The sequence below is a fragment of the Mucilaginibacter sp. cycad4 genome (assembly GCF_034263275.1).
In the GTDB taxonomy this organism is placed as follows: Bacteria; Bacteroidota; Bacteroidia; order Sphingobacteriales; family Sphingobacteriaceae; genus Mucilaginibacter.
In genome coordinates this window covers 1,152,263-1,267,605 of record NZ_CP139559.1, presented here as the reverse complement: position 1 = coordinate 1,267,605, position 115,343 = coordinate 1,152,263, and the positions used below count along the sequence as shown (strand labels likewise).

The following is a 115,343-nucleotide window of genomic DNA, read 5'->3' as shown; positions in this document are numbered from 1 at the left end:
TCGGAAGGGACTATACTTAATGAAATGAACCTTGAAACAGGATCGGGACTGGTAACCTTAACACCATTAACTAAAGTATTGTTATAACGTGGTTCCAACCCTCTGATAATGGCAAATGCTTCATCCGAACCGCTATTGCGCTGGATAGTTACCGCTGAAACACGCTGCAGGGCGTTTGCGGCATTAATATCCGGCGATCGCTGCATAGCTTGTGCCGATAAAACATTAATAATATTGTCGGCCTTATTTTCCTTCCGGCGGGATGATGATTCAGACTCGGCGTTGATTATTCCGTAAACTTTAACGGTTTTAAGTTCTTCAGGCTTTTCTGAAAGCCGGATATTAATTACCGCTACCTGATTGACTGTAACAGTAACATCCTGCTTGTACTCGGTATAGCCAATATATTTTACTTTAAGCTTATACGATCCGGGGCTAACACCCGTGAGCGAATAATTACCAAATACATCGGTAACCGAACCTCCATTTTTGTTATCAAAATGGACAAAGGCGCCGCTTAACGGTTCTTTTGTTTGCGCATCAATTATTTGGCCTTTTATCCCCCCGGTTTGTGCCAGGGCAATGGTTGTGGATAAGGAAAACAGGAATAAGAGGTAAAGTTTATTGATCATATAGCATATGTTTTTTAACAAAACACATTGCTAAATCTGGAGTAAAACTGAATAAAGGGGCTTTATTAAAATAGTTAATCAATTGATAACCATGCATTAACATTAGCCACATTAGTAACAGGTTTTGTGTAGATTTTAAACACATACTGAGAATATACCGTTAACAAAATGCTATGCATGATTTTTTATTTAACCGGTAGCCGGACATAATAAATTACAAATCCGGCTGCTTAATTAAAGCGATACCGGGTTTGTAATTGCAAGCTGCCAGCATCATGCTCCGTAGTTATAGCAGGTGGAATTAACTCATAAACTATCGGTGTTACGATCCGCGCCAATAAAGTAGAGCTGATCAATCCACCGATAAGCACAATAGCCAGTGGAGATATCAGAGGGTTAGTTGAGATGGCGATTAGAATTAAACCGCCAATAGCTGTTAACAAAACGCAAACGTTTGCGTAAATAATTAGCGGAATTGAAGATGCAAAAGGCAAATCACAACTTATAATTGGCAATTGATACACATATTCCTTTAACCATTTTACTTAAATCCTCTTTTAACCAACCGGATTAAAACAACATTAAACCTTGAAAAATATGACGGCATTTAAAACCCTTGGACAATTTATTATTGAACGGCAAAAAGATTTTCCTTATGCAAAAGGTGAACTCTCCCGGCTACTTCGTGATATTGGGATCGCTGCTAAAATAGTAAACAGAGAAATTAATAAAGCTGGCCTTGTAGATATTTTAGGGGATGCCGGTTCATCCAATATCCAGGGGGAATCACAAAAAAAGCTGGATATTTATGCTAACGAACAGTTCATTGCAGCCTTAAGAAGCGGCGGTGAGTGCTGTATAGTTGTTTCGGAAGAAAATGATGAATACCTGGTTATTGACTCGGATATTTCAAAAGAGGCAAGCTATGTTGTTGCACTCGATCCTTTAGACGGATCATCCAACATAGATGTTAATGTAGGCGTAGGGACCATATTCTCCATTTACAGAAGAAAATCTGAGAACGGTAAATCATCTACCAATGAAGATGTACTACAACTTGGTACCGAACAGGTGGCTGCGGGATATGTTATTTATGGCTCTTCAACCATGCTGGTATATAGTACAGGCAAGGGGGTGAATGGCTTTACTCTTGATCCCTCTATCGGGGAGTTTTGTCTTTCACATCCTCACATGACTGTACCGGCTACGGGCACAATTTACTCCATAAATGAGGGTAATTACATTCATTTTCCGGATGGGGTAAAAAAATACATAAAATATTGCCAGGTAGAGGATCCGGATACTCAACGGCCATATACTTCCAGGTACACGGGATCGATGGTTGCAGATATACACCGGACTTTAATAAAAGGCGGGATCTTTATCTATCCACCTACTACTGGCGCAAAAAAAGGAAAACTCCGGCTCATTTATGAATGTAACCCTATGGCTTATATTATTGAACAAGCAGGCGGCAAAGCATCAGACGGATACAAAAGGATTATGGAAATTGAAGTAAAGGAGCTGCACCAGCGCTCTTCCATATTTATCGGTTCAATGGATATGGTACTCAAAGCAGAAGAATTTATGTCATCATTTTCACCAAAATTATTTGTGAAGTCGTTTGAAGGAGAAGTTAAAATTCAATAAGCACGTTAAAAAATGTATTAGTGATCAGACTAAGCACCTGCTTTTTGTAAAGCTGCCTTCACAATTTAAAGCTTTAATTGCAAGTTAAAAATCCTGGATAAAAGTCAAATTCAAAGCATCAAGAGACAATAAATGACGAAAATTGTTTTTTCTTTTGAGCTAAAATTGTCATCTAAATGTCATGAAGTGTGAAATCCTTTACAACTATACGTGTTATAAATACACACAATTTTATACGTTTAAACAACAGAATCGACACTTTTGAACTATCTAAGACTTTAGTCTATATCTTTAGGGAAAAATTAACGGTAATTTTTAATATAAGGTCGCGTTTCGTTGCCTTAATTAAAAATTATAACATGCAAAAAACAAAATCCTTAAAAAAAATGACTTTTGGCAGTTTGGCACTGAGCGCAATTATCCTCATCGGAAGTTGCTCCAAAAATGCAGACCAACCAGTAACCGTTCCAATTAATGATTTAAACGCCAGCGCAAGCTTGGCAACAACCGCCACAACGTCCACCGTTTACACGATGGACGTTTCTTCGATCCGCCATGATGAAGGCTACGCTTACAAAGTTAGCCCTATTTCCGTAAGCGGAGATTCAAATGAGGCGCCAACCTCATCAACACTTAAAGTTTATGAAAACGGTGTTGCATTAGGTCCGGCCCACTCTGTCCACACTGACATCAGGGACCTTGGTAAAGGTCGCTTCAGTCACTGGGGAACAGGATTGTACTTCTCAACTTCCGACAACAGCAACCCTCTGACAAACGGAAGAAAGTACACTTATACCCTTACCGGTACTGCAACCAGCGGCGCAACAGCTCCTGCTACGAGTGCCCCCGTAACATCACCAGCAACCGGCTCTGTATTAAGTACAGTATTAACCGGCTATGCTGCTGTTAACGGCACTACAACCGGCGGTAAGGGCGGTACCACAGTAACCGTTAGCACACTGGCCGCGTTCAAATCTGCAGTGGCAGGCAATTCGCCTAAGATTGTGTATGTTTCCGGAACAATTAGCGGATCAGGCTTAACTCCAGTGTATGTTGGTTCAAATACCACCATCATCGGTAAAACCGGCGCCGTTATCCAAAGCTTGAACCTTTACCTTTTCACAGTTAGCAACATCATCATCCAAAACGTTACGTTTAGAAACTATGTAACTGAATGTGGTATCTATGTTAAATTCCAATCACACCACGTTTGGATTGATCATTGCGATTTTGCTACAGACCGCAGCCATGGCTGGGATTACTGGGGTAAAGACATCGGCATCGCCGAAGGTTCTGACTACGTAACCATTTCATGGAACAAATTCCATGACACCTACCTGTCATTGCTTATTGGTTCGGTAACAAGCGATGCTGTTGCAGCCAACACAGGCAAACTACACGTTACAGTACACCACAACTACTGGTACAATGTATCTGAAAGGGAACCAACGTTGGTATTCGGTAGCATCCACATGTACAACAACTACCACTTAAACAATGATGGTTATTCTATCGGCGCAAGGTACGGTGGCATGGTAAGAACAGATAATGAGTATTTCTCAGGCTGTAAAAAACCCCTTACTACTAACTTAGACGGCGACCCTGTAGGTTACTTCAGCGGTACAACAACTAACGTTTATTCTAATTGCGGTAAAAACGACATTACCTCATCTTTATCAACGTGGGTACCCTCATACTCTTACGCTTCTCTGCTTACCCCTGCTGCAAACGTTCCTGCAGTAGTAACAGCAGGTGCTGGTGTTAAAACAGTTAATTAATTAAATTATTCATCCCCCATTCTAAGTAAAAGGCCGCTTTATGAATTATCATAAAAGCGGCCTTTTACTTTTTATTGCTGCGCACTGCAGTTGGAATATTAATTTTGAGATACCGGTTCTTCGCTGCTGAGGTATTGAACGTTAGCCTCCGGGCTTAGCCTTTTCTTCATGAAGGCCACAATAGTATCAGTATACAGATCAGCTCCCCTGCCATTCAAATGCGCCCTGTCCGAATAGTATTCCGGGTTTTTAAAATATACATCGTTGGTAAAATCATGAAAAATAACCTTGTTACTATTACAAATACGCTTCAATTTTAAATAAGAGTTCTGTTGGGTATCATCGTTATACCTTGGCGATACAAAAACAAACAGCTGGATTTTTTGCCGCTTACATTCATTTATAAACAAATTCAGTGCATCTACATTATCGGCAGATATACTGTCTGAATAGGGTTTAAGCGATGTATGAATTGAAACCCTGCTGGCATCCATCTTATTATCCAAAGGGTTAAAACCCATAACAGTATTACCTGATGATAAAAAGTAATGCTGAAATATGGAAACCACCTGGCCATTATAGCGGTAAGTTTGAAGATGGCTTTTTAATAATTCTAACCGGCCTTTCTTTTCAATCATATTCCCAATAACGTCCGATTGTTTTAAATAGGGCAGTAAAATAGAAAGCCTGTTTTTTTCATCCTCCTTTTCACTTAACACATCGCTGGTCACATCTAAAACAACAACCTTAGGAACATGCCGCTGCAATGCCAGTTCAAATATTGCTGTACTGTATAAAAGCCCTTCGCCATCCCTGCCGCCATTGAAACAACTTAGGTTCAAACCATCTTTTATAAGTGAGGAGTTATAGTGGTGCGAGGCCCTTGAACTACCCAAAACCAACACATATTCATTTAAATTATATACCACATGATTAGCTACGGCGTATTCGCCCGAAGCCTGGTGTGTAAAAAAATAATAAAGACAAGCACCTGCTACCTGATCAACAGCTACAAAAGCCACGATCATCAATAACAACCTGGTAAAGAATTTATTGCTATTTTCTTTCAACTGCTTCATAATTTAAAACTGAAAATAAATGAATTGTCCGCCATCAAAAACTCCAAACAGCAGGATTATGAAAACCAACCCTAAATAGGAGGCCATACGGATCCCCCAGTTTTCGCTATGCAGAAACCGCAATGAATGAAGGCCGTACTCTTGTTTTAATTCGTAAAAAAACAATGCAGCTATAGCCATCAAATCATACAGAAAATAAGAAGGTTCTCCGATAAAGAAACCCGGTTTATAAATAAAAACTCCTTTTAGCAAACCCCAGGCCTGCTGTAACGACACAGCTCTGAAAAAGATCCAGCTGATAGTGACAAGTAAAATTGTGAAAGATATATTTAAAAAATTGGCAAGCACTCCGCTACCTAAACTCAATTTATTTGCTGCTGCAGCCCTCCATTTCTGCGTTGCCATTCCGCAGATCAGGTAAAAACCGTGTAAAGCCCCCCAAACAATAAATGTCCAGTTAGCACCATGCCATAAGCCGCTGATCATAAACACGGCAAATAAATTTAAATATAACCGGCCTTTGCTAACGCGATTGCCTCCTAAAGGGATATAAACATAATCTTTAAACCAGGTAGAAAGTGAGATATGCCATCTGCTCCAAAACTCGCTTATACTTTTTGCAAAATAAGGCCGCTTAAAATTCTCCATTAGTTTAAAGCCCATCACCCTTGCGCTGCCAATAGCGATATCCGAGTAACCAGAAAAATCACAATAGATCTGGACTGCAAAAAACAAGGAAGCCAGCACGATTGTAGCCGATCCGTGTTCGGGATAATTACTAAAAACAGTTTTTACATATATAGATAGCCTATCGGCAACAACAACCTTTTTAAAAAAACCGATCAGCATCCTTTTTAATCCCTCAGAAACATCCAGGGCATTAAAACGATGCTCGGTTTTAAACTGTGGTAACAGGTTTTGAGGCCGTTCAATAGGGCCGGCAACCAATTGAGGATAAAACATTACATATAAAGCATAAATACCAAAATGACGTTCGGCCTGTTGATGGCCACGATAAACCTCAATGGTATAGCTCATCGCCTGGAATGTGTGAAATGATAACCCTATCGGGAGCAAAATCTGTAAAAACGGAATCGGATTAGTATAACCCATCCAGTACAATATCCCGGATAAATTGGCATTAAAAAAGTTGAAGTATTTGAATACCGCCAACACCCCGATATTAGCCGTAAGGCTCAGGATCAACAAAAGTTTCTTCTTTTTAGGGTCGTTAACTTTTTCAAGATAAATCCCGGCTGTGTAATCAATAATTATGGTAAAAAACAGGATAAGGATGTATATGGCCTTAAAGAACATATAAAAATAGCAGCTTGCTGAAAGCAGCAGCAGCCACCTGAATTTATGAGGCACCAGGAAATATAAAACTGTTACCACAGGAAAAAACAGCAGAAAAGTAAATGAGTTGAATATCATTGTCAGGTTCTTTTTGGTTAATTAAACCTAACTCAAAATAAAATGATAAAAAATAGCGGCACTACGATCGTATATCATTCTGTAAAATCACGCAACAAACTTCACAGCCAAAATCTGATCAGGGCATTGCAAGTTCAGGAGGCCAGTCACAGTAACCCCGACGCAAATTGATTCTCTAATCATTGAGTAAGAAATACCTCCAGGTAGCTTATCATATAACACAACAAACTAAAATGTAAAGCAATTTATATCCTTTTACAGTTTAAACGTGTAAAACGGCATCAGATTTACAATTTACGGGCAATTGAACAGGGCTCATACTTTATTGATAGTCAATTAAATAATTTTACTCACCAAGTAACAAATAAACTTAATTTATCATTTAAAGACCTAAAACTATGTGCGGAATTGTTGGTTACATCGGATCAAGAGATGCGTGGCCCGTTGTGTTAAACGGCCTCAAACGATTAGAATATCGTGGTTATGATAGCGCCGGTATTGCTATTATAAATAATGTAGGCTTCAGTGTATATAAAAAAACCGGAAAAGTGGCGTGTCTTGAGGAGCACACAGCCGATAAAGACAAAAGCGGGCATGTTGCCATAGGCCATACCAGGTGGGCCACACACGGCGCCCCGTCTGATGCAAATTCGCATCCGCATAGCTCAAACGATAACCGCCTGCACATTATCCATAACGGGATCATCGAAAATTACCTGATCCTTAAAGAAGAATTGCTTGCCCGGGGGCACACCTTTAAAAGTGAAACGGATACTGAAATCCTGATCCACTTAATTGAGGAAATTCAAAATATCGAACAAACAGATTTATTGGAAGCTGTCCGCTTAGCTTTAAATACCGTGATAGGTGCTTACGCCATTGTTGTCCTGGACAGGGAAAATCCTGATCAACTGATTGCCGCCCGAAAAGGCAGTCCACTGGTTATTGGTGTTGGCAATGGCGAATATTTTATTGCATCAGACGCCACCCCTATTATCGAATACACAAAAAACGTAGTGTATTTAAAGGATAACGAAATAGTACAGGTAAAACCAAGCGGGCTTTTAATAAAGAAGCTTGACAATGTTGTGCAAACCCCATTGATCCAGGAACTGGAATTAAAGCTTGAATCGTTAGAAAAAGGCGGCTTTGAGCACTTCATGATGAAGGAAATCTTTGAGCAGCCGCGATCAATAAGAGATTGTATGCGCGGCCGCATCTTCCCGCTTGAAGGTAAGGTTGAGTTAGGAGGCATTAAACAATATACCGATAAGCTTAAAAATGCCGAGCGGATAATTATTATTGCCTGCGGCACCTCGTGGCATGCCGGCTTAACAGGCGAATACCTTATTGAAGAATACGGGCGCATTAAGGTAGAGGTTGAATATGCTTCCGAATTCAGGTACCGCAACCCCATAATTACCGACAAGGATATTGTAATGGCGGTATCTCAATCGGGCGAAACTGCCGACACATTAGCCGCCATTGAGATAGCTAAAGAACGGGGTGCAACCATCCTGGGTGTCTGTAATGTTGTTGGCGCGTCGATTCCGCGCGTAACCGATGCAGGGGTTTACACCCATGCCGGGCCGGAGATAGGTGTGGCTTCAACAAAGGCCTTTACAGCACAGGTTACTGTTTTAACTTTAATTGCTTTATATATCGCACAGCACAAAGGTACTTTAACGCCAGGCAAGCTCACCAATTTGTTAACGGAGCTTGATACGATACCCGATAAAATACAAACGCTGCTGCAGGATAATGAATTAATTGAAGACATTGCTTCCAAAATAAAGAATGCACCTAACTGCTTGTTCCTGGGCCGGGGCTTTGGCTTTCCGGTGGCTTTGGAGGGAGCTTTAAAATTGAAGGAGATCTCCTATATCCACGCCGAAGGTTACCCCGCTGCCGAAATGAAGCATGGGCCCATTGCGTTAATTGATGAGCAGATGCCGGTGATTTTCATCGCCACAAAAAACTCGTCGTACGAAAAGGTGATTAGCAACATACAGGAGGTTAAGGCCCGGAAAGGAATAGTAATAGCAATTGTTACCAGGGGCGATGTTAAAGTAAAAAACATGGCCGATTATTGCATTGAAATCCCCGATGCAGATGAAGCCTTTTTACCGCTGCTCGCCACTATCCCACTACAACTTCTCGCCTATCATATAGCTGTAAAACGGGGCTGTAATGTTGATCAGCCCCGTAACCTGGCCAAATCAGTTACGGTTGAATAAATTTGTAATAATTAACCAACAAACTCCATAAAAAAGCAGGCTTAAGCCTGCTTTTTTATGTGTTACTCTTTCTGGGTGTAACCACTATTATGTGAAAATGTAGCCCAAAATTCCCAAATAAGACACTTTTTTCTCATCCCTTTACACATGCCTGCATTGCCGCTTTACATGTTCTGTAAAAACTAAGATACAGGTTTACAAAAAAGTGGCAATCGACTAAAACCGTATACTATCGATGCCCAAATAGATAAATTTGACTAACCAAATAAACCAGTTCAAAATAGTTTCCTAAACTCTCTTAAACTATTGATGATGAAAAAAATTAATATATACTGTTTCATTACAGCATTGCTATTGATAACCGGATGTGCCGGGAGTCGTGATCTTGTTTATTTCAGCAACATGACAAATACAAGTGCTGGAAATAACAATACAAGCGGAACAGTAGTCATTCATCAGAAAGATATTTTAAATGTAACTGTTAACAGCTTAAACCCCGAATCGAACCTGCTGTTTAATGGCAACAAAAATGCAGGCTTAAGCAATCAATCAACCCGTGGCGGATACAAGGTAAATGAAAATGGATTTGTGAATTTACCGCTCATAGGCGACTATAAAATTGAAGGACAAACCATAGAGGAAGCACAGATCGAAATAGCTAAAAAACTATCAGTTGTTGTTAAAAACCCGGTGGTTGACATCCAGCTTCTAAACTTTAAAATAAGTGTGATAGGCGAAGTTAATAAACCATCAACATTTATAATAACCGACGAAAATGTAAACTTACTTGAAGCATTAGGTATGGCCGGGGATATGACAGTTTATGGACGAAGGGAAAATGTGCTGGTGATCCGCACAGAAAACGGACGCAGAACAATGAACCGCCTTAACCTGAATAAAGTTGAATCGATGGATTCGCCTTACTTCAATCTTAAACAAAATGATATTGTTTATGTAGAGCCCGACAAATCAAAGGCAGTTGAGTATAGCCAAAGTACACGCTTAGCACCAATAGTAGTAGCCTCAATTTCGGCATTAGCTGTATTGGCGGCAGTACTTTTAAGAAGATAAAATACAGTTTTAGAGATACCTAAGAATAGCTGACATGGATAACAATTTTATTTTAAAAGAACCTTTGCCAGGCAACAAGTTCAGGAACAACATAAAGCCTTATTTAAATGGCTGGTATTTATTCCTGATAAGCATGGTTATCTGTTTAGCAGCAGCCTGGACATACCTTAACTATGTTACCCCGCTATATAAAATAACAAGTACACTGCAGATCCCCGACGATAAAAAAGGTGATGGCATTTTAAAGGCTACCGCATTCAGCGATCTGAACATGTTTCAGGAAACTAAAACTGTAGATAACGAAATGGAGGTACTGCGATCAAAAGATTTGATTTATAGCGTATTCAAAAAGCTTAACCTGGAAACCTCCTATTTTGACGAAAGCGGCTTTAAAGTAAAAGAACTTTATGGTAATGAACGGCCTTTCACCGTTACTATAAAGAGAATGGGGAAATTTGCATATCAGAAAAAACTATATATTCAGCCGTATTCACAAAGTAAGTTTTTATTAAAAGAAGAAACTAAAACGTGGACCTACAGCTATAACCAAATGATTAATCACAATGATTATTCGTTTAAAGTAGAAAAAGGCCCCGCTCATGCAGATAACGAAACCCCTATACTGATCCAGTTTAAAAACCTTACCAGGCTGGCGGCAGCTTACAGCGCCGGATTATTACAGGTAAACCCTGTAGTTAAAGAATCAAACACCTTAACCTTAAGCCTGGTTGATGCTGTGCCCGAAAGAGGGGTTGATATTCTTAACAACATCATATCTACCTACAACGCCGAAAACGTTGTTAAGAAAAACGTTACAGCTGTAAATACCATCTTATTCATTGATAAACGATTACACGATTTAGAACAAGACCTGTCATACACCGAAGGCGATATTGAAAACTTTAAGCAAAGGAATGGAGCTGCAGAGATCAATGCAAGCACACAGGTAAATCTGACAAAATCTGCAGAATATAATCAGCTGCTTGAAGAGTCAAATACTCAATTGGGTATTGTGAATTCCATTGAAGCATATTTAAAAAACTCGGCTAACCAATATGATGCTGTACCCAGTACCATGGGGTTGAAGGACCCGGCATTAAATACCCTGGTTAGCCGTTTCAACGACCTGCAGTTGGAAAGGAACCGCATGCTGGGCAGTGCAAACCTTGCCAATCCCCTTGTTCAAAACCTGAGCAGCCAGATAGCCAGCCTTCGCGTAAATATCATGGAAAATCTTAGTAATATTAAAAAAGGATTCTCTATCAGCCACAAATTGCTCAGTCAAAATTCTGCCCAGTATGACTCCCGCATCCGCTCTGTTCCCTCGCTTGAACGTGGGCTTTTGCAACGGAGCAGGGAACAGGGGGTAAAAACCAATTTATACCAGTACCTGCTGCAAAAAAGAGAAGAAACAGCGTTGTCTTTATCAGCTACAATCCCGTCGTCGCAATTGATTGATAAACCTGCTGCCAATCCTGTAGCCGAATTTCCCAAACAACAGCTCACCTATTTATTCGCCATTATAGCAGGGTTGTTTATACCGGGGATTTTCATCTTCCTCAAAGATAAATTTAGCCTGAAAATCAAGAATCAGTCAAGCCTGTTGAATATAAAAGGAATAAAGATCCTGGGCGAGTTATGCCATAACAATGAAGATCAAAATCCGGTAGTTATATCTAACGGAAGCAATACCAACATTTCAGAACTGTTCAGGTATATCAGGAGTAATATTGGCTTCCTAAACCAGGGAACGCAGCATAAGACCATGCTTGTTACATCATCTATGAAAGGCGAAGGCAAAACCTTTTTCAGCATCAACCTGGGATTAACCCTTGCCATGCTCAATAAACGGGTATTAATTATGGAGTTTGACCTGCGCAAACCCGATTTACTTAAAAACATCAACATGGAGCAAACCAAAGGCATTACTGATTTTTTAATCGGTGATACCAATTCACCTGCCGAATGTATCCAGGCCTATAATGAATCAGATAACCTGTTTGTGATGGGAAGCGGCAGTAAGGCAATTAACCCTGCCGAGCTATTGTCAGATAAACGGCTTGACCTGCTTTTTAACTGGTGCAAAACCGAGTTTGATTATATCGTGCTTGACACATCGCCTGTTGGCGCTGTTGCCGACGCTTTTAGCCTGGCTAAATACGCCGAGTTGAGCATTTATATTGTACGGTATAATTATACCAACACCGAGCAATTGAGTATCCTGAGAGATATTTACGATAATGATAAATTAAATAACCTTATGGTAGTGTTTAACGATGCGAAAAAAGAAAACCGGGAGGCCTATGCTTATGGTGGCTATGGATACGCATCGGCTTATGGCAGTTGATAGCTACCATTTTTACTACAGCATAAAGTTAATGCTAATATGTATATAAACTTTTAGCTACACTGTCTTACTGAACGCCGCTGTACCATGTAACTGGATTGGCGGAGCCGTAAGCAACGTACGTTGCAGTTGTTATGAACCAAAAACCGGGTAAAGCCGGAGAACCATATAAGCCGTTAGCTGGCTATTTTTTACCGCCTGACCAGTGTGACTGGATTGGCGGAGCCACAGGAAGGCCGACACACCGGTTATATTTTATTATAAACGGGTAAAACCGGTAAATATTGTTGTAAACTTTTAGTTCGATTATTTTTTTAGGTGCCGCCTAACCATGTGACTGGGATGGCGGAGCCACAGCCAACGCAAGTTGTTGTTATTATAAACCAAATTACCGGGTAAAACCGGCGAATATTATAAACCATTAGTTCGATTATTTTTTATTAACCGCTTAACCATGTGACTGGATTGGCGGAGCCACAGCCAACACAGGCTGCAGCTATAATAAATCAGATAACCAGGTTAATAATTTTCAAGTACTATTTTTTTATAAAACCATCATCACTTGCGCCATGTGAGTGAGTTGGCGAAGCTATAGTAGGCCCTATTAATTCCCCCGATCCAACTTTATTCATTTTATGGAAACCCAATTAAGAGCACCGCAATTTCGCATGACAAATTATCATGAAAAAAAATGGCTTGTTATTTACACCAAGCCCAGATGGGAAAAAAAGGTGGACAAGCTTTTGAAGCAAAATGGCATTGAATGCTATTGCCCGGTCAGAGATGTAGTAAACCAATGGTCTGACAGGAAAAAGGAGGTCAGTGTCCCCCTGTTTAGCTCCTATGTATTTGTTCATGTTGATGCCTATGAGCAGTCAAGGGCACTTTACGTAATGGGAGCGTTAGGTTTTGTTTACTATATGGGTAAACCCGCTGTAGTGAGGGACAACGTGATAGACGAGATCAGGACAAATCTTATACACTACAAAGACATGGAAATTGTGAGCCTTAAAAACCTCACTGTTGGTGATACAGTTAAAATAAAAGATGGCGCTCTGGTAAATCAGATGGGTAAGGTGCTGCAGATACAGGGCAAAAATGTATTAATGGTTTTTGAAACCATCAATTGCGCTTTGGTAACACGTGTTTCAATCCAAAACTTATCAGTTCATAACATCAGCAGAAATCATGAAAATTGAGAATTATCAACCTAAATTAGGCATCATCGGTCTTGGCTATGTAGGCCTGCCCCTGGCAGTTGAATTTGCAAAAAAATACAAGGTTATAGGCTATGATATTAATGTAGATCGCATTAATGAGCTCAAATCGGGTATTGACCACACTTTAGAGATCGACTCCGACCAATTAAATGCAGTAATTACCCCTGTTTGCACAACCGCAACCGGCTTATATGTTACTGATGAAGTTGAAAAACTAAGGCAATGTTCCATATTTATTGTAACAGTCCCAACCCCTGTTGATAAAAACAACCGGCCGGATCTTTCTCCGCTAATAAATGCCAGCCGGGTTGTAGGCAAGGTTTTAAAAAAGAATGATATCGTGGTTTACGAATCTACCGTGTACCCGGGGGTAACAGAAGATGAATGTATGCCTGTTTTAGAAAAAGTATCGGGACTTACTTATAACGTTGATTTTTTTGCAGGGTACTCGCCTGAAAGGATCAATCCCGGAGACAAACTACATACTGTTTCAAAGATCCGCAAAATTACATCAGGCTCCACTCCCGAAACAGCCGAAACGGTAGATAAGCTTTACCAATCGGTTATTACAGCCGGTACATTTAAAGCACATTCAATAAAAGTAGCCGAAGCTGCCAAGGTAATTGAAAATGCGCAACGCGATATAAATATTGCATTTGTGAACGAGCTGGCCATGATATTTAATAAACTGGGCATTGATACCCATAAAGTATTGGAAGCAGCGGGCACCAAATGGAACTTCTTAAATTTCAGGCCAGGTCTTGTTGGTGGGCATTGTATCGGGGTTGACCCATATTATCTTGCTCAAAAGGCCCAGGAGGCAGGTTATCACCCCGAAATTATTTTGGCCGGCCGGCGTATTAACGACTCCATGGGTGCTTATGTTGCCGATCAGTTTATTAAACAGATGATTTGCCGCGGCACTTCAATAACCGATAGCGAGGTATTGATACTTGGCTTCACTTTTAAAGAAAACTGCCCCGACGTAAGGAATACCCGTGTAATTGACATAGTTAAGCGGCTTGAAGAGTATAAAGTAAAAGTACATATTCATGATCCCTGGGCCAATGCCACGCATGCAAAAAAGGCCTACGGTATAATATGTGAAAATGGCGAGTCAAAAACCCGCACCTACGATGGGGTTTTACTTGCTGTTGCCCACGAGGAGTTTAAAGAAATGAATGTAAAAGCGCTTTGCAAACCCAATGCGGTACTGTATGATTTGAAGGCATTTTTACCAGAAAACGTTGTTAACGCCCGGCTTTAAAAAATTTATGACCTACAAACAAAGAGCCGTATCCGGCATAGTATGGGCGCTGTGGCAGCAATTAAGTTCAAAGGTGGTGAGCTTTGGCATATCTATATTCCTGGCGCGGATCCTGGAGCCGTCACAATTTGGTTTGATAGCTATGCTGTCGCTTTTCATTTCGGTTGGCAACAGCCTCCTGGATAGCGGCCTCACGGCTTCGCTGATCCGTACAACCAATGCCGATCAGCGCGATTATTCAACCGTATTCTTTTTTAATATCATTGGCAGTACCATCCTGTATTTGTTGCTTTTTTTATCGGCACCACTGATCTCTGCCTTTTATAATCAGCCGTTGTTAACCCAGGTAGTACGCGTTTACACTTTGATTTTGATCATCAATGCTTTTTTCGGGGTACAGAGCACATTACTGATAAAAGAGCTGAAATTTAAGAAACAAACAAATATTCAAATCCCATCTGCTATTGGCGGCGGTATATTAGGTATTATACTCGCAAAATTAGGATATGGCGTTTGGAGCCTTGTTTGGATGGGTTTATGCACATCCTTTTTATCAACAGCCATACACTGGATCACCTCAAGCTGGAGACCGGCATTGATTTTTGATAAAGCGTGCTTTAAAAAACATATCCACTTCGGTTACAAAATGACGCTATCGGGTTTAATTGATACTGTTTATCAAAACATCTACCTGATCATTATAGGTAAGTACTTTTCGGCAACCCAGCTTGGTTATTACAGCCGTGCCGATTCAATCAGCCAGCTGCCTATCAGTAACATTTCGGCAGCTATAAATAAAGTTACTTATCCTATGTTTGCAGAGATCTCAAATGACCCGGTACAGCTAAAAAATGTGTATAAACGGCTCATGCAGCAGGTGGTATTCTGGAACGCACCGGCACTTATATTGCTTAGCGTTATTGCAAGGCCCTTGTTTCACATCTTATTAACAGACAAATGGCTGCCAGCCGTTCCGTTTTTCCAGTTATTATGCATAGGCGGCATCATGTACCCGCTGCATTCATACAACTTAAATGTTTTAAAAGTAATGGGACAAAGCGCTTTGTTTTTAAAGTTAGAGGTTATTAAAAAGGTTTTGAGCGTAGTCGGTATCCTGCTTTTTATTCCCTTCGGGATTTACGGGCTATTATACTTTCAGTTACTTTTTAACATAATAGCCTACTATATCAATTCCATTTACAGCGGACGCTTAATTGACTACCCGGTTACCGAGCAGGTAAAAGACATTTTGCCAACGGTAACATTAGCCGGAAGCATTGGCCTCTGCTGTTATTTTCTCGATAAGCTGCTGATCAATGATTCTTTCATCCCGGCTATGCAAATTGGCATATTATTCATAGTATTTATTGCAATTTATTATGGCGCCAGTTTATTAATTAAACTTTCTGCCATTAAAGATTTTAACCAATTAATCCTAAAAAGATGATTCCAGTAACCAAACCATTTCTCCCTGCCGAAAAGGAGTTCAGAGCCTATGTTAAAAGTATCTGGGAAAGACAATGGCTCACCAACAATGGGCCCCTTGTAAACACGCTCGAATTAAAGCTAAAACAATACCTGGGTGTTAGCCATATGCTGTTTGTTACAAACGGCACAATAGCTTTGCAACTGGCCATTAAAGCGCTTAATTTAAGCGGGGAAATTATCACAACACCATTTTCATTTGTTGCTACTACAAGCACTATTGTATGGCAGGGTTGCCAACCTGTATTTGTTGACATCGATCCTGAAACGCTGAATATTGATCCGGCTAAAATTGAGGCTGCCATCACACCCAACACATCGGCTATACTGGCAACACACGTATTCGGTAACCCATGCGATATAACGGCCATACAAGCTATTGCCGACAAGCATAACCTTAAAGTGATCTATGACGCGGCACACTGCTTTGGCACATTTTATAAAAACCGTTCCGTATTTGAATATGGCGACATCAGTGTAACCAGCTTTCACTCAACCAAATTATACCATACTATTGAAGGCGGCGCCGTATTTACCCAGGATCCGGAATTATTAAAAACCATGGCCCTGATGCGTAATTTTGGATATTCGGGGGTTGACACTTTCTCGGAGGAAGGCATCAATGCAAAAAACAGCGAGTTCCATGCAGCAATGGGTTTATGCAACTTACGCCATGTTGATGAAATACTTAAAAAAAGAAAGTATTTGTACGAGCAATATCTGCAGCGCCTGGAAAACCTGGATGTTCAGTTCCAGAAACTTGAAAATGAGCAGGATTACAATTATGCGTACTTCCCCATCGTTTTTCAAACAGAGGCCCTAATGCATCAAAGTAAAGCAAAACTAGAGTTGGCACAGATCTATTGCAGGAGGTATTTTTACCCTTCGCTATCATCATTGCCATATGTAAAAAGCCAACCAATGCCTGTATGCGATTCGATTGCGTCAAGGGTGGTTTGTCTTCCTTTATACCATACGCTGTCACTTTCAGATCTCGACCTTATTTGCAGGTTATTGCTTCGTGCACAAAACTTTGACAACAACTTTAAGCCGAAACATTTTGGCACACTCGTTACCGATAAAATTGAATCTGAAATAAATGTAACAGCCGCGAATGTAAATGGATCAGTATGATTGATGAAGAAATAATGGTAAGTGTCCTCTGCATTACCTACAACCATGAAAAATTCATTTCCGAAGCTATCCGAAGCTTTTTGATGCAGAAAACCAACTTTAAGTTTGAGATCATCATTGGCGACGATTGCTCGGCAGATAAAACCCAATCAATAATTAAATTTTATTCAGAAACCTATCCCGGCAGGATCAAGCTTATAGCCTCCCCTACCAACTTAGGCACACATAAAAACTTAATTAATTGTATTACACAGTGCAGGGGCAGGTACATTGCACTTTGTGAGGGCGACGACTACTGGATCAATGAATATAAACTGCAAAAACAGGTTGATTTTTTGGAAAACAATGCCGACTTCGTTATTTGCTGCCATTACCACAAAGTAATAAACGTTAATAACAAAACACTTTATGTGCACCCTAACCCAACGCCGCTGATACATACGTATGCCGATTTACTGGCGGGGAAACAAGAAGAAACAAAAACTGCAACTGTGGTTTATCGCAACATTCCCGAAACCCATCAGTTGTTTTCTGCTCCCTGGTTTTTTGAATGTTTTGCCGGCGATAAAATGTTTAAGCTATGGGCCACTCAGCATACCGGCGGTAAAATTTATGTAATACCCGAGGTAATGAGTTGTTACCGCAATCATGAAGGCGGCGTATGGAGCATGATCAACGCCAAAGTACGTATGGAAATGGTTATCAGCGATTTCAATTTGATCATCAAAAATTTTACATACTCTGCAATGGCAAAAAAAAAGCTGTTGCTGCTTTACATTAAACGCTATCTGCTATTTGAATTACAAAACAAACGGTTTCGCAAAGCTTACGATACACTAAAATACCTGCTTTAACTGGCAGGGCATTAACACCAACAATGAACATACCAGCCGCTTCCTTTTCAAAACCCGTACTGTTTTTCATTATTCCTTCCCTTAAAGGAGGAGGAGCAGAAAGAGTTATCATATCGCTCGCTAATTACTTTAATAAAAACAACTTTCAGTCGGTACTCATTTCTCTAAACAATGATGTTCCGGCATACGAAATCGAAAATGGTGTTAAGGTAGTTTATCTAACAAACCGTCAAAAAAGCCAGTTCACTCACAGGATTTATCATATTGCCGAAACTTTTTATAAACTCATAAAGTTATTACGAACAGAAAAACCGGTGTGTACTTTGTCATTCATTACTTCGGCCAATATATGGGCCGGCATCACCTGTTCATTGACCCGGGTACCCTACATTGTTTCGGAACGCACATCGCCAGACAGAAGTGTTATCAGCTTTAATTATTTGCACAAGCACCTGGCTTTAAACCTGTATAAGAAATCGGCAGCAGTTGTTGTAAGTGCTAAAGGAGTTGAAGACTGCCTGCTTAAAGACAAAGACTTTAAAGCGCTCAATAATATTGAACGGATAACAAATGCCGTTACCATTTTCCAATCACCATCAGATCAGAAGGTTCACCATCGGAGATTTATTTTGGGGGTTGGCCGCCTGGCTTATGTAAAAGGCTTTGACATCCTTATTGAAGCCTATGCAAAATCGGGCCTCAATGACATTGATCTTATCATTATAGGCGATGGTGAAGAACGTGCTAACCTGGTTTGCCAGATCTTTAATCTTGGATTAAAAGAACGTGTACTATTGCCTGGAAGCCGGAATAATCTTCAGGATTATTACAGCCAGGCCGAAATGTTTGTCTTACCATCGCGTAACGAGGGATATCCCAACGCTTTAGTTGAAGCCATGAGCTTTGGCTGCCCCTCTGTAGCTGTAGATTGCAATTTTGGCCCTGCAGAGATCATCTCCAATGGCGAAAACGGGATACTGGTAAATAAAGCATCAATAAATGGTTTAGCCGACGCTATGCGGCGTTTGGCAGGCAATGAGACCCTAAAAACCAATCTTGGAAATCAGGCCCGCATCATATCCCAAACCAACCATCCGGATAAGATACTGGGCGAATGGGAAACTTTAATCAAAAAATATGCTGCTGTATCAGAAACCGCAGCACAACTAACAAGCAGTCAACCGGCTTTGTAAACCTATCAAACTGTTTACTATGTTACAATATCTAATTCGTTTGGATGATTTGTGCCCTACAAATAATCTGCAAAAATGGGAACGTTTCTTTACCCTGTTTGACAGGTATGGCATAAAACCCATAATAGCCGTTATCCCTGCCAATAAAGACCCCAAGCTAAAAGCCTGCGGTAATTTCAATCCTTACTACTGGCAATTGGTGAGGGAGCTTCAAAATAAAAATTATGTGATAGGCATGCACGGTTTTGATCATTATTACATAAATCACAACTCAGGTTTGCTGAAGATGAATAACAGATCAGAATTTGCCGGTGTACCATTGCAAACTCAGAGGGAAAAAATAAAAAAAGCATCTGAAATTTTCAGGAACGAAAGTATCCACCCCACTGTTTTTATTGCCCCGGCACATACCTTTGACCGCAATACGCTGTTAGCCTTACACGAGTATACAAACATTAAAATAATTAGCGACGGATTGCTCAGATCTCCTTACGTGCGGTTTGGCTTTAACTGGATCCCCGTTCAATTATCAGAAGTTGAACAAAAAACAAAATATACCTGGACATTTAATTATCATCCCGAAACCTGTTCAGTTAAAGCATTTCAAGACCTTGAAGTTTTTATAGAAAAAAACCATCATCTTTTTGTGTCGCTGGACAACCTTGATTTTTCAAATTATACCTGGGCAGATGCCATTATCGAAAAATATTGCATTTATAAAAGAATAGCGCGCGATTACGTTCAAAAGGCAATCGCTTTTATGGAACGGATTCCTGCCGGAAACTAACAATTATTAAACCAGATATGAAAATTTCTTTTGCGCCACCTTACATTGACCAGGCTGTTATAAACGAGGTTATAGACACGCTTAACTCGGGCTGGATAACCACCGGGCCCAAAGTAGCCGCACTTGAACAGCAAATGAAGCAACTAACAGCTTCGGATGCGGCTGTTTGCGTAAACTCCTGGACATCAGGAGCTATCCTGATGCTGAAATGGTTCGGGATAAAGGAAGGCGATGAGGTTATCATACCTGCATATACTTATTGTGCTACCGCTTTAAGTGTATTACATTGCGGGGCTACCCCGGTAATAGTTGATGTTGATGATGATTGCTGCATTTCGATACCAGCTGTGATCAAAGCTATAACCCCAAAAACTAAAGCAATTATCGCCGTAGATATAGCCGGCTGGCCTTGCGACTATGAAGGATTAAAAACTATTATAAACAGGCAGGACGTTAAAAAGCTGTTTGTACCTGAAAGCCCAAAGCAAAAAGTTTTAGGCCGGATCCTTTTAATTGCCGATGCAGCGCACTCAATCGGTGCAACCATAAATGAATTACCTGCGGCAAAGTATAGCGATGTTTCTATATTTTCTTTTCATGCAGTAAAAAACATTACCACTGCCGAAGGCGGTTGTATCTGCATCAATCTGCCTGACAACTTCAATGCAGCTGATGAGTACCGGTATTTAAAACTATATACCCTTAACGGTCAAACCAAGGATGCTTTTACCAAATCAAACGGGGGCGGCTGGAAATACGACATCCTGTTTATGGGCCTCAAGATCAATATGCCCGACATTTGTGCAGCAATAGGTCTCGGCCAGCTCAGAAATTACGATGCCCGGCTGCTCCCAATGCGCAAACGTGTTGCATCAATGTATTGCGACAGCTTTAAAGCCATGGATTGGTTTATTAAGCCCCCATTAAAAAATGAGCAAAGGGAATCGTCTTATCATTTGTTTGCCCTGCGGATTAAAGGTATATCGGAAGTACAGCGCGATCAAATCATCGACTGCATTATGAGTGAAGGCATCGCGGCCAATGTACACTTTATGCCGCTGCCTATGTTAACCCTCTTTAAAGATCTGGGCTACGACATCTCTCAATACCCGTCGGCTTACGCACTTTATGCCAATGAAATCTCGCTACCTATCTATCCGCAACTTTCAGATGAGCAGATAGATTTCATAATTACAACCGTTATAAACTCGGTAAATACCGTACTGGAAGAGTGTAAAGAACCTGCAAAAGTTGAATTATAATACAGTTATGATTAAACGGCTTTTTGATATTTGCTTGTCGCTTATCGCCCTCATCGTATTACTGCCGCTTTTTCTTTTGATCGCTGTTGCTATTAAAATTGATTCAAGAGGGAGCGCATTTTACAAACAGGCACGGGTTGGAAAAGACGGGAATGAGTTTGATCTTTTCAAGTTCAGGACCATGTATGTAAACTCAGACAGAGCCGGTTTGCTAACCATAGGCAGTAAAGATTACCGGATTACCGGCGTTGGCTATTGGCTCCGGAAATATAAACTTGATGAACTGCCGCAATTGCTAAACGTGTTAAACGGCGACATGAGTTTTGTTGGTCCGCGCCCTGAGGTAAGAAAATACGTAAACATGTACACCCAGGCCCAGTTAAGGGTGCTAACCGTAAAACCCGGGGTAACAGACTGGGCATCTATCAAATACTTTGATGAAAATGATATCCTGGCCGGCAGCGATGATCCGGAAGACATGTATATTAACGTGATTGTGCCGTCAAAAATCAGCAAAAACCTCGAATACATTGATAACCAGTGCATTTTACTCGATCTCAAAATAATACTATCCACGTTAAAACGGATTTTTCAATAGTACCATTATCGCTTTATTATGCTGCTTAAAAAGAGTCTCTTTTATTGTTTAATGTTTTTCTATCTGTACACACTTGCCTTTGGCATTTTTATGACAGATACTTTGAGGATCCCTGCACCTGTAATTTTTTGCATGCTGCTGTTCTTTGTACAAAAACCCATATTAGATTTTGGCTATTATAACGAACTGATAATCTTTCTGGTAGGCGTTTTTTTGTACCAGGTTGTGGGTATGAGCAATTATATTACCTTCTTTGCCATACTCCTTACTATAATACCCTGTTCGTTATACTTTAATTATTTTGTAGGCTCAAATAAATCGCGCTATTATTCTTCGATATTGATGTTTTTTTTCCTGCTGACGATTTCCATGGTCATCATGGTATTGGATCACAGCATGGCAGGCACCATTGATCCGCTCAGGAGTAAATTACTGGGTGAGCCTGTTAAACAAAGCCCGGCTGGGTTGGCAGTAACGCAATTCAACTTTGGGTACCAGGTTGTAGCAATTACCACCTTTGCGTTTATTGCATCGTGTACTACCGGGCAATATCTTATAGTGAGGGCATTGGTTTTAGCGGCCTGCATTGTTTGCATTTACCTTGGCATGAACAGATCCGCATTTATAAGCTTTGGCGCTGCTGTAACCTTGTTCCTGTTCATTTATTATCGCTACAAGGCAGTTTTCCTGGTTGCAGCTACCGTGGTTATATGTTTCGGATTATATACTTATGTATTAAAGGATAATATGGATGAAAAAAACAACATCTTATCCAAAAACCAGGCTAAAGAAGCCAACGATTTTAACCGGGCCGATATGGCTGCCGAAAACCTTAAAATATATGCTGATTATCCTTTCGGGCTTATTTTTTATGGCAAAACCTGGGATGAGGTAACTTACCGCAACCCGATGTTCACATTCGGCTTATCATCACACAATGCCTACCTGATGTTTATAACCTTGCTTGGCCCGTTTTTGGGGCTTGGCATACTATGGGCTATATACTACAAAACTATCCGGTTATTTTGGCAAACTATCAAAAACATAAAACATAAAGGGAGCGCAATTTATGTAGCTATATTTTTCACTTTTATAGCACTCTCGTTAAACGCTCTATCACACAACGGATGGTTAATGAGTGTTGATGGACCTACCATATTCATTTATTTCGCCGTATTACACTATAACAAATTAAAAGATCCAATTATACAAGCCGAACCAGTGCAGGAAGAATTAGCTGTTGCTTAAAACTTAATCCTAATTTTTAGTTTACAATGAGAAAGAAGATTTTTCTTGTCCTTAGTTCGCTTGGTGCAGGTGGTTCTGAGCGCGTTTACTGGCTGCTGTCTCAATATTTCAACAAACCTGATTACGAGGTAGTTGTAGTACTTTTAAACGGAAACGAATGCAGTTTCTCAACAGACATAGCAGGCATCAGGTTTATAGATTTGAAAACCATAAAAGCTTCGCGCTCATTTTTCAAACTTCGTAAGCTGCTGAAAAATGAAAAACCTTACGCTGTTTTTTCTACTACCGATCATATTAATATCCTGGTAGCCCTTGTGTCCATATTTGTTAAAATACCCAACCTAATAGCCCGGGCATCCAACAACCCGCAACAAATGAAGCAGTTTTATGGATTTAAAGCCCGTTTCTACAATTACTTTTCCAGGTTTTTGTTTGTGCGGTTTAACTCGATAGTTTGCCAGTCGGAAGAAATGCGGCAATCAATAACCCGGCTTTATCACATTAGCCTAAGCAAGCTGATAGTTATACATAATCCGGTTATTACAACAAACGTTTTAAAGCCTCAAAATCAAATTTCCGGTTTAAAAAGGCTCATTGCCGTTAACCGGCTGATCAAAGAAAAAGGTTTGTTCCGCCTGCTGGAAGTAATGCAGGCATTACCTCAAAACTATGTTTTAACTATTGCCGGCGATGGCCCGCTGATGAATACGCTAAAAGCAGAAGCAGAAAGTACCGGCCTTAAAAACCGTGTAATGTTTGCCGGGGAGATCAACAATGTTACTGAAGTGATATCCAAACATGATGTACTGGTTTTAAGCTCCTTTACCGAAGGCTTCCCAAATGTGATCCTTGAATCGTTATCCGTTGGTGTTCCTGTTGTTACTTTCCGTGTTGGAGGGGTTAATGAACTGATAAAAGAAGGCTTCAACGGCTTTATAGCCGAGCAGAACGACTTATGTAAGCTACGTCAGCAAATTGTCCGTGCGTGCAATCAAACCTGGCAGCATCCTAATATTAAAGCAGATATCATTGAGCGCTTTGGGCTTAAGAAGATAGGGCAGGCATATGAAACCCTGCTTTCGAAATAACAAACCACTAACCTGTAACCTTTTTTGTATGTGCGGTATATACGGATCAACAGTGAGATATGAAGATGAAATCATATTTCAAAAATTAGCACGGGCAGATTTCAGAGGCCCCGATTATTCTGGTTTTGAGCGTAGCGGGCCTGTTATTTTAGGCCATAACCGCCTGGCTATTGTTGATTTGGATCACCGGTCTGACCAGCCTTTTACCTACCATCATCTTAAAATTGTATTTAATGGCGAGATCTATAACTACAAAACATTACGAATAAAACTAACAGCAATAGGCTACCGGTTTACTACCGATTCCGATACCGAAGTAATAGCCGCCACCTTTCTTGAATACGGCGAAAATTGCGTTAATCATTTCAATGGCATGTTTGCCTTTGTAATTTATGATACCCGTACCCGCCAGCTTTTTGGGGCGCGCGACAGGCTTGGCAAAAAACCATTTTATTACGCACATTGCGGCTTCGACTTTGAATTTGCCAGCCAGCCTTCACAAATATGTATTGGCCGGGATGTAACTATTGATGAACAGGCTATTAATGAGTATTTTATTTGGGGATATGTTCCCGAACCTAAATCGGCATGGAATGAAATTAAAAAGCTTGAGGCAGGGCATTCATTCGGTTTCGATTGTAATGCAGGTACTTTCAGGTCCAAAAAATATTGGGATCTGGATCTAACCCACACCGAACTATATCAAGGCTCATATGCCGAAGCTCAAACAGATTTAACCCGCCTGATCTCCAATGCAGTAGACATACGCATGCATGCCGACGTACCGCTTGGAGTTTATCTTTCAGGAGGAATTGACTCGTCGCTTGTTGCTTCACTGGCTGCTAAAAACTATAAAAATGTAAAAACATTTTGCATAAAATTCAGGGAAAAAGGTTTTGATGAAAGCGTGTTTGCACAAAAAATTGCAGCACACCTGCAAACTGACCATCATACTATTGAATGCAATAAAGAAGAAGGCATTGAACTAATTGAAAATTTTGGCCGGTATTACGATGAGCCATTTGCTGATTCAAGCGCTATCCCTACTTTACTGTTAAGCAAATACACCAAAAAACATGTTACGGTGGTTTTAAGCGGAGATGGCGGAGATGAAAGCTTTTTGGGATACAGCCGTTACAAATGGTTTAACATGGTTGATCAGCTATTTAAATGCCCACTGGCTGTACGTAAAAGGGTTGCAGATATTATCCGGATCTCGCCAAACTATCGCCATAAACTTATTGCATTGGGTATTTGCAATTCAGAAATTAAATCACTTTACGGACTTATGCTCGGCGGCCTCGAATACTCCTGGCTTGATAATCCTAACCTTGGCCTCCAGGTTCCGTTTATGGATATCTGGTCGTCAAAATCAACCAGCTTGTTTCAAAAGTTATCGGCATTTGATACTAAAACCTACTTAAACGGCGATATAAACACCAAGGTTGATCGCGGCACAATGGCATTTTCGTTAGAAGCAAGAGCGCCGCTGATGGACCACCGGATAATTGCCTTTGCTCAAAACCTTCCTGATAGCTATAAATTTAAATATGGCATTCAAAAAAGGATTTTGAAAGATATTTTATACCAATATGCCCCGGCACAATTGTTTGACAGACCAAAATCAGGATTTACCATGCCGCTGAATCATTGGTTTAAAAACGAGTTGAAAGACCATGTAATGGACCATCTCTCCATCAGCGAGTTAAAGAACATACCCGGCATTAATGTACAAAAATCATTTGCCATGATAAATGAGCACATGAGCGGTAAATGGAACCGGGCGCCACAAATCTGGAAACTGCTGGTGTTTACCCAATGGCTAAAAGATCAGCATTCAAAACCAGTTTCAACATACCAGGTAGCTTAAAACATAATAAACCTATGATCCAGATTAACAACCGGGCTATGCGCATAGTCCCGTACACCGTTGTGTGGTTTGCCGCGAAACCTAACTTATGGGGTTGCCTTTTAAAATACTATAAACAAAGTAAAAGCAGCGATGCAGTTCCCGGATACCGTAAAGAAGATTTTTTTACCAAAATAATTGACATCAGCTCTCCTATACCTGCTATTGAAGCCAATTTTGATAAAAACACCGCTTACGAAATACGCAGGGCAGCAAAGGATGGTGTAACAACTGTGATGGGCACCGGTATTAAACGGTTTATTGATTTTTATAACTCTTTTGCACTTACCAAAGGCCTGAAGAAACTTAATAAAGAGTTTTATAAATATAAGCCTCACTTGTTTATTACCAAAGCCGTACATGAGGGACAAGATATGGTTATGCACGCTTACATCCGCGACAATGCATCACAACGAGTGAGGCTGTTACATTCAGCATCCCTGTTCAGAAATGAGAACGACAGCCAGCTAAGGGCTGTGGCCGGCCGGGCAAACCGCCTGTTACATTTTGAAGACATGTGCTTTTTTAAACAGATGGGCTTTAAAATTTATGACCTGGGCGGCTACGCTTATAATACATCAGATGCCGAGCTTTTAAAAATAAACAAATTCAAAGATAGTTTTGGTGGCAGCTTGCTGCAGGAAACCGACTATGTACCTATATCACTAACATTTTTGTCATTTCTAAAAAAAGTATTCCGCCTATGAAAGATCTTATCTCTTTACTTAATTCAATTATTCACAAACTATTCAGTTATGATAAATGGAATATAGGTTACGTATCACAATCTCCGGAAAACCTTATCCTTACCAAGCAGCTTAACGGGAAAATCAACTGGCTGTCAGAAGACAAGGCAGACTATGCTGCCGACCCGTTTACCGCAAATATCAACGGCCGTGTACATCTCTATTATGAAGAGCTTAATTTTTGGAAAGGCAGAGGAGAGATCATGATGACAGATGATATGCATTTTAAAAACAAGAAAAAAGTAAATGGCATCATGAAAAATGAGATCCACCTCTCCTATCCTTATATGTTCACTGACAGCGACCAGCTGTATTGTATCCCCGAAACAGCGACAGCCAAACAAGTCGCACTTTATCAAATAGATATGAACAACCCATATAAATTTGAAAAGATCAGGGTACTGTTAGAAGGTCAGTCATTTGTTGACAGTTCAATTATACGTTACAATAACAAATACTGGCTTTTTACAAGTGTATCAGGTGAGCATGGAGTACTGTACTTATTTTATGCTGATAAACTTGACTCGCCATTCAAAGCACATAAACAAAACCCGATAAGGGTAGCTTCAAATGTAAGCCGATCTGCAGGTCGGTTATTCATAGTTGGGCAAAAGCTTTATATGCCCAGCCAAAACCCCAAAAGGTGTTATGGCGGCTCGGTAATGATCAACGAAATAACCACCATAACCGAAACAGATTTTCAATACCAGACAGCTTTTGAGTTACTGCCCCAGGAACCTTACAATGAGGGCTTGCACACCATAAACTTCGAAGACGGGATATTAGTTGTTGACGGGAAACGCAAAGTATTTAGTGCAATGGGGCCTTTAAAGAAAGTGATCAGGAAGCTGAAGAACCTTAATAAGCCTAACTAAATGCAGGACATAAAACCGAAATTACTTTTTGTTTCGATCACCGATAAAGCAAACGGCGCCGAAAACATACTGCTGCAAGCGGCCCGTGCCAGTAACGCTACCCTGCTGTTTTTAAAGAAAGTTAAGAGCGGAGGCCTGAACATACCTGCAGATCAGCAGGTTGAATATGTGAGCACCCAAAGCATATTAGGCGGTTTTATCCGGTTAATAAAAAGCTTAAGCCGTTATCGTACCAACTATATAATTTTTAGTACCCACCCTTATTTAAATGCTTACCTGGGTTTTTTAAAACGGCTTGGGTATTTAAAATCAAAACTTATTGTAAGAGAATGCTCATCTGTTTTAACCAGGTATAAAGGTTTAAAAAAATGGAGTTACAAAGTGGCATATTGGCTTGGCTATCCTGGTGTAAATTTGGTTGTATGCCAAACCTGCAGTATGCGTGATACCTTTATACAACATCTCCCATACATTGACAAGCGAAGGGTTATCATTCAGAAAAACCCGATTGATATTGAACAAAACCTAATAAAAGCCGAAACAGCACTGCCTGCTGCCGACGCCGCTGCTGAATTTATTTGCGCAGCCGGGCGGCTGATACCTGAAAAAGGCTTTGACTTATTGATTATGGCTTTTGATGAAATTAAAGCCTCACGCCCAAATTTACAGTTGCTGATATTTGGCGAAGGCCCGGAGCAAGCTTCGCTTGAGAAATTGATCAGCGAATTAAAATTGGAAGGCCGGGTTATATTAAAAGGGTGGATCGCGAACCCGATGCCCTATTTTAAACATGCAAAAGCCTGTGTTATATCATCAATAAAAGAAGGCTTCCCGAACGTATTATTGCAAATGATGATCCTCAACCCGGTTGTGATCAGCACCAATTGCGCAGGAGGCATCGATGAAATTCCAGGCATTTACCTGGCCGAAGCCGATAACGTAAACTCATTAACAACAGCTATTAACACCGCCCTCAGCACTAACAGCAATCATAAAGACCTTATAATGCAATATGTAGAAGACCGTACCCCCGAAATTTTCATCAAGTCGATACTGAATGCACTGGTATAAACTGCCCCCAACTTATACATAGTAGCGCAACAACTTTAACTAACTAAAATAAAATTTTATGAAAACAATTATTAAATCCACCCGAAATGTTGTGTTGCCTATAATAACAATTGTAGCCATGCTATCTGCTATTAACGGCTGTAAAAAAGCTGACCAGCCAACACCAACACCAACCCCGCCTACAACTACTCCTCCTGTTACGACACCACAGGACGAATCTATCAAATCCATAAATTTGATAGGGTTGAGGAGCGATAGCGGCTACAGTTACAAAATTGGGTATGACCTGCCTGAAATTGGGGACTCAAATACTGCTCCATCCTCGTCAAAGCTCAGGCTGTTTGAAAATGGCGTTGAACTGGGGCCGGCCCACTCCGTTCACCACGATATTCGCGCATTTGGGCTTGGTCAGTTTAGCCATTGGGGTAACACATTGTATTTTTCAACGTCAGACAATAGTGATCCACTTACAAACGGGCGAAAATACACTTATACCATGAAATAAGATTTATCAAATTACACTCAAACGCGCGCAATTTGATAAACTCATTACCCCAAAGCTTTCTGCAACAACTACATCTACTACCTTTTTTAGTTACCATTCCTGATTCTTTTCATACAGGTGTTTACCATGACCCTATTTAAGCGTTCGCGCTTATAATCAACCATTAATCAACCGCCTTCTGATAAGGCCTTCATTTAAACCTAATTTCACTTATTTATGAAAATTTTAATTACCGGCACTGCGGGATTTATCGGCTATCATTTAACCAAAAAATTACTTAAACGCGGGGACACCGTTGTGGGCATTGATAATATTAATGATTACTACGATGTAAAGCTAAAGCACGACCGATTGCTGGATGCCGGCATAAAAGTATCAGGAATGGTTTATAACAAACCTGTTTGCAGTACAAAACATCCAAATTATACATTTATAAAACTGGATATCACGGATAAAGAAAATCTGCAGCAGCAATTCCAAAATTATCAGTTTGATGCCGTTTGTAACCTGGCCGCACAGGCAGGCGTACGCTACAGCCTTACTAATCCCGACGTTTATATTGATACAAACATAAAAGGCTTTTTAAACATCCTGGAGTGCTGCAGGCATTTCAAGATTAATCACCTTGTTTACGCCAGTTCATCAAGTGTTTACGGCTTAAACAAAAAAATGCCTTTCAGTGAGCATAATATTGCCGACCACCCGGTTTCATTATATGCGGCATCAAAAAAAGCAAATGAAATGATGGCCCATACTTACAGCCATTTATTTAACCTGCGTACTACAGGTTTACGCTTTTTTACAGTTTACGGACCATGGGGCCGGCCGGATATGGCTTTATTTATTTTTACCAAGGCAATTTTGGAAGGTAAACCCATTGAGGTTTTTAACAACGGTAACATGCTTCGCGATTTTACCTATATAGATGACATTGTTGAAGGCATTACACATGTTATTGATCAACCGGCCGAACCTAATTATCTGTGGAATGCCACAGATCCCGATCCGGCTACATCGTCTGCACCTTTCAGGGTTTTTAACATTGGCAGAGGGGCACCGGTTAACCTGCTTGATTTTGTTAGCGAGATTGAAGCACAGGTGAACAAAAAAGCGATAAAAACATTAATGCCAATGCAGGATGGCGACGTTGCCGAAACCTGTGCCGATGTTTCAAATTTAGATAAAATGCTGGACTACAAACCCAAGGTTTCCGTTCATACCGGGGTTGAGCAATTTATAGCATGGTATAAAAAATACTATCATATTAAAAGCACCAAACCCGGGCCGGTTCTTGTTCATTAAAATACGGCTTCAATAATAGTGCATTATCTTTTGAACGGTATTACATCTCCCATTAAATCCTCACTTATAACCTATTGCTTATTATACCATTATGACAAGCAAAAAAGTGCTGATCGCCTGCGATTCGGCCAAATCGCTGATTGATTTTAGAGGGAAGTTAGTTGAGCTGATGCGGAAAGAGCATACCGTTTATGCTTTTATCCCTACAATACCGCCCGAGCAACGTGCAAAACTTGCATTGTTAAACATAGTTTTATTTGAAAACAACCTAAACGGCAGTAATGTATCCATTTTATCTGACCTAAAATACGCGTTAAAACTTTACCGGCTCATTAAACAGCTAAAGCCGGATGTATTTTTTCCGTATACGCTTAAACCGGTTATATATGGGACACTTGCAGCCAAACTGGGCGGCGTAAGGAAAATAACCCCGATGCTTTCGGGCCTTGGGTATAACTTTATTAGCGGTAACACATCTTTAACAAGCAAAATTACCCGTATCTTACTTAGGTTCAGCCTTAAAAACAGAAAGGGATTGTCTGTCATATTTCAAAATAAAGATGATATACAAACCCTTCTTGACTCCAAAATAATATCTGCAAAGCATCAAACTGCCGTCGTTAACGGCTCGGGAGTTGATTTGAGCCACTATACCCCTACCCGGCCGGACACGGATAACATAAGCTTTATCATGGTATCCAGGCTCATCAACGCCAAAGGGATCCGCGAATATTTAGAAGCCGCGCAAATTGTGTTCCTAAAGCATCCGCAGGTAACTTTCAAACTCATCGGATCTTATGATGATAATGTTGATGCCATTCATCCCGATTTATTTTCGGAGATAAAGCACAGGAGCGTGATTAATTACCTGGGCGCCGTTGATGATGTAAGACCATATATAAGCAGTTCATCTGTTGTTGTATTGCCTTCATACTACCGGGAAGGGATTCCACGGTGTTTGCTTGAAGCCATGGCCATGGGACGCGCCATTATAACCTGCGATTCTGTTGGCTGCCGGGAAACTGTTGAAACATCCCCCAATAGCAATGGATTTTTAATACCTGTAAGAAACACAGCCGAACTTGTGCACAAAATGGAGTATTTCATAACCAATAAGCAAGCTATCAGCAGTTTCGGCCTTAACGGGCTTGCCCTGGCAAAGGAAAAATTTGATGTGCATAAAGTAAATGCCAGGATGATGCAGATAATGGACCTAAATTAATTAGCCGAAAATCAACAATACAATTCATGAGAAATAGACTTAACTACGGAGACAGGCATTTTGAAGATTTCCGCGTTGCCATGCGTGATTACGGATGGGTTATTTTTGAGAATGCTTTAGACAGCGATTTTGTTGCAGTTATTAATGAGGACTTAAAGGAAGCGTATGTAAAACGACGAGCTATTCAGGAAAAAAATGGGATAAGCTCTAACATGATCGGTACGCTTCACCACCTTGTTGAAAAGGACAATTTCAGTCTGCCGTTTATCGAAAAAATGTATTGTGCCGATGAGATAGCTTATTTTTTGAGTGGGAATTTTATACTGAATGGCTTTAATGCTGTAATCCATACACAACAGCAACATCCTTATGTAAGTAACATGCACCGTGATGTGCGCACATTTATGGGCGATACTAAATTATTAGTGCAAATGATAGTTACCCTTGATGATTTTACCATAGAAAACGGCGCTACCTATTTCCTTTCAGGCTCACATAAAACCGATATCAAGCCTAACGAAACTTATTTCTACCAAACCGCCGACAGGGCTGTAACCCCAAAAGGAAGTATCATTCTTTTCGACTCTAACATATGGCATGCTGCCGGCGAAAATAAAACAATTAAGCAACGCAGGGCATTAACGCTGGGATTTACCCGCCCCTTTATTAAACCGCAAATGGACTATCCGAGGGTATTAGGCTACGACTTTATTGATAAGCTTAGTGCAGATCAGCGGCAGGTATTGGGTTACAATTCACGTATTCCTGAAAACCTGGATGAATATTATCAGCCCATTCATTTAAGAATGTATAAAAGCGACCAGGGATAACAACTTTATTTTTCACACTCAATTTACAGTCATGCAAAAAAATAAAGCCGCTTTAAAACCCATAGGCGGGTATTTGGAGCTGGAACTACCCAAAGGGAATGAATACTACCCCGATTTGGTTCGGTTAAACACAGGGCGCAACGCGTTAGAATACATACTGATACAAAAAAAATACCACAAAATTTATATTCCTTATTTTACCTGTGATGTACTGCTTGAGCCAATTGCACGAACAGGTATTCAATATCAGTTTTATCATGTTGACCGGCAGTTAGATCCCATCATCGATTTTGAGATTGAGCCAGATGCCTGCTTTTTATATACCAATTATTTCGGTATAAAACAAGCAAAAGCATTGGAGCTTAGCGACAAAATCAAAAACCTTATAATTGATAATTCGCAAGCCTTTTTTTCAGAACCCCTTGCCGGTATTGATACATTTTACTCGTGCCGCAAGTTTTTTGGCGTTCCGGACGGAGCATATTTAAGCATTAAGAGAAAGCTCGCTAAAAAATTGCCCGTAGATAGCTCAGTAAACCGGTTTTCGCACCTGATAAAAAGTATCGACGCAGGTATAGAAGCCGGGTATTCTGACTATGTAAACAACAGCAAAGACCTGGAAAACAACGAGATCAGGTCCATGTCGTTATTAACCCGCAAAATGCTTTCAAGTATCAATTACAATGAATGTGTATTTGCGAGGCAACGAAACTTTAATTTTCTGCATAAGCACCTTGCAGAATTTAACCTGCTCAAGTTTAACGCTGCTGATGAGCACACAGTACCATTGGTTTATCCATTTTTAACAAACGACCGGCACCTAAAGGTTCATTTGATACAGAAAAAAATATACGTTGCCACCTATTGGCCTAATGTATTTAAATGGACTAAAAAAAACACCAACGAAAATTACCTCGCCCGGTGCTTAGTGCCATTACCAATTGATCAGCGGTATGACCTTCAGGATATGTTTTATATGTTAAATACGCTAAGACTTTTTTTATGACCATTTCAGTTTACATACGCCCCCTTGTAATAGAAGATGCGTCCGTATCTTACGCATGGCGTAATGACCCATTGATATGGGTATATACGGGCTATAAACCCACTCATTATATTAGTTCGGAAATAGAGACGGCCTGGTTGCGTGAAAAGCTGGCCAAACCCGATCAACTTAGATTTGCAATTTGTGTTAAAGAACTTAATACATACATAGGTAATATCCAGCTACTGGATATTACTGATCATGATGCAGAACTGCACCTGTTTATTGGTAACAAACTTTATTGGGGTAAAGGAATTGGTTACCAGGCAACAGTACAAATGATACGATATGGCTTTTTAATAAAGGAACTGGATGAGATTTATTTAAAGGTACACCCGGCAAATATCGCGGCAATAACCGTTTACGAAAAGGCCGGGTTTGAAATTACAGGTAAGGTAAATGACCTCATTACAATGAGTATCACTAAAAGTAAATTTGTTTGCCTTCAAAATCAACAGTCATAATTTCCTATATCTCCTAAACTTTAATTCAATGATTAAGATCTTTAGCCTGCTCAATAAAGAGGAATGGATTTCTTACGTAGGCAATTCGGCGGAATATGATTTTTATCATACATGGCATTATCATTCCCTTGAAACAGCCGGCGATCCTATTCTATTTGTATATGAAGAGTTGGATACCTACATCGGTTTCCCGCTGCTGCAGCGAAAAATTCCGGGATCCGATTACAGTGATCTGACCTGTGTTTATGGTTTTTCGGGCCCGTTTTCAAACAAAAAAATTGATGAGATAGATGAGGAGGTGATGGGAAACTTTAAGGGTGCTTTCAACAATTTTCTTGTAAATGAAAAGTACGTATCTGTTTTTGTAAGGCTGCATCCTTTTTATAAGCAGCAAAAATTACTGGAAAAATTCGGGGGTATTCACGAAAACGGAAAAACTGTAGTATTTGACCTTTCACTGCCCATTGATGAGCAGCGCAAAAAATACAGGCAATCAACCATGGATGCTATTAAACATGCCTGGAAAAAAGGTTTCAGAGTAGAAGACGAAACTAATACTGCCGGCATAAAAACCTTTGTTGAAATCTATACCGAAAACATGAAACGCGTAGGTGCCAGCAACTACTATTTATTTAATGAAAAATACTTTTCCGAAATATTAAACACCTCCGAATATGAAGCACGTTTACTAACTGTTTATTACAATGATATTGCAATTGCAAGTACTATAATAACATTCACCAATGGCATTATCCAGGCCCATTTAGTGGGTACACGCGCCGAATATTTGCATCACAGCCCTACCAAATTCCTGGCCGACACAATAACCCAGATAGGCAGGGAAAAAGGAATGAAATATTACAACCTGGGAGGTGGCCTTGGATTTAAAAACGACAAGCTCTTTGATTGGAAATGTGCCTTCTCCGACTTTCATCTTGATTTTAAAACATGGAGATATGTTGCCAACCCTGAAATATACCAAAAGCTATTGCAGGATAAGGGCATTGAAGAAAATGCCGAAGTAGACTTCTTCCCCCTATACAGATACGCTTAAGATAATACCTAAATAAACCAGTTATGATATACCTCAAAAATTTGTTGTTCCAGGATAAATTCCATTCAAGATGGCTAATCCTGGTAATTGACCTGATGGTAGTTTTGTTATCATTATGGACATCACTATATTTTAAAAACCGGCTTCAGTTTGATCCTATCAGTCTTTATTACATGCTATTTTACTGTAGCAACGCGGTGCTGGTTTTTATGATAATGAAAATACATACTTGTATTATCAGGTATTCCAACACACGGGATATGATGCGGATCTTAATAACCGTACTTGCAAGTAACGTTACGTTTTTGCTGTTTTATTACGTGTTCTTCGCTTTCTATCTGAAAATAGATGTCAGCGGATTGATGGACGTACTACTCATCAATTTCTTTATCACTTCGTCTATGCTTATGTGCATGCGTATTATTATTAAGGATGTTTTTAAATACATTGAGACAACAAGCTATAAAGTTGAAAAAGAAAATGTACTGATCTACGGCTCCAACGAACCTTCCATCCTTATTAAAAACGCCCTTGAAGCGCAAAAAGGATTTATGCTCAATGTTCAGGGGTTTATTGACACCGGTGTTGACAGAATATCAAAATGCATTGAGCAAAAGCAGGTTTATCCTATCAAATCAATTGATATATTAAAAAAACGCTACGATATAAAGTCAATGCTGATAACATCTGAGGATATAAAAATTGACGGAAAAAGAAAAGCCGTTGAAAAATGTATCGAACTTGGCATAAAAGTAATTGTTGTGCCATCATCAGACCAGTGGATCAATGGTAAACCCAATTTAAACCAGTTTAAAGACTTAAAAATAGAAGACCTGCTGGAACGAAAACCCATAAAGATCTGTAACGAACATATCCTGGAGGACATAAAAGGTAAAAGAATTTTGATTACCGGTGCCGCAGGTTCAATAGGTTCAGAGCTGGTAAGGCAAGTGTTAATGTATAATCCCGAGTTTGTTGTGTTATGTGACAGGGCCGAAACCCCGCTGCATGATATACAAATGGAAATTGAAGACGGCTTGTACGGTAACCGCACCCGGATCTTCATTGCCGATATCCAAAATTCCGGTCGTATAAAAACACTATTTAATTTATACAGGCCTCAAATAGTATTTCATGCGGCGGCTTACAAGCACGTACCGATGATGGAGAATAATCCAACCGAAGCTATTTTAACTAACGTGTGGGGCACAAAAATCCTGGCGGATATTTCAATAGAATTTAATGTTGAAAAATTTGTAATGATATCAACCGACAAAGCAGTGCGCCCAACAAACATTATGGGGGCCTCAAAAAGGATTGCCGAAATGTATATTCAATCGTTAAATAACATATTGTTTGAAGAGCATTTTTTCAACTCAGATCCGTCAAAGGGTAGCCAAACCAGGTTTATAACAACCCGCTTTGGCAATGTTCTTGGTTCAAACGGCTCGGTGATCCCCCGCTTTAAAGCACAAATTGAAAAAGGCGGGCCTGTTACCGTTACCCATCCGGATATCACAAGATACTTTATGACCATACCCGAAGCTGTACAACTGGTACTTGAGGCAGCCGTAATGGGTAATGGGGGTGAAATATTCTTATTTGACATGGGCGAACCTGTAAAAATTGCTGACCTGGCGGCGAATATGATTAAAATGGCCGGCCTTGTTCCGGGAAAAGATATACAGATTGTATATACCGGCTTGCGCCCTGGTGAAAAATTATACGAAGAGTTGCTAAATGCCGAAGAAGAGGTGATACCAACTTATAACAAAGACATCAAGATCTCTAAAAATATCCCGGTTAGTTACGCTAAGATCAATAATTTAATAAAGGACCTTTTGGAACTTAACCTGCATAATGAAGTTGATTTGATGGTATCGAAAATGAAAACCATATTGCCTGATTACATCAGCAATAATTCACAATATGAAAAGCTCGACATAAAATTGATTGACAAACAAATGGTAAACTGAGCTTTTTTTTAATTTATATGATTTATCTTATAGGTTTCCAATAATAATTTGCAGATTTAGGCAAATTATAACCTAAAATCCCATTCGCATCACGATGGGTAAAACTGATGATTATTATTTTTTAAGAGGAAATCCAATGTCCTTTGATCCGAATTCTGATTTTTTTGAGATAGCGTTCAACGTGACGGAGCACACAGAAGCTATGCTGGCTTATTGGGATAAAAACCTGATTTGCAGGTATGCCAATAAAGCTACGGCGGATTGGTTTGGGATAACACCCGAACATATGATTAATAAATCACATCTTTCGGAAATTTTAGGAACATTATTTGAAGTGCAGCTTCCCTATATTAATGGTGTATTAGGGGGTAAAATACAGGTTTTTGACCAGGTAATCCATTTGTATACGGGCAAAGCTAAAAATGTGCGGGTTACTTATCACCCTAACTATATTGAAGGTGAAATAAAGGGGTTTTATGCACATATGGCAGACATCAGCCCGCTAAATAACAAACCTGCTGATAATGGAACAGGCGTAGAAAAACTGCCGGAGTTTGTAACTCAAAACGACCAGCTCCTTGAAAATGTTGCTAAAACATTAAATGATAACCTGTTTATCGGGTTTCCGAGTATCTCTGCCCTTTCAAAAAAACATTTTGTATCGGAGTCAAAATTAAAAAGGGATTTTAAGCAAAGTTTCGGGAGAACAATTTTTTCCTATTACCGGTATTTGCAAATGGAAATTGCAGACAGGTATATCAGAGAGAAGCGTTGCAATAAAAACCAAATGGCAGTAATGCTTAATTTTTCCAATCCATCAAATTTTTCGGCATGCTATCATAAATATTTAGAAGAAAAATCCGCTGATGGTGAAATCATCGAAACGCAAAAAGAAAATAACACACATAATAAAATGCTTGTTGAACAGGCTCCCATTGCTATTGCCATGTTCAATAACCAAATGCAATTTATTGCTGCTTCAAAAAAGTGGATTGCCGAATACAAGCTCGAAAACACTAATTTTATCGGAAAAAGTATATATGAAGTTTTGCCCGCTACAAAAAAGAAGTGTGAAAAGCTCCATAATCATTGCTTAAAAGGTAATATATATCAATGTGATGGCCTGCTTTTAAAAAAGAATGACGGTACACGCTGCTGGCTCAAGTGGAATATTCATCCCTGGTTTACAACTACGGGAGAAACAGGCGGGCTATTTATCCATACCGAAGACATTTCTAAAATTAAAGCCATAGAGAAAGAAAACAAACAGGCAGAGAAGCTCCTGAAGAGAGCTGCTACCCTGTCAAAAATTGGCATGTGGACAAGGGATCTGCTTACCCATACAATGCAATGGGATAACGTTATAAAAAGCATCCTTGAAGTACCTGAGTATTTCGTACCGGATATAAAAGCCGTATGGAAACTTTTTAAGCAAGGCAAAAGCCAAAGGCTCAGTAAAAAAGCTTTAAAAGATGCATTAAAATACGGAAGCTCGTTTGATATTGAAGTTGATATGATAACGGCAAAAGGTAATTCAAGAAAGATAAGAATTATTGGTTATCCTGAATTTCAAAATAATAAGTGTAAAAAGCTATCAGGAATACTTTTAGATATTACCCCTCTTTCGCCGTTTAAAACAGCCCATTTTTTATCAGATTGAATTATTTAGGAAATTATTTTCATCGCGATGATCGTTTACAGGAAGATAAAAGATGATAATTCGAGAATATTTTGTGAATTTCTGCGCTCACCTTAATGCCATGCGTTAAATTTATCTTATTTTGAAAGTAATTACACCTATAGTAAAATTAACTAATATAACACTTTCCTGAATGGGTAACAGTTTAATAACTTAACTATCGCTCACAAAACCTGGCAATTACTGGTCTCAAAAACATGGAGAGCCATTTTCACTATTCCTAATTAGTGTGCATTAGCGCCCTCTACAGGTATAATTTGGCCTTTTATAGGTTGAATAAAGAAAGGAAGTATACATACATTTAATTCACAAACGATGACATGAATTTGTTAATAAGTCATCGCCCGTTTATAAATAAAGGAATGTGAAGCATAGAATACTAAACAAATGAATAACCTAAATCTTAAATCATGATTCAGAAAAAGCCGAAACCAGATATTTATGATCATAAATATCTATAAGTAATTTGCAGTTTATTATAACCTAAATTTAATTATGCTAACCAACTAAAAATTGACACCTAATCGAATCTAATCTTATGCACAGCAAAGTTTATTACCCTGTTAGCTCATATATCAATAATGATCAAAGATCTATTGGTATTAATGACACTCAAGATTTACATTTTGGTAAAATTGTAGAGCGAATTGTTAGACGTGACCATATGGGGATAAGTGAAATCGCCCGGAAACTCAATGTAAGCCGCAGAACCTTATACAATTGGTTCAACACGAAAAGGCTTAGCTTTGATATCATTTGTCAGATCGGAATTGTTATTGAACATGATTTTTCAAAGGAGTTTCCAAATGAATTTGCGTTGAGATTTAATTCTCCGAATGCCGAAAAGGATATCGAAACCCATGAGGCAAAAGATGCTCCGCTTGATGCCATATATTATTGGATGGACAAGTATATAAAGTTGCTTGAAAAATTCAACGAAGCATTGCGTAACGAAAACACACTAAAACCCGATTGATGGCCATTTGGCATGTAGCAAAATTATTTATATTGATAAAAAGCCTTTACTATTTTTTTTAACGTATTATAAGTTGGTTGCTGTAAAACAGCGATCAATTTTATTATTGCTTCTTATTATACATCTACCTACCCCCAGCCTCCACACTTACTGATTATCCTTAAGTCAACCACTTTGGTTATTTCTTTAAATTAATCATAACATGCTTTTTAATTCCTTAGGGTTCGGAATATTTCTGGTTGTAGTTTTTGTGCTTTATTGGTTTGTACTTAACCGAAAACTGCAACAGCAAAATTTATTGCTGCTCGCTGCAAGCTATTTCTTTTACGCCTGCTGGGACTGGCGATTTCTTTTACTGTTAATCTTTTCCACCCTTTTAGATTATTTTACCGGGCTAAAAATGTACCAGGCAAAAACACAAGGCCTAAAAACCTTTTGGCTTTGGCTAAGTATATCTGTAAACCTGGGCTTTTTAGGCATTTTTAAATACTACAACTTCTTCGCCGCGTCGCTTGCTGGCCTATGTGCCAGCATGGGAATCCATTTAAGCCCGTTTACACTAAATGTAATATTGCCTGTTGGCATCTCTTTTTATACGTTTCACGGCCTATCATATGTAATTGATGTTTATAAAAACCGGATCAAAGCCGAACGGAATTTTATTGACTATTCACTGTTTGTAAGTTTTTTTCCGCTGCTGGTGGCCGGTCCAATTGAACGGGCCACACACCTTTTGCCCCAGGTAAAAACAAAAAGGGAATTTAACTACCAGGGGGCAATTAACGGCCTTAGGCAAATCCTATGGGGCCTGTTTAAAAAAGCTGTAATTGCCGATCAATGTGCCGACTATGCCAACATGATATTTGCAAACAGTGCGCATTATCCGGGCAGCACCCTGGTTTTAGGCGCCATATTTTTTGCGTTCCAAATCTATTGCGATTTTTCGGGATATTCAGACATGGCATTAGGCATAGCCAAACTTTTTGGATTTGAGCTGCTGAGAAACTTTGCATTCCCCTACTTTTCAAGGGATATGGCCGAGTTTTGGCGCAGATGGCATATCTCATTATCATCGTGGTTCAGAGATTACTTATACATACCCCTTGGGGGCAGCAAAACAGGCACCTGGCTCAAAGTACGAAACACGTTAATCATTTTTTTAGTTAGCGGCTTTTGGCATGGCGCAAACTGGACCTTCATCATCTGGGGTTTTTTAAATGCATTATTCATTCTCCCTTCTATCCTTTTAAAAACCAACAGAAACCACCTTGAAATTGCAGCCAAAGGCAAAACCATACCAACACTCATCGAATTCATACAAATGATGACTACATTTCTGCAGGTAATTTTTGCATGGATCTTTTTCAGGGCTGATAGTGTTACACAGGCGTTTAAATACATTGGCAGGATCTTTTCACGATCGCTTTTTTCCATACCTCAATTAGAGGTTAACAAGGTACAACTGCTTGAGGTGATCATGCTTATCGTATGTTTTATAATAGTTGAGTGGCAGGGGCGGGAAAACCAGTATGCCATTGAAAAGTTAACCTGGTTAAGGAAAAGAGGGTACAGATTGACCTTTTATTATACACTGGTTGTGGTGATTTTTTTATTTACAGGGAAAGAGCAGCAGTTTATTTACTTTCAATTTTAAGCAATGCACCGCTTTTTAATTAAAACCGTATCATTTGTTTTAATGAGCAGCCTGCTCATATTGGCTATTGCTCTGATTCCGGGTTATATGGTAAATAAATTTTCAAAGTTTAGTGTAAAGAAAGACAACACTATTGCCCTTTTTGGCCATTCGCACTCAGAGTGCGCGTATAATGATACCCTGATACCCAATCTAACCAACCTGTCGCACTCTGCCGAATCTTATTTTTACACCTTTCAAAAAGTTAAAAAATACCTGTCGCAAAACCCACAGATAACCACTGTACTTATAGAATTTTCAAATAACCAGATTGACACCAAAATGGACGATTGGACATGGGGATATACCTATATGTCAAACATGTTTCCGCAATATGCCTCTTTTATGAGCCTGGCCGATTTTGAATTGCTGGCTAAGCACAATTCAAAATACTTTATGAATTGTATAGGCATAGCCGCCCGTACCAATTTTATTAAAGCAGTTTCATTTAACTATGATTACACAGGAAAAACAGGAGGATATTTCAAAATAGAAGGTTCCAGGCCTTTACCTTCAAATAACCCGGCGGTCAAAAATATTAAAGCAGCATCAAATAAAAGTGCAATCTCAACAACCAATATTCAATATCTAAGAAAAATAATAGATTATTGCAGCAGTATGCATAAAAGCGTTTTCCTGATCAGGAGCCCGCAACACCCCTTGTATGAGTACAGAAATAACGAAGCCGAATTTTCACTGATCCGTGAACGTTACTTTGGCGGTATAAAATTCCTGGACTTTAATAACTTTCCGCTAAAAAATGATGACTTTGCTGATTTTGGGCATTTGAATTTCAAAGGAGCTTTAAAATTTTCAGCATACATCAATCAGCGCATTATAAACGGGATGCTTAATACCGGCAGTACTGCTTCTTTAAATCAGCTTGATAATAAAATAGTAAGTGGCAATTAATAAATAATATATCAACTAACTAACAGGGCCCGGTACAAAACGTATCGGGCTTTTTTGTGTCTTATAATTCAAAATAAAACAAAGCGCCGTCCCCCGGCCGGCGCTTTATTAACTAAAACTGCGTTTCAAATAAACAGCATAATAAATCAATAACTTAAATAGCTGGGGTATTAGAAAACTTCGTTTCATGCGTAATTCGTCAACCCGGCATCACACATTTTATTTAGCCGGAGCATACGCACCGGTTTTTAGCCAGGTAAGCCAGGCCTTCTTAAATGCTGCGTGGCTCATTGGCGGAAGTTTACGGCCTTCTCCCGGTTTCCAGGCCGAAAGCACCAGCCCATCATCTGCATGTGCAATAAGTTTCTGCATGTCCTTATGCCCATTTTGCTTAGGGTCTATTAATTGTTTTGCCAGTTGGCGGGGTGTCCTCCCCTGAAAAACCATTTTCATGTCGGCCGGTGGCAGATGCCAGTTCGGATTACCCGGAGGCGTGTGCAAACCCGGGGTATTTGTTGGCTGATGGCAATTGGCACATTTCATGGCATAAACGCCTTTACCATCAACGCCTCTTTTGGGGAACATGGTGTGCAAATGGTTGTCGTCGCCCTGCAGCGGTATATCTCCCGAGGGATGGCAATTCATACAGCGGGCGCTCATTAATACAGTATAAACCTGTTTAAAGGCTGCAACAGAAGCCACACTGTCTTTAGGCAGCGCCGTATAATTAACTGTTGTTTTTTCCTCTTTGAACGATAATATGACCGCGCTTGACATAAACAAAACGATCATGGTGATTATTAGTTTTTTCATGCCTGTTTCTGGAGTCGGTTGTTAACGATAGGTAAATTGTAAATCCGTTTTCCGGTCGCCGCAAAAATTGCATTAGCTACGGCTGGTGCTGTAGGCGGAACCGCACATTCTCCGGCACCTCCCATTTTTTCCTTGCTATCCACAATATAAACATTGATCCGGGGTGCTTCGTACATCCGGGTGATCCGGTAATCATAAAAATTATGCTGCTGCAATTCTCCATTAACGAAGGTCAGCTCGCCGTACATTGCCATTGAGATACTGAAAATGATCCCGCTTTCCATTTGGGCCTTTACACCGTCGGGGTTCACGGCCAGGCCGCACTCAATTGCACAATCTACCTGGTGTACTTGCGTCATTCCTTTTTCTACGCTTACTTCGGCTATAATCGCTACAACGCTGCCAAAAGCCTCATGCACCGCGATGCCTTTAAACCGCCCGGGAGATAACGTTCGGTTCCAATTACCTTTTTCAGCCACTAGGTTAAGCGCAGCCAGGTGCCTTGAATGATTTTTGAATAGCCCGCGGCGGTACTCTACCGGGTCGATACCTGCATTGTGTGCAAGCTCGTCCATAAGCGTTTCCATTACAAATGCGGTATGGGTGCCACCTACAGACCGGTACCACAAAACAGGTACTACTTCTTTGGTGGTATGAAGGCCAACAAAATGATCTGCTATCTCATCCAGGTATGGTGATCCTTTAACACCTTCCACCGTGGTATCGTCTATTGCCGGAGGCGGGCCAAAAAGCACTGCCGCATCCGCCATGATTGACTGACCTGCAATATTATGGTTCCATGCAACCGGAAGGCCATCCTTGTCGACCCCGATCTTTACATTATGAACATAAAAAGGCCGGTAAAAACCGCTCTTCATATCATCTTCCCGCGTCCATACCATTTTTACCGGCTTACCGCTTGCTTTCGCAATATGAACCGCTTCCGAAACAAAATCACAGGCAGGTGTTGCACGCCTGCCGAAGCCTCCTCCAAGGAATGGTATGTTCACTTTTACCTGCTCTGGCTTAAATCCAAGAATTTTTGCGGCGGCGGCCTGCTCTCCGCCTGGCAACTGTGTGCCTGTCCATATCTCGCAGCTGTCATTTTCAATCTTAACGGTGCAATTCAGCGGTTCCATAGGTGCATGGGCCAGGTAGGGAAAAACATATTCTGCCGAAATGGTTTTTACCGCTTTTGTAAATGCCGTTTTTACATCGCCTTTTTTCTGAACCGTGAGCCCATCCGATGCAGCCAGTTTCCGGTAAGCCGCAGTTTGTGTACTGGTATTTAACTGCACGCCGGCGCCATGGTCCCAGCTTACCTGTAAGGCCTTCCTTCCCTGTTTGGCCGCCCAAAAGTGGTCAGCAATGACAGCCACACCCGTCGGAATTTGAACAACCTCCCTTACGCCTGGAACTGCTTTCGCCTTACTGGCCTCAAACGATTTGACTTTGCCGCCAAAAACCGGTGCATGAGCAACGACAGCAGTAAGTAACCCGGGAAACTGGATATCCATGCCAAATTGCGCAGTACCATTAGTCTTCACGCGGGCATCCATCCGTTTGCTCCCCTTACCTATGTATTTCCAGTCGGTGGGTGAACGCAGCGGGACCTTCTCAGGTACAGGTAACTTTGCGGCGTCGTTAGCCAACTCACCATAAGTGTATCTTTTGTTCCCTGCAATAACAAAACCATCTTCTGTTTTGCAGCTTTCGACAGCAGTACCCGAACGGGTAGCGGCTGTTTGAAGCAGGAGCGTCCGCGCTGTTGCGCCGGCATTACGATACCTGTCAAACTCAGACCAGGTTGTACTTGAGCCCCCGGTAATTTGCGCGCCGTAAATAAGGTGATTAAACGCTTTATTGGCGCCACCATGTTTAATGCTGATTTTTTTCAGATCCACGTCAAGCTCATCTGCAATAAGCATGGGCAACGTAGTCCAGATCCCCTGCCCCATTTCCACATGGCTCAGGTATACCGAAATACTGTTGTCTGTACCTATATTTAAAAATGCATTCGGGGCAAACACATTTAAATCAGCCGTTTCTGCAAGGGCAGCCAGCTTATTAGCCTTTGGAATAGTAAATGAGATGAGCAAGCCGCCGCTCAGTAATGCACCTGATTGTATAAAGCTACGCCTGTTCATGATTTTGCTCCTTCCCGCTGCAATTCTGCCGCTTTGTGTATAGCCGACCGGATGCGGGGATAAGTACCGCAACGGCAAATATTACCCGACATCGCATCGTCAATATCCTGATCTGTTGGATTGGGATTTTCCCGCAGCAAAACAGCCGCAGACATAAGTTGGCCCGACTGGCAGTAACCGCATTGCGGAACATCGAACTCGGCCCAGGCAATTTGCAAAGGGTGGTCATTTAATTCAGAGAGCCCTTCAATTGTAGTGACCTGCTGCCCTGCCGCGCGGCTCACCTTTGTTACGCATGACCGTACAGCTTCGCCATTCAGGTGTACAGTACATGCCCCGCACTGCGCCACGCCACAACCGAATTTGGTGCCGGTAAGGCCTAAAAGATCACGAATAACCCACAGTAAAGGCATGTCCGGGTCAGCGGCAACCTCCCGCTGTTTCCCATTGATTGTTATCGCTATCATATTGAAGAGTTTAAGTTAGGTTTGAAACCGGGAACTAATAATTAAATTTAAGTATTTCTACCAGGAATACCAGTCTAAATCAAATAGTTATTTTTCTTTAAATCCATTGCAGACTAAATCTGGCGCTGGCTTTTTACCTGTTGAAATCGTTGGCTAAGCAGATCACATGGTCATAACTATCCTAACGCTTTTTATATATCGGAGTGGATAGATTTATTTGTTCGACACATTTTACCATTTGCCGGCATATTATTTATCTTCACAACAAATACATCTTACCATGACAAAACCAATCAGACCATTGTTAGTTACCGGCGCAATTGCCTCACTTTGCTTTCTTCTTAATATTTCCCAATCTGTTGCCCAATCGCTGCCGCCCGTTGAAACACAATCACCGACGGCCGACTACAAGCCTGCTTTCCCGGGTCAGACAAGGGCACCCGGCGCACAAACTAAAACCAAACTCAGTGTAACTGTGATCAATCATGACCTGAAGCAGCCCTTTGCTTTACGCTGCCTGCCCGACGGACGTTTTTTAATTACAGAAAAAGGCGGTACCATGCGGATATTAAAGGCTGACGGCGGTTTGGATAGGAATATTCAAGGTTTACCAGCAGTTGCCGTGGGTGGTCAGGGAGGTTTGTTAGATGTCAATTTTGACGCTTCTTTTGTAAAAGACCGGACGTTGTTTTGGTCATACTCCGAAAAGGTTCCTGAAGGATTCCAGTTGGCTGTTGCCACAGGTGTGCTTTCGTCTGATTATAGCAGGCTCGAAAATGTAAAGGTGATCTATCATGCTAAACCCGCCTATAATGGCCATCTGCAATTCGGCTCACGAATTGTTTTTGATAAACAGGGCAACCTTTTTGTAAGCACAGGTGAACATGGAGATGATGAAATGCGTGTCAAGGCCCAGGATCTGAACACTGCAATAGGAAAAGTATTACATATAACCCGTGACGGAAAACCTGTGCCCGGCGGACCATTTGCGCAAAAAGCCGGGGCCTTACCCGAAATTTATGCCTATGGTTTAAGAAACCCTGAAGGCATGACGATGAACCCCAATACAGGCGAATTATGGGAGTCGGAATTCGGTCCGCGCGGAGGTGATGAAATTAACATCATCCGGCCGGGAAAAAACTACGGCTGGCCGGTTATTACTTATGGCATTGAGTACCGGGGTGTAAAGGTTGGCGAAGGGATTCAGCAAAAAGAAGGCATGGCCCAACCCGTCTATTACTGGAACCCAAGTATTTCACCATGCGGTATAACCTTTTATACAGGCAACCTGATCCCCGAATGGAAAGGAGATTTATTTGTAGGCGCCTTAGGCGGATCGCATATCATCAGGCTAATTATCAAAGACAATAAGATTGTAGCAGAAGAACGCCTGCTGAAAGACAAGGGCGAACGCTGGCGTTCCCTTGTCACCGGCAAAGATGGCGCATTATATGGTGTTACGGATAACGGCAATCTTTACAAAATAGGTAAGCTTTAATGGTGGAAGTTTGTATGGTAGCGCAATTTGCTTATGCCAAACCAGACTGCTTATGTACTCAGCAATCGTTTAAAGTATGCCGGAACCACCTGTTTACTATCCGGAAATGAGAGAGTAAATGGCCTTTTATCACTTGAGTTGAAAGTTTGAGTTTCATAATTTTACCTCATGGACAATAAAATAGTGCGATCGGTTTCCACTTTGTTTCTGCAGGCATGGTGTGAATGCATAACATTACGGCAGATATCGAGCTCATTACGGTTAACGACATTATTGAAGCCTTTGAAAGGCTGGAAAAAGGCGACATAAAGTACCGCTTCGTGATCGATATCGCCGGATCAAAAAATCAGCAGGTATGACCAACGTTTTAATTCCTTGTATCCCGTCTCCGTTTAACAGGCGAGCAGTAGTTTTTCTTTTAAGCTTTCCGGGCGGAACGGTTTGAGCATGTAATCATCCAGGTAACGATATCCGCCGAGTTGCTCTGCAGCTGCATCGACAGAAGCCGTTACTGCGATGATCCGCACCGGTACTTTGCCCGGAGGTGTTGATTCCTTGATGAGTTTAGCTGCCTCAAACCCGTCCATTACCGGCATATTGATATCCATCAGTACCACGTCATACACCTTTTGCCGGCATGCATCAACTGCTTCCTGGCCATTAACTGCTACATCCGGCTGAATATTCCAGTTCTTTAATATCTTTTTCATTACCAATACATTAACCTCATTATCTTCGGCAATGAGCACACGTAGGGTATCTATTCCCCTGTCATCCCCGGAAACCCCGGAAACCGGAACGGGTTCGGGATAAACGATCGGAAAGCTGAGCCCGAAGCTGAAGGTACTCCCCTTTCCCTCTTCACTGGCAAAAATGAGCACTCCACCATGCAGTGCCACCAACCGGCTTACAATGGTCAGCCCCAATCCGGCACCATGGTATTGCCGGCTCGTTTTGGCGGATACCTGCACAAACGGGTCAAAGATATGCTCTTGTTTATCCTGCGGAATACCGATGCCACTATCTTCTACCCGGAATAGTACCCGGATCCCCTCTTCCGTTTTTAAGCTCACCCGGGTTTGCAAACGTATATAACCGGAGGGAGTGTAACGGAGCGCATTTTCGACCAGATTGAATAGTACCTGGGTCAGACGGCTCTGATCGCCGCTTACAGTTACTCCATGCAGTTGCGGGTCGGGAAGATAGGAAAAGTCAAGGCTTTTAGCTATGGCTTTTGAGCGGAATGCGCCATATACATTTTTCAGGAGATCGTCAAGTCGGAAATCGTTTTGCTCCAATTGTACCTGGCCTGCATCTATTTTATTAAAATCCAGGATATCATTGATAATAGCCATCAGGTTCTCCGCCGAAAAACGCAGAATGTCCAGGTTTTCCTTCTGTTCAGGCTGCTTATTTTCCATCGCCAGGATATTAGACATCCCAATTACCGCGTTCAGCGGTGTACGAAGCTCGTGAGACATTGTGGACAGGAAATTGGTTTTCGCCGCGGCCAGCTCCTGGGCAGCTGTCAACGCTAACTGCAAGTCGGCTTTGAGTCGCCGCTCTGTCCGGTTGGTTCTTTTAAATGCCCTAAAAAAATTGTAGTGGATAAAAACCAGCAGGATAAAATTGAACACCAGGACAAAAACGAAAGCATAAGGCTTTGTAGTTAACTGCTGGCTGGGGAAGCGATAGTTAAACAGATGCTCCGTGATTACCAGGGCGATAACGGGGATCAGGTTAGCCAGGGAATAGATCAGGCCCCAACGGGCGCCGAGGATATAATAACCGCCGGTAATAATCAGCAGGGTATACTGAATGGTTACGAGGGTTACCCCCTGCCGGGATAACAGGGCCCCTGACCAGATCAGGATGGTGAAACAGGCCAGGAAAACGTGCCCGGCCCGCGTCCAGGGCTGTTTAAATAAGAAAAGTGCAAGTGTGGCGATAAAAATCGACAGGAATATGCCCAATCTTGTGTTGATTAAAATCCCCCAGCCTGCTACTAAACTGTAAATAAACAGGAAACCGAATAAAAAAATGAACGCTATTATAGCCTGCGCAAGGATGCGTATCCGGGCTTTGGTAAGCATTTCAGGTTCCCGGGCAAGGATCTGGTTATACCTGTCGCGGAAATATCGGCTGATTTTCATTGAAACTTCAAAAATAAGAGATAGCGTCGGTCATTGGCCGACATGCCCGGTAAATATACATAACCAGACGCCTGTTATTATTATACGGTGGAAAACTGGCTAAAGTTATACCAGGCGGGCATTTAAGCTTACGAAATAAGACCGATCAACATTATTTAAAGCGCGATGAATTTGTCATAAAGGTCCCAAACGGAGGCACCGGAAACAACCTCTTTCATTTGCGCCATAATCACATCATCACCGTTACACCTAAGATTGATCATACCATATTTGATCTTATCGGTTGTTACATTTGTAGACCTTGCAAGTTCAGTAGAGAAAACCAGCGGCCGTTTTGATTTTGAATATTTTCCGGCGCAACCTATGGCATCAGCCCTAGGATGCGAATATGATTCGTTATCTCCCGAAGAAATAACAGTAGCGTAAGGGTTGACCTTTGCCATATACTCGGTTGTAAACTCCGACGCACCATGATGACATGACTTGGCAATATCCACTTCAAATGGATTATTTTCGCCATAATGCTTCAACAGATGATCTTCTGCCTGCGAATTAAGATCTCCGCCAAACAGCACGGAACGGCTTCCAAAGGTCAATTTCAAGACAACGCTATGCCCGTTAATGGTATGGGCTTCATCATCTAAATATAGATATTCTATAGGATCATGTTTAACAACCGGTGCAAGGAACTCCAGCTTGAGCGTTTTACCGGCAATAGGTACCTGGATCAAACCGGTTTGATAATCAGCCCTCATAAAATTCTGTAACCGGCCCTGCTGCCTGGCATTGCTAACTGCAAAAGTAAATTTTTGCATTAAGTCAAGCATTCCGCCGTTAGTTTTCAAGGCATTTAAATCTGCTATAGAATCAAAATAAGTGGTTAAGTAATTCACTCCATTTTTTTTCTTTTTGATGCCAAGTTCAGTGTTGTATGAGGCCGGGAAATCGGCTTTATCACTATTAAATTTGGCTATCCCGTTATGAAATATAGTGCCGAAGGTATAATGATCGTCATTTATGATGTCTATCAGTCCCTGATAATGATCTTTATCAAAGTGGCTGATCACCACATAATCAAAATGAACTTTCTCGTTCCTATCGAAATAATATTTATACTGCCATTTCCGGAGGTAATTGCCAAGGTTAGTGTCCGGACCTCCGTCAATCAGCATTTTAAATTTGTTCCCGACTTCAATAAGTGCACCGTCTCCCTGGCCAACATCCACAAAAAATACTTTCATCCCCGGCTCATCTCCAATATCATTATTCCGGATCCAGCCGGTTATGCTAAACGCAGTTACTTCCTGCCAATCGCCCCTGGCGTTGCCGGTAAGTAACACGTATGACCCCATCAAAATTGTATTGTTTTTACTTTTTCCATTACCGTTATGATCAACGGATTTAAAAGTATTAGCGAAAAGGCTAGTGACGATTTTATAGTTGGACATGGTTGCAGGTTTTGTTCTATAAAGATAGAAAATATACCTAAGCATTTGCAAATCAATACCATAAAACAACTCACATATATATAAAGAGTTCCAATATCCTGGTTTGGCCGAACATACGGTTATAATATCTGGTAAGATTCCCGCAGGTAAGTAAACAAATCCGGACGCAGGTCGTCCAGCAGGGCAATACGGATATGGTTTTCGAATTTATTACCCGAGGCAACGCTTTTAAGCACCGGTTTTTCGGGGTGCGGTACTTTTGAATAGAATTTAATGTCCAGTTCCTTTTTCATAGGCCGGATCACCAGAAAGGTGAGCCGACGGGTAAAAACGATACAGTTGGGGGTGATGCCAACGAGTACGCTTTCCCAGTCGGCCACTTCCGCCAAAATTTTATCAAACACCAGTACCAGTTCTGCGGGGCGGCCTTTGAATAAGCTGTCGAGACTAACGCGTGCACAATAATGGCGTTGCTCCGCTTTTGGCAGCTCCCGTTCGCATTTCGGGCAGGTCCAGCTCATCGGTGATCTATCTTTTACGTTTTTCGAGCATCTCTGCGATACTAATGGCCGAGCAATCGGTGATCAGCCTCACCAGTACCGCCACCGGCATAGCGGCTTCATCTTTAAAATTGATACAGCCTTTCTGAAATTTAGCGTCCGGCAACAGCTTTTCAAATTGCTGGTGCAGCGCCGGGTTCATATACATAGGCAGGCAATGCAATGACATATAATTCTTCGTACTGGCGAGTCCATACTTCATATAAGAGCGCTCCTCGTATAAGATCATTTCCTTACCCATCATCGGCTTCACAAGCGGGACAACAGTCGGATCGTTCGCCATAATCGCCTCGTGCAGCGTGGTTAAAATGGCCTGTCTTTCCGCGGATGCTCCGCTGATGAATTCCGTAATGCTCATAGACCAAGATAAGCAAAATCAATTGATTATCTTTAGGTTTAAAATTCAGGTGTTATGAAAAAGTTTACCCTTGCTGCATTGTTGCTTGTTTCTTTTATGCTGGGCTACGGCTTCAGCCGGTTTACCCAACCAGTGAATACCGGCCCTCGGGTAACAGGTATAGGCGGCATTTTCTTTAAAGCCAAAGATCCGGCGGCGCTGAAGACCTGGTACAGCAAAAACCTTGGCTTGCAAATGGGCGAATACGGTTCTAATTTTGAATGGCACCAGGGCATGGACAGCACTAAAAAAGGCTTTACTTTATGGGCGCCCTTTAAAGAAACCACTAAATATTTCCAGCCCTCTGAAAAGCAGTTTATGATCAACTACCGCGTGGAAGGGCTGGACCGTTTATTAGCCAGCCTCAAATCGGCCGGCATCCTGCCGACCGACTCGATAGAGAAAGCCAGTTATGGCAACTTTGTACATTTGATGGATCCCGAAGGCAACAAAATTGAGTTATGGGAGCCCAATGATGTGGAGTATGCCAAACTGGGTAAATTAACAACTCAATAGCAGCACCAGGCCAACACTGGTCACCGGCCATCAGAGGCCAGTTGCAGCGCTGCGACGTCAACTTTCTTCATTGTCATAAAAGCTTGCGTAACGCGTGCAATTTGTTCGGAGCGGCCGTTTTTCAGTGTTTCTAACATAACCGTTGATGTAACCTGCCAGGATACGCCGTATTTGTCCTTCAGCCAGCCGCATTGCCCGGTTTCGCCGTCAGCCGAAAGCGCCGACCAGTAGTAATCGATCTCTTCCTGCGTTTCACAGGGGATCAACAACGACACCGCATCGTTAAAACTGAAACCGTGCGGATGCGCGCTGTCCATGGCGGCCAGCCAGGTTTGGCCGATATAAAAATCGGCGTACATCAGTGTGCCGGCTTTATCAGGCCCCATATCCTCCGGACGCGGGGCCGTAATACCGCGTTTACCGTCTTTAAACACGGAACAGTAAAAGTCTATAGCTTCATTGGTTTTACCGGCCACCTGGCCGGTATACATCAGCGACGGAACAATCACCGGCCTTTCTTCACCGGCGGGGTTAGTCAGTATCAGTTGCCATGACACGCCATATTTATCGCTTACCCAGCCATAGCGCTCACTGAAAGGATAGCGGTCAAGCGGCATCATTATCTTTCCGTTTTCTGACAATTTGTTCCAAACTTTGTCAATGCGGCTGACAGCGTCCGGATCACGGGAGGGATCAAAATTGATCATAAAAGAAATAGAAGGGCTGATCTTTAATCCATCCCCGGCACTGATACCCAGGAACGGCTGGCCGGCAAAAGTAAATTCAACTATTTCGCATTCTCCGCCGGGCATTGGGAAATGATTAACGTAGTTTAAAACCGAATCCGGCATTAAGGTTGCATAAAATTCGGCAGCTTCTCTGGCTTTATCCTGGTCGAACCAGATGTGTGGTTTGATGGGTAACATAGGTAAATGATTTTGGTGTTGATATATAATTAAAAGTTGTAAGCGTTAATTGTTTTGAGAGATCGTACCGTAGTCTAAGGTTTCACGGTCTCAGCCGTTATCTGAATAAGAATTCAGGATTTTTAGTTTGTTTTCATTTTCAGATATTTAACTATCTCAAAACTAATTGGTTTTTTGTAGCCGGATAAGGTGCGTTAGTGACATTTAAGGGGCATATTATGACAGGGGTTCACCCCCCATCGGACTGTCAAAGCAAATGAAAAGCCCTCTATTTTCATCCGGGTATACTATATTGCATATTCATTGAAAAACCATGAAAAAACCGGTGCCTTTTGACTTTCTGCTCGATTACCTGCCGGCCGGCATTATCATCAAGCGGGCTGTAGGCATGTTCTATATCTATTTCGATAAAAAAATTGTGCTGATCTTCCGAAGGGTTAGCAAAAATCCGCAGCATAACGGCATTTGGATCTCTACCAGGCAGGAAGAACATGCCAGCCTCAAAGCGGAGATACCGACCATCACTGATTTTGTATTAGACGAGGGCTTTGATACGGCCTGGCTCCTGCTTAGTGACAGCCACGATGATTTTGAAAGTTCGGCAATACAGTTGTGCGAACTTGTTTCGCGCAGGGATAAAAGGATCGGTAAAGTAACCCCTAAAAGCGCTGCTATATTTGATTAGCCTCCTGAACAATTTAATCATCGTCAGCATCTGCTTCTTCGGGATGATCTTTAAAATATTCCCGTGCCTTTTTTAAACCTGTAGCTATGGCAATGCCTTCATCGCCGCTTTCCTTCAAAATTTCATTAGCAATTTCTACCGCCTTTTCCCGCAATTTGGGAGGTTGATTTTTGTAAGATGGCGGGTAGTCTCCGTTATACCAGGGCATGCTTCCTCCTTTTTAGGCAACAACAATTACGATGAAGATTTGATTGAAAAGTGTTTAATGAGAAAAGGAGATTCAAAACATTTCTTCAAAGGATCAATTGAACTCCCCTTTCAAATATTCACGACATCATCGCCTGCGCGGGGCTGCTTATGATCTCAAAGCTAAGCCAGTAACTTTTTTATTGGCAAGCAGATCCGTCAGCTTATTTTAAAAAATTGTTCAAATAAGTCAAAATCGTTGTTGTCTGCATCATCAGGCTTACATGTCCCTGTGAAGGGATAATGGCCAGCTGCGATTTTGGCATTGGCCCCAGATCAGCAGCAACACTACCTCCCAATAATTTATATGTTTTTGCCAATTCAATTTTATCCAGCCCATCATTGTCACCGGCTATGATCAATACAGGCGCAGAAATTTTTGAAATATTTGCGTCACCAAAGTCGAATGGCTCCTGAGCGAAAGCAATCATCTGTTCTATAAACTTTGACCATTTTGTTTGATCTGGTGCTACTGCATCGTACGCGGCTTTCATAGGAGTGTTTATAAAAAGTTCAGGCTTCCATGCCTTAAAGGCATTGGTTATTTCGGGCAGCCAACCACTGCTTTTATAAGTAGAAGAAATGATCACTAATTTTCTTAACCGTTTAGGGCTTTGTATAGCAAACTTGTAAGCCACAGAGCCGCCCATACTATATCCTGCTACATCGGCACTGTCAATTTTCAGGTAATCCATCACTCCTTCCACATCACTTGCTAAGGTGGCATATGATAATTTTCTATCTGAAAACTGTGTATGCCCATGTCCCTGTAGTTCAATGGCAATTACTTTCCTGTTTTTTAACAATTCAGGGATCGATTCGGTCCAGTTTCCTTCAATTGTCATAAAAGCACCATGCAATAAAATGAGAGGTTTACCTTATACTTCGTAATAAATTTTGATGCCGTTAACAGGTGCATAACCACTGTTAGAAGGTTTGATTTGTTGTCCGTTTGCTCGGGATACTGCACACATAATTGCAATTACCAATATTGATTTAAGAGGGTTAAGTGCTTTGAGTAAATTTTTCATAACGTTTAAGTTTTAGTTAGAGCTTTGTTAACAATACAAAGATGGAACTCATTTCAGAATTTAATATAGTGCAAAAACGACTACTTAGGGGGAGAATTGCGACAAAATATGCTTACAAGCAAAGGCATGACTTTCTTTGATCTCTGTTAAGAAGAACTCAGGAAACCGAAAGAAGTAAGAATGGATCTGTAAAAAGAAAGCCCTCTAAACTTTCAATTCAGAGGGCTTTGACACTTGGTATCGCTTTTTGTCGGGATGGCAGGATTCGAACCTGCGGCCTCCACATCCCAAATGTGGCGCGATACCGGGCTACGCTACATCCCGTTTTATTCAGCTTATGCTGGTATGTTATTACACCAATCAGAAAAGAAAACCCTCTAAACTTTCAATTTAGAGGGTTTTGACACTTGGTATCGCTTTTTGTCGGGATGGCAGGATTCGAACCTGCGGCCTCCACATCCCAAATGTGGCGCGATACCGGGCTACGCTACATCCCGTCTCCCTGATTGGGTGTGCAAAAGTAGGATTTTAAATCAAGTTGCAAAATTTTTTTTGAAAGATTTTTTGAGCCCCCATATAATCCGCTCATTAACAAAATATTGCCTTAAAATAAATTCTTCATGATTTTTCGCAAGCCTGAACATCCTTGTTATTACACTTGATTTTCAGTTAAAAAACTTAAAAAGGAGTTTCATGTTGTTCTGTCATAGCTGTTCAAATCCATGAATTTATACGAGCAACAGCCTTACTGGCTAATGAAAAATGGCATAATTGCCTCCTACCCTTCTCTTCAAAAAGATTTGAACCTGGATGTGGCCATTATAGGAGCCGGCATCAGCGCTGCTTTAACAGCCTGGCAGCTCCGCAACTCGGGTTTAAGTATCGCTGTTTTTGATAAGCGCCACGTTGGTATGGGTAGTACCGCGGCCAGCACCGCTTTTCTGCAATATGAAATTGATACGCCCCTTATATCTTTAAAAGACCTGGTTGGCGAAGCTAATGCTGTAACAAGCTATCAACTTTGCCGCAAAGCTATTTACGATATTGCCGATCTATGTAAATCACTTAAACCTGCTTTTGATTTTAGCCTGAAGCCAAGTTTGCAACATGCGAGCTTCAAAACACATACAAATGCACTAAATCAGGAATATCACCTCCGTAAAAGCCATGGCTTTGAGGTACAATGGCTCGAAGCTGATGAAATTGAACAGAAATTCGGGTTTAAAGCTCCTGGGGCGATTTTCTCAGCAGATGGCGGTGAGGTTGATGCGTATCTGCTTACTCATGCTTTACTTAAAAATTTTGGCGAAGCCGGTCATAAAGTGTACAGCAACACCGATATTAAAACCATTGAACATCATAAACAAGGCATCACGCTGCAAACCGGCAACGGCTCCATTATCAAAGCTAAAAAACTGGTTATTGCGTGCGGTTACGAAAGTTTAAAATATATCCCCAAAAAAATAGCCGAAATTAACTCAACTTACGCGCTGGTTTCGGAGCCTTTGCCCGATGTACGTTTCTGGTATAAAAACAGTTTGGTTTGGGAAACTGCCATACCCTACATGTACTTCAGGGCTGTAAGTGAAAACCGCATCCTTGTTGGCGGCCGGGATGACCCTTTTCATCATCCGCATATCCCGCCTTCTGTTATTAAACGGAAGGCCGCCATGCTACAGCAAGCCTTTCTCAAAAAAATGCCCCATATCCCTTTAAAAGCCGACTTTAGCTGGGCCGGAGCTTTTGCAAGCACCAAAGATGGCTTGCCTTACATCGGTAGTATCCCCGAAAGGCCGAATACCTATTTTGCGCTTGGCTTTGGAGGCAATGGCATCACTTTCAGTGTAATTGCAGCCGAAATTATCCATGATCTTATCCTGGGAAAAAAGAATGAGCATGTACAATTGTTCAGTTTTAACAGATAGCGCATTTTCAAATAATAAAAGCCGATATTTATACCTGAAATGGCTGATCAATTACCCCAAATATACCTTTACCGCAGGCTTGTTCAGGCTAAGTTGTTCATTGATAAAAATTATCATGACCCTATTGACCTGAACGATATTGCCGACGAGGCCTATTTTTCCAAATATCATTTCATCAGGCTGTTTAAAAACATCTACGGTAAAACACCGCATCAGTACCTCATCCAGGTGCGGGTTGAAAACGCCCGGCTGCTATTAAAAAAGGGCCTCCCTGTTGCTGATGTTTGTTATGCCGTTGGGTTTGACAGTGTTAGCTCATTTTCTGCTTTATTTAAAAGGATCACCTCCTGCTCTCCGGCAAACTATCAGCAGACAGAACTTAAACGGCAAGCGGAGATGTTGCAATCGCCCCTCAAATTTATACCCGGTTGTTTTGCCCGGGAAAAGGAATGGTTGCAAAATCGCAATTTTCAATAAACCAGGTTCTTTTTTGATACCGACTTTTGGTTTATCAAAACAACACAAAATGATAACCAAATTAAACCATGTAAGCGTATTTGTACTTGACCAGGACAGCGCTTATGATTTTTATGTAAACAAATTAGGCTTTACCGTAAATACAGATGCTGCCATGGGGCCGGGAATGCGCTGGCTTACTGTATGTCCTCCCGGGCAGCCCGAACTGGAAATATCATTAATGGCCATAAGTGAGGGCATGATGTTCGACGCACAATCGGCAAATCAAATGCGCGAATTAGTACAGCGCGGCACCTTTGGTTTCGGCGTTTTTGAATGCAACGACCTTATAGCTACTTACGAGGAATTAAAGGCGAAAGGTGTTGCGTTCACTAAAGCCCCTACTAAAGAGTTTTACGGTTTTGAGGCCCTATTCAAAGACGACTCTGGTAATTGGTTTTCCCTGGGCGAGAAAAAAAGCTAAACGCCTGTACATACAATGGCACAAAACTACCCTAATTATGGCGCAAACGACAAGGTTTAAATTTTGATTTTGCATGGAGATTTGTATAAATCAATCTTCAAAACATCATGAAAAATCAAATAACCACCACCCTCCAAACCGATGCCCGTATTAACTTATTGACAGTATTTGAAGATACTGCCGGTAATCTGCTATCAACCATTGCTTTATTTAATGAGCAGCAAATTAATATTGAACCCCCCTATGGCGGATGGACAGCCGGGCAGATAGCTGAACATGTTTTTAAATCGGCTTTACAACTTGTTCCGGTACTTAACGGAGCCGACAAAGCAGCAGAAAGAGATCCGGCCGAAAAGGTAAAAATGATAAAAGACCTGTTCCTTGATTTTGAGGCTAAATTCAAATCAGCCCCAGGCATATTACCATCAGACGGGCCGCATAATAAATCTGAGCTTATCGAATTATTACAAACAGTTATCGTCCAGGTTAGAGATGTAATTAACTCCAAAGATCTCTATGCTATTAGTACTGACCTGGTAGTTCCTTTTTTCGGTGAGCTTACCCGGGTAGAATGGCTCTACCTTATTTGCTATCATACCCAAAAGCACATTCACCAGTTAAAAAACGTCGGGCAGTCTTTGTGATTCATTTAATGATACAGGCATGTTCCCGGCTACCGAATTTACAATGTAAATAATGAGCCATAGCAAGCCAATTAAAGCATACATACTAAGTATAACCAGCGATAAAGTGCTCACTGAAGCACCGTCATCGCTTTTTTGCATAAATAGTGTGAGTATAGATAAACCTACCCCGGCTCCTAAAAAGTAAGCGGTAGTACCCAGGCTTGATGCCAATCCGTAGTGTTGTTTGGGAATGTTTTTTACAGCAAGTACCGATAAGCTTGTAAAACAGATGGTCATACCTAAACCGGATATAAAAGCAGCAGATAGAAGCAGTAAAGGGAGAGAGTAGCTTGTGAATACCGCGCAAATTAAAACCAGCCCGCCGGTTAACATACAGCTCATACCCAACAATCCGGTTTGTTCGGTTGTGAACCGTTTCATGATGCCAGGCAGCATAAACTTAGCCACAATGGCTGATAATATACTAAAAGGCACCAGTAACAGGCCCGATCGAGCTGCGGTGTAATGCATGTCTTTTTGCAATAATTGAGATATAATGAAAAGGTACCCGGTAAAAAACGCACCTAACAAAATGAATACGCCATTTGCCGTAATAACTGATGGCGCTTTAAAAACTGAAAGATCGATCAATGGATTTGCACTACGGGTTAAACGAATGTATAATAACCTCATGCAAATAATAACGCCTATGGCACAAAGCATCATAAAAGTGTATCGTTGTTCGAGATCTGCAAGCTGGTGCACACCATAGCTAAGCATGAGCAAGCCCATCACCAATAAAATACCTGAAAACAGATCGGGCGATGGCTGCTTTTGTTCAGGGGCATCATTAGCCAGGCTTACCCAGCCTACAACAATAATAAAAGCGAGTATTGGCACATTGATCAAAAACACCCAATGCCAGCCCATATAGGTGCTGATGATTCCGCCGATGGAAAGGCCGCTTCCCGAACCAACTGCCGCGAATGAGCTAAAGATCCCGATGGCCTTGCTCCGCTCCTGCTCTTCGGTAAAAGTATGTGTTACTATGGAAAGTGCTGACGGCATGATCAGCGCTGCCGCCAGGCCTTGTACAGCCCTCGATAAACTAAGAAACGCGAAAGTGCCTGATAAGCCGGCCCCTAATGAAGTTAACAGGAACAATACCGCACCAGTAATAAAGACCTTCTTTGGCCCGGCAACATCAGACAGCTTCCCCCCTATGATCAGGAAGCCGCCGTATAATAACACATAAAGCGTTTGCAGCCATTGAACCTGGTCGTTACTTACAAGAAACTGCTTTTGTATTGCCGGAATGGTGAGGTTAATGATAGCGATGTCAAGCGCTTCGACAAATATGGCCATAGAGGCTATGATCAAGACTTTGTTCTTTTTTTGTGCCATAATTTTAATTTATGTCCTTTCAAAACTATATCAATAGAAATTAATAACATTATTTATTATAATTTTGGAACATAATTTAAAACTAAAGCATTTCAAAAGAACAAACATCCCATCAGCATCCTATTATGGCCCTTCAAACAGAACAAGAAAAAACAGGCATCCAGCTTGATGAAAAAGATTGCGAAATATTACGGCTGGTTGAACGGAATGCCAAGCTTACCGTGCGGGAAATTGCTGTAAAGATCAACCTTAGCCCCACGCCCACGCATGAACGCATTAAGCGCCTCGAAAAAGCAGCGGTTATTAAAAGCTATACTGCCATTTTAGATAAACGGATGCTGAACAAACGCATCATGGTTATTTGTATGGTAACCCTGCGCGAGCACAGCCGCAAAGCAGGAGCCGATTTTATTAACGCTGTACTTGAATTTAACGAAGTGATAGAATGCTATAACATATCGGGCGATTTTGATTTTATGCTCAAAATTGTATCCGAAAGCATGGACAGTTACCATTCCTTTTTTGTAAATAAACTAAGCGAGGTAAAAGGGATTGGCCATTCAAAAAGCACTTTTGTGATGGATATTATCAAAGAAACCAATCATTTACTTTAATTTATACAATAGCAGTATTCTCAATACGTTTATATGTCGGGATAATTAATCGGTTCAACACCCTGTTTTATCGACTCATTAACCCTGCATATCAAATTGTTATCCTATTTTTAAGGCCAAAATAAAATGGCTCTTTTATCGTAATTATTACCACCCGGGTTTATAACAGACATATATGACTGCAAAACATTTACTTTTTACTTCCAAAATTATTGGTTGTTTATTAATAACGGCCGCCTTTTTTTCCTGTAAAAAAGATAAAACGGTAGCGCCCCAAACACAAATAACCCCCGTTACGCTTGGTTTATATGAATACGCCAGTGGGGTAAACAAACGGATTTTTTTACCCATTACGCTGGTAGGTACAAAAGCAGTAACCTATTACACGGTGTTTGATACAGGCTCATCGGGAATGACGCTTGATGCCGCAGGGATCCTGCCGGCATCAATGATCACATCATCGGGGATCCAGTTTACCGGAGATTCGGTGGTTGTGAACGGTATCACGGTTACTAATACCAAGGGTACAATAAGCTTTGGCGATCAGCTAAGCTCTACTAAAGAATATGGTAATTTAGCCTACGCCAATATTACCATTGGCGACAGCCAGGGCAACCTTGCGTTGAAAAGAGTGCCATTTTTTTTATACTACAAAATAGTTGATGAAACCGGCGCGCAATTATCGGCCCATGCAAGCGATGTTTTTGGTGTTGGCCCCGGTACAAGCTATGTAACCAGTTTAATTCAAAGCCCATTAAGGTCTTTTAGCACCGGCACCAGCCTTACAAGCGGATTTAAACTGGCCACATTAAACAAGAGTTTGTTTTCTACCAGCGGAACTTACGTAAGCAATCTGTTAACTATCGGTTTAAGCAACAGTGATCTTTCATCGTCTGGATTTATTATGCACCCGCTTACTTATTCAAACAACGGCGGATATTCACCTAATATCCCTGCAACTATTACTTACAATGGCAACACCATTTCCGGACAGATTTTGTTTGATACCGGAACACCATCAACCACTGTTATCGAAGACAGGCTGGCAACCAGTTCAGTAGGCAGTCTCCCGGCAAATTCAACCGTAACTATAACTACCAACAAAGGCTTTGTTTATACTTACACAACATCGAGTACCGGAAACCTAACGGAAGTTCAAAACCCCAATAACACGGGCGATTACCGTACCATTTTTAGTCTCGATTTTTTCATCAGCAACGAATACCTAACCGATTATGGCAACCACCGGATCGGGTTAAAAAACAACTAAGCATTAAGATTATAAAGGCAGGTAATGTTATCTTTAATAAACGACAAGATATATAACCCTGGAAGTCCTCCTATTTTTTATTACATATCTCGGTAACAGCAGTACGGCGGGTAGCAGTGTAAACTATTCCATTTACCATTTCATATCCTGTAGAAACACTTTGTGAATATCTTTTTAAAACAACCCCGGTATTGTTGTCTATAAGTATCGATCCGTTTATCCGGCTATTTAAACTACCACCTAAAACCGATGTTTTATAGGTAATAATAGTAGTTTGGCCGCTTATAGCATAAACCGTGTAGTTGGTTTCGGCCGATGAAGTAGTAACTTTCCATGAATAACCCTTTTTAAGCGTGAGGCTAACCGGAAAATCAACCATTAACTGCAGCGTAGTGCCCGGCGATAAATGCTCTGGCTGGATGCCGGCAAAGGATAAAAGTGTATCATTGATAACAACCGGGCGTTTTAAATTCAGTACCTCGCCTTTGTTATTTATTGAAACTATTGATTGATTATTCAACATTTTCTGCAAACCTACCTGGATAACAGAATTTGGATCGGCAGGCTTACCTGAGTTATATACCAGGTTTTGGTTCATTGCATTTATAGTATCAATAAGCTTATCAGTAGTAATAGCAAAAGAAGCCCCCTTTTCAGAAGCATCTGTTACCTTGTAGGTTTTAATAACTATTGAAACCGAGCCAACACGTAAAGTTTGGCTGCCGCGCTGTAAAACACAATTTGATTTTGTCACTACCTGCCTCTGAAATTCATCTCCCTGTTTAAATCTGCCCTGGGCGAAGGTAATACCGCTTGCAAAAGCTAATATTATAACTAATATATATTTTAACTCAATTGGGGTACTTTTCATTTTGGTGTTCTTGTTATAATGCCTCTGATAATTTGACATTATGTCGCAGCTACTGTTTTTTCCTGTTTGATTGAGGTTTGCCTTTTAACTTATCATCCTTTGTTCCTGCCGGCGATGTCATTTTAAAACTCTCGCTTTCGGGAATTTCCGGAATAGACCACGGTATAAGATTTCCGGAAGGTTGTAAAAGCGGCACTGTACCTGTTATATCGGGCATTACCGGAATTGGGCCTTTTATAATATTTACCTGGCCTGATACAGTTGGCTCAACAGGCGACGGGGGCAATTCCGGAGATTCAGGCAAAGGGAGGTCGATAACAGATGAAAACTGAAGATCCTGCATTGTTTGCTTTGGCAGCTGAGGAGTTTCTGGTGCTTCGGGTGATGGAATTTCAGGTAATCCGGCAGTGGCACCATTAATCTCAGGTTGGCCAGGCGCATCGACCACCGGTGGGGTTGAGCCAATTGCAGCCAGTACAGGCATTTGAGTTGATGAAACAAACGGCTGTGCAACCACCGGGATATCAGTAAGCGTAAGCACAATCGGCTTACCCGCCGAACTATTGCCCCGGGTATTACCTTTGGTGATTGTACCAGGTGTTAATGGTGGTGGTACGTTCCAGTCTGATTGATTATTGCGGTTTTGAGCAACAGCATGATCTAAGCCCCCCCAAACAGCTAATAACCAAATAAAGCATGGTATTAATCTGCCGAGTTGCCGGTTTCTCTTCTTTTTTTGGACGATGTATGACATTTCCACTTAATTATCTTTTTGCCGAAAGCGATTGCATTTAATACAATCACCCGGTTTTATTGATGATATCTTATTAACTTAATTTTTATTGATAGCCAGTTGAGCAATAATCCTCTTAGGTATAGTCCACAATTTACATATACGAAATCGTTAATAAAGTTAATCCTTTTTATCAATTTGCGGTATACGGCTTTCCAACATATCCCATCTGCATAACACTATAATAGTGAATCTACATGATATAGCTACTGTAATATTTCATTTGTAAAACTAAGCTTTATCATGGCACTCCAAAATACCAACTGCTTTGTATTGTGTGTATTTCGGCAGCTCCATAAAATTGTACTATCAAAAGCAACCGGTGATATATATAACAGGGCCAAACTGGTTTTAAGACATATTAATTCATCGTGTTCCACCTAAATTAAAAGATCATGGAAAGCAATTTAAATTACCTCGTGGGCTTTATTTCCCTAACTTTTATGGGGTTATCAGCTATGTATAAATTTAAACTCCACAAATTGCAGGGAACAGGCATGATACCCAGTATTATCAGCGCCAGGCAACGGCAAATAGTGTTTTTTATGTTAGCTATATTATCAGCTTTAATAATGCTCATCTCCTGATTTTAAAAATACACCAACCGGTAATAATCCCAAAACCGACGGCTTTTGCTGATAAACATCAAATTACTATCTTTAACCGGGACCAAAAAACCGGGTATGAAATACATTTCATTTCTTCTGCTTATTTTGGCTGTGATTCCTTGTTCCGCTCAAAATATTGATAGTTTAAAAACAGTTATTTTCAGCAAATCACCGGCACAAAAACGCTTAACCGCTGCAACCCAGATTGCCAGCTATCCGCCCGAACAAAATCCGTCTAAAATTATCATTATTGCAAAAGAAGGCTTGAACCTTGCATATAAGCTGAACAATAAAAAAGCTGTTACTTTACTATCGAGAACTTTAGGAGAAGCCTATTTCCAAACCAACGAATATGACTCTGCATCGTATCATTATAATATTGCTGCGGTTATGCTCAGTAAAACAAATCAGCAGTATATTTTAACCGATGACTACAACAGGTTAGCGAAAGCGTATTTAAAATTAAAAAACTATGAAAAAGCGCTTGAATTTTGTATGCTGGCCATTTCATATGCCCCCAAAACCGGTGATCGTATAGCGTTGATAGAGGCCTTAAACCTGGCCGGAGCGTTATACGAAGCAAAAGACAATTACCGGGAGGCTTTAAATTATTCCAGGCAGGCATTTGATATAAAAGACTCTTTAAACATTGCCCGGCAAACAAATGAAAATACTTCTGAAGCATACAGCCATAAATTTATGGGAGACGTTATGGGAAATATCAAACCAAACGAATCGGCACAGGAAATTTTAAAAACCATCGATATCAAAAAATCATTAAATGATACCCTTGCACTTTCAATTAACTATTTTAACCTTGGTGTACTGTATAAAAACAAACGGCTATATACGCAATCTCTCGATGCTTTAAAAAACTGCCTCCAGTTTGCTACCCAAATAAATTATGCAGATATGCAAAGAAGCGCCACGAATGAAATGGCTGATTTGTATGAGCAGATGGGTGATTATAAGCAATCGCTGGTTTATTTAAAAAAGCATGCCGCAATTAAAACCTCGGGCAACAGCACTATTGATGAGCTACAAGCAAAATACGAGATAAAACAGCGTGAAGACCAGGTACTGCAGCAACAATTTGAAATAACAAAGCGCAATTACTGGATGGCAGGTATCTGTCTTTTTATACTTTTAATGCTATTTACCGGCTTTTTTTATTATAAACAAAACAAGCTAAAGCAGCGCAACATGGCCATGCAGGCTATAATTGCCGCCGAAGAAAGTGAAAGACGAAGAATTGCCCAGGATTTACATGATAGTGTAAGTCAAATAATATCGGCAGCCAAAATAAACCTGTCAGTTATAGGCAGTGAACTACCTTTTATAAATGAAGAGCAAAGAACCCGTTTTGAAAAAGCAATTAACCTTGTTGACTATGGATTTAAAGAAGTAAGAACAATATCACACAATATGATGCCCTGGGCACTTCATAAAACAGGACTGGCACAGGTAATTAAACAATTTATTGAGAATATCAAAAACAATAATATTGCAATAAATTTTTTCAGCGAGGGGTTTGATTCGCCGTTTGATGATACTACTGAGATCATTTTGTACCGGGTATTACAGGAAAGCGTAAACAATGTAATGAAGCACGCTCATGCCGACAGGGTTGACATTTCCCTTATGAGAAGTAATGAAAGCATCAGCCTCACTATTGAAGACAATGGCATAGGTTTTGACACAACCAATCCTGAGATTTTTAAGGGAATGGGCCTAAACAATCTGCGATCGCGGATAAATTTTTTAAAAGGCAAGGTTGAATTTGATTCGCAGCCTAACAGGGGCACCCTTGTTTCTATTTATATTCCACTTACCAATAAGCCTTTATAAATTATATTGCATTATAAACCGGGTAAGCTCAACCGGGTTTTTCAGGTTAAGCTTTTGCATAATATTTTTACGATGCGTTTCAACGGTATAAATACTCAGGTGAAGATGATCGGCCATCTGCTGGTTGGTGTAATTCTGTTTTATAAATTGTAAAAGCTCAATTTCTCTTTTAGTAAGCTGAAATTGCTTTAAAAAAGGATCCGGTTCATTAAGCTGGGAATTAACAACGGGCTGCTTGCAGGGAAAACAAAGTTGTCCTTGAGCTACAGAACGCATTACCTGCAACAATTCGGCCTTCTCTGCATTCTTAAACAAGTAGCCATTGGCGCCTTCGGCTTTTGCTTTCTCAATCAGGTGCTCTTCATTATAGGTAGAAAGCATGATCACTTTAATTTTAGGATAATAATCCGTTATTCGCTTAAGCACTTCAAAACCATTAATACCAGGCATATTGATATCAAGCAACACAAGGTCGGGGCTATAGCTGTGTAACAAATGCAGTATTTCCTTACCATTAGCAGCAACATTTAATACCTCAATATCCGTTTCGCCCTGCAATAACATACACAACCCGTTGATAAATAAAGTATGATCATCTGCTATTATAATTGATAGTTTTTCCACGGTGCTATTTATGTTGTAAATTCACAGTAAATCTATACTTTATCCTCATTTCAAAAAATACCAACTGCTTTGTATTGTACACGTTGACATCTGTTGATAAAATTGTTTACCAAAACAAACAGAAATAAAATGAGAAATCTTTGCACATCCTATTTATACGAGCCGGCCTTCCCTGGTTACTGCTTTCAATATATATCAAAATCTATTAACAGAAGAAAGTGATGCAATACTTTATTAGCACGTTTATAATAATGCTGATTTGTATAATCGCATTACTACAGGACAAATCTTATGAGGCTGGCGTTGTTTTACCAAGGCCTCAAAACAAGCTTCCGGACCGAAGAGATGACCGGTTACGTAAATATAGCAAAGCTCCCCATTTTGTTTCGAAGATATCACCTCAATTACTTATCAATGAACCTGAAGCTCAAACAGAAGTATTAGCTTCATTACTAACAGGAAGATTCGTCAACCCTTCAAATTCAAATAAAACAACAGCTATACAAACAAAACCAAAGGCCACTATTCATCCAAACGCTGAAAAAGGTGTCCGCTATGCAAACATTTTTTGTTCACAATGCAATTTAAGCTTCTTTGCCCCTGCCTGCAGCTGTCATCAACAAACCTTTAAAGTACTGCAAACTCGGCAAATGACAACTTCATGGCGGTAGATATTACTACCTTGCAAATTACTGAAGTAGTTAAGCTGAAGTGTTAAGTACCGGCCGAAAAACGCCTCATTTTTATTAAACCACAAAAATTTTGATTAATTCTTGGTCAATCAAAATACCTTACTACCACAGCTTGTCTATTAAATTCCTCTTAAAACATTTTATTTAAAAACAAAACCTGATAAAAATAATAAATACACACAATATACAAAGTTCACAAAAATCTAATAATCAATTAATTACATTATATCAAAAACAATTCGAATATTATAAGTAAAAGCTTTCACCAATAGATTTTTAATATTCATCCATTCGTCACTTTCTTTTTACAAAAAATATTATTATTTTTAAAAAAGCAAAACCCAACATTCTTCTTAAACCTATACTTAGTTTTTAAATTTTAGAAAAGACACATTTTTTAGATTTATTACCTGAGTATTTCATTAATATGGGGTTTATAAAGTAATATTTCCCGTTATTTTTACATAGACATCTACACAGCTACCTTAAAAATTAAAATTCATATAAAATTTATATGAATTTCATATGAAGAATTTAAAAAAAATCCCATTTTACATCTTTTGCATTAACGTTTTATCATTTTTTTTATAAATATTTTAATATATATAAAAAAGATTAAACTTTTTTCAACTTTTTTTTCATTTTATTACAAAAATCGTAGTTTTGGGTATTAACTAAAACTGATTTTTTAACAATGAAAAAACTCCTACTCGCAAGCTGGTGTTTGTTCATGCTATTTATTAGTGTGGTACATGCACAAAACAAAACGGTTACCGGCCGGGTAACTTCAAAAGACGATGGACTACCGCTGCCAGGCGTGTCCGTAAGAGTTGTAGGTACCACCTTAGGTACGCAAACAAATGCAGATGGTAAATTTTCCTTATCTGTTCCTGCTTCTGCAAAATCGCTAAGCTTTAGCTTTATTGGTTTTACATCTCAAACAGCCGAAATAGGTTCGGCTCCGTTAGATGTTAAACTAACAAGCAGTGCTAACAAATTATCCGAGGTGGTAATTACCGGTGCTTACGGTGCAAAACAATCTTCGCGTTCGGCATCTTATGCTGCCCAGGTTGTAAAATCCGAACAGTTGAACACTGTCCGTCAGCCTAACGTTAATAATGCACTTGCAGGTAAAGTTGCCGGTGTTCAGGTACGAAGCCAGTCGGCAGCAGCTTTAGGCCGTAACACCAACATCAGGCTGCGCGGTGCTACAGGTTTCGGCAGCGGTAACAACCCCTTATATGTAGTTGACGGCACTATTTTGCCCAACGCCGATGATTTAAGCAATGACGATATTGATGATATCAGCGTTTTAAACGGCCCGGCTGCTTCTGCGCAATTTGGTTCACAAGGTGCTTACGGTGCTATCGTAATTACTACCAAAAAAGGCAAGAAATCAAAAGGTGTAGGCGTTGAGTTTAACTTAGGCGCCAATTTTGATAAAGCTTACATCCTCCCTAATTACCAAAACAGTTATGGTGGCGGTGCTTCGGCCGATTTCATCCAGTATCATTACAAAGATGGTGATCCGGAAGGCTGGAAAGCTTTAGATGGCAAATACTATCCGGATTATACCGACGATAGCAGCTGGGGACCCAAAATGGTTGGCCAGGAATATATTCCGTGGTATGCATGGGCCCCGGGGACCAAATATTCATTCAAAACTGCAAAATGGACCCCGCAGCCGGATAACGCTAAAGATTTCTTTAAAACAGGCGTTTCTTTAAATAACACAGTAGCGTTTACCAAAGCATCTGATGACTATAACTTCAGGATGTCGTACAATAACCAACACACAACCGGTATTGTGCCTGAAACCTGGTTAAACAAAAACAACTTCGCGTTAGCAGGTAACTTTGATCTTAACAAACACTTCAGCGTAGGTGCAAATATCAACTTTTCGGGCACTCAGCTACATGGCCAGATTGATGATGCCTATGCAAGCGCATCAAGCGGATCATTTAATTCATGGTTCCACCGCGACCTTGACATGGGTATCATGAAAGAGCTGCAAGACCTTAAATCGCCCGATGGCACATACGTAAGCTGGAATCATCAAAACCCAAATTCATATGATCCCGAGCACCCGGATCAGTTTTATGGTGGTAACTACTGGTACAATCCGTATTTATGGCAAAAACAGTGGCAAAACATAAATACTCGTGACCGTTTATTCGGAAACATCTATGTTATGTATAAGATCAACAAAGATCTGACCTTCAAAGTAACTTACCGTCGTAATCAAAGCAACACCTGGAACGAAAACAAAATTTCGTCTGAGATTCAGGCCAGCGGTACCCAAACCGGTAAAAAAGCTACTTACGCCACATCAAACACTTATTCGAACCGTGAAAACTATGAAACCCAGCTTAATTATGAAAAGCAGATCAAAGATTTTCACGTTTCAGCAAATGCAGGTACCGACATTTATAACTGGAGTTATAAAGATAACTCGGCAAGTACACAAAATGGTTTAAGTGTACCTGATCTTTACAGCTTGTCAAACTCCGTTGACCCTATCGCGGTTGGTAACGGCCGTACGCAGGAACAATACCGTTCGGTACACGGGTCAGCCCACATCGGTTACAAAGCCATCGGTTATATCGACGCGACTTTACGTAACGACTGGTATTCAACTATATCAAACTTAAACGGGGCTAACTCGGTATTATCTAAATCATTCGGTGGTTCATTCATATTCAGCGAATTGATGCCTGAATTTAGAGATTGGCTAAGCTTTGGTAAATTAAGGGCTTCGTGGGGCCAGGTGCCATTGGCTTTAGGTACAACAACCGAAACTTTTGGTGCTTACCGTAACAACACCGTATATGGCATTGCTGCCAACAAATGGAACGGCAATTTGCTGCAAGGCGGACCAACTCAATTTGTTGACCCTGCCCTTCACGGTACAACAACAACATCTCAGGAAATTGGTTTAGACTTAGGCTTTTTCAACGACAGGTTAACATTTAAAGGAACCTACTGGAAATCTGACGATAAAGATATCCCGCTATCTTTAGCTGTAAACGGAGCCAGCGGTGTATCATCAATCCTTACCAACATTGGTTTAATTAAAAAAAGAGGTCTTGAAATTACTGCAGGCGGTATACCGGTTGCCCTGCCAAACTTTAACTGGACTGTAAACGCCAACTTTGCACAATTGCTTGATAATACAGTTGTAGAGATCAGCAACAAATATGGTGTTGACCGCGTGCAGGTTGCAGGTGTTTGGGGTACAGATATGCCATACCTTATTAACCAAAAAGGTAAATGGTGGGGCCAAATTTATGGTAACGGTATTAAACGTAATGCTGCTGGTGTGCCAATCCTTACTTCATCAGGTGCCTATATCAATGATCCTAACGTTTATTTTGGCAGCGTATTACCAAAATATACCGGTGGTTTACAAAACTCGTTCACTTTCTTCAAATCGTTTAACTTAAACGTTAACATTGATTATCAGTTTGGTGGTAAATTTGTTTCGTTATCAAACCGTTGGGGCCAGTATAGCGGTTTAACTGCCAACACTGCCGCGCTTAACGATAAAGGCATGTCGGTACGTGATCCTGTTGCCGATGGCGGTGGTGTTAAAGTTACCGGCGTTGATGATAAAAACAACCCTGTTACTTATTATGTTGATGCCAAATCATACTACCAGGGCTTAACCAACAACAAAACTTACGATCCTTATATCTATGATTTAACATTCATTAAACTTCGTGAGGTAGCATTTGGGTATACGCTTCCAATACAAAAATGGGGCTTAGGCAGGGCGTTGCAATCGGCGCGTTTTGAATTAACCGCCCGTAACCTTTTGTTAATCTACGCTAAATCAAAAGATTTCGATCCGTCAGAAATTAGTGCATCAGAAGGTGAAACTGCGCAATACCCGGGTACACGGGGTATCGGTTTCAACTTAAAAGTAACTTTCTAAGTGAATAAGGACTATTAGAATCAAGAAAAATGAAAAAAATATATTTATATACATTAGCAGGCGCACTTATTTTTTCGGGTGCGGGTTGCAACAAGGTTAAGGATTTTGGCGATGTGAATACCAATCCTGGCTCGACGATAACACCAATACCTTCGGCCCTGTTATCAAACGTTGAAGCCGGCTTAAGCGGGTACGCTTCTACAGGTACTGAAGCCATCAGCGGTGGGCAGTATGCCCAGTTTTTTACTGAAACCCAGTATTCGGGAACTTCATTATACAACTTACCTCAAAACTCATTTACAGGCAACTATGCAGGTAACCTAAACAACCTGCAAATCATAATTAACCTGGCTCCGAATAAAAACATGGTTAACGTTGCAAAAATATTGCAGCAGTACATATTTTGGATTGTAACGGATTCATGGGGTGATGTTCCGTATAGCGAGGCTTTAAAAGGCGCCGCCAACATCCTGCCTAAATATGATAAGCAGCAGGACATTTACAAAGGCATGCTAAGTACGCTAACAACAGCAATAAATTCGTTCGATTCATCGCCTATAAGCGGAGACATTATTTACAGCGGTGATGTTGCTTCATGGAAAAGAATGGCCAATTCACTTAAATTGCTGATAGCTGTTCAAATGTCAAAAACTACCGAAGCTTCTGCCGCCTCTGCAGCAGCTAAAGAAGCTATTGCTGTTGCCGGTGGAGGTGTTATAACCAGCACCGACCAAAACTTTACAGTTAAATACCCGGGCGGCGTTTACAAAAGTCCATGGTGGAACCTGTATAACGGCCGTAAGGATTTTGCTGAATCAAAAACCCTTACTGATTATACCGCAAGCACCAGCGACCCACGCCAGGCAGCTTTTGGTGGCGAAAGTGAGCAGGCAGGCAACCTTAATACATCAAGTATTGGTGTCCCTTACGGTTTAGTGCGTTTATCGGTCACCGCGTTTACCGACGCCAATCCGAAATGGGCACGTGTATTACGCGGCGATTTCAGGCTTGAAAACGGATCTGTAACGCTGATTACCGCTGCCGAAGTATGGCTGGCAAGGGCCGAAGCTGTAAACCTTGGCTGGATTACTCCAACTGCCGATGAAACAGTAGCCAAAGATTTTCAAAATGGTATAGGCGAGTCATTTGTTCAGTGGGGACTAACTTCTGCTGCTGGTAAAACTTTTGCTCAAGGCTTAGGCACGCCGGATATCAAATTAATTTCAACTCAACGTTGGGTGGCAAGTTATCCTGACGGGCATTTGGCCTGGGATATCTGGAGAAAAAGCGGATTCCCTGTGCTTACCCCTGCTCCGGATGCTACAAATTCATCTAAACAGATTGTAAGAAGATTTACATATGCCCCTTCAGAGTACAATACCAACGGCAAAAATGTGGCTGCTGCTGTAGCCAATTTAGATGGTGGAGACACCCAGGATGCGCGCGTATGGTGGGATGTTAAGTAATTAATTAAAAATCAGCACACAACATGAAAAAGAACATATTAAAATATTTGTTTCTTGCCGGTATAGTAACTGCAGTTGCCGTTTCTGGCTGCCGGAAAGAAACCGCCGCCGACAAAGTGGGTGGGCAGGCAATGGATAATGGTAAGTCATTTATTGGGTTTCCCGACGGACTTGAACAAGCACATTTCTTCGATCCGTTTACGGATATTAAAACCGTTGACGTTTTTTCCATCAAACGCGATGCTAAAAGCTCGGCTGATCTGCAAAAAGATCAAACGATCATCTTAAAAGCGCTTCCTGCCGCTATTGACAAATACAATGAAAATAACGATACCGAGTATGAGCTTTTACCAACAAGCCTTTATACAATAAGCAGCGCTAAAGTTACTGCCGATGGTTCGGGAAATCTTACTGCCAAATTTCCACCCGGAGATTTTCAGAATTACTTTACCATTAAACTAAATGGTGCAAAATTTGATCTTACCAAAAAATATGCGCTTGCGTATAAAATTACTGATGCTGCGGGTTTAAACATACATGACGCCAGCAAAGACACTTTATTTACCTTTTTTGCTATCAAAAACAAGTATGACGGTGAATACCACTCAACAGGTACTTTCCACCACCCTGTAAATGGCGACCGCGCTATCGACAGGGATAAAACCCTTACCACAGCAGGCGCTACTTCAGTTACCACTGAAATTGGAGATATCGGCGGATCAATGACCCTGACCGTGAATGAAGCTACAAACGAAGTAACTGTTTCTGGTAATGTTAGCGCAACCCAACCGTTATTGCCTGTTGTCGGTAAGAAAAGCACCTACGACCCTGCAACTAAAAGCTTTATACTAAACTACAGGTATGAGGCAGGTACGGGCGATCGTGTTGTTGAAGAAACCATTAAACACATATAATTAGTTAATAATCAAGGAGAGCGCATTAATCTCTCCTTGATTTATCAGAGAAACCAATTATTGTTTTTCAGACACAGGTAGCTCTTGCAGCATCTGCTAAGCCAGTAAACCTGGCCCGTTTAATGATGCCATGTTAGCGCCCCCGGGATCACAATGCGTTGTATTTTGTATTTCCTTTAAGGTGTAATATGCCAATTCAGAACCTACACCAACCAACTACATAATTAACACTGCAGCTTCGTTCTTTTAGTTAATAGTTACAACAAGAAACCGTACACAGTAAGCTCGTGTACGGTTTTCCCTATTATACACGGTTGTCAGAAATTCGGATCAAAATTAAAACAAATCGGGTTTGACAATCCTACCATATTCCCGCTCAGTGCTGCCGATTGCGGCACCTGCGGGTAAGGTGTAGATGGCCCTTCAACCGTAACCCGGTAATAAGTACGACCGGCCATTGCCGGCGTATCGGTAAATTCAAACTCAGGCGTTTTGCCCTCCATTTTAAAAATACCAAACGGGTTTCCGTTTTTGACCACATTGATAGTATAAGTGGTATCCTTTATACTGTTTCCGGTTAACTGAACCTTAAATTTAACCGGCTTGCCGGTTGCCTTCACATTATCTCCCATCATCAGATCCATTTTATCGTCGCCATTTAAATCGGCATAAAACTCAACACGGGGAGCGTATGGGTTTGAACTTATGGATACCCGTCCGTTGGTTAAGGCATCAATAACAGCTTGCTTGGTGCGTGCAGTTGCAAATACCCAGGTAGTAGGCGTTCCGGCATAATTAGCTTTGGCTTGATAGGTGTTAGGACCTGGTTTTTCATCTCCTGCAGGCACACCATGATGAGCATCGCTCCCTCCCCTGCCGGTTAGCTTTCGGCCCGATGACAACATATCGTCCCAGATCATAATAGCATTGGCATTTTTTGACCAGATAGCCGAATTCCATACCTCGATAGAATTAACCATATCATATGAATACCCAAAATGATCTTTACCGCTGGGATGATTAGCTGACAGGTGAATGCCCAGCTTATTTTTTATGCGCCCTACCACAGTATCGCGCTGATCGCGCACGTCATATAACTGTTGATGATCATAAGGCCTGGCCGAAAAGGCGTTGCCATGGCCGCGGGTAGTTGTCCATTCGGCAGCGTAAAGCAGCAATACCGAATCCGACTTAAATTCCGGATCAGCCCAGGTGTTGTGAGCTACGTCGCCTTCCACATGGTTATCATGATCGGTAATGGCCAGGAAGTCGATCCCTACCAACTTGCAAAAAGTGATGATCTTGCTTATTGAATTATTTGACGATTCCTTGCTATGCCTGGAGTGCATGTGCAGCTCGCCTTTAAGCCAGACACCCTGACTGAGACTGGCCGGCGGCGGCAGTGTGCCCGGCGGTTTGGGAGCCCAGGGATTTATATGGGCCGATTGCCCCATTGCCGAACCGCTGATACAGCCCGCAACTATAACCATTAAACCGGTTTTAATTAACAGCCCAATTCTCCTGTTAGTTTTTAGTACCATAAGTAATTTTTGTCGATCTTTTTATTGTGTAATACTTTCGGCAGCCAACTTAGCCTACTCATGTTAGCTGACCGTTAACAGGAACAAATGATATAAAAATGTGACAGTAGAGATTACATGAAGAGTAGTAAATACCAATCAGAACACATTGTTTAAACCGAATGTAGCACTGTTTCAACCTGTGCGGCTCAAAACAGGTACTTAAAAATCCGCTTGTTTTATTGATCGATACAATTCGGCGATTCGCAGACAGAGCTTCTTATTTTCAAACCCTCTGCTTTTATATTTAAACGAAACGATTTGCAATACCAATTGTAGTTAACAGAGACGATTAGATTTACGGCATAAGCAATAACCTGCGTCGGTATGTACTTTGATCTAAAAAACAAAAAGCTATGAAGAGTGGGCACATGAAGAATATTACAAATGGGCTATGGCTCTTTAGCTGTTTCATGTTTTTTTTGCCGGCATGGCTTCATGCCCAGGGGAAATGGGAATTAAGACGCAACGAAAATGGCATTAAGGTTTATTCCAGAACCCCTTTGACAGGTAACCTAAAAGAGATACGCGTAGTTTGTGAATTTAATACAACCAAAACAAAATTAATTGCGGCGCTAAAAGATATCGATCATTATAACGACTGGGTTTATAGCACAAAAGAGAACAACATGCTGAAAGTTTTAAACCCCGATCAGTTTATTTATCATTCTGTATCCAATTTACCATGGCCATTGAAAGACCGCGACTTGATTGTTGAATTAAGTGTGCTCCCGGCTGAAAAACATGAACAGTTTCAGATTCAGGTTAAGAGCCTTCCGGATTACTTACCAAGGGATAAAAAATATGTAAGGGTGCCCTACTCCTTTGCATTGTGGAACGTAACTGTAAAAAACGAAAGTATATTAAAAATAGATTATACTTTTAGCGTAGATCCAGGCGGAAGCATTCCTGTTTGGTTGGTAAACGGCACATTGCCCGTTGGTCCGTATAATTCATTCCATAAATTAAAAACACTACTGGAAAGCCCGCTTTAATTTTCATTTGATTGATTTTCGAAAAGTTAATATCCGTAAAACGTTAGTAACTTAGGATTATTCAATTTAACTCAACAAACTATACCTATGAGCAACCCGACAACAACACGCTGGCCAAAGCTTGATTATCATGATCTTAAAGATACCATTGCAAGTGTTCATATGTGGACTCAAATCATTGGTAAAGTAAGATTAAAACAAATGCCCTGGATCAATCATTCATGGCAAGTTACACTATATGTAAGTTCAACCGGCCTAACTACCGGAAGTATGCCATTTGAGGGTGGTGTTTTCCAGATCGACCTGGATTTTATCAGCCATACCCTGAATATATCTACCAGTACCGGAGAAAAACGATCATTTGGGCTTGGTACCAGAAGTGTGGCGGCCTTTTACAGCTCCCTAATGGACAGCATTGCTTCCGTTAATGCAGGTGTAGAAATATATGCAGTACCTAACGAAGTGGAGCCGGCCGTTCCTTTTGCCGAAAATCATACACCCTGTAACTATAACCCATCTATTATGCATGATTACTGGCAGGCGTTAGTGAGGATCCATAATGTTTTCACTGAATTCAGGGCCGGGTTCCAGGGTAAAAACAGCCCGGTACATTTCTTTTGGGGAGGATTTGACCTGGCCGTTACCCGCTTTTCGGGCAGATCGGCACCAAAACACCAGGGCAATGTCCCCAATATGCCCGCGATAGTGATGCAGGAAGCCTATTCGCAGGAAGTGAGCTCATGCGGCTTTTGGCCGGGCTCAGATGCTTTCCCTCATCCTGTTTTTTATGCGTATTGCTACCCGACCCCGGAAGATTTTGCTAACCAGCAGGTATCGCCTCCCGAGGCATTTTACAGTGGAGAAATGGGTGAGTTTTTATTAACCTATGAAGTTGTTTCGGGATCGGCCGACCCGGAACGGACTTTGCTTCAATTTTTGCAATCTACTTATGACGCTGCGGCTAAAACGGGGAACTGGGATAAAGATCTGCAATGTGATCTGTCGGCCTTAAAGAACGCGTGAGGTAAAATATTGAGGCTACTCTTTCGGCAGGCCCCAGAGGAAGCTGTTTTAAGAACTGCAAATACATTTCAATTTGCTATTATGCTAATAATAATTTAACTTTATTTAGCAATAATTATTTGATTATGAGCCAATTTCCAGATCCTAACGAAACCCCTGCCCCTGAAGAAGAAGGTGGAAATATCCCTGATATCTGGGATATCAAAACATCAGGCAAGGGCCGTGTGGGCAGGTCAGATATTAACCTTGATGAGGCCATGCCTTGTGCCGAAGACAGCGAGCCTTATTTGGAAGGGGATATAGGTACCCCTGGTTTATGGGAGGGTAACGACCTGTCATCTTCCGATCAGGCAGATTATCTTGAGTCGGAATAGTCAGGAAGCTATAGTTGCAATAGCAAAAGCGATCCCCATAACTATGGGCGAAAAAAATATTGCCCGTAAACAAAGTACGTAAATATTCCATCTGTAATCGTTTTTCTTTGTGTTTTGCTCAATCCGTTCCTGGTAATTGATAATCTCAACTTTGTAAAACCTCAGGATCCTTTCATTATCAACAATGTCCTTATGAAAAAAAGCCTTATCAAAGTATACTTTTGGGTTAGTACCTGGCAAAAGATATTCACTTGGGGTTAAGCCTTGCAGTACAAACATTAAACCTACTATCAAAAAATAAAAGATCCCTACAATTGCCGTAAATAACAAACTATCCAGGTGAGGCGTATCCTTCCATTTTCCGATAGCATAGGCTACAAGACCAATTAAAACACCTGAAACCAGGGTTAGCAATCCGTTTGATCGCTCGTAAATGCCCTTTGCCGTTTCAATGGTGTAGTTATATGATTTTTCGGCCTGTTCAAATATGAACTTTGCATCTTCCAGGGTCAATTTGTTGAGCCATTCCTTTTTTTCCTGCCAGAAGTTTTCCATACGGGTACTTTTAACCTAATTTAAGCTAAATCCGGCGTAATTCATACAAAATCAACCAAATAGAAATAAAGCACCCTATTTAAACCTCATTACGCATGGTCGATACAATGGCATTAAGCTAAGGGATTGATTACTGCTTTCCTTCCAATACCTGCCCTATCCAAACCGGGATCAGTTTTTTCCTTTCTTTTATCATCGTCTCAAATTCGGTATCATCAAAATATCCGGCTTGCAGTTGCTTTGGGCGCACAAGGAACGGAAAAACGATCATGCCTGCAATATTCCACATCAGGTTAACGGGGTGAAATTTAATAACGCCATCGGCCTGCAGCGTGTAAAGCTGTTTGGCAAAAACAGAATCGGTTAATGTTTTCACTTTTTCAATCATAGGTAACGTGGTTTGCCCGGCAAGTACCTCGTTCACCATAAAAAAAGGAAAATCAGGGTTTTCCAAAAGCTGGTCGATATAGTATCCCACACAAATCTCTATCTTTTCAATGGCAGTGGTCGATTCGTCATTTAAAACGGGTCCAATTTTATCGAAAAGCTTTTTAATGGTTTCGTCCATGATAAACGCAAAAAGATTTTCCTTACTGCGAAAATAATAGTTAACCGATGCCACATTGGTATTGGCTTCGGTTGCTATATCCCGCACGGTAGTAGCCAGGAAGCCTTTTTTGGTGAAGATTTGCCGGGCAGCGTTCAGTATTTTTTCTTCGGTTGTTGTTTCGGCGGTTATGGTCATGGATGATATATGTTTTCAAATTTAGTCATTCAAAAACATATATCGTCCAAAGCGTTCAATGGGTATCGGCCACAGCCTTTTGTCCTTTTACAATCGGCGCTAAAAATATCAGCGGAATTGCAGCCAGCATTACCCAGCCAACCACAATATAAGCATCATTATAACTTAGCAGCGTACTTTGTTTGTTAACCGTACCGTCAATAGCAGCATAAGCCATTTTCGAAGCATCAAAAAATGATTTCCCCTTAGCCATAAACCCATGCAGCAAGGCATCATACCTGTTGCTGAAGTAGGTATTATAAGGGTTAATATTGGTTAACAGGTTATTGCGGTGCGTTGCCACACGGATGTGAATGAGCGTATTTAAACCGGCAATACCAAACGAGCCGCCCAACTGTCGCATCATATTGTTTAAGCCTGTGCCCTGCCCTATCTCAGCTCCTTTTAAACCGCCGATAGCAATAGTAGTCAGCGGCACAAAAAGAAGCGCCAAGCCGATCCCCCTGATGGCTAAAGGCCAGAAGAAATCACCCGTGCCCGATGCCAGCGTTGAGCCGCTCATAAACCAGGAGAAAACAAAGAACAATATCATACCAACCACAGCCATAAATTGCGCAGGCAGGCCTTTATTAAGCATAATACCTACAAAAGGCATCATCATAATGGTAAACAAACCACCCGGCAGCAAGATCTCGCCGGTTTGCTGTGCCGAAAACCCCAGCAGGTTTTGACAAAAAACAGGAAAAACAAATTGTGAACCATACAAGCCCACGCCAAGGATAAAAGAGGTAACCATCCCCGCCGAAAAACTTCGGTGGCGCATGATCTTGAAATTAACAATAGGATGATTGGTACTTAACTCGCGCCACAAAAAAAGCAACAATCCTATAATTGCTGTACAGGTAAGTACAATGATATAGGTAGTGGCAAACCAGTCTTCGTCTTCCCCCTTTTCCAATATGGTTTGCAAGCTGCCTACTGTTATAGCCAGTAAAGCAATTCCCCACCAATCGATAGGTTTGTCCTTCCCCTCGCGGGATGTTACCCTTACATACATTACCGTAAATATAGAAGCCAGGATACCTACAGGTATATTTACATAAAAAATCCAGCGCCAGGCGGCGTGGTCTGTTATATAGCCGCCAATTGTGGGGCCTATAGTTGGACCAACAACCGCACCCAATCCAAACAAGGCTGTAGCTGTGCCCAACTGCTCAGCCGGCCATGTTTCAATCAGGATAGCCTGGGATGTTGAAAGCAAGCCGCCGCCTGCTAAGCCCTGTAAAATCCTGAAACAAACAAGCTCGGTGAGGCTATGGGCATTTCCGCATAAAAACGAGGCAATAGTAAATACAATGATGGAGGTTAAAAAATAGTTTTTACGCCCGAAAAAGCTGCTTAACCAACCCGACATGGGCAAAATGATCACGTTTGCCACGCTATACCCGGTAACTACCCAGGCAGCATCGGTGATAGTAGCCCCAAGGTTACCCTGAATTTGAGGAATGGAAACGTTAACTATGGTGGTATCTATTAATTCTAACAATGAAGCTATAATTACCGTAATGGTAATAATCCACTTTTTAAATCCTGACTCGGCCATTTGATAAAAGTTTTGTGTTTTAATAATGGTTCAAAATTAATCAATCGTTTGATTAAAACATTTGTTTGAAATAATTGTATAAATTATTACGATGGAGTGACAAGCGCATTCTCTACAGCAGACAGTTGGGGACAGTTGAGTTTTTTGTTATAGATAGCTTAGTATAACCGGTATAAGCTTTAAAAAATCAAGCAGGGCAGTTTCATTGCTCTTGTTTAATCAATTTGCATTATCTACTTTAATGAAAAACATACGCAGTTTCAGATTCGCTATTCTTTGCCTCTGTATATTAAATTCACGTTATCATCCCTCCTGCGGCCAAACTCGCCCTGTTAAAGAAGCTTCAACGCCGAGAATAGTCAACATCGTTAATTTCATTCGCCTGCTTGAACCGCGGGATTCTGCTATTACCGAAGATGTGTTGTACCAAACTGTAGTAAAGCAGGTGGAGATCATGAAAAAGTATAAACTTGGCGGCACCTTCCTGTTACAATACGATGCGCTGATTGATCCGCGGTATCAAAAATTATTAAAGGCCTTACCACGTGATTCGTTCGAGATTGGAGCCTGGTGGGAAATCCCCCAGCCCCAGGTTGAAAAAGCCGGCTTCAAATGGCGCGGCCGTTATCCCTGGGACTGGCGCGCAAACATCGGCTTCTCCACCGGTTATACACCTAAAGAGCGCGAAAAACTGATAGATGTTTATATGGCCGATTTTAAAAAGATCTTTGGTTATTATCCAAAATCTGTTGCGTCATGGTTTATTGACAGTTACAGCCTGGAGTACATGTACCAAAAGTATCATATTGTAGCATCGGCCAACTGCAAAGACCAGTATGGTACAGATGGCTACACCTTGTGGGGAGGCTACTGGAACCAGGCTTACTATCCCAGCAAAATTAACTCCTACATGCCTGCCCAAAACGCGGCTAACCAGATCCTGGTACCTATTTTCCGAATGCTGGGCAGTGACCCTATAAGGCAATACGATAACGGACTTGGAACAACACGCCAGGGTGTAGTAACACTGGAACCTGTTTACAAATTTGGTGGCGGCGATGCCGACTGGGTAAACTGGTTTTTTAAATCGTTTACGGAGGATAAGGCGCTCGGCTTTAACTATACGCAGGCCGGCCAGGAAAACTCCTTTACATGGGATGCCATGGCTAAAGGCTTTGAGATCCAGATACCCCTGATAGCCCAGTTACGGGATGAGCATAAAGTAAGGGTAGAAACAATGGAAACATCAGGCCGCTGGTTTAAAAAACAGTATAAAGTAACACCTCCTACATCATTCACAGTAAGTCATGACTTTGGCGAAAGCGATTTGAAAACCGTGTGGTTTAACAGCCGTTTTTACCGCGTTAACCTGCTATGGGAAAAAAGTAACCTCCGCATTCGCGATCTTCATCTTTTTGATGAAAGCTTTCCATCTGTTTACACCAGGAATGTTGCCACATCAAACGAATGTACTTTTTTTACCTTACCGGTGATAGATGGCTACATTTGGAGTAAGCCCGGTCAGATTGCAGGGTTGAGGCTTAAAGCAACGATTAAGGGTAAAGAAATTTTGTTAGCGGGCAAAGATCCCGTTTATACTCATCCTACAGTAGGAAGCCTGCATATATCATGGCCGCTCACATCAATAAAAGGCACTTTTGAAATTGATCTGAACGAAAAACAATTATCAATGAAACTGGTAAGTACGTACGTCGATAACTGGTATTTTGATATGACCACAGCCCCGGGAGTAAAGCTGCCTTTTGAGGCCATCCAAAATAAACAAATCAATTGCCGGTTTGAGGGCACCCCGTATATTTTCAAAGCCACAAAAGGCATATTTTCCGAACCGGGAAATGGAACAGTATTCCGGCTAAGACCGCAGGCTAATACAATTGCTTTTGATCTGTCGGTAATCAAAAAGAATTAAGGTTTATTAAAAAACTCGCCAAAATGCCAAAGGATTCCGGAGGGGTCATGTAAAAAACACTCCCGCCCCCATTGCTCAACGCGGATCGGGGTTAATCTTACGCCTGCATATTTTGAAGGTAAATCTAAAGTCAGCAACTCGTTCCAGTAGCGGGCAACGTCATCAACTTCCAAAAACAGCATGGTATTATCTATCCAATCTTTAACATAAGCTTTTTGCAGGTAAAACGCGAGCTGGCCGGTTTTAAATACCGACATATCAGCACTCAGTACAACCTCCTCAAAACCCAGGTCGCGATAAAAGCTTCGCGATATTTCAAAATCTTTAGCGCCAATGAACGGCCTGAGCGATATAGCTTTGTGTTGCATATTTGTGGTTTTAAATTTCAGCCGGCAACCTGCTAAATGAGCAGCAGATTGCCGGCCAATAAGTACGAAGATACTTTATGCCCACTGGTTTTCAAACACCTACTTTAGCATTCCCCCCTTCGTCCTTAATTTTTTTGTTGAGAAAGAAACGTAACCAGTGATGCAAACTCATCATAGGATAACGCATTGGCAAGGCCAACAGGCATCATGGATGTTTTCAATTCCTTCCGGGTAAGCACATCACTGGCTTTGATGGTAAATACATCTCCGGTAATGTTTCTCATCACTATTTTTTGGGCAGACTCATCCGTAATAAATCCCATATAATTTTTATTGCCTTTGGCTGTAATCATCACTGTAGCAAATCCCTGCGAAATGGATGCACTTGGCTTTAAGATAGATTCGGCAATTTGCTGGCGGTTCATGATAGATCCTATCTGTCCCATAAATGGCCCTTTTAATTTTTCGCCGCGGGTAAGACTATGGCAGGCTACACAACCTTGCTGCGTAAACAGTGCCTTTCCTTTCTTTGGATCTCCTTTAACTTTGGCTAACATTAACATCACATCTTCAATAGAAGAGTTGCCGATCTGCCCTTTTTTGTTCAGGATCTTTGACAAATCCACTTTAACCTCTTTTGTTGGAGCACTTTTTTCCTCACCGCCAAAAGCTGTGATACCCATTTGATGGCGCTCGTTCAAATCGGCATAAAATTGTTTACCTGCAGCGCCTGCTTTACTCCGTTCAACTGTCAGGAATTTTTCGATACGAGCCGAACCTTCCCAGGTTATGCCTTTGTAAATAGGGCCATGTGAGTCGGGCCGTGTCCCCCACCACCAGGAAGCATCATAAGGAGCCTCCTGCTTATAAAGGCGTGCCAGGGTTACCAGTATTTGTTTTTTTGTTTTTGGGTTTTTGATTTTGGGATAAACGGCAATCAAACCATTTACTGCTTTAGCATCATACATATAACGCAATGCCCATAACGCTAATGTTGAATTGGTTGTGCCTATTGCACTAACGCATCCATCAACCGCATTCATACTTACAAGCGCCCTCACAGCCAGGTGGGGCAGTATAATGGCCGAATTAGGCGTTGCGTGCGCCCCCTCGGTATTTTTAGCAGGCGCTGCAAAACTTGCAGGAACCTGTGTTTTAAGCAATTCAGGGGCTGCTTCTAAACGGCTAAGACGACCCAAACCTATAATTGCCGCAGCCTTCACGCGCGGAGACGAATCTTTCAGCCCGTTCAAAAATGGAGCTATCGGTACCTGCGCTATCCCGGCTTTCCTATCGGTTAACTCACGTAATGCAAATTCCCTCAGGGCATTGTCCTGAGTAAGTTGTACGAGGTTAGCTATTCCACTTTCCCGTGCAATTTGAGCGTAAGTGAAAAGAGCGGCTACCCGTGCATATAAAGGGGCACCCACATCTGATGCAATTGCAAAAGCGGCCTTGCTGCTTTCGTCGGCCGGCCTTGTAATAAGTTCCTGTGAGGCATTTAACCTTGCCACCGCGCTTTCTGATTTTAACATATTGGCTAAATCAGCTATGGCCAGCGCTTTAACATCAGGAAATGCTTTATAGCTCCATCCATTAGGTATGGCCCTGATAACATAACCCTTTGATGCACTGCCCGAATACCCCGCGCCATCCCAGGCTGAAAGATAGAGCCGCCCCGAGCCATCAACATCCAGATCAGTGATTTGGGGTAATTCAATAAATGGTTCTTCAGTTTGTTTAAAACTGGCACCATCTGGTTTTACCCTATTTATATAAAGCTCACTCCGCCCCCAATCGGCGGTCATAGGCACATGGTTGTACTTCTCCGGCCAGGTAGGTTCATCCATAAACAATGAACCTGTACCCGAGCCACCACCCAAATCTACCAATGCCGGCAGTATCTCATCTGTAAAATGCTGAAATAACAAGGGGTAACCATATTCGCCCGATTGGATATGATGCGAAAACCTGATGTTCCAGCCGCCGCCATCATTGGTATTATCGCGGGTAAATACATTCATGTACGGATCTATGGCAACATCATAAATATTGCGGGTACCATGTGTATAAACCTCCATTTCTCTACCATTAGGCCTTACCCTTATAATACCGCCGCCAAGCATGGTCAGTTTTTTACCATCGCGGTCTGTTGCGTCATGAAAGCCGAAATCGCCTACAGCTATGTAGATCCATCCATCAATCCCCATACGGATGCCATTAGTAGCATGGTCTGTTCCACGTTCAACCAGCATATGAGCATTACTCAGGTGTTCGACGAGTGGTTTTGGCGGCCCGTCGGCAATGCCATCATGATCTTTATCTTCAAAAACTTCCAAGATCATACCTGTTGCCTTACGGGTTTCCTTTGAGAAAACAGTATGAAGCACAAAAACCTGGTCGCCCATGATGAGTATCCCACGCGGATCGTCAACATCAGCAAAGTCTGTATGCTTATCCAACTTACCATCGTTATCGCTATCAATAAGTTTAATTATCCGCCCTTTCCCGGGGTCTTTACCCAGCGAGCCGATCATATCAACACCTACAAATACCTCACCTGTGGCAGCCACAGCTAAACAAGCCGGACTTGGTGTAAGCTCAGGCCCGGTAAACCTGGTAATTGTAAAACCGGCAGGCCAATGGAGCGAATCGTTCTTAAAATGACTTTGTCCTCGTATTGAAGCCAAAGTACTTGGTTTAGCAGGTCCCGCTTCGTTACTGCGGATATTTGCAAAATATTTGAACGTCAAAAAGAAAGATAAACAGAGGAATAGGGTTAAGGAAAACTTTAGCATTGGTGTTTTTTAATTATACAGGTAAATGGCAGTCAAATTAATCTTTTTATTTTATTTATTGTTTAGGAATCCGTTTCTCGGCGGCCAATTGTTTAACTACATCGGCTAATTTCGGAGGATCATGCGCGTATTTTTCAAGATTAACAATTTCAACTTTCCTAAACTCAACCGGATGACTTTCGCTTTGCAAGGAAATTGTACCGCTTTTTAACAACGCGCCTTCCTCTGCGCTGCCAACCGGGTCTAATTGCGGGCGTTGATAACGTAACACCTCTTCTCCGTTTACATAATGTACCACCAGCGAATCGCCCAAAACCAATGCCTCTACCCTAACCCATTGGTCGCCATGAAAGGTTTCCGATTTTGAATCCATGCAATGGCTTTTAACAATCGAGTTATTTAAAACATACTGCGTACCGGGGGTGCACACATTTGCGGTCGGCCGTTTATCCTTGCCATTGCCGCCCAGTAACTGAACCTCAATGGATATTGGAAAATCCTGGTCTATCTTCATGGTTTTAGGATCCTGGCCATGTATCATAACACCACTGTTGCGGAATGCCCATGCAGGGCCTTCTTTTACCTGGTTACCTGTAAAACGATATTCTACACCTATCAGGTAATAAGAAAAAGGCTTTTTATAAAATAGATGGCCAAACTGGTCATCAAATTTTTCATAATGATCATAATTTACCTGGATCTTATTGTCGACAACCCTGAAGGTGTTACCGAAATTTTCATTTAATTGATGTTTCCTGATTTTAACAGTCCAATCGTTTAAATCCTTTCCATTAAAAAGCTGTTCCCACTTAACTTTGAATTTCGGGTCAGGGCTTTTAAGTGCCAGTAATATGGGCAAGCTTATTAAAAATAAAACATTCAGTACTAAAAAGGTGAGTCCACGCTTTATCATGATATTTTTTTTGATATCTAACTATAAGTTTATTATTCGAAAAAAGAAAAAAACGGCTTGTTACGACGGTTTAACCGGTTAATTGGTCAAAAATGCAATAATTCAATCAGAAAAAAGGGGGGCAAAGCACTAAATTTAAGGGGGTAAAATAAACTGCCGGTAAAAATCAGGATACAGAAAATTATCAGTTAATATAGAAGCAATTAACTTATGGACACGTACTCTTTCCTGCCATAAAAACAACGCTCCAGAACACTATCCTGCCCTTGTTTTGTAACATTATCACTTAGATAAAAAAACAAAACACTTTTGTAAATCATTTTGATATTTTTACTTACCAACTATTAACTAATAATTTATAATGTATAGCAGGATAAATTACGCTTTAAATCCGAAAATATACTTTAGTTTCCTGTTCCTTTTCGTTTACTTAAATGTTTCTGGTTTTACCGCAGGGCAGCCTGTGCGGTATCTTGGTATCGAAAACGGGCTATCCAATAATGCAGTCACCTCCCTCTACCAGGACCAGTATGGGTTTATGTGGATGGGCACTTATGATGGCTTAAACCGCTACGACAGCGATGAATTTAAGATTTACAGAAACGAGTGGAACAACAATAAATCCCTCCCTTACAACCATATCAGCGCTTTAAATGGCGTTGGCAATAAAATACTAATAGGTACGCAACGCGGGCTTGTTTTTTATAATTATCCCGACTCTTATTTTTATCCGGAATACTTCCGGGAGCACAGCAGCGGGCGCCTGTCAAAAATAGCTTCAAATATAAATGTTATTGTAACCGATAAAGATAGTAATGTTTATATAGGGACTGATGAGCTTGGGTTATTGAGGTACGACAAAGCAAGGGGGCTTTACCTGCAAACGGGGCTTACTAACCAATATAATTATAGCGTAAAAGCATTATGCCAAACCCGGGCAGGCGTTTGGGTATTCATAAAAAACAAGGGGCTGGGTTTATATGATCCAAAATCTGAGCGTATAAATATTATCAATACTCAACTCAACAGCGCCAGTTGCCTGCTTGCAGATAAAGTCGGCAATCTTTGGATAGGCACAGAAAACGGCTTGTTTATATTTAATAATAAAGCACAAACTATCACGAGGTTTCACCCCGTTATTGATAAACTTACCAGCGATAACATATCCAATTTAACTCTCGACGAAAAAGGGAATATATGGATAGCTACCGACGGCGGAGGTATTAATATTTTAAATACCGATAATGGCAAACTCACTTTTATTACCAATGGCAATAAAGCAGGTTCATTGCGCAGCGGGGCTGTTACTGTAGTTTTTCATGACAGGGAATCAAGAAAGTGGATAGCAACCCTGCGCGGCGGGGTCAGCATTGTGGACAATTTTAAGAAGCCATTCGCCCTTTTTGATAATGATCCCTTCAATAAAAACAGTGTAATCAACAATTTTATCCTTTCATTTTGTGAAGATGAAAAGCATAACCTATGGATAGGGACGGATGGCGGCGGGCTTTCTTACTGGAACGTTAAAAATAATTCATTCACGGGTTATACCCATGCATCAACCGGTGGGGGCTTAAGTACCGATTTCATTGTGAGCATACTTAAAACGTTCGACAATAAAATATGGGTAGCGTCCTTTAATGGTGGTATCGACGAGTTTAACAAAATCACCGGCAAATTCAAGCATTACAACTGTTATAATACAGTAACTCAAACAACTGATAAAAACCTATGGAAACTTTTTGAAGATTCCAGGCACCATTTATGGGCGGGCACTACCAGGGGTGGCCCATTATATCTTTATAACCGTAAAAATGACCGCTTTGAACTATTTGATGAAAACCTGGTTAATATACACGCCATATTTGAAGACAGAAATGGAACCTTATGGGCCGGTAATTATACCCGGCTCATTAAAATAGATACCGTTAAGAAAGCTCATCAATTTTTTAATGTTGGCTATGGCATAAGAACCATTGCCGGGGATAATTCAAACCACCTGTGGGTTGGGACGGAAGGGGGTGGATTGCTGAAATTTAACCTTCCTGATATGAGCCGTGTAAGGTATACCAAGGCTAATGGTTTGCCGGGTAACTCAATCCTTAACATCCTCATCGACAATAAAGAAAACCTATGGTGCAGTACTTACAATGGTTTAAGCAGGTTTTCTCCGGCAAAAAATAAATTTACAAATTATATTGTTTCTGACGGCTTGCAAAGCCTCCAGTTTAATTATAATGCGGCTATCCGGCTCCAGTCGGGCAATATGGCTTTCGGAGGGATCAACGGATTTAACATTTTTAATCCCGACAGCATACAGGTAGCAGACCATAGGCCCGATCTTCGTATCACAGGCCTGAAAATTGACAACTTAGAAACTGATGGCTCCAGTGAACTGCTAAAAAATCAATCCGTAGCCGATCTTCAAACAATCCGGCTCAATTATGAACAGGCTGCACTCACCGTTCATTACACGGCGCTTGAATATTCATTTCCGGATAAAATTGAATATACCTATTACCTTGAGGGTTGGGACCACGGGTGGAACTATGTGGGTAAAACCAAATCGGCCTACTACACCCATTTAAATGAAGGTTGTTACAGGCTCCGGATCAAAGCTACAGATACGCGTGGCAACTGGATGCCGAAACAGATATGTGTTAAGGTTATTGTATTTCCGCCCTGGTACAGAACGTTATGGGCTTATGGAGTATACCTGGTTATTATATTCGGGATAATATACATTTATTTCCTATACCGGGTAAAGCAGGCAAAACTTAAATTTGAAATTAACCTGGCTAACTTAAAGGTTGAAAAGGAAAAGGAACTGAACGAGAAGAAGCTCGCTTTTTTCACTAACGTTTCGCACGAATTTAGAACTCCGCTTACGCTGATCATTAATCCCATCAAAGATCTGCTGAACAAAAATAAAAGCCATTCGGATGAGCTGAATACGGTATACAGGAATGCCCGCCGCTTATTAGGGTTGGTGGATCACCTGCTGTTATTTCGAAAAACTGAAAGTGAAAACGCGCAGTTAAATATAAGCGAAATAAATTTTGTGCGGGTATGCGAAGAGGTGTTTTCATGCTTTGCACACCAGGCTAAAATCAAAAACCTGAATTTTAACATTGAAACAACAAACCGGAACATTACGGTATTCGCCGATGTCGAAAAAATTGAGATTTCGTTATTTAACCTTATTTCCAACGCGGTTAAGTTTACACCTGATCATGGCACTATTAAGATTTTTGTAGAAGAAGACGATACACATGTTTACTTTAAAATAACAGACAACGGCATTGGGATCAATACCGAAACCGGGGATAAGTTGTTTGATAAGTTTTACCAGGTAAAGGATAATAATTACTTCAAAAAAGGGTTCGGTATCGGTTTATACCTGGTTAAAGTTTTTATTGATTGCCATAAGGGTACAATAAATTATATAAATAATAAAACCAGCGGAACCACCTTTACCTTGAAGCTATTAAAGGGAATAAAGCATTTTTCGGCAGAAGAAATAAATGTTATAACAGCTCCTGACTATAATTTTGTAAATGACCTCATAGATCATGGTAGTAAGGACCTTGTTGAAGAAAACAATGAATTGCAGAAGCTTGAACTGTTTAGCCAGGAAAAGCACACCCTCATTGTTATTGATGATAATGAACAGATAAGAACATATATCAAAAAAATATTTTTTGCCGATTATTTAGTTCTTGAAGCAAAAGATGGAGCAACTGGTCTTGAACTGATTAAAAAATACATACCTGATCTGATCATCAGCGATATTGTAATGGACGGAATTAACGGGTTGGATCTATGTAAAATGATTATGGAAGATGCAGCCATAAAGCATATCCCGGTTATTTTGCTCACCGGCGATACCACACCCGATATTATGGTAAAAAGCCTTGAGCAGGGCGCAATAGACTTTTTGCGGAAGCCGTTTGATAAAGAATTGCTCACAGCAAGGGTTAAAAGTGTGCTGATGAATAAAACCAAACTTCAGCAATATTTTTATAAGGAGGTTACGAAGGAAAACATAGCCATTAATATTTCGCGGGAAAATAAAGACCTGCTCAACAATTGTATTGCTGTTATTGAGCAAAATTTCAACAGCGATAACTTTGATGTTTATGCCCTGGCCGAGGCGATCGGCATCAGCTATCCAACACTATTTAAAAGGATCAAAAGCACTACCGGCCAATCTATAAATAATTTTATCAGGTTTGTTCGCCTGCGTAAAGCCGCCGAGCTCCTGATCCAAACCAATTGTAATATCAATGAAGCGGCAATACAGGTAGGTATCAGCGATATCAAATATTTCAGAGAGCAATTTCATAAACAATTCGGCGTCAACCCATCAGGATTTATCAGAAAACACCGGGCTAATTTCCAGGTCTCCTATCGCTTAAACGAGTTTGAAAAACCTCCCGTAAATTAAATATCAATAACTCGAAATTAGTGGAGGAAATATCAGGGAGTATATTGCTTTTCATAAAAAGCAGCAGAAAACAATTTCAACCCCTTTAATTTATAGTTTTGCCCCTCCTTTGCCTTTTAAACTATGGCTTACTTTGTTTTGGGTGAAATCAATAAGATCATTTAAAATTTATTAATTATTCTATTGTTATGATTACTAAGATAATTACAGCCATACTGCTTATCGCTATTCCGGTTGCGGGTAAATGTCAACAGGATACGGTGGGAGGCTATAAATTGGTTTGGGCAGATGAGTTTAATAAATACGGCTCTCCCGATCCGGATAACTGGGTGTTTGAATCCGGATTTGTGCGAAATAATGAAGATCAATGGTACCAGGAACAAAACGCAATTTGCCGCCACGGCAAATTGATAATTGAGGCACAGAGGGTACACCTAACAAATCCGGGCTACGCGCCTAACAGCACCAACTGGAAACAGAAAAGACAATTTATAAATTATACATCATCAAGTATTAATACCAGGGGCAAACGTAGCTTCCAATACGGAAGGTTCATTATGCGGGGCCGGATAAGTACCGACGCAGGCCTATGGCCCGCTTTTTGGACCTTAGGTATAGAAAAGCCATGGCCATCGAACGGAGAAATTGATATTATGGAATATTACCAGAATAAGCTTTTGGCTAATATTGCCTGCGGTACGGAGGTTCCGCATACAGCCAAATGGTATAGTAACACCAAAGCCATCAATACTTTCAAAGCCAACTGGAGTAAGAAATTTCATACCTGGCGCATGGATTGGGATGCCACAGCTATAAGTTTATATGTAGATGATAGCCTGCTCAATCGTGTCGAGCTAAAAAATCTTGTTAACCAGGACGGCACTCAATTTAACCCGTTTATGCAGCCTCATTATATATTGCTTAACCTTGCAATAGGTGGTGATAACGGCGGTGCCCCATCCGCCACAAAATTCCCCAAACGTTTTGAAGTTGATTACGTACGGGTATACCAAAAGAAATAAAGCCCAGGGAACAATAAAAACCACTACATCTAAATTATTTCAAAGGAAAGAAATGATTTAAGCATGATTTTATGCCAATACGATGCGATTTTATAGATTATCCCCCCTTTTTTACAGCTTTGCCCCCTTTTTTTCTGAAAAAATAAAGGTTAATTGGGTAACCAATCAGCGGTTGACAAAACCACTGTAAACATTATAAAGACCTAATTATACTGACTTTTTTATTTTTTAAAGCTGCTTCCCGGACTTTTTAATAATTATAGCTTCTTAGGTGACTATGATTATTAATATCTGGTTTAGGCCAGGAGCAACTGTCGTTCTTTGAGTTCGCTGCCTGAATTTTGTCCCGAATTTAAACTGTTACTTTAACACTTATTTACCACCCGCATCTATTAACTGATTAACAACCTAAATAAAAAATAATGGAAAGATAAAAAGAGATAAAAAAGAAAAACGGACAAAGATCCGGATGCATTAACTAATGCCCAAGTTTTAATTTTTAATCAAATTCAATTATGCAATATTTTTTACCCGATAAAATATTTTTGAGAAAAATATCCCGATCAGTAGCTTTATCACTGATCCTGCTGTTAGTTATTCAAACAAGCAGCTATGCGGCAACTACCTTTAAATCGATTAGTAAAATAAGCTCTTCGCGATATGCCGCTGCCGGACCAATTAAGGGAAAGGTGATCGACAAAACCACAGGCGAAACCATTATTGGCGCGTCTGTAAAGATTAAAGGAACCTCTGTAGGTGCTGTAACCGACGTAAACGGTAGCTTCACGCTTAATGCTGACCCCAACGCTGTACTGATAGTTAGTTACATAGGTTATGAACAGGCCGAGTTTCCTTTAAACGGACAAACTTCAGTAACCATCCGGTTGCAGGTGAACGCAAAAAATCTAAATGAAGTTATCGTTGTAGGTTACGGTACTCAAAAGAAAACATCCTCAACCGCAGCCGTATCCACAATTCAAACCACCGAAATTGCAAAAAAACCGGTTGTTAACTTAACTAATAGCCTGGTTGGCCGTGCCTCTGGTTTAATTATAACCCAGGGAAGCGGCGAACCTGGTTATGACGGTTCAAACATACTGATAAGAGGTATCGGATCTATAGGTGGAAGTTCCCCTCTACTTATTGTGGATGGTGTTCCGCGTGACTTCAGTCGCCTTGACCCGAACACCGTCGAAAATATTTCGGTACTAAAAGATGCAGCCGCGGTTGCCCCTTATGGGGTGGCCGGTGCAAATGGTGTAATATTGGTTACCACCAAAAAAGGCAAATCGGGCAAACCCACTTTAACTTATAACGGATACTATGGTATCCAGAACCCAACCAAGGTGCCAACATTTGTAGGCTCGTATGAGTATGCATTGCTGCGTAATGAGGCCAATGCCAATGATGGTCAGCCACCAGCATACACAGCAGATGATATTCAAAAATTCAAAGATCATTCAGACCCTGATGGTCACCCGGATGGTCATCCTTTGCAGCAAATTATCCAGAGAAACCGTCCTATCACCTATCATAACGTTACCCTGTCCGGCGGCACCGAGGATATCAAATATTTTGCAGCATTAGGATATACACACCAAGCTGGTATGTGGGATCCAACCTATCTTAATAAATATAACGGCTCGTTAAACTTAACGGCAAACGCCACCAAAACTACCACGGTGTCATTGTCTGTTAACAGCTATGTGGAAGATCAGCACTTTCCGTCACAAAACGCGGCTACAATTATTGGGCAGGCTCAGCGCCAAGCACCAACAACTCCAATTTACTACAGTAACGGATTATGGTCTGGCTACATCGGGCAATCGCTTATCGGCGAAATTTACCATAGCGGTTATCAATTCAATGAAAATACGGCCGTGTTGTCGCAGTTTACAATTGACCAGAAGCTTCCAATCAAAGGTTTAAGCTTGAAGGGCGTGATCAGCTATGATAACGGGCCGGATCCTTTATTCACAGGAAACCAAACTTCGTTCCAGCGTATTTATACTACTCCTATACCTTTCTATAATGTTGACGTTACTACTACCCCCTACACCTACAAACAAGGGATCCAGGGAAATTCAAAAGCAACCTTTAGCGAAAATTACAGCCAAAACCACACATTGACCATTCAGGGCTTGTTATCGTATGCAGGTTCATTTGGTAAAAGCGATATTACGGCTTTAGGAGTGTTTGAAAGTCGGCGCGTAAAATATCAAAAATTTGGAGCTACCAAATATAACTACAACCTTGATCTTGATGAATTGGATTTTGGCGGCCCGGCTGCCGCGGATGCAACCAACTTTGGGAACTCCTCCGGGCAAAAACAAATTGGTTATGTTTACAGGGTCGGTTATTCTTATGATAAAAAATACCTGCTCGAAGCTACTGGCAGGTATGATGGAAGTTATTTATTTGCTCCTGGTCATCGATACGGCTTTTTCCCGGCTTTTTCTGCGGGCTGGCGCTTGTCTGAAGAAAAATTTATCAAGGACAATATCTTATGGCTTGATAACTTAAAACTCAGGGCTTCCTGGGGAAAATCAGGGGCTTATCCAACAATAGGCGGCACTATTCAAACTTACCAGTTTCAAAGCCCTTATAACCCTTATGCAAACTCTGCTGTTCTCAATGGTAGCGCTACCCAGGGTATCTTTGAAAAATTGCAGGGCAATCCAAACATTACCTGGGAAAAAGCAACAAAAACAGACATTGGATTTGAAGCAACATTGTGGAAAGGCCTGTTAAGCATTGAAGCTGATTATTTTTATGAAAAAAGGGCTAATATGCTTGTAAGTATCGGAAACACGCTGCCAGGAGAATATGGATTAGCCGTCGGCCTGGTAAATGGAGGAATCATGAGCAACCATGGTATTGATCTGACATTGCAAAGCTCTCATAGCTTCTCAAAAGAGCTGAGGTTAGATGTTACCGGTACCTTCACTTTTGCCAGGAATAAATTATTACAAACTTACGAAACAAGCGCTACAGCTAATAATCCAAACAGGAGAACAACCGGCCGTCCACTAAACACCATATTTGGGTACGAGGCCTTAGGGTACTTTAAAACAACAGATTTTAACGCTGATGGATCCCTAAAAGCAGGAATACCTGTACCATCCTTTGGGCTAGTTAAGGCGGGGGATATTCAATATGCCGACTTAAGCGGCCCGGATGGAAAACCAGATGGCAAGATTGATGCTAATGACCAAACAGTAATAGGACACCCCAATACACCGGAAATCATTTATGGTTTAGAGCCAAGACTAACGTTCAAAAACTTCGATCTGGATGTTTTGTTCCAGGGTTCTGGAAACAGTAACATTGTTATCAGTAACTACTTTGCTTTCCCTTTCAATGCATCCGGTTCGGCTTCTCAACTGGTATATGACGATCATTGGACTCCTTCTACCCCTAACGCTTTATATCCAAGGGTTACCGGTACACCAACATCAAATAACACCCAAACCTCGTCCTGGTTCGTCAGAAATGATTCTTATATCCGGTTAAAAAGCTTTGAACTTGGTTACACCCTGTCAAACAAACTATTGAAAAACAAGGTCCAATCTATCAGGATCTATGTAGCCGGCCAAAACGTAATTAACTCTCTGCCGCACGTAAAAGAGATCATTGATCCCGAAAACAGCGGAGGCAACACCAATTACTATCAGCAGCGTGTATTTTCATTAGGTTTAAATGCCACATTTTAACTAAAAATAAGAAAGCGATGAAACAGATTTTTATAAAATACCGAGAGCTTTTTTTACTTGCTTTGCTTGTTGTAAGTATTAATAGTTGTAAAAAAGATTCTTCTTTAGATGTTACTAATAAATCATCTCTAAGTGATATAGCTGCATTCAGCTCGCAAAGTAATGCAGACCTTTTTGTGAATGACATTTACAATCAATTGCCAGATGTCAATAATGATTATCAACTAACAGAGCAATATGCCGACAATAGTTTTTGCGGGGCAGCCTGGGAAAACGGGCAAGCTACTGTTAGGGCAGGTTCAATTGGGCCAAGTAATGTACCTACCGGCCCCGGCAGTATGTGGTCATGGGAAGGAAACTACACCAAAATACGAAAATGTAATATTTTTCTACAAGTAGCTGCAGCGAACAAAGATAAATATACCGCCGATTGGTATAAGCAACGTGTTGCAGAAGTTACCTATTTAAGGGCTTATTTCTACTCCCTCTTGTTCACAGCTTATGGAGGGGTTCCTATTATTACCGTACCGCTTGATAACCGAAATGGAACCGACATTTTTACCGCCAGGGGTACCATTGATGAAACCGTCGCCTTCATCGAGGCCGATTGCGACGCCGCGGCAGCAGTATTGCCTGCAAAAGCATCAGAAACCGGAAGGGCCACAAAAGGCGCCGCATTAACACTTAAGGGCTGGGTAGAGCTTTTTGCTGCCAGCCCGCTGGTAAACACGGCCAATGACGCAGGAAAATGGAGTAAAGCAGCGGCTACCAACAAATCGGTGATGGATATGGGTACTTATAGCCTGTTCAACACTTCGGCTACTTCTTATGCCGATCAGTTTCTATCTGCAAATAACTGGAATGTTGAAACCATTTTTGCCCGGGGTTATGCAACCGGACCTGCAAAGGGCAGTCACCGGGAAGGTTACCTGGGCCCCGTTTATGTAAACGGTGTTCAGCAGTCATGGGGAAACCTTGCTCCAACACAGGGCCTGATTGATGATTACTCGATGGATAATGGTTTGCCTATAACAGATGCGGCTTCGGGCTATAATCCTCAAGCCCCTTACACACATCGTGAGCAGCGTTTTTATCAATCTATATTATACGATGGTGCAGCATGGCAGGGAGATGTAATAAAAACGCGCATAGGCGGCAGTAACCAGATAGATCTTGGCTCTTCAAGCGATATTACCAATACCGGCTATTACGCCCGTAAAACACTTGATGAAAGCATTACCGGGCAAACCAGTATCAACCTGGCGCCAAGCTTTGCCAATTACATTATTTTCCGCTATGCGGAAGTATTGCTAAGTTATGCAGAAGCGCAAAATGAAGCGGTTGGACCGGATGCATCGGTTTATGACGCGGTTAATAAAGTAAGAGCGAGATCAGCATTGCCTGCTGTAAAAGCCGGCTTAACCAAGGATCAAATGCGTGTATATATTCGTCGCGAACGGCGCATTGAGCTGGCTTTTGAGGATAAGCGATGGTTTGATATCCGCAGATGGCTGATAACAACGGGTACCAACGGTGTGCTCACCACGCCGGAATATGGCATGAAGATCGAAGCCGGCGGGTCAGGGCTAACGTATACCCCGGTTAAGATATTTACCAATACCTTCTTCGAGCGGCAAAACTGGATGCCAATTCCGCAAGCGGAAATTGACAAGAATAAAAAACTGGTACAAAACCCAGGATACTAAAAGATTAATACCTTGATTTTACATAACCCCGGGCAAATGCCCCGGGGTTATGTATTTAAAGACAACCCTCACCGATTTATATTTTTTAGCTTTAAGCTTTGTGCATTCTGCTTTTAGCTTTTGTATATTAACCGCCTTCTAAAATATTCATGAATAATAAACCTGATAGTCATCACCCGGCAAAAAATCGTAAAGTTGTAATTGTTGGTTCGATTGTTTTGGTCATAACCGTTTTGGTAGTTTATTCAATATGGCATATCTCTGAAAACAAACAGGATAATGCCGGTACTGATCTACGTACCGATTACCCGATGGCAACCCTTCAAAGCATTGCCAGGGGAAAGATCTTATCACAACAATACTGCCGCTCGTGTCATATGCTGCCCGAACCGGCCCTGCTTAACAGGTTTAAGTGGAAAAATGTATTTCCGCAAATGGGTTTACGTATGGGTATTAAAGCTCACCGGGGCGAATCATATGTAGGAACCATTAAAGGCGACGATTTGATAGTACCGGACAAGCCTGTATTAAATGAGGAGCAATGGCAGGATATCATTGATTACTACATGAACACGGCCCCTATAGCATTACCCCCTCAAAACAGGCCTTTGGCTATTAAAAAGGAGCTTCCATTTTTTACCATCGTAAAACCACCGCCATCATTTGACGGTAAACAGGTATTAGGCTGTTATGTAAAAATTGACAATAGTGTTAAACCCGCCCGGCTCTTTGTTGCTAACGGACCGGCAAAAAAGCTTTATCTTTTATCAGCCCAATTAAACATCATCGATTCAGTATCTACAACAGGCCCTGTGGTGGATATACTTTTTGATCATGGCAATGCCATGATCTGTACCATAGGTAACGAACTGGGGGCCAACAGTGATAAACTGGGTGCTATCACTTCGCTTACAATTACAGCTACAGGTAAAATGCAATTAGCATCTCAACCTGTTTTCAATAAGCTTGGCCGCCCTGTTCAAATATTGGCAGCCGATATGAATGGCGATAACAAAACCGACTATGTTATTTGTGAGTTTGGAAGTATAACAGGAGAGCTTTGCTGGATGGAAAATTTGGGCAACGGCGCCTTTACAAGGCACGTAATAAGTAATTTACCCGGAGCTATCAAAGCATATATTGATTATCAGGATAAGAAGCTACCCGGCTTGTATGTACTTTTTGCACAGGGAGAAGAAGGGATTTTTCATTTTGAAAACAAGGGGGGCGGCAGATTTGATTCAAAGGAAATTTTAAGGTTCCCGCCAATTTACGGGTCATCCTTCTTTGAGATGGTTGACATGAACCATGATGGCTATAAAGACCTGGTTTACACCTGCGGCGATAACGGAAACGCAACGCTGGTATTAAAACCATACCATGGTGTTTATATTTCTTTAAACGACGGAAAAGGCAATTATAAACAGCAATATTTTTACCCCATAAACGGCTGCTATAAAGCTATTGCCAAAGATTTTGATGGTGACGGAAATATCGATCTTGCAACGATCAGCCTTTTTACCGATGCAAAGCAGCCGGAAGAGGGCTTTGTATATCTAAAGAACACCGGCAACTTAAACTTTGTACCGTATGCTTTTCCTGCCCATACCAAGTTTGAACGCGCAGTAACTCTTGATGCCGGTGATCTAAATGGAGACGAAAAGCCCGACCTGCTGATCGGGAATGCCTTCTTCGATTTTGGGCCTTTCCGCTATAACGTCAAAGAGCCGCTTTTCTACGTTTTGAAAAACGCTTCGAAGTGAAAGGACAACTAAATTTTCAATGCAGATAGAGCAGTGTTGAGAGAACTATAATTGTTTTTCAAACACCATGTATATGTCATTATTACCCACATATGTAAAGCCTAACCTTTTACAAATATTTACTGCTTTTATATTGTCAGTATTTACTTCAGTGCGGCATTTTTTAAATCCCTTCATTGTTAAATCTTTTAATGCAAATTCAACAAGCCTTCGGCCATATCCCATCCGTTTTGTTGAAGGATCAATTATCAGCATGGAAATAAACCCAACTTTATTTTCATAGTCGTTGGCGTAATAAGCCAAAAAACCCTGTAAAGCATCCTGTGCCATAATAGTTATGATACAGGCTTTTTCAATAAGTTTGTCAATGTAACTATCCAAATCGCCTACTTCAAACAATCCACTTTCATCGTTAATCATCAGGTTCATTAAATCATAAATTTTCGATTTCAGGTAAGAGCCTTGTTCAATCATGATTGGTTTAAAATTTATTTTACTTAATTAAAATCATTTAAAATCGGTTATATCAGCCCAGGCAGGCGGCAAGTAACAGCGCGTCGGCACACACTGACCCTGCATCGAAAATCAAATGATAACGATATAAAAGTGACTGATATTTAGATTACAAACCCAATTTATAGGTATATTTTTAAAGAAACAAGAAGAGTAAAATAATGATATTAAATTGTACATTGCTGCATACGGCTTTTACATTATTTGTAAACCGTTTTCTTAGAATTTTTATCGATAGTAATACACTTTAAATGATCATGGGACAACGTTAAGAACTATTTATAATTCGATCCGCTTAATACCACGCTCCTCAGGCGCTAACCATCCATATTGTTACCGGGTTCAAATGGATAACGAGTTCAGTCAACGGCATTTTATCTGGCTATCGCTATCCAGCCAGATTTTGGGGGCGACCCGTCTTTGAGATTAATAACATAATAGTAAGTACCGGTAGGTACCGGGTTTCCGCTCAACCGGCCATCCCACTGCTGGCTATACCCCATGGACGAAAACACCTTTGCTCCCCAGCGGTTGAATACATTTACGGTACAATTTGGATAATATTCAATATATTTTATTGCCCATGTATCATTCATGCCGTCGCCGTTGGGTGTGAAGGTATTAAAGACAACAACTCCCGATGGTGTTACGGTGAGTATTCCCGTGATATAAGTAAAGCTATAATTAGGTGATTCCGCGCCACTTGTAAAGGAAATAGTATATCCTCCCGCTGCGGAGGCCGGCGTAGCCACCGTTACCACCTCCGGTTTTTTTACAAGGTTCAATTCGTTTTCGTTATTTACAAAACCGTTGTATGTGACAGTGAGCAAAGGATTTTCCGAATGCAAGCTGCGGGTTTTATTATCTGCGGTGATGATCATTGAGGCAGGGGTAACAATACTATTTGGCATGGCTAAACTGTTTGCAGCACCATTGGTATTTAGCACGATATTGCCAACATAATTGCCGGCGAAGGTGGTTTTCGCCAGTCTGATATAAACGGTGGTAGCAGTAAGCGTACCGGAGCCTCCTATGGTAGTCGTATTTTTAAAATTGACACCATCGGCACTCACTTCAAAACCTGCCGGCGGGGTAATAGTTACAGCTGATATAAGGTTGTTACCCGACACACTGAAACTGCCTGAAGCAGATGCTGAACCATAGGTGGTATTAAGCGGCGACAGGTTACCGGCAAATGAGATAACCGGCACCAGGGTAGGATTAACGGTAATTTTAAAAACAACCGGGCTTCCGGTGCATGAACCGTTTGAGGGCACCACCGTTATGGTAGCTGTAATTGGGTTTGTTGTATTATTAATGGCCGTGAATGAGGGTATATTACCCGTGCCACCGGCCTGCAAGCCTATGCCCTGCGTATCATTCATCCATGTATAGATAGCAGCGGGCGAGCCACCAAAATTTATGGCTGTTGTAACCGAGCCATTGTTAAAGGTTAATGGCGATATAGGATTGACCATTGGCAACGCGTTAATTGTACCAGATACATTAACCGTTTTACCGGGAGCCCCTGCCGATGATATGGCAACAATCCCCGAATTATTACCTACCGGGGCCGAGGCCGACGAACGAACATAAATATTGGTACTGGTAACTTTTCCGGCTATTTGTGCAAGCGTAAGTGTATTGGTATACCCTGCACCCGGATTAAGCGAAATTTCAAAATTTGCAGGTGCTGTTATCTGAACGTCGTTTCCAAGGCCGCTGCCGGTTACTGAAAACTGCTGAATATCCGGGCTGGCAGATGGCAAACCCAGGCACGCTGTTATACCGCCGCTTATCGCACCTACTGTTAAAGAAGGCGGTGTTGGATTGATATTAATTTTAAAGGTAATGGAATTACCGGTGCATAACGCATCCGATGGCACAACGGTTATGGTTGCGGCAAGTACAGTTTGTCCGTTGTTGATTGCTGTAAACGCGGGTATATCGCCGCTTCCGCCGGAAGGTAATCCGATAGAGGGATTATCATTTGTCCACGTATAGATGCTTGCCGTGCCTGTAAAATTTATGGGCGTTGTAGATGCCCCGTTGTCAAAAGTTTGAGCGGATAGCGCATCGACGGTGGGCAGGGCCATTACTTCGCCGCTGACGGGTACGTTTTGATCTGTAACCCCGGCAGAGGATAATATAACGTTACCTGAAATATGGCCCGCAGGCGCTGTAAAAGCTGATCTAACATAAATGTCAGTACTATTAACCTTTCCGGCAGTTTGTTTAAGGATCAATGTACTTGCATATCCTGTATTTGGATTGAATGACACTTCAAAGTTTGACGGCGCTGTTATTTGAACATCGCCGTTCAGATTAGTTCCAGCAACAGCAAACTGCTGAATATCAGGACTGACAGATGACAAACCCTGGCATGCCATTATGCTGCCGCTTGCTGTACCCAGAGTTAACGATGGAATGGTTGGGTTGATATTAATTTTGAAGGTGATAGAATTACCGATGCATGATGTACTTGATGGTATAACGGTAATATTAGCGGTAAGTACAGTTAATCCGTTATTGACAGCGGCAAACGATGGTATATCACCGCTACCGGCAGAAGGCAGGCCGATAGCGGGGTTATCATTTGTCCATGTATATGTAACTGCGTTGCCCGTAAAATGTATTAGCATTGTATTATCTCCATCGGTAAAAGTTTGGGTAGACAGTACATCGACAAACGGTTGAGCTTCTACCGCACCGCTTACAGGGATATTTTGATCAGTAATCCCGGCGGATGATAATACGATGTTACCCGACAGATGGCCCACAGGCGCTGTGGCTGCTGATCTGATGTAAATGTCAGTACTGTTAACTTTTCCCGCGATTGGCGTAAGTTTTAATGTGCCGGCGTATCCTGTGTTTGGATTAAACGACACTTCAAAATTTGCTGGCGCTGTTATTTGGACATCGCCAGTTAGATTAGTACCTTCAACAGCAAACTGCTGGATATTTGGACTGGCTGATGGCGAACCCTGGCAAGCAGTAATATTACCGGTTACGGGGCTACTTGTTAAAGTCGGAATAGTTGGATTGATATTGATTTTAAAGGTCATGGGATTGCCCTCGCATGAAGCATCCGAAGGCACCACGGTTATAGTTGCAGTAACTACAGCCTGACTATTATTAACGGCTGTAAACGAGGGGATATCACCGCTTCCGCCGCCGGGCAAACCAATAGAAGGATTATCATTCGTCCATGTGTAGGTGGTTGCTATGCCCGTAAAATGTATAACAGTAGTTGTTGCACTGTTGTCAAAACCTTGATCACTTATTTGATTGGCGGCGGGCAAAGAGTGGATTAGCCCCCTCACGGTAACTTTTTTATCCGTTAACCCGACAGAACTGAGCACCACATCGCCCGAAATATTACCCGCGGTAGCTGACGCCGCCGAACGGACATAAACTATCTGATCTGTTACTATACCGCCCGTCTGCGCAATAACTACAGAATTTGCAAAGCCACCGGTTTCGCTAAGTGATACTTCGAATTTAGCAGGTGCTGTAACAGTGATATCGGCCGATAGATTACTGCCGGACACTTTGAACTGTTGTGTATTTATTGATGACGAACCGGTGCAGGCCGAGATTTCACCCGTTACCGCGCTGGCCGTAATAACCGAAGATCCGTTTACCGTTATAGTAAATTTAGTTGGCGTACCGGTACATCCGGTACCTGGAACAAAAAAGTTCCCAAAGCTTTTACTCAGCTGCCCGGTTATGTTGATGCCGTTAGTTATCGAATTGGTGGCTGTGTTAATAATGTTTACACTGTTTGAGCCTTCATTAGCTACATAAACGTATTTCCCATCGGGAGTTATGGATACGCCGAAGGGATGATTGTCGGTAGGTATAGTAGCGATCACTTTATTGATTTCGGCATCTATTACCATTACGTTGTTGCTCTGCGTATTGGAAATATACACCCTTTTACCATCCGGGCTAACGCAAATACCAGTAGATACATCACCCACAGGAATGTTAGCTAATACAGACTTTGTTGCCACGTCTATCACCTTAAGTAAGCCATTATATTGTGCGCTGGTGGCGTATACACGGCTATTATCCGGGCTCACAGCAATGCCGGTTGGACCAAAGTTTACCTTGATGGGTGTGGTTTGATATGTTTTGGTATCAATCGCAACTACTGCGTTTTCGCCGGTGCAGCCAACGTAAACAGTATTGCCATCAGGGCTTGCGGCTATGCCGTAAGGGTAAACGCCTACATGAAAAGGCGGCCCGGCAGTGGCTGTTGCTACATCAATAATGGTAACGTTAAAGGTGTTTTCGTTGGCTACATAAACCTTTTTGCCATCGGGAGTAAAACAGATCCCTATTGGTGTAGAAACGTTATTAACAGTTGACACCACTTTATGGGTGGTTGTATTAATAAATTTAACCGTGTTGGCGGTGTAATCGGTAATGGCAACCAGGGTGCCATCAGGGCTAATTGCAGTCCCGATTGGTTGTCCTCCGGTGTTTATAGTTCCTGTTTGTTTATTCTCGTCAGCATCTACCAGGATCATATTATTTGCTCCGGCGAGATATAAATATCCGTCGGACGAAGGCGTAACCGTGATATTAGCCTTCACAGGTGGGATACCCGTATTTATTGCGGTAAAAGATGGTATATCACCGGTACCGCTCGCCGCCAGCCCGATGGATGGTTTATCATTGGTCCAGGTATAGGTGTTAGCCGTGCCGGTAAATTTAATGGCAGCTGTTATATCGCCGTTATTATATACAGGGTTATCGGCAGCATCTGTGGTGGGCAAGTCGTTAACCACACCTTTTACTGCCACATTCTTGCTTGCAGCACCGGTGGTACTTAAAACCACATTGCCCGAAAGGTTAGCCGGAGTGCCCGATGCTTTAGCGCGAACATAAATTACCTTATTGGTCACAGCTCCGCCGGTTGGAGCGATATTTAAAACATCAGCAAAACCGCTGGTTTTGCTGAATGAGATCTCTAACCCTGCCGGAGATGCAGCCTTTATATTACCTGATAAATTATTACCTGATACGGTAAATTGCTGAAAATTTGTTGACGGGGCACCTATACATGTAGTAATAAGACCGCCAACAGTGCCAGGTGTAATAGTAGTAGGCGATGGGTTAACCGTGATCTTAAAATCAGTTGGATTACTTAAGCAGGTATTTTCGCCCGGGGTTATGAAATTGCCTATAGCATAAGGGAATATGCCGCAGGGTATGGTTGCAGCTATCGTGTAATCTGATGTGCTGATGACCGACAATGTACCGGAATCGGCATTGGCAACATAAACATATTTTCCGTCTGGTGTAATGGCTATTCCTCTGGGAGATTTCCCGACAGGTAACGCGGTCATTACCGAGTTGTTGGCAGCGTTGATCACCGTAACGGTCCCGGCAGATTGATTGGTAACATAAATCCGGCTGCCATCGGGGCTTATGGCAATTCCCTCAGCATCAGCTATAAGGTCGATGGTTGCAGAAAGGGTGTTGGTAGCAACATCTATTACGTAAACAGTATTGGAATAGCTTCCGGTAAAGTATATCTTCTTTCCGTCCGGGCTTGTAGCAGCATAGTGTGCTCCCCGGGCCGGAATATTAATGCTTTCGGCATTGTTAGCCGTATCATAAACCCGGATATCACCATTGGCGGAGTTAGTAGCATAAATCCATTTTCCATCGTCACTTAAAGCGATTCCCGCACCGCCCGAAGGGAATGTAAGCGCTGTTAATACAGCATCATTTGCAACATCTATTACAGTACATTCACCAGTTTCACCGGCAACGTAAGCCCTGGTTCCATCCTTGCTGAATATTAGTGCCGTGGGATTGTCAAAAATCGATATATCCCTGGCCTGATTGGTTTGCGTATTGATAATAGAAAGACTTGTGCCCGAAACGTTTGCGATGTAAACCTTTTTCCCATCCGGGCTTACCTCAACAAAACCCGGGTTGGCGCCTACAGGTATAGTACTAACAATTTCATTGGTTATCGTATTAACTGCCAAAACAGTGTTTGAGCCGTAATCAGGAACATAAGCAATATTAGCCTTCCGGGATGTGGCACTTATATGCGCAACCAGAGGGCTCGATCCGGTATTTACCGCTGTAAAAGGAGCTATGTTATCGCTCCCACTTGCGACAAGGCCAATTCGCGGCTTATCATTCGTCCAGTAAAAAGTATTGCCGGTGCCTGTAAAATTTATCGGCGTAGTAAGATCACCGTTAGTAAAAATCAGATCTGATATGGGATCGACGGTCGGCAGCGCGTAGACCACACCTTTTACGGCTACTTTTTTAGTCGTTCCTCCCGCGGTAGTTAGTGTTACCACCCCCGACAGGTTAGCTGGTGTACCCGCAGCAATGGAGCGAACATACACTACCCTTGAGGTTACCGAACTGCCTGTGGCAACCATAAAAAACATATTGGTAAAACCGCCGGCGGGGTTAATTGAAATCTCAAAACCTGCCGGGGCGGTAACAGTAATATTGTCTGTCAGGTTACTGCCCGAAACAGTAAACTGCTGGGTACTTACAGATGGTGAGCCAACGCAGGCTGAGATTACACCTGTTGCCGCACTTGCTTTGATGTTAGGCGCAGCAACACCCGTTTTTACTTTTTTAACATTTCTTTTCGCCCCTGTTTTAAGGGTGGCGCTGAAAATTTTCTCGTTGTCCGGGCTGGTAAACGACGACAGTAAAAATATGCCATTTTCTGCATCACTATCAGAAGCAGCATTACTTGCCCGGCTATAATTACTTTCAGCAAAAAAAGTAACAGTCATATTGCGTTGACCATGATGAGCTATTTGGCCAACTTGCTCAATTGCCCGCTTTGTCGGAGCAAAAAAAACAGAGACTATACTCAATAAAAGTAAAGGTTTACGCATGCTAAAGTTAGGTAAAAAACATGACTTAGCTGCCGGAGCTAACTGAGTATGAAGTTATTACTTTAATTTCAAAATATAAAAAACTTATTGCTTAAAGAGCATTTTTGGAGGACGAAATCAATGAGCAGTGCTTAATGCAGTCAAATCTCTATGTCCTAAATTTATTTGAGCGTGACACGCTAAACCAGCGGCATTCTGTTTTAAACATGGGTGTTTAAGCCGGTTCCGACATTAAAAGATAAAGGACTTAGAACATCTTCGTTCAATCCTCAATTTGAGCACAATTATCAGGCAATCAAAATTGTTGTAGTTTTTAGCAAGCTTATGTTATAAGACTTTGCAAGAAAATAAACAGCCGGTAAAAACTTATTCATATAATGAGTTCGACCTTACCTGGATAAACTCTTTTTGATAGTTTAAAGGACTTTTACCGGTAATAAGCTTAAAGTACTTATGAAAATTTGTAAAATTATTAAAGCCGCTTTCGTAGCACAGCTGCTTTAAGGGCAACTTATTTTCTATGAGCAACTTGCAGGCCTGCCCAACCCTGATCTCCAGTAAAAATTTAGAATAGGTTTTGCTCGTACGTGATTTAAAATAACGGCAAAAAGAATTTGGACTGATCCCAACCAGGTCGGCAAGCTCATCCATGTGTATTTTATTTTTGAAGTTTGCCAATGAGTATTCATAGATCACATTAATACAATCATTTTGTGATTTCTCAACGTTGGGGTTAAACCCTATTGATGACAAACAACCCGCCTGATCACATTCGGCAATTGCGTTTAAGGCTTCCATCAACAAAATTATCTTTTTTGATCCTCCGGCAGTAAGCATCATTTCCATAATTTTAGCAATAGTCTTTTTTGTTTTGCCGGTAATCTGGATCCCACGCCTGGCTTTCTCTATCGTAGTTTTGATCAGCTTATTTTCCGGAAGCTGTAAAAATCCATTGCCCCAAAAATTTTCGCTGAAATGAGCCACACGGATATCAACCCCTGTGTTATCATTATCCTGCGAAAAATACATATCATCAAACCGCCAGTAATGTGGCAGATAAGATCCTACCATTACAATATCACCGGCATTAAACTGCCGGATATTATCGCCGATAAATTGTGTCCCGCTGCCCTTTTTGAAGTGGATCAGCTCTATTTCGGGGTGATAATGCCACCGGTTATTAATGCAGGGAAGAAGGTCTTGCCTCACGCTAAAGGATTGAGCAGGGCCTGCTGATACTTTCAGTAAATGTGGCTTCATTCAACTTGGTTTATTGGTTAAATAAATTATATATAAATTCATTGCTCAAGGATAGCTATGTCAGCAAAACTTACATCCTCATCCCTGATGTACGCCGGGCTTTTTAAGCTCCGGTACACTCCCCATTTAGGCCGGCAAAATGAGGTACCGTTTCGCCACAAGTCAATATTGGTATTGGCATAGCTAAGCAGCGTCTTATTATCGGCAACCCGTTTAATCTCCACACTGTAAGTACCCTGGCTGTCATAATGCAGCTTTTCGGTCACCTCTACCCAGTTACCTTTAAAATCGGCCAGGCTAACGCGGGTTAAAACCCCTTGCGAAGTTCCTTTTGCCGAACCGGTATGAATTATTTCAAATTGATCAGGTTCACCAAACCGGGGTGTAAAAGTTATGATCGGGGCTCCGGCATCCCCATCTCCGGCTTTTATCTGGTGGATATGGGTAAAAGTTGGCTGCGCTTTAAAGCCGCTGTCAATTTTAAACTTCCATTTATAAATCACAGTTTCGCCATGTTCACCCTTCAGTTTAGCGGCAGATGGCCCGTAGGTTTTGATCTCTACCCGCTCCCTGTCGAAATTCCGGCAGCGGTCATTATCTTCCTTAGCGTGGCTATGAAAAACAAAAACGTATTCATTTAACTGTTTATCAAAGGCTTCGGTAATATGTTTAATATGATGTACGCAATCAGGCACCTCGCAGGCATCACCACCTAATACATGCGATATTTGCTGATACGCATCATCGCTTCCATCTGCTTTTAAAACAACCTGCGCTTTAAGCAGGTTGTTCGCAAACAGCAATATCATCATTAAAAATGCCCGGCTTTTAAAAGCCATAGTTAATTTCCATTTCATTTTGTTAATCAAGCGCGCCTGTTTTCATTTTATCGGTTGGATTGGCCTCCTGCCCGCCCATAACTCCTTTTACTTCTACTTTAATTACTGTAGCAATATTATCAGTTGCTTTATCAGGAACATTTATAACAAGGCCATCACCGGACGCTGCGGTTTTTAACCCGGTGTTTCCGGCCAGCATTTTAGCGCTTATCACTTCGTTTTTTAAGCCGGGAATAAGCAATTTCCCATCTGCAGGCCAGTTAAATACCGAAAAGTAAAGAGTGGTATTTTTACCGTTTGGTTTAAGCGTACAACGGCCCCAGCTCAGAGGCTGAAGCGGGCTTGCCTTGGTAGCATATATCGCCTCGCTGTTCACCTTCATCCACTCACCCATTTTTTTTAAGGTGCTTATACTTTCCTGCGGAAATTCGCCTTCGGCATTGGGCCCGACATTTAACAGGTAATTACCTCCTTTTGATGCAATATCAATAAGGTTGTGAATTAATGTTTCGGGGGTTTTCCATTTATGGTCGTAGCTTTTATAGCCCCAGGTACCATTCATGGTCATGCAGGTTTCCCAATCTTTTCCATCAAGTTCGCTCAGGTTGGGTATTTTTTGTTCAGGGGTTTTGTAATCACCGGCAAAGTTAGGGCGCTTAAGCCGGTCATTACTGATAATGTTGGGTTGTAGTTTTAACAGATCATGCAATTTTTGAGCAAACTCATCGGTCATATTAGTTGGGGTATCCCACCAAATTACGGCCACCTCTCCATAATTGGTTAACAGCTCTTTTACCTGCGGAACAGCTACACGGTCAATATAATCGGCCATTGTAGCCGAAGTTTGTGCCGGGTCCCAATGGCCGGTATGCTCTTTGGTATAAGCGTCTATTTTGGCCGAATCGGGATTTGGCCAACCCTCACTGCTTACTTTGCGCGCAGCCGCGCCACCGGGATTGTTCCAGTCTTGCGCCTGTGAATAATAAAACCCAAGTTTAATACCGTACTTTTTGCATGCTGTAGCCAATGGCTTTAAAACATCCTTACCGTAAGGTGTGGCATCGGCTATGTTCCACTTACTGGCATTTGATTTAAACATGGCAAAACCGTCATGGTGTTTGGCCGTTATCACAATATATTTCATACCGGCTTCTTTGGCCAGTTTTACCCAGGCGTCGGGATCATACTTTACAGGATTAAATTTTTTGGCGAACTCCTGGTACTCGGCCACCGGGATCTTGCCCCTGTTCATGATCCACTCGCCGCCGTGGCCTATCTCATATCCTTTATACATACCGGCCAGGCCTGCATAATCACCCCAATGTATAAACATGCCGAAACGGGCTTCGCGCCACCACTTCATGCGTTCATCGCGGGATAGCTCTTTTTGAGCAAAAACATGGTGTGCAACAAAAACGAATAGCCAACAAGCTACAAAAACTTTTTTCATAAGGATTTAATTTTAACAGAAACAATATCTGCTATGGTTTATAATAATGTTTGTTAGCAAGCTAATTGGTTATGTACAGCAGCATGCTGCTCTTGTATTGTAATACAAGTACCGTAGGGTTTGGTACTATAACCATATGTAATAATTTACGAAAACGTTATAGTTACTATTATATCTTATCAGCTGCGCCCCTTTTTACCAGGTACAGCCCAACATTGCTTATTGCCACATTCATTTTTGCCTTAAGTACGGTTAGTCTCACCTTCCAGGCTATGGTTTCCGGGAATTTCACCACCAGGCTTTTTCCTATGGCGGTTCCGTGAGCTAATAATTTCCAGTCACTATCCAATTGTGCCTCAACTTTATACTCTTCTACATGCCGCCCCAGGGCTTCGGTCAATTGCAGGGTATTCATGTTTACCGGCCCTTCCATGTCAATTTCAAGGGTTGCGTTTGTTACGCCATCAGCAGTACACCAGTAAGTATTGTTGTTACTGTCTAAAGCTTTCTCGCCGCCAAATTCGCGGGTATTGCCTTTTACGTTACTGGTATTTACCGGCCGGCCAAAAGCCAGGTTTAAGCCCAGTATTTTATCATGGTCCGTTTTTACCGGCAACACTTTTACTTGTTTGTTGGGAAACATTTTCTTACTGTTAGCAGGGTAACCTATGTTTTTTATCCCCTGCATACCCACCCGCTCCATCAGTTGGGCCAGGTAAAGACTCTGGATCTCTACCGGAGAACCATGTGAATCAAAGTTCCCGTCCGGTAAAACAGGGTTGCTGTCGAATAAACGTGCGGTTTGTTCCCGCTTGCCTATACAGCCAATAGCCCAGTTTACTGCTCCCGGCGGATTTTGAATAACATATGTTTTGGCTATGCAATTCCAGGCTACGGCCCAGCCCATTGTCCAGCCGTGACCCGAACCGGCAATACCCCGGTTCATGAAATCAATACCGCCATCCGGTACTGTACAGTTATCAACCAGTAACCCGGTAGACCAGCGCTGATGCGGCTGAATGCGGCTGCCAATGCCTTTAAAAGTACAATTGAGTAAAACATTAGGACCCGGAATTAATGAGGATGTCCATACGAAATACATATTGCCCCCGGTAATTTCGCACCTGTCAATGAGGTTTTGACTACCTTCCAGGCTAAAATCTGTTGGTTTGGATGCGCCAAGATTGGCGTAAGTATGTTTAACCACAACTTTCTCCATGGTGATCCGGTTGCCTGCCAATACGGTGGTATTCATTGTTTCCTCGCAATACACGTCATTAAGCCAGCAATCGTCACCTCCAACGCGTACACCTGCATAGGGTGCGTGCCCATAATCAATTTCAAGCGGCGGGCATTGAATGTGGATATTTTCGACACCAACCTGTGTAACACGCGGGGCAGGCATTACTTTTACAACTACTGTGCCCGGCGGATTTAAAAATTTAGCATCATAAGAATCAGCCAGCGGAAGATCCAGTGTGAGTTTATTACCTACAATTGTGGTGATCTTTCTCTTCGTGATGCCACGGGCCCCTGCTTTGATCCAGGTTTGTTTTTTTCCGTCACGATACATATTGTCCATCCCCATAAAATGCACCCAGGTTTCGGTTACGGGCCGGTTGATATTAATAATATCGCTAACCGTAAACCCGGATGCATCCGCTACTGTAAAAGATCTGCTGCCTGACGGCACATAAGTATCGGTGATTAATGTTTTGGTATTGTTGACCGTACTGCTATCCGCTTTTTCAGTTTTTCCTAATGCTACTATGGTATTGCCCCGGCCAATTACTATAGCCGTATGCGGGCTGCCAACCATTTTAATGGTAGTACCTCCCACCCCACTGCCATTGCCCCGCAGTACGATACCACTTACCGACAGTATAAGTGGACCCGAACAGGTGAACGTGCCGGGGGCAAGTTCAACCGTTCCTCTGAAACCGTTTTTCAAGGGCATTACTGCCACCTCATCAATAACGTTTTGAATGAGCCGGGTATCGTCACCCGTGTCAGAAGGTTTTACCAGTCGCTTTACCGGCACAACAGGCAATGCTGCGCCACCACCCATGTAACCAGCGTGTGAAAAATCCATGATCCTGTCGCCGGTTGGTGTGGTTTTATAAACCAGCTTGCCATCGTTACCCCGGTACACCCATTCGCTTTTCCCTTTTTGTACAGATGCAATGCCGGTTGCCAGAAAGCTTAATAAGAGTGCCGTAATTTTTTTCATATTTTATTTAGCGTTATAACCAACATCGGCAGGATTAAGCGCATATGCTTTAACAGGCAAATTAGTCAGCTCATCGGCACCAATATCAAACCGTGGGGCTCGGGATTGGCCATCCATGTCAAACTTAACACCGGGATATGAACCAACAGCATGGTCAATAGCAGGGCTGCCCGGTTGAAGGTGATAACTACCCGATGTTTTAGCCAGCTTAGGATCAACAATGGTATAGCCACTGGCTGGTATATCGCCGGCATCCTTTACATTAAACAAAATATTGCCTCCCCATTGCGGATCTGGATAAGGCCCTGATATGGTGGCAGCAGCTCCCCCGCCCTGAATGATATTATCGGCCACTGTAATTGAAGTGGCGCCCATACCATTTTTGCGGGCAGTTTGTATAATGTTTTCTTTGTTATTAACCAGTGTATTAAAGGCAATCAGCACGCGGTCGGGCCTGTCATGCGAAGTTAGTTGGGCACCATCGGCCACCTCGCCATCACCATTACCTATTACAATGGCCGAACTGCAATTTTCAAAATAGTTGCTGTAGATCTGATGGTCGTCGCCAAAAATTCTTAGACCCGGTGTATTGAAGAAATAATTGCCATAAACAAAGCTTTTATTACCATGGCGCAGGGTAAATTGTGCCGGACAGTTACGAATGGTATTGTACCTGAGGGTTACTGCCGATGCTTTAACCGAGATCAATTCATTTTCGCCCTCGCATTTTTCAAACAAATTATACTCAACAATGCTGTTGCTTGATGATAAGCTGAACCCGCTTAAGCCAAATTGAAGCGCCTCGGCACCGTTTTTACCACCCTGGCTTGCCTGGTTATTAAAATAATTATGGTGGATGTGTAATCGTTCGGCAATTTGCTTATCCTGGCCACGGACAGCGATAAACCTGCCCATGGCATTCTTATTTTGAAAGGTGTTATGATCAACTTCATGGTCGCTGCCGGCAATGGTAAGATCCTCTCCATCGCCCGGGGTTTCAAAAATATTTTGAGTGAAGCGGCAAAAGCTGGTGCCTGCACCTGTTTTGGCCCTTGATGCTGCATGCGTAAATTTAAATCCCCTGATAACAATATATGCTGCCGGGCCCACTAAACTAAAACCACCTTTCCCGGTAATTTCAGCAGCTCCCGGATGTTGGGCAGCTATAGTGATATTTTTCCCCGGCAGGCCTTTTTCGTTAATAATGATATCTTCTGTGGTTGTATACACGCCGTTAACCAATAATATAACGTCTCCCGGCTTGGCCTGGTTGATGGCCTTTTGCAAATCGGCAATGGACGAAACCATAACCGTACCCGCTAAAAGCGTTTTTGACGACGATAATAGCAAGGTAACAAGTACTACAACTAATCCCGTCATTCCCGCTTTTATATAACTTTGAAAGTGTTTCTTATACATTATTACAAGTTTTTAATGATGATTAAGGAATATAATACCACTAACATCGCTTTATTTTCCAGTGGTTTAATTGTATAGAAAAGCTAATTAGTACACTCAATTGGCTCTATCATTATTGTTACAGATCAGCCGGGTAACCCGGGCATACTATTCCCGCACCCTTACCGCCTGCGCAGATACACCGGATGTTAAAACCAATGCTTTGTCGGCCTTAGAGAGGTCCCCGCCTTCTATTTTAATATTGGCGCATTCTTTGCCTTCGGCCTGCAGCAAATTGGTTACCTGTGTTAATACGCGCATGGCGCTTACCAAAACATCCCGGGTGTTAATGAAACGTAACAGTGATTCGGCACTTTTTTGTCCCTGAGCGCTTAAGCCATTTACTGTTACGTCTTCTACATTATCCAGGATCAGGGCAGGACGCAGATCCGGACTTGCCATAGCAAACCTTACATTATGGAGCGATAAGCCACGCACATTCCGGGCATACATGCCGTAAGCCGGAGGAACCCCGATCTCGTAATATTCGCCCGCCACTTTGGGGACATCCCTTACTGCGGCCTGCTCTGTAGTGCCGCCCCCGGGGAAAGTGACATGCACATTATCAAAAGAAATATTCTCTAAAAAAACGTCACCCATAGCATTCAATGTAACACAGGAAAATATTTCGCCGGGATTGTATTTACTGGCAAATTCCGAATCGCGAAGCGGTACCGGTTTTACCACGGTAGCCTGGATATTATTAAACGAAATATTGCGTATAATTCCGGGGGTATCGGTTGTTTTATTAACTGAAGACTTTTGGGTACCCAGGCCTATGGAGATAGGGCCGGTTACATCCTTCATCACCAGGTTTGAAAATGAGATGTTCTCGAACCGGGAACCGGGAGAGCAGCGCATTTTTATAGGACAACCGTAGGTTTCATAAATGAGGCAATTGGAAACGGTAATATTTTCGGCTTCGCCGCCCCCAAAACGAAACACCGACCATCGTGTGCTGAAGGAGCAATCAGAAACTGTTACGAATTTACAGCTGCCGAATAAAGCACAGGCATCATCCTGGCATTGCACATCACAGTTGGTTACGTGTACGTAAGTGCTACCAATAAAATGAAAGCCATCATTATTGTGCACTACTTTGCCCCGGA

89 protein-coding genes and 2 tRNA genes (2 of these 91 running past the window's edge) are annotated in these 115,343 nt (G+C 41.5%); 56 read left to right on the top strand and 35 right to left on the bottom strand.

Features of this window, described 5'->3' with window-relative positions:
• A protein-coding gene (locus SNE26_RS05380; protein WP_321558338.1) for a TonB-dependent receptor domain-containing protein crosses the window boundary here: on the bottom strand, nt 1-632 show its start. 2,095 nt of this gene lie to the left of the window's left edge; the window shows 632 of its 2,727 coding nt (coding positions 1-632); its start codon is at nt 630-632; its stop codon lies off the left edge, out of view.
• A gap of 597 nt (nt 633-1,229) precedes the next feature.
• On the opposite strand from SNE26_RS05380, the gene fbp reads away from it, so the two are divergent.
• Nucleotides 1,230-2,282: a class 1 fructose-bisphosphatase gene (fbp, locus tag SNE26_RS05375; RefSeq protein WP_321558337.1), complete on the top strand. Its 1,053-nt coding sequence runs from the start codon at nt 1,230-1,232 to the stop codon at nt 2,280-2,282.
• Between the two features lie 359 nt (nt 2,283-2,641).
• Complete coding sequence (locus tag SNE26_RS05370; protein ID WP_321558336.1) at nt 2,642-4,060, top strand: pectate lyase; 1,419 nt, start codon at nt 2,642-2,644, stop codon at nt 4,058-4,060.
• A gap of 98 nt (nt 4,061-4,158) precedes the next feature.
• On the opposite strand, the gene SNE26_RS05365 is transcribed toward SNE26_RS05370, so the two are convergent.
• Nucleotides 4,159-5,139, bottom strand: a complete 981-nt coding sequence (locus tag SNE26_RS05365; RefSeq protein ID WP_321558335.1) for a hypothetical protein — start codon at nt 5,137-5,139, stop codon at nt 4,159-4,161.
• A gap of 3 nt (nt 5,140-5,142) precedes the next feature.
• Nucleotides 5,143-6,573: an MBOAT family O-acyltransferase gene (locus tag SNE26_RS05360; RefSeq protein WP_321558334.1), complete on the bottom strand. Its 1,431-nt coding sequence runs from the start codon at nt 6,571-6,573 to the stop codon at nt 5,143-5,145.
• A gap of 398 nt (nt 6,574-6,971) precedes the next feature.
• Between SNE26_RS05360 and glmS the strand changes: the two genes are divergently transcribed.
• The 30 genes from glmS to SNE26_RS05210 all read left to right on the top strand — a co-directional run bounded on the left by glmS (nt 6,972) and on the right by SNE26_RS05210 (nt 42,643).
• Nucleotides 6,972-8,810, top strand: a complete 1,839-nt coding sequence (glmS, locus tag SNE26_RS05355; RefSeq protein ID WP_321558333.1) for a glutamine--fructose-6-phosphate transaminase (isomerizing) — start codon at nt 6,972-6,974, stop codon at nt 8,808-8,810.
• Between the two features lie 402 nt (nt 8,811-9,212).
• On the top strand, nt 9,213-9,881 hold the full coding sequence (locus SNE26_RS05350; protein WP_321558332.1) for a polysaccharide biosynthesis/export family protein: 669 nt from the start codon (nt 9,213-9,215) through the stop codon (nt 9,879-9,881).
• A gap of 34 nt (nt 9,882-9,915) precedes the next feature.
• Entirely contained in the window at nt 9,916-12,228 is a 2,313-nt protein-coding gene (locus SNE26_RS05345) for a polysaccharide biosynthesis tyrosine autokinase (RefSeq protein ID WP_321558331.1), read from the top strand.
• A gap of 635 nt (nt 12,229-12,863) precedes the next feature.
• Complete coding sequence (locus SNE26_RS05340; protein WP_321558330.1) at nt 12,864-13,427, top strand: UpxY family transcription antiterminator; 564 nt, start codon at nt 12,864-12,866, stop codon at nt 13,425-13,427.
• On the top strand, nt 13,417-14,715 hold the full coding sequence (locus SNE26_RS05335) for a nucleotide sugar dehydrogenase (protein ID WP_321558329.1): 1,299 nt from the start codon (nt 13,417-13,419) through the stop codon (nt 14,713-14,715). The genes SNE26_RS05340 and SNE26_RS05335 overlap by 11 nt, the downstream gene beginning before the upstream one ends.
• A 7-nt stretch (nt 14,716-14,722) precedes the next feature.
• Nucleotides 14,723-16,162, top strand: coding sequence for a lipopolysaccharide biosynthesis protein (locus SNE26_RS05330; protein WP_321558328.1), 1,440 nt, complete (start codon nt 14,723-14,725; stop codon nt 16,160-16,162).
• Complete coding sequence (locus SNE26_RS05325) at nt 16,159-17,334, top strand: DegT/DnrJ/EryC1/StrS family aminotransferase (protein ID WP_321558327.1); 1,176 nt, start codon at nt 16,159-16,161, stop codon at nt 17,332-17,334. Before SNE26_RS05330 ends, SNE26_RS05325 begins: the two co-directional genes overlap by 4 nt.
• Nucleotides 17,331-18,188 (top strand): glycosyltransferase, encoded by an 858-nt coding sequence (locus tag SNE26_RS05320; RefSeq protein WP_321558326.1) that lies wholly within the window; start codon nt 17,331-17,333, stop codon nt 18,186-18,188. The genes SNE26_RS05325 and SNE26_RS05320 overlap by 4 nt, the downstream gene beginning before the upstream one ends.
• Before the next feature lie 23 nt (nt 18,189-18,211).
• On the top strand, nt 18,212-19,381 hold the full coding sequence (locus SNE26_RS05315; RefSeq protein WP_321558325.1) for a glycosyltransferase: 1,170 nt from the start codon (nt 18,212-18,214) through the stop codon (nt 19,379-19,381).
• Between the two features lie 19 nt (nt 19,382-19,400).
• Nucleotides 19,401-20,168, top strand: a complete 768-nt coding sequence (locus SNE26_RS05310) for a DUF2334 domain-containing protein (RefSeq protein WP_321558324.1) — start codon at nt 19,401-19,403, stop codon at nt 20,166-20,168.
• 17 nt (nt 20,169-20,185) lie between these two features.
• Nucleotides 20,186-21,430, top strand: coding sequence for a DegT/DnrJ/EryC1/StrS family aminotransferase (locus SNE26_RS05305; protein ID WP_321558323.1), 1,245 nt, complete (start codon nt 20,186-20,188; stop codon nt 21,428-21,430).
• 7 nt (nt 21,431-21,437) lie between these two features.
• On the top strand, nt 21,438-22,028 hold the full coding sequence (locus tag SNE26_RS05300) for a sugar transferase (RefSeq protein WP_321558322.1): 591 nt from the start codon (nt 21,438-21,440) through the stop codon (nt 22,026-22,028).
• Between the two features lie 90 nt (nt 22,029-22,118).
• Nucleotides 22,119-23,276 carry an O-antigen ligase family protein gene (locus SNE26_RS05295; RefSeq protein WP_321558321.1) on the top strand — a complete coding sequence of 386 codons (1,158 nt, stop codon included), beginning with the start codon at nt 22,119-22,121 and terminating at the stop codon, nt 23,274-23,276.
• Nucleotides 23,277-23,302: 26 nt separating this feature from the next.
• Nucleotides 23,303-24,364 carry a glycosyltransferase gene (locus SNE26_RS05290; RefSeq protein WP_321558320.1) on the top strand — a complete coding sequence of 354 codons (1,062 nt, stop codon included), beginning with the start codon at nt 23,303-23,305 and terminating at the stop codon, nt 24,362-24,364.
• A 28-nt stretch (nt 24,365-24,392) separates the two neighbouring features.
• Nucleotides 24,393-26,234: an asparagine synthase (glutamine-hydrolyzing) gene (gene asnB, locus SNE26_RS05285; protein WP_321558319.1), complete on the top strand. Its 1,842-nt coding sequence runs from the start codon at nt 24,393-24,395 to the stop codon at nt 26,232-26,234.
• A gap of 14 nt (nt 26,235-26,248) precedes the next feature.
• A complete protein-coding gene (locus tag SNE26_RS05280; protein WP_321558318.1) occupies nt 26,249-26,980 on the top strand; it encodes a hypothetical protein in 732 nt (243 codons plus the stop codon).
• Nucleotides 26,977-27,894, top strand: coding sequence for a hypothetical protein (locus SNE26_RS05275; RefSeq protein ID WP_321558317.1), 918 nt, complete (start codon nt 26,977-26,979; stop codon nt 27,892-27,894). Before SNE26_RS05280 ends, SNE26_RS05275 begins: the two co-directional genes overlap by 4 nt.
• Nucleotides 27,895-28,965: a glycosyltransferase gene (locus SNE26_RS05270; protein WP_321558316.1), complete on the top strand. Its 1,071-nt coding sequence runs from the start codon at nt 27,895-27,897 to the stop codon at nt 28,963-28,965.
• 58 nt (nt 28,966-29,023) lie between these two features.
• Nucleotides 29,024-29,470, top strand: a complete 447-nt coding sequence (locus SNE26_RS05265; RefSeq protein ID WP_321558315.1) for a hypothetical protein — start codon at nt 29,024-29,026, stop codon at nt 29,468-29,470.
• Between the two features lie 216 nt (nt 29,471-29,686).
• Complete coding sequence (locus SNE26_RS05260) at nt 29,687-30,772, top strand: NAD-dependent epimerase (RefSeq protein WP_321558314.1); 1,086 nt, start codon at nt 29,687-29,689, stop codon at nt 30,770-30,772.
• A gap of 91 nt (nt 30,773-30,863) precedes the next feature.
• Nucleotides 30,864-31,994, top strand: coding sequence for a glycosyltransferase family 4 protein (locus SNE26_RS05255; protein WP_321558313.1), 1,131 nt, complete (start codon nt 30,864-30,866; stop codon nt 31,992-31,994).
• A gap of 26 nt (nt 31,995-32,020) precedes the next feature.
• Nucleotides 32,021-32,824: a phytanoyl-CoA dioxygenase family protein gene (locus tag SNE26_RS05250; RefSeq protein WP_321558312.1), complete on the top strand. Its 804-nt coding sequence runs from the start codon at nt 32,021-32,023 to the stop codon at nt 32,822-32,824.
• Between the two features lie 31 nt (nt 32,825-32,855).
• A complete protein-coding gene (locus tag SNE26_RS05245; protein ID WP_321558311.1) occupies nt 32,856-33,830 on the top strand; it encodes a hypothetical protein in 975 nt (324 codons plus the stop codon).
• Entirely contained in the window at nt 33,827-34,333 is a 507-nt protein-coding gene (locus tag SNE26_RS05240) for a GNAT family N-acetyltransferase (RefSeq protein ID WP_090526775.1), read from the top strand. Before SNE26_RS05245 ends, SNE26_RS05240 begins: the two co-directional genes overlap by 4 nt.
• A gap of 28 nt (nt 34,334-34,361) precedes the next feature.
• Nucleotides 34,362-35,387, top strand: coding sequence for a GNAT family N-acetyltransferase (locus tag SNE26_RS05235; protein WP_321558310.1), 1,026 nt, complete (start codon nt 34,362-34,364; stop codon nt 35,385-35,387).
• Nucleotides 35,388-35,410: 23 nt separating this feature from the next.
• Nucleotides 35,411-37,363 (top strand): nucleoside-diphosphate sugar epimerase/dehydratase, encoded by a 1,953-nt coding sequence (locus SNE26_RS05230; RefSeq protein ID WP_321558309.1) that lies wholly within the window; start codon nt 35,411-35,413, stop codon nt 37,361-37,363.
• Between the two features lie 94 nt (nt 37,364-37,457).
• A complete protein-coding gene (locus SNE26_RS05225) occupies nt 37,458-39,023 on the top strand; it encodes a PAS domain-containing protein (RefSeq protein ID WP_321558308.1) in 1,566 nt (521 codons plus the stop codon).
• Between the two features lie 577 nt (nt 39,024-39,600).
• On the top strand, nt 39,601-40,038 hold the full coding sequence (locus SNE26_RS05220) for a helix-turn-helix domain-containing protein (protein WP_090526765.1): 438 nt from the start codon (nt 39,601-39,603) through the stop codon (nt 40,036-40,038).
• A 202-nt stretch (nt 40,039-40,240) separates the two neighbouring features.
• Nucleotides 40,241-41,692 carry an MBOAT family O-acyltransferase gene (locus tag SNE26_RS05215; protein ID WP_321558307.1) on the top strand — a complete coding sequence of 484 codons (1,452 nt, stop codon included), beginning with the start codon at nt 40,241-40,243 and terminating at the stop codon, nt 41,690-41,692.
• A gap of 3 nt (nt 41,693-41,695) precedes the next feature.
• Nucleotides 41,696-42,643 (top strand): hypothetical protein, encoded by a 948-nt coding sequence (locus SNE26_RS05210; protein ID WP_321558306.1) that lies wholly within the window; start codon nt 41,696-41,698, stop codon nt 42,641-42,643.
• 219 nt (nt 42,644-42,862) lie between these two features.
• On the opposite strand, the gene SNE26_RS05205 is transcribed toward SNE26_RS05210, so the two are convergent.
• From SNE26_RS05205 to SNE26_RS05195, 3 genes are read right to left on the bottom strand one after another with little or no spacing between them, the layout of a single operon-like run.
• A complete protein-coding gene (locus tag SNE26_RS05205) occupies nt 42,863-43,456 on the bottom strand; it encodes a hypothetical protein (RefSeq protein WP_321558305.1) in 594 nt (197 codons plus the stop codon).
• A complete protein-coding gene (locus tag SNE26_RS05200; protein ID WP_321558304.1) occupies nt 43,453-45,603 on the bottom strand; it encodes a xanthine dehydrogenase family protein molybdopterin-binding subunit in 2,151 nt (716 codons plus the stop codon). Before SNE26_RS05200 ends, SNE26_RS05205 begins: the two co-directional genes overlap by 4 nt.
• A complete protein-coding gene (locus SNE26_RS05195; RefSeq protein ID WP_321558303.1) occupies nt 45,600-46,070 on the bottom strand; it encodes a (2Fe-2S)-binding protein in 471 nt (156 codons plus the stop codon). The genes SNE26_RS05200 and SNE26_RS05195 overlap by 4 nt, the downstream gene beginning before the upstream one ends.
• 280 nt (nt 46,071-46,350) lie before the next feature.
• On the opposite strand from SNE26_RS05195, the gene SNE26_RS05190 reads away from it, so the two are divergent.
• On the top strand, nt 46,351-47,568 hold the full coding sequence (locus tag SNE26_RS05190) for a PQQ-dependent sugar dehydrogenase (RefSeq protein ID WP_321558302.1): 1,218 nt from the start codon (nt 46,351-46,353) through the stop codon (nt 47,566-47,568).
• A gap of 224 nt (nt 47,569-47,792) precedes the next feature.
• Complete coding sequence (locus tag SNE26_RS05185) at nt 47,793-47,927, top strand: hypothetical protein (RefSeq protein ID WP_321558301.1); 135 nt, start codon at nt 47,793-47,795, stop codon at nt 47,925-47,927.
• A gap of 33 nt (nt 47,928-47,960) precedes the next feature.
• On the opposite strand, the gene SNE26_RS05180 is transcribed toward SNE26_RS05185, so the two are convergent.
• The 4 genes from SNE26_RS05180 to SNE26_RS05165 all read right to left on the bottom strand — a co-directional run bounded on the left by SNE26_RS05180 (nt 47,961) and on the right by SNE26_RS05165 (nt 52,087).
• Nucleotides 47,961-49,721 (bottom strand): ATP-binding protein, encoded by a 1,761-nt coding sequence (locus SNE26_RS05180; protein ID WP_321558300.1) that lies wholly within the window; start codon nt 49,719-49,721, stop codon nt 47,961-47,963.
• A gap of 155 nt (nt 49,722-49,876) precedes the next feature.
• Nucleotides 49,877-51,169, bottom strand: a complete 1,293-nt coding sequence (locus SNE26_RS05175) for a hypothetical protein (protein ID WP_321558299.1) — start codon at nt 51,167-51,169, stop codon at nt 49,877-49,879.
• Nucleotides 51,170-51,288: 119 nt separating this feature from the next.
• Nucleotides 51,289-51,690: a DUF5655 domain-containing protein gene (locus tag SNE26_RS05170; protein WP_321558298.1), complete on the bottom strand. Its 402-nt coding sequence runs from the start codon at nt 51,688-51,690 to the stop codon at nt 51,289-51,291.
• 7 nt (nt 51,691-51,697) lie between these two features.
• Nucleotides 51,698-52,087: a DUF1801 domain-containing protein gene (locus tag SNE26_RS05165; RefSeq protein WP_321558297.1), complete on the bottom strand. Its 390-nt coding sequence runs from the start codon at nt 52,085-52,087 to the stop codon at nt 51,698-51,700.
• Nucleotides 52,088-52,141: 54 nt separating this feature from the next.
• Here SNE26_RS05165 and SNE26_RS05160 point away from each other — a divergent pair, with 54 nt between their 5' ends.
• Nucleotides 52,142-52,642, top strand: coding sequence for a VOC family protein (locus tag SNE26_RS05160; protein ID WP_321558296.1), 501 nt, complete (start codon nt 52,142-52,144; stop codon nt 52,640-52,642).
• Nucleotides 52,643-52,662: 20 nt separating this feature from the next.
• Here SNE26_RS05160 and SNE26_RS05155 read toward each other — a convergent pair whose 3' ends face one another.
• Nucleotides 52,663-53,568, bottom strand: a complete 906-nt coding sequence (locus SNE26_RS05155; RefSeq protein WP_321558295.1) for a VOC family protein — start codon at nt 53,566-53,568, stop codon at nt 52,663-52,665.
• 313 nt (nt 53,569-53,881) lie between these two features.
• Here SNE26_RS05155 and SNE26_RS05150 point away from each other — a divergent pair, with 313 nt between their 5' ends.
• Nucleotides 53,882-54,253: a hypothetical protein gene (locus SNE26_RS05150; RefSeq protein ID WP_321558294.1), complete on the top strand. Its 372-nt coding sequence runs from the start codon at nt 53,882-53,884 to the stop codon at nt 54,251-54,253.
• Between the two features lie 13 nt (nt 54,254-54,266).
• Here the strand turns inward: SNE26_RS05150 and SNE26_RS05145 are convergent, their stop codons facing one another.
• The 5 genes from SNE26_RS05145 to SNE26_RS05125 all read right to left on the bottom strand — a co-directional run bounded on the left by SNE26_RS05145 (nt 54,267) and on the right by SNE26_RS05125 (nt 56,027).
• Entirely contained in the window at nt 54,267-54,461 is a 195-nt protein-coding gene (locus SNE26_RS05145) for a hypothetical protein (RefSeq protein WP_321558293.1), read from the bottom strand.
• 202 nt (nt 54,462-54,663) lie between these two features.
• Nucleotides 54,664-55,365, bottom strand: a complete 702-nt coding sequence (locus SNE26_RS05140) for an alpha/beta fold hydrolase (RefSeq protein ID WP_373695597.1) — start codon at nt 55,363-55,365, stop codon at nt 54,664-54,666.
• Nucleotides 55,366-55,377: 12 nt separating this feature from the next.
• A complete protein-coding gene (locus SNE26_RS05135) occupies nt 55,378-55,530 on the bottom strand; it encodes a hypothetical protein (protein ID WP_321558291.1) in 153 nt (50 codons plus the stop codon).
• Between the two features lie 250 nt (nt 55,531-55,780).
• Nucleotides 55,781-55,854, bottom strand: a tRNA-Pro gene (locus SNE26_RS05130).
• A 99-nt stretch (nt 55,855-55,953) separates the two neighbouring features.
• Nucleotides 55,954-56,027: transfer RNA gene (locus SNE26_RS05125), tRNA-Pro, on the bottom strand.
• 225 nt (nt 56,028-56,252) lie between these two features.
• On the opposite strand from SNE26_RS05125, the gene SNE26_RS05120 reads away from it, so the two are divergent.
• The 4 genes from SNE26_RS05120 (at nt 56,253) to SNE26_RS05105 (ending at nt 59,039) form a co-directional block, all read left to right on the top strand.
• The gene (locus SNE26_RS05120; RefSeq protein ID WP_321558290.1) at nt 56,253-57,455 is read left to right on the top strand and encodes an FAD-dependent oxidoreductase; all 1,203 of its coding nucleotides are present in this window, start codon (nt 56,253-56,255) and stop codon (nt 57,453-57,455) included.
• A 39-nt stretch (nt 57,456-57,494) separates the two neighbouring features.
• Nucleotides 57,495-57,932, top strand: coding sequence for an AraC family transcriptional regulator (locus SNE26_RS05115; RefSeq protein WP_321558289.1), 438 nt, complete (start codon nt 57,495-57,497; stop codon nt 57,930-57,932).
• Nucleotides 57,933-57,981: 49 nt separating this feature from the next.
• Nucleotides 57,982-58,395, top strand: a complete 414-nt coding sequence (locus SNE26_RS05110) for a VOC family protein (RefSeq protein ID WP_321558288.1) — start codon at nt 57,982-57,984, stop codon at nt 58,393-58,395.
• Nucleotides 58,396-58,502: 107 nt separating this feature from the next.
• Complete coding sequence (locus SNE26_RS05105) at nt 58,503-59,039, top strand: DinB family protein (protein ID WP_321558287.1); 537 nt, start codon at nt 58,503-58,505, stop codon at nt 59,037-59,039.
• Here the strand turns inward: SNE26_RS05105 and SNE26_RS05100 are convergent.
• Nucleotides 59,013-60,425 (bottom strand): MFS transporter, encoded by a 1,413-nt coding sequence (locus SNE26_RS05100; RefSeq protein WP_321558286.1) that lies wholly within the window; start codon nt 60,423-60,425, stop codon nt 59,013-59,015. The two genes, SNE26_RS05105 and SNE26_RS05100, sit on opposite strands and share 27 nt — an antisense overlap.
• Before the next feature lie 125 nt (nt 60,426-60,550).
• On the opposite strand from SNE26_RS05100, the gene SNE26_RS05095 reads away from it, so the two are divergent.
• Both SNE26_RS05095 and SNE26_RS05090 read left to right on the top strand, forming a co-directional pair.
• Nucleotides 60,551-61,039 (top strand): Lrp/AsnC family transcriptional regulator, encoded by a 489-nt coding sequence (locus SNE26_RS05095; RefSeq protein ID WP_321558285.1) that lies wholly within the window; start codon nt 60,551-60,553, stop codon nt 61,037-61,039.
• Between the two features lie 175 nt (nt 61,040-61,214).
• Entirely contained in the window at nt 61,215-62,309 is a 1,095-nt protein-coding gene (locus SNE26_RS05090) for a hypothetical protein (protein WP_321558284.1), read from the top strand.
• 70 nt (nt 62,310-62,379) lie between these two features.
• On the opposite strand, the gene SNE26_RS05085 is transcribed toward SNE26_RS05090, so the two are convergent.
• Together SNE26_RS05085 and SNE26_RS05080 are read right to left on the bottom strand one after the other, a co-directional pair.
• Nucleotides 62,380-63,180: a hypothetical protein gene (locus SNE26_RS05085; protein WP_321558283.1), complete on the bottom strand. Its 801-nt coding sequence runs from the start codon at nt 63,178-63,180 to the stop codon at nt 62,380-62,382.
• 49 nt (nt 63,181-63,229) lie between these two features.
• A complete protein-coding gene (locus tag SNE26_RS05080; protein ID WP_321558282.1) occupies nt 63,230-63,934 on the bottom strand; it encodes a hypothetical protein in 705 nt (234 codons plus the stop codon).
• Nucleotides 63,935-64,656: 722 nt separating this feature from the next.
• Between SNE26_RS05080 and SNE26_RS05075 the strand changes: the two genes are divergently transcribed.
• A complete protein-coding gene (locus tag SNE26_RS05075; RefSeq protein ID WP_321558281.1) occupies nt 64,657-66,429 on the top strand; it encodes a sensor histidine kinase in 1,773 nt (590 codons plus the stop codon).
• On the opposite strand, the gene SNE26_RS05070 is transcribed toward SNE26_RS05075, so the two are convergent.
• Nucleotides 66,424-67,053: a response regulator transcription factor gene (locus tag SNE26_RS05070; RefSeq protein ID WP_321558280.1), complete on the bottom strand. Its 630-nt coding sequence runs from the start codon at nt 67,051-67,053 to the stop codon at nt 66,424-66,426. The two genes, SNE26_RS05075 and SNE26_RS05070, sit on opposite strands and share 6 nt — an antisense overlap.
• 218 nt (nt 67,054-67,271) lie before the next feature.
• On the opposite strand from SNE26_RS05070, the gene SNE26_RS05065 reads away from it, so the two are divergent.
• From SNE26_RS05065 to SNE26_RS05050, 4 genes are all read left to right on the top strand, one after another.
• The gene (locus SNE26_RS05065; RefSeq protein WP_321558279.1) at nt 67,272-67,724 is read left to right on the top strand and encodes a hypothetical protein; all 453 of its coding nucleotides are present in this window, start codon (nt 67,272-67,274) and stop codon (nt 67,722-67,724) included.
• Between the two features lie 715 nt (nt 67,725-68,439).
• Nucleotides 68,440-71,679: a SusC/RagA family TonB-linked outer membrane protein gene (locus tag SNE26_RS05060; RefSeq protein ID WP_321558278.1), complete on the top strand. Its 3,240-nt coding sequence runs from the start codon at nt 68,440-68,442 to the stop codon at nt 71,677-71,679.
• 29 nt (nt 71,680-71,708) lie between these two features.
• The gene (locus SNE26_RS05055) at nt 71,709-73,145 is read left to right on the top strand and encodes a SusD/RagB family nutrient-binding outer membrane lipoprotein (RefSeq protein WP_321558277.1); all 1,437 of its coding nucleotides are present in this window, start codon (nt 71,709-71,711) and stop codon (nt 73,143-73,145) included.
• Nucleotides 73,146-73,168: 23 nt separating this feature from the next.
• A complete protein-coding gene (locus SNE26_RS05050) occupies nt 73,169-74,059 on the top strand; it encodes a BT_3987 domain-containing protein (RefSeq protein WP_321558276.1) in 891 nt (296 codons plus the stop codon).
• Between the two features lie 317 nt (nt 74,060-74,376).
• Here SNE26_RS05050 and SNE26_RS05045 read toward each other — a convergent pair whose 3' ends face one another.
• Entirely contained in the window at nt 74,377-75,549 is a 1,173-nt protein-coding gene (locus SNE26_RS05045) for a CehA/McbA family metallohydrolase (protein WP_321558275.1), read from the bottom strand.
• 446 nt (nt 75,550-75,995) lie between these two features.
• On the opposite strand from SNE26_RS05045, the gene SNE26_RS05040 reads away from it, so the two are divergent.
• The 3 genes from SNE26_RS05040 to SNE26_RS05030 all read left to right on the top strand — a co-directional run bounded on the left by SNE26_RS05040 (nt 75,996) and on the right by SNE26_RS05030 (nt 78,031).
• The gene (locus SNE26_RS05040) at nt 75,996-76,634 is read left to right on the top strand and encodes an START domain-containing protein (protein ID WP_321558274.1); all 639 of its coding nucleotides are present in this window, start codon (nt 75,996-75,998) and stop codon (nt 76,632-76,634) included.
• Nucleotides 76,635-76,721: 87 nt separating this feature from the next.
• Complete coding sequence (locus tag SNE26_RS05035) at nt 76,722-77,657, top strand: DUF5996 family protein (protein ID WP_321558273.1); 936 nt, start codon at nt 76,722-76,724, stop codon at nt 77,655-77,657.
• A gap of 125 nt (nt 77,658-77,782) precedes the next feature.
• Nucleotides 77,783-78,031: a hypothetical protein gene (locus SNE26_RS05030; protein ID WP_321558272.1), complete on the top strand. Its 249-nt coding sequence runs from the start codon at nt 77,783-77,785 to the stop codon at nt 78,029-78,031.
• On the opposite strand, the gene SNE26_RS05025 is transcribed toward SNE26_RS05030, so the two are convergent.
• The 3 genes from SNE26_RS05025 to SNE26_RS05015 all read right to left on the bottom strand — a co-directional run bounded on the left by SNE26_RS05025 (nt 78,032) and on the right by SNE26_RS05015 (nt 80,934).
• Complete coding sequence (locus SNE26_RS05025) at nt 78,032-78,586, bottom strand: hypothetical protein (RefSeq protein WP_321558271.1); 555 nt, start codon at nt 78,584-78,586, stop codon at nt 78,032-78,034. It abuts the gene before it with no gap.
• Nucleotides 78,587-78,716: 130 nt separating this feature from the next.
• Nucleotides 78,717-79,331 carry a TetR/AcrR family transcriptional regulator gene (locus SNE26_RS05020; RefSeq protein ID WP_321558270.1) on the bottom strand — a complete coding sequence of 205 codons (615 nt, stop codon included), beginning with the start codon at nt 79,329-79,331 and terminating at the stop codon, nt 78,717-78,719.
• Nucleotides 79,332-79,386: 55 nt separating this feature from the next.
• Nucleotides 79,387-80,934: a DHA2 family efflux MFS transporter permease subunit gene (locus SNE26_RS05015; RefSeq protein ID WP_321558269.1), complete on the bottom strand. Its 1,548-nt coding sequence runs from the start codon at nt 80,932-80,934 to the stop codon at nt 79,387-79,389.
• Between the two features lie 241 nt (nt 80,935-81,175).
• Here SNE26_RS05015 and SNE26_RS05010 point away from each other — a divergent pair, with 241 nt between their 5' ends.
• Complete coding sequence (locus SNE26_RS05010; RefSeq protein ID WP_321558268.1) at nt 81,176-82,864, top strand: hypothetical protein; 1,689 nt, start codon at nt 81,176-81,178, stop codon at nt 82,862-82,864.
• Here SNE26_RS05010 and SNE26_RS05005 read toward each other — a convergent pair.
• The 3 genes from SNE26_RS05005 to SNE26_RS04995 all read right to left on the bottom strand — a co-directional run bounded on the left by SNE26_RS05005 (nt 82,861) and on the right by SNE26_RS04995 (nt 86,943).
• Complete coding sequence (locus SNE26_RS05005; protein ID WP_321558267.1) at nt 82,861-83,232, bottom strand: glyoxalase; 372 nt, start codon at nt 83,230-83,232, stop codon at nt 82,861-82,863. The two genes, SNE26_RS05010 and SNE26_RS05005, sit on opposite strands and share 4 nt — an antisense overlap.
• 125 nt (nt 83,233-83,357) lie before the next feature.
• Nucleotides 83,358-85,922, bottom strand: a complete 2,565-nt coding sequence (locus tag SNE26_RS05000) for a c-type cytochrome (RefSeq protein WP_321558266.1) — start codon at nt 85,920-85,922, stop codon at nt 83,358-83,360.
• Between the two features lie 163 nt (nt 85,923-86,085).
• Entirely contained in the window at nt 86,086-86,943 is an 858-nt protein-coding gene (locus tag SNE26_RS04995) for a DUF1080 domain-containing protein (protein WP_321558265.1), read from the bottom strand.
• A gap of 361 nt (nt 86,944-87,304) precedes the next feature.
• Between SNE26_RS04995 and SNE26_RS04990 the strand changes: the two genes are divergently transcribed.
• The 5 genes from SNE26_RS04990 to SNE26_RS04970 all read left to right on the top strand — a co-directional run bounded on the left by SNE26_RS04990 (nt 87,305) and on the right by SNE26_RS04970 (nt 99,594).
• Nucleotides 87,305-91,390, top strand: a complete 4,086-nt coding sequence (locus tag SNE26_RS04990; RefSeq protein ID WP_321558264.1) for a two-component regulator propeller domain-containing protein — start codon at nt 87,305-87,307, stop codon at nt 91,388-91,390.
• A gap of 188 nt (nt 91,391-91,578) precedes the next feature.
• Nucleotides 91,579-92,412, top strand: a complete 834-nt coding sequence (locus SNE26_RS04985; RefSeq protein ID WP_321558263.1) for a glycoside hydrolase family 16 protein — start codon at nt 91,579-91,581, stop codon at nt 92,410-92,412.
• A gap of 515 nt (nt 92,413-92,927) precedes the next feature.
• Nucleotides 92,928-96,125, top strand: coding sequence for a TonB-dependent receptor (locus SNE26_RS04980; RefSeq protein WP_321558262.1), 3,198 nt, complete (start codon nt 92,928-92,930; stop codon nt 96,123-96,125).
• A 17-nt stretch (nt 96,126-96,142) separates the two neighbouring features.
• Nucleotides 96,143-97,831 (top strand): RagB/SusD family nutrient uptake outer membrane protein, encoded by a 1,689-nt coding sequence (locus tag SNE26_RS04975; protein ID WP_321558261.1) that lies wholly within the window; start codon nt 96,143-96,145, stop codon nt 97,829-97,831.
• Nucleotides 97,832-97,980: 149 nt separating this feature from the next.
• The gene (locus tag SNE26_RS04970; protein ID WP_321558260.1) at nt 97,981-99,594 is read left to right on the top strand and encodes a VCBS repeat-containing protein; all 1,614 of its coding nucleotides are present in this window, start codon (nt 97,981-97,983) and stop codon (nt 99,592-99,594) included.
• 45 nt (nt 99,595-99,639) lie between these two features.
• Here SNE26_RS04970 and SNE26_RS04965 read toward each other — a convergent pair whose 3' ends face one another.
• The 8 genes from SNE26_RS04965 to SNE26_RS04930 all read right to left on the bottom strand — a co-directional run.
• The gene (locus SNE26_RS04965) at nt 99,640-100,068 is read right to left on the bottom strand and encodes a GNAT family N-acetyltransferase (protein ID WP_321558259.1); all 429 of its coding nucleotides are present in this window, start codon (nt 100,066-100,068) and stop codon (nt 99,640-99,642) included.
• 413 nt (nt 100,069-100,481) lie between these two features.
• On the bottom strand, nt 100,482-106,892 hold the full coding sequence (locus tag SNE26_RS04960; RefSeq protein WP_321558258.1) for a gliding motility-associated C-terminal domain-containing protein: 6,411 nt from the start codon (nt 106,890-106,892) through the stop codon (nt 100,482-100,484).
• Between the two features lie 471 nt (nt 106,893-107,363).
• Nucleotides 107,364-108,257 carry a helix-turn-helix domain-containing protein gene (locus SNE26_RS04955; RefSeq protein ID WP_321558257.1) on the bottom strand — a complete coding sequence of 298 codons (894 nt, stop codon included), beginning with the start codon at nt 108,255-108,257 and terminating at the stop codon, nt 107,364-107,366.
• A 38-nt stretch (nt 108,258-108,295) separates the two neighbouring features.
• The gene (locus SNE26_RS04950; protein WP_321558256.1) at nt 108,296-109,114 is read right to left on the bottom strand and encodes a heparin lyase I family protein; all 819 of its coding nucleotides are present in this window, start codon (nt 109,112-109,114) and stop codon (nt 108,296-108,298) included.
• A gap of 4 nt (nt 109,115-109,118) precedes the next feature.
• Complete coding sequence (locus SNE26_RS04945) at nt 109,119-110,546, bottom strand: alpha-L-fucosidase (RefSeq protein WP_321558255.1); 1,428 nt, start codon at nt 110,544-110,546, stop codon at nt 109,119-109,121.
• A gap of 169 nt (nt 110,547-110,715) precedes the next feature.
• Nucleotides 110,716-112,776 carry a discoidin domain-containing protein gene (locus tag SNE26_RS04940; protein ID WP_321558254.1) on the bottom strand — a complete coding sequence of 687 codons (2,061 nt, stop codon included), beginning with the start codon at nt 112,774-112,776 and terminating at the stop codon, nt 110,716-110,718.
• Between the two features lie 3 nt (nt 112,777-112,779).
• The gene (locus tag SNE26_RS04935; protein WP_321558253.1) at nt 112,780-114,195 is read right to left on the bottom strand and encodes a polysaccharide lyase 6 family protein; all 1,416 of its coding nucleotides are present in this window, start codon (nt 114,193-114,195) and stop codon (nt 112,780-112,782) included.
• 147 nt (nt 114,196-114,342) lie between these two features.
• Nucleotides 114,343-115,343: the 3' portion of a glycosyl hydrolase family 28 protein gene (locus SNE26_RS04930; RefSeq protein ID WP_321558252.1), read on the bottom strand. Its footprint extends 691 nt past the window's final position; 1,001 of the gene's 1,692 nt are visible here — the last part of the coding sequence; its start codon lies off the right edge, out of view — the gene reads right to left on this strand; the stop codon is at nt 114,343-114,345.

What these genes read in the sequence shown, in the direction of transcription:
- SNE26_RS05330 (WP_321558328.1), top strand. Translation starts at nt 14,723, where the DNA reads ATGACCTACAAACAAAGAGCCGTATCCGGCATAGTATGGGCGCTGTGG.
- SNE26_RS04965 (WP_321558259.1), bottom strand. Translation starts at nt 100,068, where the DNA reads ATGATTGAACAAGGCTCTTACCTGAAATCGAAAATTTATGATTTAATG.
- SNE26_RS05150 (WP_321558294.1), top strand. Translation starts at nt 53,882, where the DNA reads ATGAAAAAACCGGTGCCTTTTGACTTTCTGCTCGATTACCTGCCGGCC.
- SNE26_RS05335 (WP_321558329.1), top strand. Translation starts at nt 13,417, where the DNA reads ATGAAAATTGAGAATTATCAACCTAAATTAGGCATCATCGGTCTTGGC.
- SNE26_RS05165 (WP_321558297.1), bottom strand. Translation starts at nt 52,087, where the DNA reads ATGAGCATTACGGAATTCATCAGCGGAGCATCCGCGGAAAGACAGGCC.
- SNE26_RS05360 (WP_321558334.1), bottom strand. Translation starts at nt 6,573, where the DNA reads ATGATATTCAACTCATTTACTTTTCTGCTGTTTTTTCCTGTGGTAACA.
- SNE26_RS05095 (WP_321558285.1), top strand. Translation starts at nt 60,551, where the DNA reads ATGGCCCTTCAAACAGAACAAGAAAAAACAGGCATCCAGCTTGATGAA.
- SNE26_RS05325 (WP_321558327.1), top strand. Translation starts at nt 16,159, where the DNA reads ATGATTCCAGTAACCAAACCATTTCTCCCTGCCGAAAAGGAGTTCAGA.
- SNE26_RS05370 (WP_321558336.1), top strand. Translation starts at nt 2,642, where the DNA reads ATGCAAAAAACAAAATCCTTAAAAAAAATGACTTTTGGCAGTTTGGCA.
- SNE26_RS05020 (WP_321558270.1), bottom strand. Translation starts at nt 79,331, where the DNA reads ATGACCATAACCGCCGAAACAACAACCGAAGAAAAAATACTGAACGCT.
- SNE26_RS05085 (WP_321558283.1), bottom strand. Translation starts at nt 63,180, where the DNA reads ATGAAAAGTACCCCAATTGAGTTAAAATATATATTAGTTATAATATTA.
- SNE26_RS05350 (WP_321558332.1), top strand. Translation starts at nt 9,213, where the DNA reads ATGACAAATACAAGTGCTGGAAATAACAATACAAGCGGAACAGTAGTC.
- SNE26_RS04990 (WP_321558264.1), top strand. Translation starts at nt 87,305, where the DNA reads ATGTATAGCAGGATAAATTACGCTTTAAATCCGAAAATATACTTTAGT.
- SNE26_RS05345 (WP_321558331.1), top strand. Translation starts at nt 9,916, where the DNA reads ATGGATAACAATTTTATTTTAAAAGAACCTTTGCCAGGCAACAAGTTC.
- SNE26_RS05250 (WP_321558312.1), top strand. Translation starts at nt 32,021, where the DNA reads ATGAGAAATAGACTTAACTACGGAGACAGGCATTTTGAAGATTTCCGC.
- SNE26_RS05030 (WP_321558272.1), top strand. Translation starts at nt 77,783, where the DNA reads ATGAGCCAATTTCCAGATCCTAACGAAACCCCTGCCCCTGAAGAAGAA.
- SNE26_RS05185 (WP_321558301.1), top strand. Translation starts at nt 47,793, where the DNA reads ATGCATAACATTACGGCAGATATCGAGCTCATTACGGTTAACGACATT.
- asnB (WP_321558319.1), top strand. Translation starts at nt 24,393, where the DNA reads ATGTGCGGTATATACGGATCAACAGTGAGATATGAAGATGAAATCATA.
- SNE26_RS05060 (WP_321558278.1), top strand. Translation starts at nt 68,440, where the DNA reads ATGAAAAAACTCCTACTCGCAAGCTGGTGTTTGTTCATGCTATTTATT.
- SNE26_RS05295 (WP_321558321.1), top strand. Translation starts at nt 22,119, where the DNA reads ATGACAGATACTTTGAGGATCCCTGCACCTGTAATTTTTTGCATGCTG.
- SNE26_RS05035 (WP_321558273.1), top strand. Translation starts at nt 76,722, where the DNA reads ATGAGCAACCCGACAACAACACGCTGGCCAAAGCTTGATTATCATGAT.
- SNE26_RS05135 (WP_321558291.1), bottom strand. Translation starts at nt 55,530, where the DNA reads ATGAAAAATTTACTCAAAGCACTTAACCCTCTTAAATCAATATTGGTA.
- SNE26_RS05220 (WP_090526765.1), top strand. Translation starts at nt 39,601, where the DNA reads ATGCACAGCAAAGTTTATTACCCTGTTAGCTCATATATCAATAATGAT.
- SNE26_RS05040 (WP_321558274.1), top strand. Translation starts at nt 75,996, where the DNA reads ATGAAGAGTGGGCACATGAAGAATATTACAAATGGGCTATGGCTCTTT.
- SNE26_RS05055 (WP_321558277.1), top strand. Translation starts at nt 71,709, where the DNA reads ATGAAAAAAATATATTTATATACATTAGCAGGCGCACTTATTTTTTCG.
- fbp (WP_321558337.1), top strand. Translation starts at nt 1,230, where the DNA reads ATGACGGCATTTAAAACCCTTGGACAATTTATTATTGAACGGCAAAAA.
- SNE26_RS05155 (WP_321558295.1), bottom strand. Translation starts at nt 53,568, where the DNA reads ATGTTACCCATCAAACCACACATCTGGTTCGACCAGGATAAAGCCAGA.
- SNE26_RS04960 (WP_321558258.1), bottom strand. Translation starts at nt 106,892, where the DNA reads ATGACTGTTACTTTTTTTGCTGAAAGTAATTATAGCCGGGCAAGTAAT.
- SNE26_RS05120 (WP_321558290.1), top strand. Translation starts at nt 56,253, where the DNA reads ATGAATTTATACGAGCAACAGCCTTACTGGCTAATGAAAAATGGCATA.
- SNE26_RS04985 (WP_321558263.1), top strand. Translation starts at nt 91,579, where the DNA reads ATGATTACTAAGATAATTACAGCCATACTGCTTATCGCTATTCCGGTT.
- SNE26_RS05050 (WP_321558276.1), top strand. Translation starts at nt 73,169, where the DNA reads ATGAAAAAGAACATATTAAAATATTTGTTTCTTGCCGGTATAGTAACT.
- SNE26_RS05310 (WP_321558324.1), top strand. Translation starts at nt 19,401, where the DNA reads ATGTTACAATATCTAATTCGTTTGGATGATTTGTGCCCTACAAATAAT.
- SNE26_RS05015 (WP_321558269.1), bottom strand. Translation starts at nt 80,934, where the DNA reads ATGGCCGAGTCAGGATTTAAAAAGTGGATTATTACCATTACGGTAATT.
- SNE26_RS05205 (WP_321558305.1), bottom strand. Translation starts at nt 43,456, where the DNA reads ATGAAAAAACTAATAATCACCATGATCGTTTTGTTTATGTCAAGCGCG.
- SNE26_RS05215 (WP_321558307.1), top strand. Translation starts at nt 40,241, where the DNA reads ATGCTTTTTAATTCCTTAGGGTTCGGAATATTTCTGGTTGTAGTTTTT.
- SNE26_RS05305 (WP_321558323.1), top strand. Translation starts at nt 20,186, where the DNA reads ATGAAAATTTCTTTTGCGCCACCTTACATTGACCAGGCTGTTATAAAC.
- SNE26_RS05235 (WP_321558310.1), top strand. Translation starts at nt 34,362, where the DNA reads ATGATTAAGATCTTTAGCCTGCTCAATAAAGAGGAATGGATTTCTTAC.
- SNE26_RS05195 (WP_321558303.1), bottom strand. Translation starts at nt 46,070, where the DNA reads ATGATAGCGATAACAATCAATGGGAAACAGCGGGAGGTTGCCGCTGAC.
- SNE26_RS05115 (WP_321558289.1), top strand. Translation starts at nt 57,495, where the DNA reads ATGGCTGATCAATTACCCCAAATATACCTTTACCGCAGGCTTGTTCAG.
- SNE26_RS05090 (WP_321558284.1), top strand. Translation starts at nt 61,215, where the DNA reads ATGACTGCAAAACATTTACTTTTTACTTCCAAAATTATTGGTTGTTTA.
- SNE26_RS05255 (WP_321558313.1), top strand. Translation starts at nt 30,864, where the DNA reads ATGACAAGCAAAAAAGTGCTGATCGCCTGCGATTCGGCCAAATCGCTG.
- SNE26_RS04980 (WP_321558262.1), top strand. Translation starts at nt 92,928, where the DNA reads ATGCAATATTTTTTACCCGATAAAATATTTTTGAGAAAAATATCCCGA.
- SNE26_RS05290 (WP_321558320.1), top strand. Translation starts at nt 23,303, where the DNA reads ATGAGAAAGAAGATTTTTCTTGTCCTTAGTTCGCTTGGTGCAGGTGGT.
- SNE26_RS05080 (WP_321558282.1), bottom strand. Translation starts at nt 63,934, where the DNA reads ATGTCATACATCGTCCAAAAAAAGAAGAGAAACCGGCAACTCGGCAGA.
- SNE26_RS05180 (WP_321558300.1), bottom strand. Translation starts at nt 49,721, where the DNA reads ATGAAAATCAGCCGATATTTCCGCGACAGGTATAACCAGATCCTTGCC.
- SNE26_RS04945 (WP_321558255.1), bottom strand. Translation starts at nt 110,546, where the DNA reads ATGAAAAAAGTTTTTGTAGCTTGTTGGCTATTCGTTTTTGTTGCACAC.
- SNE26_RS05300 (WP_321558322.1), top strand. Translation starts at nt 21,438, where the DNA reads ATGATTAAACGGCTTTTTGATATTTGCTTGTCGCTTATCGCCCTCATC.
- SNE26_RS04970 (WP_321558260.1), top strand. Translation starts at nt 97,981, where the DNA reads ATGAATAATAAACCTGATAGTCATCACCCGGCAAAAAATCGTAAAGTT.
- SNE26_RS05270 (WP_321558316.1), top strand. Translation starts at nt 27,895, where the DNA reads ATGCAGGACATAAAACCGAAATTACTTTTTGTTTCGATCACCGATAAA.
- SNE26_RS05175 (WP_321558299.1), bottom strand. Translation starts at nt 51,169, where the DNA reads ATGTCCAACTATAAAATCGTCACTAGCCTTTTCGCTAATACTTTTAAA.
- SNE26_RS05315 (WP_321558325.1), top strand. Translation starts at nt 18,212, where the DNA reads ATGAACATACCAGCCGCTTCCTTTTCAAAACCCGTACTGTTTTTCATT.
- SNE26_RS05160 (WP_321558296.1), top strand. Translation starts at nt 52,142, where the DNA reads ATGAAAAAGTTTACCCTTGCTGCATTGTTGCTTGTTTCTTTTATGCTG.
- SNE26_RS05280 (WP_321558318.1), top strand. Translation starts at nt 26,249, where the DNA reads ATGATCCAGATTAACAACCGGGCTATGCGCATAGTCCCGTACACCGTT.
- SNE26_RS05110 (WP_321558288.1), top strand. Translation starts at nt 57,982, where the DNA reads ATGATAACCAAATTAAACCATGTAAGCGTATTTGTACTTGACCAGGAC.
- SNE26_RS04955 (WP_321558257.1), bottom strand. Translation starts at nt 108,257, where the DNA reads ATGAAGCCACATTTACTGAAAGTATCAGCAGGCCCTGCTCAATCCTTT.
- SNE26_RS05210 (WP_321558306.1), top strand. Translation starts at nt 41,696, where the DNA reads ATGCACCGCTTTTTAATTAAAACCGTATCATTTGTTTTAATGAGCAGC.
- SNE26_RS04975 (WP_321558261.1), top strand. Translation starts at nt 96,143, where the DNA reads ATGAAACAGATTTTTATAAAATACCGAGAGCTTTTTTTACTTGCTTTG.
- SNE26_RS05075 (WP_321558281.1), top strand. Translation starts at nt 64,657, where the DNA reads ATGAAATACATTTCATTTCTTCTGCTTATTTTGGCTGTGATTCCTTGT.
- SNE26_RS05265 (WP_321558315.1), top strand. Translation starts at nt 29,024, where the DNA reads ATGAAAACAATTATTAAATCCACCCGAAATGTTGTGTTGCCTATAATA.
- SNE26_RS05275 (WP_321558317.1), top strand. Translation starts at nt 26,977, where the DNA reads ATGAAAGATCTTATCTCTTTACTTAATTCAATTATTCACAAACTATTC.
- SNE26_RS04950 (WP_321558256.1), bottom strand. Translation starts at nt 109,114, where the DNA reads ATGAAATGGAAATTAACTATGGCTTTTAAAAGCCGGGCATTTTTAATG.
- SNE26_RS05340 (WP_321558330.1), top strand. Translation starts at nt 12,864, where the DNA reads ATGGAAACCCAATTAAGAGCACCGCAATTTCGCATGACAAATTATCAT.
- SNE26_RS05245 (WP_321558311.1), top strand. Translation starts at nt 32,856, where the DNA reads ATGCAAAAAAATAAAGCCGCTTTAAAACCCATAGGCGGGTATTTGGAG.
- SNE26_RS05045 (WP_321558275.1), bottom strand. Translation starts at nt 75,549, where the DNA reads ATGGTTATAGTTGCGGGCTGTATCAGCGGTTCGGCAATGGGGCAATCG.
- SNE26_RS05010 (WP_321558268.1), top strand. Translation starts at nt 81,176, where the DNA reads ATGAAAAACATACGCAGTTTCAGATTCGCTATTCTTTGCCTCTGTATA.
- SNE26_RS05320 (WP_321558326.1), top strand. Translation starts at nt 17,331, where the DNA reads ATGATTGATGAAGAAATAATGGTAAGTGTCCTCTGCATTACCTACAAC.
- SNE26_RS05100 (WP_321558286.1), bottom strand. Translation starts at nt 60,425, where the DNA reads ATGGCACAAAAAAAGAACAAAGTCTTGATCATAGCCTCTATGGCCATA.
- SNE26_RS04935 (WP_321558253.1), bottom strand. Translation starts at nt 114,195, where the DNA reads ATGTATAAGAAACACTTTCAAAGTTATATAAAAGCGGGAATGACGGGA.
- SNE26_RS05260 (WP_321558314.1), top strand. Translation starts at nt 29,687, where the DNA reads ATGAAAATTTTAATTACCGGCACTGCGGGATTTATCGGCTATCATTTA.
- SNE26_RS05240 (WP_090526775.1), top strand. Translation starts at nt 33,827, where the DNA reads ATGACCATTTCAGTTTACATACGCCCCCTTGTAATAGAAGATGCGTCC.
- SNE26_RS05025 (WP_321558271.1), bottom strand. Translation starts at nt 78,586, where the DNA reads ATGGAAAACTTCTGGCAGGAAAAAAAGGAATGGCTCAACAAATTGACC.
- SNE26_RS05145 (WP_321558293.1), bottom strand. Translation starts at nt 54,461, where the DNA reads ATGCCCTGGTATAACGGAGACTACCCGCCATCTTACAAAAATCAACCT.
- SNE26_RS05200 (WP_321558304.1), bottom strand. Translation starts at nt 45,603, where the DNA reads ATGAACAGGCGTAGCTTTATACAATCAGGTGCATTACTGAGCGGCGGC.
- glmS (WP_321558333.1), top strand. Translation starts at nt 6,972, where the DNA reads ATGTGCGGAATTGTTGGTTACATCGGATCAAGAGATGCGTGGCCCGTT.
- SNE26_RS05190 (WP_321558302.1), top strand. Translation starts at nt 46,351, where the DNA reads ATGACAAAACCAATCAGACCATTGTTAGTTACCGGCGCAATTGCCTCA.
- SNE26_RS05225 (WP_321558308.1), top strand. Translation starts at nt 37,458, where the DNA reads ATGGGTAAAACTGATGATTATTATTTTTTAAGAGGAAATCCAATGTCC.
- SNE26_RS04995 (WP_321558265.1), bottom strand. Translation starts at nt 86,943, where the DNA reads ATGATAAAGCGTGGACTCACCTTTTTAGTACTGAATGTTTTATTTTTA.
- SNE26_RS05105 (WP_321558287.1), top strand. Translation starts at nt 58,503, where the DNA reads ATGAAAAATCAAATAACCACCACCCTCCAAACCGATGCCCGTATTAAC.
- SNE26_RS05230 (WP_321558309.1), top strand. Translation starts at nt 35,411, where the DNA reads ATGATATACCTCAAAAATTTGTTGTTCCAGGATAAATTCCATTCAAGA.
- SNE26_RS05005 (WP_321558267.1), bottom strand. Translation starts at nt 83,232, where the DNA reads ATGCAACACAAAGCTATATCGCTCAGGCCGTTCATTGGCGCTAAAGAT.
- SNE26_RS05170 (WP_321558298.1), bottom strand. Translation starts at nt 51,690, where the DNA reads ATGAGCTGGACCTGCCCGAAATGCGAACGGGAGCTGCCAAAAGCGGAG.
- SNE26_RS04940 (WP_321558254.1), bottom strand. Translation starts at nt 112,776, where the DNA reads ATGAAAAAAATTACGGCACTCTTATTAAGCTTTCTGGCAACCGGCATT.
- SNE26_RS05365 (WP_321558335.1), bottom strand. Translation starts at nt 5,139, where the DNA reads ATGAAGCAGTTGAAAGAAAATAGCAATAAATTCTTTACCAGGTTGTTA.